The organism is Polyangium spumosum (genome assembly GCF_009649845.1).
GTDB lineage: Bacteria > Myxococcota_A > Polyangia > Polyangiales > Polyangiaceae > Polyangium > Polyangium spumosum.
Genome location: NZ_WJIE01000015.1, coordinates 114,477 through 196,749, shown reverse-complemented (window position 1 = coordinate 196,749; position 82,273 = coordinate 114,477). Strand labels below are relative to the sequence as shown.

General features: G+C 70.0%; 73 protein-coding genes (1 of these 73 running past the window's edge). 40 read left to right on the top strand and 33 right to left on the bottom strand.

From position 1 onward, the window contains the following. From GF068_RS35515 to rpsS, 6 genes are all read left to right on the top strand, one after another. A partial coding sequence (locus GF068_RS35515) for an EF-Tu C-terminal domain-related protein (protein WP_476704320.1) occupies positions 1 to 128 on the top strand: 128 nt, incomplete at its 5' end. Between the two features lie 15 nt (positions 129 to 143). Continuing rightward, positions 144 to 455, top strand: a complete 312-nt coding sequence (gene rpsJ, locus GF068_RS35510) for a 30S ribosomal protein S10 (RefSeq protein WP_012233476.1) — start codon at positions 144 to 146, stop codon at positions 453 to 455. A 9-nt stretch (positions 456 to 464) separates the two neighbouring features. After that, a complete protein-coding gene (rplD, locus tag GF068_RS35505; protein ID WP_153823966.1) occupies positions 465 to 1,088 on the top strand; it encodes a 50S ribosomal protein L4 in 624 nt (207 codons plus the stop codon). Between the two features lie 11 nt (positions 1,089 to 1,099). Further along, a complete protein-coding gene (locus GF068_RS35500; protein WP_153823965.1) occupies positions 1,100 to 1,399 on the top strand; it encodes a 50S ribosomal protein L23 in 300 nt (99 codons plus the stop codon). Positions 1,400 to 1,402: 3 nt separating this feature from the next. Then, positions 1,403 to 2,233 (top strand): 50S ribosomal protein L2, encoded by an 831-nt coding sequence (gene rplB / locus GF068_RS35495; RefSeq protein WP_153823964.1) that lies wholly within the window; start codon positions 1,403 to 1,405, stop codon positions 2,231 to 2,233. Between the two features lie 3 nt (positions 2,234 to 2,236). Then, positions 2,237 to 2,527: a 30S ribosomal protein S19 gene (gene rpsS, locus GF068_RS35490; protein WP_153823963.1), complete on the top strand. Its 291-nt coding sequence runs from the start codon at positions 2,237 to 2,239 to the stop codon at positions 2,525 to 2,527. A gap of 120 nt (positions 2,528 to 2,647) precedes the next feature. On the opposite strand, the gene GF068_RS35485 is transcribed toward rpsS, so the two are convergent. The 3 genes from GF068_RS35485 to GF068_RS35475 form a co-directional block, all read right to left on the bottom strand. Beyond that, the gene (locus GF068_RS35485) at positions 2,648 to 3,421 is read right to left on the bottom strand and encodes a hypothetical protein (RefSeq protein WP_153823962.1); all 774 of its coding nucleotides are present in this window, start codon (positions 3,419 to 3,421) and stop codon (positions 2,648 to 2,650) included. An 84-nt stretch (positions 3,422 to 3,505) separates the two neighbouring features. After that, positions 3,506 to 4,513: a tetratricopeptide repeat protein gene (locus GF068_RS35480; RefSeq protein ID WP_240807915.1), complete on the bottom strand. Its 1,008-nt coding sequence runs from the start codon at positions 4,511 to 4,513 to the stop codon at positions 3,506 to 3,508. Between the two features lie 11 nt (positions 4,514 to 4,524). Continuing rightward, a complete protein-coding gene (locus tag GF068_RS35475) occupies positions 4,525 to 7,959 on the bottom strand; it encodes a protein kinase domain-containing protein (protein ID WP_153823961.1) in 3,435 nt (1,144 codons plus the stop codon). Between the two features lie 154 nt (positions 7,960 to 8,113). Between GF068_RS35475 and GF068_RS35470 the strand changes: the two genes are divergently transcribed. Continuing rightward, positions 8,114 to 9,550 carry a YkgJ family cysteine cluster protein gene (locus GF068_RS35470; RefSeq protein ID WP_153823960.1) on the top strand — a complete coding sequence of 479 codons (1,437 nt, stop codon included), beginning with the start codon at positions 8,114 to 8,116 and terminating at the stop codon, positions 9,548 to 9,550. Positions 9,551 to 9,612: 62 nt separating this feature from the next. Then, the gene (locus GF068_RS35465; RefSeq protein ID WP_153823959.1) at positions 9,613 to 10,353 is read left to right on the top strand and encodes an iron-containing redox enzyme family protein; all 741 of its coding nucleotides are present in this window, start codon (positions 9,613 to 9,615) and stop codon (positions 10,351 to 10,353) included. On the opposite strand, the gene GF068_RS35460 is transcribed toward GF068_RS35465, so the two are convergent. The 3 genes from GF068_RS35460 to GF068_RS35450 all read right to left on the bottom strand — a co-directional run bounded on the left by GF068_RS35460 (position 10,354) and on the right by GF068_RS35450 (position 13,975). Then, the gene (locus GF068_RS35460) at positions 10,354 to 11,448 is read right to left on the bottom strand and encodes a serine/threonine-protein kinase (RefSeq protein ID WP_153823958.1); all 1,095 of its coding nucleotides are present in this window, start codon (positions 11,446 to 11,448) and stop codon (positions 10,354 to 10,356) included. A 69-nt stretch (positions 11,449 to 11,517) separates the two neighbouring features. Further along, complete coding sequence (locus GF068_RS35455) at positions 11,518 to 12,819, bottom strand: GDSL-type esterase/lipase family protein (RefSeq protein WP_153823957.1); 1,302 nt, start codon at positions 12,817 to 12,819, stop codon at positions 11,518 to 11,520. 16 nt (positions 12,820 to 12,835) lie between these two features. After that, positions 12,836 to 13,975, bottom strand: a complete 1,140-nt coding sequence (locus tag GF068_RS35450) for an SDR family oxidoreductase (protein ID WP_153823956.1) — start codon at positions 13,973 to 13,975, stop codon at positions 12,836 to 12,838. Between the two features lie 78 nt (positions 13,976 to 14,053). Here GF068_RS35450 and GF068_RS35445 point away from each other — a divergent pair, with 78 nt between their 5' ends. The 4 genes from GF068_RS35445 (at position 14,054) to GF068_RS35425 (ending at position 20,756) form a co-directional block, all read left to right on the top strand. After that, positions 14,054 to 15,841 (top strand): hypothetical protein, encoded by a 1,788-nt coding sequence (locus tag GF068_RS35445; RefSeq protein WP_153823955.1) that lies wholly within the window; start codon positions 14,054 to 14,056, stop codon positions 15,839 to 15,841. Between the two features lie 171 nt (positions 15,842 to 16,012). Next, complete coding sequence (locus GF068_RS35440; protein WP_153823954.1) at positions 16,013 to 17,455, top strand: hypothetical protein; 1,443 nt, start codon at positions 16,013 to 16,015, stop codon at positions 17,453 to 17,455. Beyond that, on the top strand, positions 17,452 to 19,611 hold the full coding sequence (locus GF068_RS44555) for a hypothetical protein (RefSeq protein WP_240807874.1): 2,160 nt from the start codon (positions 17,452 to 17,454) through the stop codon (positions 19,609 to 19,611). Before GF068_RS35440 ends, GF068_RS44555 begins: the two co-directional genes overlap by 4 nt. Next, positions 19,608 to 20,756 (top strand): hypothetical protein, encoded by a 1,149-nt coding sequence (locus GF068_RS35425; protein ID WP_153823953.1) that lies wholly within the window; start codon positions 19,608 to 19,610, stop codon positions 20,754 to 20,756. Before GF068_RS44555 ends, GF068_RS35425 begins: the two co-directional genes overlap by 4 nt. Before the next feature lie 72 nt (positions 20,757 to 20,828). Here the strand turns inward: GF068_RS35425 and GF068_RS35420 are convergent, their stop codons facing one another. The 4 genes from GF068_RS35420 to GF068_RS35405 all read right to left on the bottom strand — a co-directional run bounded on the left by GF068_RS35420 (position 20,829) and on the right by GF068_RS35405 (position 25,474). Then, entirely contained in the window at positions 20,829 to 21,644 is an 816-nt protein-coding gene (locus tag GF068_RS35420; protein WP_153823952.1) for a hypothetical protein, read from the bottom strand. Positions 21,645 to 22,158: 514 nt separating this feature from the next. Next, complete coding sequence (locus tag GF068_RS35415) at positions 22,159 to 23,160, bottom strand: SUMF1/EgtB/PvdO family nonheme iron enzyme (RefSeq protein ID WP_153823951.1); 1,002 nt, start codon at positions 23,158 to 23,160, stop codon at positions 22,159 to 22,161. Between the two features lie 388 nt (positions 23,161 to 23,548). Continuing rightward, on the bottom strand, positions 23,549 to 24,187 hold the full coding sequence (gene nth, locus GF068_RS35410; protein ID WP_206079620.1) for an endonuclease III: 639 nt from the start codon (positions 24,185 to 24,187) through the stop codon (positions 23,549 to 23,551). An 81-nt stretch (positions 24,188 to 24,268) separates the two neighbouring features. Continuing rightward, a complete protein-coding gene (locus GF068_RS35405) occupies positions 24,269 to 25,474 on the bottom strand; it encodes an exonuclease domain-containing protein (RefSeq protein ID WP_170319870.1) in 1,206 nt (401 codons plus the stop codon). Positions 25,475 to 25,633: 159 nt separating this feature from the next. Between GF068_RS35405 and GF068_RS35400 the strand changes: the two genes are divergently transcribed. After that, the gene (locus tag GF068_RS35400) at positions 25,634 to 26,872 is read left to right on the top strand and encodes a serine hydrolase domain-containing protein (protein WP_153823949.1); all 1,239 of its coding nucleotides are present in this window, start codon (positions 25,634 to 25,636) and stop codon (positions 26,870 to 26,872) included. Beyond that, complete coding sequence (locus GF068_RS35395; protein ID WP_153823948.1) at positions 26,869 to 27,207, top strand: hypothetical protein; 339 nt, start codon at positions 26,869 to 26,871, stop codon at positions 27,205 to 27,207. Before GF068_RS35400 ends, GF068_RS35395 begins: the two co-directional genes overlap by 4 nt. Positions 27,208 to 27,211: 4 nt before the next feature. Here the strand turns inward: GF068_RS35395 and GF068_RS35390 are convergent, their stop codons facing one another. Together GF068_RS35390 and GF068_RS35385 are read right to left on the bottom strand one after the other, a co-directional pair. Continuing rightward, a complete protein-coding gene (locus GF068_RS35390; RefSeq protein ID WP_153823947.1) occupies positions 27,212 to 28,528 on the bottom strand; it encodes a hypothetical protein in 1,317 nt (438 codons plus the stop codon). Further along, a complete protein-coding gene (locus GF068_RS35385; protein ID WP_170319869.1) occupies positions 28,525 to 29,880 on the bottom strand; it encodes a M1 family metallopeptidase in 1,356 nt (451 codons plus the stop codon). Before GF068_RS35385 ends, GF068_RS35390 begins: the two co-directional genes overlap by 4 nt. Before the next feature lie 172 nt (positions 29,881 to 30,052). On the opposite strand from GF068_RS35385, the gene GF068_RS35380 reads away from it, so the two are divergent. Genes GF068_RS35380 through GF068_RS35355 form a run of 6 tightly spaced genes read left to right on the top strand, consistent with a single transcriptional unit; the run spans position 30,053 to position 39,308 of the window. Continuing rightward, entirely contained in the window at positions 30,053 to 32,413 is a 2,361-nt protein-coding gene (locus GF068_RS35380) for a type VI secretion system Vgr family protein (protein ID WP_153823945.1), read from the top strand. A gap of 6 nt (positions 32,414 to 32,419) precedes the next feature. Next, on the top strand, positions 32,420 to 35,083 hold the full coding sequence (locus GF068_RS35375) for a DUF2169 domain-containing protein (RefSeq protein ID WP_153823944.1): 2,664 nt from the start codon (positions 32,420 to 32,422) through the stop codon (positions 35,081 to 35,083). Beyond that, positions 35,070 to 36,173 carry a pentapeptide repeat-containing protein gene (locus GF068_RS35370; RefSeq protein ID WP_153823943.1) on the top strand — a complete coding sequence of 368 codons (1,104 nt, stop codon included), beginning with the start codon at positions 35,070 to 35,072 and terminating at the stop codon, positions 36,171 to 36,173. Before GF068_RS35375 ends, GF068_RS35370 begins: the two co-directional genes overlap by 14 nt. Beyond that, positions 36,170 to 36,820 (top strand): DUF3540 domain-containing protein, encoded by a 651-nt coding sequence (locus GF068_RS35365; protein ID WP_170319868.1) that lies wholly within the window; start codon positions 36,170 to 36,172, stop codon positions 36,818 to 36,820. The genes GF068_RS35370 and GF068_RS35365 overlap by 4 nt, the downstream gene beginning before the upstream one ends. 31 nt (positions 36,821 to 36,851) lie before the next feature. Continuing rightward, complete coding sequence (locus tag GF068_RS35360) at positions 36,852 to 37,244, top strand: DUF4150 domain-containing protein (RefSeq protein WP_153823941.1); 393 nt, start codon at positions 36,852 to 36,854, stop codon at positions 37,242 to 37,244. A gap of 27 nt (positions 37,245 to 37,271) precedes the next feature. Continuing rightward, complete coding sequence (locus tag GF068_RS35355) at positions 37,272 to 39,308, top strand: DUF2169 family type VI secretion system accessory protein (RefSeq protein ID WP_153823940.1); 2,037 nt, start codon at positions 37,272 to 37,274, stop codon at positions 39,306 to 39,308. A gap of 11 nt (positions 39,309 to 39,319) precedes the next feature. On the opposite strand, the gene GF068_RS35350 is transcribed toward GF068_RS35355, so the two are convergent. Further along, entirely contained in the window at positions 39,320 to 40,339 is a 1,020-nt protein-coding gene (locus GF068_RS35350; protein ID WP_153823939.1) for a hypothetical protein, read from the bottom strand. Between the two features lie 115 nt (positions 40,340 to 40,454). Between GF068_RS35350 and GF068_RS35345 the strand changes: the two genes are divergently transcribed. Beyond that, the gene (locus GF068_RS35345; protein WP_153823938.1) at positions 40,455 to 41,510 is read left to right on the top strand and encodes an NAD(P)H-dependent glycerol-3-phosphate dehydrogenase; all 1,056 of its coding nucleotides are present in this window, start codon (positions 40,455 to 40,457) and stop codon (positions 41,508 to 41,510) included. 2 nt (positions 41,511 to 41,512) lie between these two features. After that, the gene (locus GF068_RS35340; protein WP_153823985.1) at positions 41,513 to 43,063 is read left to right on the top strand and encodes a xylulokinase; all 1,551 of its coding nucleotides are present in this window, start codon (positions 41,513 to 41,515) and stop codon (positions 43,061 to 43,063) included. Here the strand turns inward: GF068_RS35340 and GF068_RS35335 are convergent. The 9 genes from GF068_RS35335 to GF068_RS35295 all read right to left on the bottom strand — a co-directional run bounded on the left by GF068_RS35335 (position 43,032) and on the right by GF068_RS35295 (position 56,118). Next, positions 43,032 to 44,318 carry an SUMF1/EgtB/PvdO family nonheme iron enzyme gene (locus GF068_RS35335; RefSeq protein WP_170319867.1) on the bottom strand — a complete coding sequence of 429 codons (1,287 nt, stop codon included), beginning with the start codon at positions 44,316 to 44,318 and terminating at the stop codon, positions 43,032 to 43,034. The two genes, GF068_RS35340 and GF068_RS35335, sit on opposite strands and share 32 nt — an antisense overlap. Continuing rightward, entirely contained in the window at positions 44,315 to 45,310 is a 996-nt protein-coding gene (egtD, locus tag GF068_RS35330; protein ID WP_153823937.1) for an L-histidine N(alpha)-methyltransferase, read from the bottom strand. Before egtD ends, GF068_RS35335 begins: the two co-directional genes overlap by 4 nt. A 63-nt stretch (positions 45,311 to 45,373) precedes the next feature. Further along, entirely contained in the window at positions 45,374 to 49,321 is a 3,948-nt protein-coding gene (locus GF068_RS35325; protein ID WP_240807873.1) for a serine/threonine-protein kinase, read from the bottom strand. Next, positions 49,318 to 51,771 (bottom strand): protein kinase domain-containing protein, encoded by a 2,454-nt coding sequence (locus tag GF068_RS35320; protein ID WP_170319866.1) that lies wholly within the window; start codon positions 51,769 to 51,771, stop codon positions 49,318 to 49,320. Before GF068_RS35320 ends, GF068_RS35325 begins: the two co-directional genes overlap by 4 nt. A gap of 436 nt (positions 51,772 to 52,207) precedes the next feature. Beyond that, entirely contained in the window at positions 52,208 to 52,498 is a 291-nt protein-coding gene (locus GF068_RS35315; RefSeq protein WP_153823935.1) for a hypothetical protein, read from the bottom strand. Positions 52,499 to 52,587: 89 nt separating this feature from the next. Then, a complete protein-coding gene (locus GF068_RS35310) occupies positions 52,588 to 53,058 on the bottom strand; it encodes a GFA family protein (protein WP_153823934.1) in 471 nt (156 codons plus the stop codon). 417 nt (positions 53,059 to 53,475) lie between these two features. Then, positions 53,476 to 54,219, bottom strand: a complete 744-nt coding sequence (locus tag GF068_RS35305) for a hypothetical protein (RefSeq protein ID WP_153823933.1) — start codon at positions 54,217 to 54,219, stop codon at positions 53,476 to 53,478. Next, positions 54,216 to 55,397: an AAA family ATPase gene (locus GF068_RS35300; protein ID WP_153823932.1), complete on the bottom strand. Its 1,182-nt coding sequence runs from the start codon at positions 55,395 to 55,397 to the stop codon at positions 54,216 to 54,218. Before GF068_RS35300 ends, GF068_RS35305 begins: the two co-directional genes overlap by 4 nt. 40 nt (positions 55,398 to 55,437) lie before the next feature. Further along, on the bottom strand, positions 55,438 to 56,118 hold the full coding sequence (locus GF068_RS35295) for a class I SAM-dependent methyltransferase (RefSeq protein ID WP_153823931.1): 681 nt from the start codon (positions 56,116 to 56,118) through the stop codon (positions 55,438 to 55,440). Positions 56,119 to 56,280: 162 nt separating this feature from the next. Here GF068_RS35295 and GF068_RS35290 point away from each other — a divergent pair, with 162 nt between their 5' ends. Next, complete coding sequence (locus tag GF068_RS35290; RefSeq protein WP_153823930.1) at positions 56,281 to 56,751, top strand: META domain-containing protein; 471 nt, start codon at positions 56,281 to 56,283, stop codon at positions 56,749 to 56,751. A gap of 24 nt (positions 56,752 to 56,775) precedes the next feature. Further along, positions 56,776 to 57,126, top strand: a complete 351-nt coding sequence (locus tag GF068_RS35285) for a hypothetical protein (protein ID WP_153823929.1) — start codon at positions 56,776 to 56,778, stop codon at positions 57,124 to 57,126. A 12-nt stretch (positions 57,127 to 57,138) separates the two neighbouring features. On the opposite strand, the gene thiM is transcribed toward GF068_RS35285, so the two are convergent. Together thiM and GF068_RS35275 are read right to left on the bottom strand one after the other, a co-directional pair. Continuing rightward, positions 57,139 to 57,903: a hydroxyethylthiazole kinase gene (thiM, locus tag GF068_RS35280; RefSeq protein WP_476704321.1), complete on the bottom strand. Its 765-nt coding sequence runs from the start codon at positions 57,901 to 57,903 to the stop codon at positions 57,139 to 57,141. Between the two features lie 96 nt (positions 57,904 to 57,999). Beyond that, complete coding sequence (locus GF068_RS35275; protein ID WP_153823927.1) at positions 58,000 to 59,424, bottom strand: L-serine ammonia-lyase; 1,425 nt, start codon at positions 59,422 to 59,424, stop codon at positions 58,000 to 58,002. A gap of 101 nt (positions 59,425 to 59,525) precedes the next feature. On the opposite strand from GF068_RS35275, the gene GF068_RS43890 reads away from it, so the two are divergent. From GF068_RS43890 to GF068_RS35245, 6 genes are all read left to right on the top strand, one after another. Beyond that, positions 59,526 to 59,816, top strand: coding sequence for a hypothetical protein (locus GF068_RS43890; RefSeq protein WP_170319865.1), 291 nt, complete (start codon positions 59,526 to 59,528; stop codon positions 59,814 to 59,816). Between the two features lie 14 nt (positions 59,817 to 59,830). Next, complete coding sequence (locus GF068_RS35270) at positions 59,831 to 61,285, top strand: TolC family protein (protein WP_170319864.1); 1,455 nt, start codon at positions 59,831 to 59,833, stop codon at positions 61,283 to 61,285. Positions 61,286 to 61,304: 19 nt separating this feature from the next. After that, a complete protein-coding gene (locus GF068_RS35265; RefSeq protein WP_153823925.1) occupies positions 61,305 to 62,609 on the top strand; it encodes a multicopper oxidase family protein in 1,305 nt (434 codons plus the stop codon). Positions 62,610 to 62,767: 158 nt separating this feature from the next. Next, positions 62,768 to 66,562: an ATP-binding protein gene (locus GF068_RS35260; RefSeq protein ID WP_240807872.1), complete on the top strand. Its 3,795-nt coding sequence runs from the start codon at positions 62,768 to 62,770 to the stop codon at positions 66,560 to 66,562. A 432-nt stretch (positions 66,563 to 66,994) separates the two neighbouring features. After that, positions 66,995 to 67,318, top strand: coding sequence for a four helix bundle protein (locus GF068_RS35250; protein WP_153823923.1), 324 nt, complete (start codon positions 66,995 to 66,997; stop codon positions 67,316 to 67,318). 98 nt (positions 67,319 to 67,416) lie between these two features. Beyond that, complete coding sequence (locus tag GF068_RS35245; protein ID WP_153823922.1) at positions 67,417 to 68,073, top strand: 2-hydroxychromene-2-carboxylate isomerase; 657 nt, start codon at positions 67,417 to 67,419, stop codon at positions 68,071 to 68,073. Positions 68,074 to 68,082: 9 nt separating this feature from the next. Here GF068_RS35245 and GF068_RS35240 read toward each other — a convergent pair whose 3' ends face one another. After that, positions 68,083 to 68,580, bottom strand: a complete 498-nt coding sequence (locus tag GF068_RS35240) for a hypothetical protein (RefSeq protein ID WP_153823921.1) — start codon at positions 68,578 to 68,580, stop codon at positions 68,083 to 68,085. Between the two features lie 292 nt (positions 68,581 to 68,872). Between GF068_RS35240 and GF068_RS35235 the strand changes: the two genes are divergently transcribed. Together GF068_RS35235 and GF068_RS35230 are read left to right on the top strand one after the other, a co-directional pair. Continuing rightward, positions 68,873 to 69,226 carry a hypothetical protein gene (locus tag GF068_RS35235; protein WP_153823920.1) on the top strand — a complete coding sequence of 118 codons (354 nt, stop codon included), beginning with the start codon at positions 68,873 to 68,875 and terminating at the stop codon, positions 69,224 to 69,226. Then, entirely contained in the window at positions 69,223 to 69,480 is a 258-nt protein-coding gene (locus GF068_RS35230) for a hypothetical protein (RefSeq protein WP_153823919.1), read from the top strand. Before GF068_RS35235 ends, GF068_RS35230 begins: the two co-directional genes overlap by 4 nt. 228 nt (positions 69,481 to 69,708) lie before the next feature. Here the strand turns inward: GF068_RS35230 and GF068_RS35225 are convergent, their stop codons facing one another. After that, entirely contained in the window at positions 69,709 to 69,900 is a 192-nt protein-coding gene (locus tag GF068_RS35225) for a hypothetical protein (RefSeq protein ID WP_153823918.1), read from the bottom strand. A gap of 90 nt (positions 69,901 to 69,990) precedes the next feature. Beyond that, positions 69,991 to 71,112, bottom strand: coding sequence for a transposase (locus GF068_RS35220; protein ID WP_338046702.1), 1,122 nt, complete (start codon positions 71,110 to 71,112; stop codon positions 69,991 to 69,993). Between the two features lie 652 nt (positions 71,113 to 71,764). Between GF068_RS35220 and GF068_RS35215 the strand changes: the two genes are divergently transcribed. From GF068_RS35215 to GF068_RS35200, 4 genes are all read left to right on the top strand, one after another. Further along, the gene (locus tag GF068_RS35215; protein ID WP_153823917.1) at positions 71,765 to 71,995 is read left to right on the top strand and encodes a hypothetical protein; all 231 of its coding nucleotides are present in this window, start codon (positions 71,765 to 71,767) and stop codon (positions 71,993 to 71,995) included. Further along, on the top strand, positions 71,992 to 72,246 hold the full coding sequence (locus GF068_RS35210) for a hypothetical protein (RefSeq protein ID WP_153823916.1): 255 nt from the start codon (positions 71,992 to 71,994) through the stop codon (positions 72,244 to 72,246). The genes GF068_RS35215 and GF068_RS35210 overlap by 4 nt, the downstream gene beginning before the upstream one ends. Next, entirely contained in the window at positions 72,243 to 72,827 is a 585-nt protein-coding gene (locus GF068_RS35205; RefSeq protein WP_153823915.1) for a sigma-70 RNA polymerase sigma factor region 4 domain-containing protein, read from the top strand. The genes GF068_RS35210 and GF068_RS35205 overlap by 4 nt, the downstream gene beginning before the upstream one ends. A gap of 165 nt (positions 72,828 to 72,992) precedes the next feature. Next, the gene (locus GF068_RS35200; protein WP_153823914.1) at positions 72,993 to 73,307 is read left to right on the top strand and encodes a hypothetical protein; all 315 of its coding nucleotides are present in this window, start codon (positions 72,993 to 72,995) and stop codon (positions 73,305 to 73,307) included. A 3-nt stretch (positions 73,308 to 73,310) separates the two neighbouring features. Here the strand turns inward: GF068_RS35200 and GF068_RS35195 are convergent, their stop codons facing one another. Continuing rightward, a complete protein-coding gene (locus GF068_RS35195; RefSeq protein WP_153823913.1) occupies positions 73,311 to 73,523 on the bottom strand; it encodes a hypothetical protein in 213 nt (70 codons plus the stop codon). 78 nt (positions 73,524 to 73,601) lie between these two features. Continuing rightward, positions 73,602 to 74,693 (bottom strand): IS1 family transposase, encoded by a 1,092-nt coding sequence (locus GF068_RS35190; protein WP_153823912.1) that lies wholly within the window; start codon positions 74,691 to 74,693, stop codon positions 73,602 to 73,604. 517 nt (positions 74,694 to 75,210) lie between these two features. On the opposite strand from GF068_RS35190, the gene GF068_RS35185 reads away from it, so the two are divergent. Both GF068_RS35185 and GF068_RS35180 read left to right on the top strand, forming a co-directional pair. Then, complete coding sequence (locus GF068_RS35185) at positions 75,211 to 75,600, top strand: hypothetical protein (protein ID WP_170319863.1); 390 nt, start codon at positions 75,211 to 75,213, stop codon at positions 75,598 to 75,600. Continuing rightward, positions 75,597 to 75,842, top strand: coding sequence for a hypothetical protein (locus GF068_RS35180; RefSeq protein WP_153823910.1), 246 nt, complete (start codon positions 75,597 to 75,599; stop codon positions 75,840 to 75,842). The genes GF068_RS35185 and GF068_RS35180 overlap by 4 nt, the downstream gene beginning before the upstream one ends. A 22-nt stretch (positions 75,843 to 75,864) precedes the next feature. Here the strand turns inward: GF068_RS35180 and GF068_RS35175 are convergent, their stop codons facing one another. Together GF068_RS35175 and GF068_RS35170 are read right to left on the bottom strand one after the other, a co-directional pair. Continuing rightward, entirely contained in the window at positions 75,865 to 76,368 is a 504-nt protein-coding gene (locus GF068_RS35175) for a hypothetical protein (RefSeq protein WP_153823909.1), read from the bottom strand. Next, positions 76,365 to 76,649 carry a hypothetical protein gene (locus GF068_RS35170; protein WP_153823908.1) on the bottom strand — a complete coding sequence of 95 codons (285 nt, stop codon included), beginning with the start codon at positions 76,647 to 76,649 and terminating at the stop codon, positions 76,365 to 76,367. The genes GF068_RS35175 and GF068_RS35170 overlap by 4 nt, the downstream gene beginning before the upstream one ends. 197 nt (positions 76,650 to 76,846) lie before the next feature. Here GF068_RS35170 and GF068_RS35165 point away from each other — a divergent pair, with 197 nt between their 5' ends. Then, positions 76,847 to 77,971 (top strand): transposase, encoded by a 1,125-nt coding sequence (locus GF068_RS35165; protein ID WP_153823907.1) that lies wholly within the window; start codon positions 76,847 to 76,849, stop codon positions 77,969 to 77,971. A gap of 123 nt (positions 77,972 to 78,094) precedes the next feature. Here GF068_RS35165 and GF068_RS35160 read toward each other — a convergent pair whose 3' ends face one another. Beyond that, positions 78,095 to 79,918 (bottom strand): sensor histidine kinase, encoded by a 1,824-nt coding sequence (locus tag GF068_RS35160; protein ID WP_170319862.1) that lies wholly within the window; start codon positions 79,916 to 79,918, stop codon positions 78,095 to 78,097. Positions 79,919 to 80,003: 85 nt separating this feature from the next. Further along, a complete protein-coding gene (locus GF068_RS35155; protein ID WP_153823905.1) occupies positions 80,004 to 81,590 on the bottom strand; it encodes a hypothetical protein in 1,587 nt (528 codons plus the stop codon). Between the two features lie 56 nt (positions 81,591 to 81,646). On the opposite strand from GF068_RS35155, the gene GF068_RS35150 reads away from it, so the two are divergent. Beyond that, positions 81,647 to 82,273: the 5' portion of an ArnT family glycosyltransferase gene (locus GF068_RS35150; protein WP_153823904.1), read on the top strand. Its footprint extends 1,617 nt past the window's final position; the window shows 627 of its 2,244 coding nt (coding positions 1-627); its start codon is at positions 81,647 to 81,649; the stop codon falls past the right edge of the window.

The following is an 82,273-nucleotide window of genomic DNA, read 5'->3' as shown; positions in this document are numbered from 1 at the left end:
CGGGCGATAACATCACGATGGACATCGAGCTCATCGCGCCGGTCGCGCTCGAGGAGCAGATGCGGTTCGCGATCCGCGAGGGTGGGAAGACCGTCGGCGCGGGCATCGTGACGAAGATCCTCAAGTAAGGAAGAAGCAGCGTCATGGCCGACACCACGAAGATCCGGATCCGCCTCAAGGCGTTCGATCACCAGCTTCTCGACAAGTCCACGAGCGACATCGTCGAGACCGCGAAGCGAACGGGCGCGCACGTCGCGGGCCCCATCCCCCTGCCCACGGAGATCCGCCGCTACACGGTCCTCCGCGGACCGCACGTCGACAAGAAGTCGCGCGAGCAGTTCGAGATCCGCACGCACAAGCGGCTCCTCGACATCATCGAGCCGACGCAGCAGACCCTCGACGCCCTGATGAAGCTCGATCTTTCGGCCGGCGTCGACGTCGAGATCAAGAGCTAGGAGCGCGCCATGAAAGTCAACGTCTACAACCTCAAGCGGGAGCAGGTCGGCGAGATCGACCTTTCGGACGAGGTCTTCGGCGCCGAGGTGAAGGAGCAGCTCTTCTACGAGGTCGTCAAGGCCCAGCTCGCCTCGCGGCGCGCGGGCACGAAGGCCACGAAGGAGCGCAGCGCGGTGGCCGGCTCGTCGAAGAAGCTCTACCGCCAGAAGGGCACCGGCCGCGCTCGTCAGGGGTCGATCCGCGCCCCGCACCACGCGGGCGGCGGCATGGCGCACGCGCTCGAGCCGCAGGACTGGTCCTACCGTCCGCCGCGCAAGGTGCGCATCGGCGCGCTGAAGAGCGCGCTCTCCCTGTACGCCAAGGAGGGTCGCCTCATCGTCCTCGACAGCCTCGAGCTGCCCGAGATCAAGACGAAGGCGATCGTCGACGCGCTCGGGGCGCTGCAGGCGGGCAAGAAGTCGCTCGTCGTCGACAGCGCCTCGAACGAGAAGCTGGTGAAGTCGATCCGCAACCTCGACGCGCACCAGTTCTTGCCGCCGGAGGGCGTCAACGTGTACGACCTCCTCCGCCACGACCACCTCGTCGTCTCGAAAGAGGCGGCCAAAGCGCTCGAAGCGCGCTGCCTTCGGTAGAGGAACACGCCATGCAGCCCGAGCACATCATCCGTCGGCCGATCATGCTCACCGAGAAGTCGGCCCGGCTCCGCGAAGATAACAACAAGGTCATCTTCGAGGTGCGCCGCGACGCGAACAAGATCCAGATCAAGGACGCGATCCAGGCGCTCTTCAAGGTCGGCGTGGTCGAAGTGAACACGCTCGTCATGCGCGGCAAAGAGAAGCGCATGGGGCGCGGCTACGCCAAGCTGCACAACTGGAAGAAGGCGATCGTCACCCTCAAGCCGGGCGACCAGATCCAGTTCTTCGACGAGGAGAAGTCGGAGTAAGCCATGGGTATCAAGAGCTTCAAGCCGACGTCCCCCGCGCGGCGTTACTACTCGGTCAGCGACTTCAAGGAGATCACGAAGGTCGAGCCGGAGCGCTCCCTCGTCGAGAAGCAGACCTCGACGGGCGGGCGTAACAACCTCGGCCGGATCACCTCGCGGTTCCGCGGCGGTGGCCACAAGCAGCGCTACCGGATCATCGACTTCCGGCGCGACAAGATCGGCATCCCCGCGACCGTCGCCGCCATCGAGTACGATCCGAACCGCACCGCTCGTATCGCCCTGCTCCACTACGTCGACGGCGAGAAGCGCTACATCCTCGCCCCCGACGGCCTCGCCGTGGGCGCGAAGCTGGTCGCGAGCCGCAACGCCGACATCAAGCCCGGCAACAGCCTCACGCTGCGCTACATCCCGCCCGGCACCTCGATCCACAACATCGAGGTCAAGAAGGGCAAGGGCGGCCAGCTCGTGCGCTCCGCCGGCGTCGCCGCGCAGCTCATGGCCAAGGACGGCGACTACGCCCAGGTGCGCCTGCCGAGCGGCGAGATCCGCAAGGTGCACCTCGATTGCCGCGCCACGATCGGCCAGGTCTCGAACCCCGATCACGCGAACATCAGCCTCGGCAAGGCGGGTCGTTCGCGGTGGCTCGGCCGCCGTCCCCACAACCGCGGCGTCACCATGAACCCCGTCGATCACCCGATGGGCGGCGGCGAGGGCCGCACCTCCGGCGGTCGTCACCCCTGCTCGCCCTGGGGTCAGCTCGCCAAGGGCCTGAAGACTCGCAACAACAAGCGGACCGACAACATGATCGTTCGTCGGCGCGGAACCAAGGGTTGAGCCATGCCGCGTAGCATCAAGAAGGGCCCCTTCGTCGACGGCCACCTGATGGAGAAGATCCAGACGGCCCAGGCCACGGGCGGCCCCAAGAAGGTCATCAAGACCTGGTCCCGCAGGTCCACCATCGTCCCCGACGCCGTGGGCCTCACGTTCGCCGTGCACAACGGCCGCAAGTTCGTCCCCGTGTTCGTCACGGAGAACATGGTCGGCCACAAGCTCGGCGAGTTCGCCCCGACCCGCACCTTCCACGGCCACTCCGGCGACAAGAAGGCGAAGGTCGGCAAGGGTCGCTGAAGAGCGTCCCCAGGGAGTTTCACAGGACAACCTGTGGAGCTCCCCCTCGAGAAGAGCTCGTCTCCTCGCTCCGGCGAGCGACGAGCTCTTCTCTTTTTCGAAGCGCGAGGTGCGTGCAGATCAGCGCGACTTGAGCGCGGCGATCGCTTCCTTGAGCTTCGGATCCTTCGACATCCGGCAGCTCCGGCTCATCAGCATCAGCCAGCCGAGCGCGCGTGAATCTCCCTCGTCACGCGCCCGGTCGATCAGCGCGGCCTTGTCATCGCAGCTCTTCGCGGTCTTGAGATCGAACGCGATCCGCATGGCAGGCGTCCCGCGGCTTCGAACCTCGTCCTGCTTCAGGAGCTCGGCGGCGCGCTCGGCCGCCTTCGAGCCGCCCTTGCTCGTGACCAGGTAGTAGAGGATGTCCGGCCCGCGTTCGCCCATCTTCGAGCGGATGAGGTCGAAGACCTTGTCGGCCTCGGCGCCGCCCGCGAAGCCCGCCTTCGACGCGAGATCCACGATGTCGCCCCGCACGTCCGCGTCGTCCGGCGAGTGAGGATCCACGGCCACGAGCGACTCCAGCGTCGCCGTCGCGTCCTTCAGCTTGCCGCCGCGCACCTCCTTGGAGAGCCGCGTCCGGAGCTCTCGCGAGTTGCCCGCGACCGGCGCCGCCCGCGGCTCGTCCTCGTCCTCGTCCTCGTCGTTCGAGGTGACGGCCGTGCGCGAGGTGCCCGAGGCGCTCGTGCTGCCTTTGGCCTCGTCGAGGTCCGGGAACGGGGAGGAGCGCACGGCGATGGCCAGCACGATCACCGCGACGATGCTGGCCGCGCCCGCGATGCCGAGCACGACGGGGCGGGGGAGGGGCGCAGCGGGATCCGGGGCGCGATCGGGCGGCGTGCCGGCGATGGTCATGACGTGGGCAGAGAATAGCGGAGCTTCGGTCCGCTGGGTTCGTCGTTCGACGGGAGGGCACGCGCTGGAGGCGTGCCCTGGCCCTCAGAACGTGCCGCGGAGGCCCAGGTGGGCCGGACCTACGACGAGCTCGGTCCGTGCGGCTTCGGGCTTCTTGTCCTTCTTCAGGCTGAGCACGAAGAGCGTCGCGCCTGCGGCCACGCCGACGGCGCCCACGATGAGGCCCACGTTGGCGACCGTCTGCTGCATCTTGCCCTTGTCGACGTCGCCTTGCCTGTCGGCCGGGCAGGGGCCGCCGCAGGCCGCCTGCAGGTCGTCGTAGGTCGCGTTCGACATCGAGCCGAAGACCGCGAACGTCACGAAGCCGGCCACGCCGAGGCCGCCGGCCGCGAACGCGCCGATGCGCATCCCCGACATGCCTTTGCCGGCGTCGCTGCCTCCGTCGCCGCTGCCGTCGCCGCTGCCGTCGCCGCTGCCGTCGCCGGCGCTGGCGAAGCCGAGCTGCACCGTCCGCGACTCGCCGGCCGCCGGGGTGATCGACTGCGTCGCGGCGGGTTTGCCCGGGCTCTCGAGGCGGATCTCGACGCTGCCGGGTGTCGCGGGGAAGGGTTTGCCCCAGCGATCCTGGGGCACCTCGATGCCGCCGATGGTGAGCCGCGCGCCGCTCTCGGGCGTCGTCACGTCGACGCTCACGAGCGCGATCTTCGGGTTGAGCTCGTCGCGCTCGAGCTTCGCGGTCTCGCCGGTCTGCGCGTACTTCTCGCCTGCGGTCTGGGCCTCGGCCGCCACCTTGTCGAACTCGACGTAGGCCTCGGCGAGCTTGCCCATCTCGCGCAGAGAGCGAGCGATGTAGAGGTGCGAGTTCGGGCTCTGCACCTTGCCGTACGAGGTGCGGAAATCCTCGATGGCCTCGGCGTACTTGCCGGCTTTGAAGAGGTTCGCGCCGCTCTCGAACTTCTTCTTCGCCTCGGCGACGTCCGCTGGGGAGGGCGCGGATGCCGCGGTCGGGGCTTGCGCGTGGGCGACGCTCGGCTCGAGGACCGAGAGCGCGGGGAGGGCAACGAAGAGGGCTGCGGTCGCGGTTGTTCTCATTCGCACGGCGCTCAGATTCCGGTGGGATCGAACTTGGGGGTTTTCTTGGTGGTCTTGTTCGTCGTCTTGCTCGTCCCGGTGGACGGCGGACGAACGGTCTTCGTCGTGGGCGCCTTCCACGTGGTCGGCGCCTTGTTGACGGCGGTGGCAGCCTGCGTCGGCTCGGGCGGCGGCGTCTCGGCGGCGGGCTCCTCGGGCTTCGGCTCCTCGGGCTTCGGCTCCTCGGGCTTCGGCGCCTCGGCCGTCGGCGGCGGCTCGGGCTGCTTCGCCTCCGTCGGCGTCGGCGTCGGCGCGGCTTCTGCGGTGGGCGCTTGCTCCGTCGTTGTCGGCGCTGGTGTCTCGGGTTTGTCCCCGCCGCCCGAGAAGGCCATGACGACCCCGGCGATCGCGACGGCGGCGATGCCACCGACGACCATGATCGTGCGCTTTTTCTTCTGCGCCGCCTGCGCTGCGACGAGCGGATCGTCGTCGTCCGTCGCGGTCGGCTGCGCGGCCGTCGGGACCGGCACGCTCGGCAGCGTCTCGAGACGCGCCGGGGGCGGCGCGGCCGGTACGTCGAGGCCTGGCGCGGGCAGCTCGTTCGTCACGGCGCTGTCCGAGATCTCGCCGGCCTTCGCCGCCGGGACGTCCGGCTTCGAGTCGACCTTCGGCCCGTCGAGGGGCGGCGGGATGCTCAGGCGTTCTGCGGCGAGGTTCGCGTCGGCTGCGGCGATCGCGGCGCGCAGCTCGGCGGCGCGTTTCGCGTTCGCCTCGCCGATCACCTTGCGCACGAAGTCCGCGACGTCCTCGTCCGTGATCGGCGAGCCGACCTGCGACGCGACTTGATCGAGCGCGCGTTGCATCTCGGCGGCCGTCGAGTAGCGCTTCGTCCGGTCCTTCTCGAGCGCCTTCAGGATCACCTTCTCGAAGTCCGCGTGGATGCTCGGTACGAGCTCGCGCGGCGGGATCGGATCCTTCAGCGCGATGTTCTCGACCGTCTTGAACTCCGTCTCCCCGCGGAACGGGTGCAGGCCGGTGACCATCACGTAGAGCAGCACGCCGAGCGAGAAGAGGTCGCTGCGACGATCGAGCGGCAGGCCGCCGAGCTGCTCGGGCGAGAGATACGGCGTCTTGCCTTTGACGACGCCCTCGGCGCGCGTGACGTAGAGCCGCCCGCGCGATTTCGCGACCCCGAAGTCGGCGATCTTCGCGAAGCCGGACGTCGAGATCAGGATGTTGCCCGGCGAGATGTCGCGGTGGACGAGATCGACGAGGGCGCCGTTGTCGTCGCGCAGCTCGTGCGCGGCGTGCAGGCCCGCGCAGATCTGCGAGGCGAGGCGCAGGATGATGTTCTGCGGGATCCCGCCGAGCGTCTTCGCCGCCTTCTGCACCGTGCTGAGCGTGTCGCCCTCGACCCACTCCATCACGATGTAGAGGATGTCGTCCTGCTCGCCGAGGTCGAAGATCTCGACCACGTTCGGGTGCCGGATCCGGGCCGCGACGCGCGCCTCGTCGAGGAACATCGTCTCGAAATCCGGATCGTCGGAGACGTCCGGCAGCATCGTCTTGATCGCGACGGTCTTCTGGAAGCCGCGTGATCCTTGCAGGCGCGCGGCCCAGACGGACGCCATGCCGCCCTTCGCGACGCGCAGCAGGATCTCGTAACGCCCGAGCGTGCTGCCCGGCTTGAGGCGGTCGAGCGCGGTCGCCTTCGTGCGCGAGACGGGCGCGTCGGCGTTGTCGCTGTCGGCCGACGAGGGGCCGGTCGTCGGCGTCTTCGTGACGACGGTCGGCATCTCCGACTTCGTCGCCACGACGTGCTCGGGTTTGTCCTCGACCTTCGGCTCCTCGGCCTTGGCCTCCTCGGGCGCCTTGGCTTCGGCCTTGGGCTCGTCGGGCTTCGGCGTGTCCTTCGCCTCGGGCTTCGGCGTGTCCTTCGCCTCGGCCTTCAGCGCCTCGGCCTTGAACATGCCGGAGTCCTCGTCGATCTCGACGTCCTCTCCGGGCAGCGACTCCGCGATCGGGCGGGCCGGCGGCGGCTTGGGGAGCTCGGGCTTCGCGCCGACCACGGGCGGGGCCGGGGGCTTCGGCAGACCGAGCTTCGGCGGCGGCGGCACCTTCGGCGGCGGCGGCGCGGGCGGCTTCTTCGCCTCCGCGGCCGGCGCGGCCTCGGGTTTGTCCGCGGCCTTCACCTCGGCGGGCTCCTTCGCTTCTGCCACTGGCTCGGGCTTGCCGCCGGGCTTCGGCACGGAGACCGCGGGCTTCGGTGGCTCGACGCCGCCGACGAGCGTCTTCTGACGGACCATCGGCTTCGGCGCGCCGAGCTTCGGCAAAGGCGAAGCTCCGGGCGCGGCGCTTTCGTCTTTTTTGGCGGCGGGCGCGGGCGCCGTCACGGCGGGCGTCTTCGCGCCGAGCGGCGCCTTGCCGTTGGCTGCGGGCGTCGCGACGCCGACGACCGTCGACTGCGGCGGACGCACGGGCGCGGCGGGTCCCGGCTTCGGCGCTGCGGGCGACGCGGCCGGCGCTGCGGGCGCCTTCGAGGCGAGCTTCTCCACGACCGCGCCCACGTCCTCGGGCTTCGCGAGCTCTCCCGCGGGGATGCTGCGGAACGCCTCGAGCAGGGCATCGAGCGACGCGCGTTTCGCGGGATCACGCTCGAGCGCCTTCGGCAGCGCCTCTTCCACGGAGGCCGGCAGGCCGTCGATCGTCACCGACGACAGCTCCTGGATCGGCCCCGAGAGGACCTTCTGCACGACGGCGGCCTCCATCTTCGAGGCGAAGAGCCGCTGCTTGGCGAGCAGCTCCCACAGGATCACGGCTGCGGCGAACACGTCACCTTTGGGCTCGATGTTGCCCGTCGGCGCGCCGGCCGTCGCGGCGCTCATCGCCTTCACCCGCTCGGGCGGCGCGTAGGCGAGCCGGTCCTGCTTCATGATCCCGTGTGGTCCGAGCTTGGCGAGGGCCCGCGCCCAGCCGAGGCCGCCGACGCGCGTCACGCCGTCCTTGCCCACGAGCACGTGGAACGGGCTCAGCTCTCCGTGCGCGATCGGCTCGCTCTGCGCGTGCGCGGCCGCGAGCCCTTCCAGCATCTCGAGGCCGATGCGCAGCGCGACGGGCAGCGGGATGCCGGCGGTCTTCGCGTTCGCGACGAGCGACGAGAGCGGCTCCCCTTCGAAGTGTTCCGAGACGACGAAGATCTCGCCGTCGCCGACGCCCGTCTCCACCATCGGCACCACGTTCGCGTGCGAGAGCAGCTTGCCGTTCTTCGCGTCACGCAGGAAAGCCTCGGCGACCTCCGGCTTCTTCGTGACGTGCTTGTGAAGACGGAGCACGACGTAGCTCTTCGTGCTGCCTTCGGTTCGAGCGAGCCAGGTGGACGCCACGCCACTGCCGGCCATCTCCCGCGTCAACTCGTATTTGCCGAGCTTCGATGCCGATCCAGTGGCAGTCTGAGTATCGAGCGCCATTGCCGTCGCATGCTATCAGGTTCGTAGAAGCCGGATCCAGCAAGCATTTCAGGTTGCGCGGCCTTCGTCTCTCGCGAGTAGCCTCGCACGCGAAGCGAAGGCGCGCCGGAACGGGGTGGCGACGCACACGTTCTCCCTGGGCTCGCATGTGACCATGTCTGCTGCGCCGTTTCCCTCGCGTCCACGCCTCGCCGATCACGCCGTCGTCAGGCGCCACCGCGTGGGCAGCGAAGACTTCTGGGTCCTGCACGATCAGCGCTCGGGCCTCGCCTACCGCCTCGGCGCGCGCGAGTGGGGCTTGCTCGCGCAGGCCGACGGCTCGCGGGATCTCGAGGGCATCGTGGCGGCGGCCTCTCGCGCCTCCGCCTTCGCGAAGGTCGACACCTTGCGTGTGTTCCTCGGCGCTCTGCACGAGGCCGGCCTGCTCGAAGAGGGCGTCGCGCCGCTGCCCGAGCCGAAGCCTCGCGCCGCGTCACGCCCGCTCGATCCGCTGCCTGGCTTCTCGCTCGCGTGCGACGGCCGCGGGAGCTGCTGCCGATTCTACGCCTCCGTAATATTCCGGCCCGTCGAGGAGGCCCACGCCCGCGCGCTCCTGCCGCGCGTGCTCGACGCCGGCGATCACCCCGAGCGCGCGTTCACGCCGCTGCACGGCTCCTCTCCTTGCGGCGCGACCTCCGTGCCCCTCGTCGACGGCCGCTGCGCGTACCTCGACGACGGCGGGCTCTGCCGCTTGCACGCGGCGCGGGGCGCCCAGGTGAAGCCGCTCGGCTGCCAGACGTTCCCCGCGCTCTTCGTCGACGATGGGGAGGCCGTGCGGATCGCGCCCGCCGTCGAGTGCGCCTGCGTGCTCGCGAGCGCGCTCGATCCGCGGCCCGAGGGCGCTCCCCTCGTCCCCGAGGGCGCTCGACGCTCGGAGGATCTCGACGAGGGGATCCTGATCGTCGAGCTGCCCGAGACGCTCCCCCTCGCGCCCGGGAGGAGCGGGGCGCGCGCCGATCTCGTCCGCTTCCTGCGCGCCGTCGCCGAGGCCCCGCCGCCGCGTGACACGGCGCACGCGCTCGTCGCCCTCGCCGACGTGGTCGAGACCTCGGGCCTCGATCCCGCCCTCGCGACGCGCGCCCTCGCGGCGCCCGCGCCCCCCGATGCCGAGCTCTTCCGCCCCTTCTTCGCCGCCCTCGCGACGCGCGCCGCCCGCCGCGCCCGCATCGACGCGACCTTCCGCGCCGAGCGTGATCTCGCGCGCCGCGTCGTTTGCTGGATCGAAGCCGCCGCCCTCGCGCTCGCCGAGGATCCGGCCCTCGTCGCGCGCCTCCTCGCAGCGCCCGCGTCCATCCCGCGCGCACGCGCCGAGGCCTTTTACCTGCGCGCCGGCGCTCATGCCTACCAGCTCGTCTCCGTCGACCTGCCCCTCGCGTTTGCCCTCCGCGATCGCGCCGCGCGTGTCCTCCTCGCGCGCGCCTTGCCCCTCGTGATCACGCCCGACGACACGCGCGACGAGCCCGCGCTCGAACACCCGCTCGCCCTCGTCGAGGCGACGCTGCGCGGTCACGGGCTCGAGGCGTACGCCCACGACGTGCTCGATCTGCGCTGAACCTGCGATCGCCGTGCAGGCCGGCGCTTCGAGGTCATAACGATCCGAGGAGGATCGAGCCCATGACGATCACGCGGGGGGATCGGGGAGCGCTCATCGAGCGGCTGCTCTCCATCATGGATCAGAAGAACCACTGGGCCTGGCCGAAGCTCACGAAGCCGGGCCTGTCGCGCGCCGCGCTCGCCGCGCACTTCCGCCACGAGTTCCACACCTACGTGCGCGACTTCCCGGTGCTGCTCGCGCGTGTCCTCGGCCAGGGCCCGCCCGCCGACGTGCGTATCGCGCTCGCCGAGAACCTCTACGAAGAGCAGACCGGAAAGCTCAGCCTTGGCGTCCCGCATCCGGCCCTCTTCCTCGAGATGATCGACGGCCTCGGCATCGATCGCGCCTCGATCGAAGACCCGTCGATCCCCCTCGAACCCGAGGCCCTCGCCTACCGCGCCATGCTCGACCGCGTCAGCGCGAGCGCGCCGTGGCAGATCGGCGCCGCGGTCCTCACCATCTTCGTCGAGGGCAGCGTGCACGAGCGCGCCGAGCTCGAAGGGACACGGAACCTCCCGCCGATCGACGAGGCCATCCGCGCGCACCCCATGGTCCTGCACTACGGCTGTCCTCCCGAGCGTATGCGCCTCGCCCGCGCCCACCGCGCCGTCGAGGGAGGCCACCGCCGCGACGCGTGGACCATGCTCCTCACGCACGTCCCTCCCGAGGGCGAGCTCGCCGACGCGATCGTCCACGCGATGACCGAGGCGCTCACGCTCTGGCAAGCCTACCGCTCGGCCGTCGCGCGCCACCTCGCCTGATCATCGCACCTCCACCTTCCGCGTCTCGCCGAGCGCCGCCTCGCGCGTGCGGCTCGCCGCGGCCTTCACCGCGTCTCCGACCGTCGCGCGCGAGAGCCGCGACGCCACCTCTCGCGCCGCGTGCAGCGCAGGCAACGAGACCACGACGAACAGCACGAGCGTCGCCGTGATCGTCATCCCCGCCGCGCCGCCGTGACCGCCCCGCGCGGCCGGGCGCATCGACGCGCCTCGTGTCCGCGAGAACCCCGTCGCGGACGGGTGCGCGCCCATGAAATCGCCGAGCGCCTCCTCCAGCGCGACCCGCAGCGCCCGCGCGTCCTCCGGCCGGCGTCGTTCGTCCTTCTCCAGGCAGCTCGCCACGAGCCGCCGCGCGCCTTCTGGCACCCAGCCTGGCAGCGGGGCCGGCTCTTCCGAGAGCACGGCCTCGATCACCGCGTCCACGTCCGTCCCGTCGAACGGCGCCCGCCCCGCGAGCGCCTCGTACAGCACCGCCCCGAGCGCCCACAGATCCGCGCGCCCGTCCACGCCCCCCTCGCCGCGCGCCTGCTCCGGGCTCATGTACTGCGGTGTCCCGAGCTCCTCCGGCGCGCCCTCGTTCGGCTCGCTCGTCCGCGAGCTGATCCCGAAATCGAGCAGCTTCGGCACGCGGCCCTCGCCCGGTACGTCCGCGAGGAAGATGTTCTCCGGCTTCACGTCCCGGTGCACGATCCCACGCGCGTGGATCGCCTCGAGCCCGCGACAGACCTCGATCGCGATCGAGAGCGCCTCCGCGACGGGCAGCGGCGCGCGCGGGCGCAGCCTCTCGGCGAGCGTCTCGCCGCGGAGCAGCTCCATCACCAGGAAGACGCGACGTGGCTCGGCCTCGCCTGTGTCGAGGACACCCACGACGTTCGGGTGGCAGACCTGCGCGGCGATGTGCGCCTCGCGCACGAAACGTGGAGCGAAGCTGCCGTCGCTCTCGGGTGGTGAGAGCTTGAGGGCCACGTCGCGCCCGATCCGTTCGTCGCGGGCCCACCACACGGTCCCCATCCCGCCTGCGCCGATCGCCCGGATCAGCCGGTATCGCTCCCCCAACAGCTCGCCCGCTCGGGCCATGCTCCCCCTCCGAGGGAGGAACGTGCGTGCAGAAACCGCGCCGCCGTTCTCCCCGGGAAAACCCCGGGGTCAGAGGCCGCGGAGGACGTGCGTCGACAGCGCCTCGCCGAGCGCGCGGTAGCCGCGTTGCGTGAGGTGCACGCCGTCGCTCGCCGCGCGCGCCGGCGACTCCGTGGCCCACGCCTTGATCGAGCCCTCGCCGCCCATGACGTTGTACGTGTCCCAGAAGCTGCACCCCGCCTGCCGCGCGCCCTCGCGGATCGCGTCTCGAACGAGCGGCGTGCGTACGCGGGCGTCCGCGCGATCCGTCGGCGCGAGCGCCAGACAGTCCGTGTCGGGCGCGAAGCGGCGGATCCGCTCCACGATCCGCACGAGCCTCTGCGTGTACTTCACCGGATCCACCGCCGGGATGTCGCCTGCCTCGTTCGTCCCGTACTCCAGCACCACGAGCGAGGGCTTGCGCCGGGCGAGCTCGGCCCCGAAGCTCGCCTCGTCCCAGGCGAGCGGCGTCCCGAGCCGCGCCCCGTTGATGCCCAGCGTGTCGAGCACCACGCCCGGCTTCTCGGCCGGATCCGTCTCGATCACCACCCCGCAGAGCTCGGGGTTTCCGCGTGTCGGCGCGACCTGCAGCGTCTCGCGCCCCTCGCTGACGAGCACGAGGTGCCGGAGCTCGCCCGGCGGCTCGGTCGCGGTCGCGCGGATCTTCGTCTTCGGCCCCGATCCCAGGGAGACCTCGAGCTCGTCGCCGGGCGAGCGCAGCCGGTAACACACGTCCCACGAGAGCCGGCTCTGGAGCCCCTCGTCCGTCACCTTCACCCGCGCCCGGCCGCTCCCTGCTGGGCCCGTCGTCACCACGCCGCCGAGCCCGAACACGCCGTCGCCCGTCTTCGACGACGTGGCCGGCGCCTTCGGCCGGATCGACCACTTCTCGTCGATCGAGAGCCGCACGCCGTCGTGCCTGTACTGCTTCCAGCCTACGTGGACGAACCCCGGCCCCGCCTTGCCGAACCGCTTCTGCAACACGTCACGCAGCGCGCCCGTCCAGAAATCCGCCTGCCCGTGTGAGTCGCCGAGCCAGAGGATCCGCACGTGCGCCTTGCGAGCGCCCCGGCCGAGCTCCCGCAGCGCCGCCTGGAACCGCGCGAGCTCGGGCTCGCCCGCCGGCAGAGCTTCCGCCGGAGCCGCAGCCTCCTCGGCCGGGGCGGCGGCAGCCGACGTGATCGGCGCGGCAACACTCGCCGAGGCGGAAGGCGCGGGCGCGTCGACCGACGCCGACGGAGAGGCGGACGCGACGGGGCGCGGCGCGCTGGGTGCGGTGTCGGTAGGCGGCCGATGTTCGCCCCCACAGGCCGCGGCGGCGAGCGCGATCAAAAGGGGGCAAAGACCCTCACGAGAACGGATCGTACACCTCCGCTTCTCCCCCTGGAGACGCCGACGGTGGCCGCGGCGCGCGCCGCGTGTTCACGTGCTCCTCCACCTCGCGCACGAGCTCCTCGGCGTACGCTTCGAACGGCGGGCACATGATCCCCGTCCCCGCGAGCGCGCTCGTCGCGGCGCGCGCGTCGTACCGCGCGGCCCGCGCGATCTGCTCCAGGAACGCCTTGGGGCTGCGCACGACGCGCTCGATCCCCGGTGTACGCAGGAGCATCGCCGCCGCGCCCGCGGGCACCTGCCGCAGCGCGCTGCCCCTCGCCCTCGCCGCCCGCGCCAGCACCTCGAAGAACCGCCGCGCCGAGATCGGGTGTGGATCCACGAGGTGGAACGTCTTGCCCCGCGCCCCTTCCATCCGCCCGATCGCGCACGCCGCGCGGGTCACGTACTCCATCGGCACCACGTGCACCGGCGCGTCGCCTCGGTGCGGCAGCGGCAGCGGGATCTCTGCCGGCGTCGTCAGCGAGAGCAGCGCCGTGAGGTGCAGCGCGTCCAGCCGATCGCTCGGCCCCGACGCCCCGACCACGGCCGCGGGCCGCACGATCACGATCGGCGCGTCCTTCATCACCCGCCGCGCGAGCGCCTCGGCCTGCATCCGCGCCTGCGACGCCTCGTCGTGGAACACCTGCCCTGCTTCGAGATCCTCCTCGTACACCACGCCCGTCCGGTCCCCCGACACCGCCGTCGACGAGTGCACGACCAGCGCCTCGAGCGAGCTCGCCGCCCGCGCGAGCTCCAGGATCTCCGCCGTCGTCGCCACGTTCGCCCGCGCCGCCTCCGCCTCGTCGATGCCGACCCACGCCGCGTGTGCCGCGTGGTGGATCCGATCGACCTCCGAGGCGAGCTGCCGGTACTCCGCGCCCGAGAGCCCGAGGTCCATCGCCGCCGGATCCCCTTCGAGCAAACACGTCCGCGCGGCCTCGGCCTGCCCGAGCGCCCCGAGCGCCCGATCGGCCTCGGCCCTCTCCTCGGCCCGCGTCACCACGTACACGAACGCGCGCGGGTTCGTGGCGAGCACGTGCTCGGTGATCCTCTGCGCGTAGAGCGAGGGGAACCCGTTGATCAGCACGACCTCGTCGTGACCTGGGCGGGGCACGCGCCGAGCTTACCCCATGCGAACCTCGTCGACCGGGGTGAAACAAGCCCGCGATTCGTACTAGCCTGGGGACATACGATGACCGCCCACGCCCGTCCTCGACGTGTCGCGACCCGCCTCGCCCGCGGGCTCCTCCTCGCCGCCGCCCTCGCCCTGCCCGCCCTCGGCGCGGCGGGTTGCAAGGACGATCCGCCGCCGCCGCAGAAGGTCGCGCCGCTCGAGCCGATCCCCGCGCCGGCTGGCCTGCTCGCCGAGGTCTTCGTCCCGAACCCCGACGAGGCCTGGCAGAAGGCCCGCGCGGCCGTGGGTGGCCCGGCGCTCTTCCTGCCCTCGAACGCGAGCAACCTCGCGATCACGCTGCTCGGCTTGCCCCTCGCCGTCTCGGCCGAGATCGACGGCAACATCCCGCTCGTCGCCGCGCTCGTCGAGCGCCCCGGCGGCGGCCGTCCGCGCGCCACGCTGGGCATCCACGTGCGCGACGCCGGCAAGATCGAGACCCTGCTCGTGAAGGGCGAGAGCGCGCGTTTTCAGCTCCGCGTCGACGAGAAGACCTCCATCACCCTGCTCGAGAGCAAGGACGGCGGCGCGCGCCCGCTCGCGCTCGGCCTGCTCGGCAACTACCTGCTCGTCGCGCAAGACACGGCCGACCTGCTCGAGATCGGCCCGTACGTCGCCCGCACCTTGCCCGCGGCGAAGATGCCGAAGGCGCACGTCTCGATCGAGCTGCCGCGTGAGGCGCTCGGCGGCCCGATCGAGAAGGGCCTCCGCTCGGGCTGGGAGAGCCTGCGCCCGCGCGCCCGCACCGGCGACAAGGCGCCCACGCCCCTGCCGAATCCGCTGAACGGGCTCATGGACGCGCTGCTCGGCATCCTCGTCGAGCTCGACCACGCGAGCGTCACCCTCGATTTCGACGACCGCGCCGCGCACCTGCGCCTCCACGGGGCGACGCGTGAGGGCTCCACCGGCGCCGCGGACATCGCCGCGATGACCGTCGGCGACCCGCGCCGCATCCTCGCATTGCCGGCCGACACCGACATCGCCATCTTCCTCCAGGACGACGACGTGAAGTCGCGCGCCTCGAACGCGAAGGGATATGCGGACGCCCTCGTCGCGGCGATGGGCAAGGACGTCCCGGAGGACGACCGCGCCGCCCTCACGGCCGCGCTCGTCGCCGTCGCCGAGGGCCGCGGCGACGCCTTCACGGCCGGCGCCGCGCTGCTCTCGACCGGCCCCTCGATGTACGCGCGCAGCGACGTCGCCGACGGCGACAAACTCGACGCGGCCCTCGGCGACCTCTTTGGCCTCGCCAAACGAAAGAGCTTCTCGGCGTGGCTCGGCGAGCACGAGATGGGCGTGACCACGGGCAAGACCGTGATCGAAAACCTCCCCGGCGACATCCGACGCGTCCGCCTCACGCGCGCCGAGGCCAAGGGCGACAAGGCGAGCAAGGACCGAAAGATCAAGCCCGGCGACAAGCCCGCCGCGCCGCCTCCGGAGGGCGTACCGAATACGATCGACGTCCTGTACATGATCGGCAAAGACGGCCTGCTGCTCGCGGCGGGTTATGACGCGAAGGCCTCGTTCCGGAGCGTATGGGAGTCGCCCTCCAAGGAGAACCTCTCCGGCCGCGCCGAGGCGAAATCGGCCATCACGGCCGTCGGCGACGAGACGGCATTCGTCGCCTTCGTGGATCCCCTGCGCCTCCTGAATCGCCGCGCGGGCAAGGCCGAGGCCGGCCCGAGCGCGCCCGTCGTCTTCGCCCTCGGCAAGGGCGGCGAGGGGGCCAAGGCGAACGATCCGTGGATGCGGCTCGATATCGCGAACCTCGCCATTCAGGAGCTCATCAAGCGCCGCGGCGCGCTTTGAGGTGAGCGCCGGGGCGCCGCCCCGGACCCCGCGGGGGCTGTCCGCCCCTGGTGGGAGGAGGGGGGCACGACCTCGGACAGGGTACGTCCGAGCCCTCCGCCTTTTGTCTTGCCCGACCCGTTCGTCCTCCTGATAGATAGGGCCACACCTCATCCGAGGAGGGGATTCCAGATGAGACGAGGGGATTTCTTCGTCGCGGCGTTCGTCGTCGCGGCGCCGGGCGTCGTGTTGCCTGGGTGTTCGTGGTGGTCGGGGGAGAACGAAGAGCGGGGCCGTATGTGCGCGGCTCCGGTGGAGGGAGGCGAATACTGCGTTTCGTCGGGGGACGGGCCCGGACGCGCCTGGCTCCAGGCGGCGGCGAATGGATCGAGGCCCATCGAGATGTGGGCCGAGCCGCCCGAGGGAATGACGCTCGATACGGTCATTTCGAGCCCCGCCGAGATGGAGCGCTGGCTCGGCGACATCGACGATACGCTCGGCTACGTGCGCGAGATGCAGCGATGCGCCGAGTCCTACAGGGCGAGCATGGCGGGCCGGGTGCGGGAGCGGCTCGTGGCGGCGCGGATCGGTCAAAACCAGTTTCTCGCGCAGACGCCGGTAGACGCGGTGGGGCTGTTCGAGGCCGCGCTCGTGTCGAAGGCCCACGCAGAGAAGGAGCCACTCGTCGCGAAGATCGCGGCGGACAAGCTCTCGATGGGTGCGGTGCAGGCGGTCCTGGACCAGGTGACGCTCGACGTCGGGCCGCTCTCGGCGGCGTATGCGACTCTCGCGGCTGATTTCGCGGCGTATCGGGGGACGGAGCCGGCGGAGAGCGAGGCGTATACGAAGTTCGCAGCGGACGCGTCGAAGGCGAGCCTCGCGGAGCTCGACGGGATCGAACAATCGGTCCTGAAGACGGCGCAAGGCGCGAGCGCGGCGCCGCAGAAGATGGTGCTTCGGGGCATGAAGCTCTCGGCCGAGGTGGTGCAATTCGAGGTCAGCTCACAGGAGGCGCTCGCGCCGCACGCCGATTTCATGACCGCGCACGACGCGCCGAACCCAGACATGACCTCCAGCGCGCAACGCTCGATCCACGCGATGCTCGGGTATGTCGAGCGGCGGATTCGTCGGAGTGACCGGGCGGCGATCTCGCTCCTCTTCGGCATCACGATGCGCAGGCAAGCGCTCCAGTTGCTCGGCGAGAGTGAAGCCGTGCGGGCGCAGGTCGTGGAGGCGAAGGTCACGAAGGCCGAGGCGACGTTTCACGAGAGCGCCGAGGCGCAGGTGTTCGCGTTCGAGAAGGCGCCGCCGCTCGGGGTGAAGCTTTCGATCCCGTACCTCGCGAAGCGATACGACGAGGTCACGACTTTATTGCAGATGCGCCCGCTCTGCGAGTTGCCGTCGTCGTCGTGGCGCGAGAAGGGCTGCGCGGCGATGCGCCCCCATTTCAAGGCGGCGGCGACGTACCGCGCGACGACGTTGCCGGGGCTCGTCCAGACGGGGATCACGACGATGAAGGCGCAAGGCTTGGGCGGCGTATTGCTCGACGCAGCCGCCGCGAAGCTCGCCGCGGGGGACGTGAAGGGGGCTGCCGTTTTGCATGATGCCGCGCTCCGCGGCGCGGAGGGGACATGAAACGATTGTGTGCTTTGTGGTTCGTTGTGCTCGTGTTCTTCGCGCCTGCGGGCGCGTGGGCGGGGACGCCGTACAGCGTTCACTGGGAAATCTTCCAGGAGGTCCTCTCGTGCGAAGATGCCCGCCTCGGGCTCCCAGGTGGCGCCTATTTCCACGCGAATGGGTTGCCGCTGGCGACATTTGATGTCCCCGGGGCCTACGACGAGAGCGAGGAGGGATGGCGGAGCAACGAGGCGGAAGCGCCGTTCGACTCGGTGCTCCTGCGCATGGGGACGAACGAGTTTTCCTTTGCCGTCCACAACTCCCGGAACGACGTCTGCGTCTTCTCGCAGAATGTCGTGACCCTCGAGTCGCACCCGCTGGGGATCGAGAAGCCTCTCTTCAACGTTCGCCGCGCCGGCAAGGCCTTCAGCGGCAGCACGCAGGTCGGCTTCACGCTCTCCGAGATCAACCCGCCGCTCGCGCGTGACATCGCGATCCTGGAGGTGGAGATCGCGGCGGAGCGGAGGTGGCTGATCGAGAACGCCTCGAAGGCGGCGGACCTCGCGGAGCGGCTCGACCTGCTCCAGCAGCTCGACACGGAGCTACATGATCTCGTTTCAAGGCCGCTCGACGAGATCACCGAGGAGGAGCTCGACGCCATTCTGAAGCGATACGAGGAGGTCGTCGACGAAGCGACGCGGGCCGCGCTGGAGCAGCTCCTCGACGACCTGAAGAAGAGCGTGCAGGACTTGAAGGACGAGCTGGCGAGCTTGCTCGACCATTTCGGCGCGCAGGCGGACGCGGTGGCGGATCTGGTGACAGGTGAAGCGCGGGCCGCAGGGTTCTCGCCGGACGATCCGAACGAGTACGGGTTATCGCCGTCGGAGACGCCGTGGGTCGAGGTGCCCGATGTCTCGGGCGTCGCGGGGGCGTTCGATCCGGGCAACGACCCTTATGACGCGTATGCGGACGCGGTGATCGCGGCGCTGTCCGAGGACGTGCAGGCCGGCACGGTGAAGCAACGCGCGGACTTCGCGACACACGTGCGGGCGTGGCGCGCGAACATGGCGGCGATCGAGAAAGCGCTGCTCGCGCGGATGAGCGTGTCGCAGGCGGAGACGGCGGCGTTCCTGAATGCGCAGATCCGGGTCACGAACTACGTGAAGCAATACATGGACGCGTCCGATTGGTTCCTGGATTCGCCGGTGCCGGCGGATCTGCGGGCGCAGGTGGACGGCGTCCTCCGAACGGCTTTTGGCCCGCTGGCCGAGGAGATGAAGGACAACCTCAACCAGTGGGACGGCTTCACGCTGAACCTCGAAGAGACCCAGCTCGTGGAGACGATCCGCGCATTCGCGGGGGCGGTCTCCGCGGTCGACGGGGTCGTGGGTCCGTATGTCGAGGTGATGCAAACGCTGGTGCACGCGACGACGCGGATCGGCATTGGATTCGTGCCGTATGTGGGGCCGGCGCTCGACCTTTGCGAGGCGGTGACGGGGAAGCGGTTTTGTTTGCCCGGGGGCGAGGAGCTATCGACGGAAGAGCGGATCTTTTCGGGGGTGGGATTCGGGTTCGGGAAGATCACGAAGGCTTGGGCGGGGATCAAGGCGGCGGGGGTCCAGCCGGGGGCGAAGGTCGTCGCGGCGGGGGTGTTGAAGTACAACGACGAGTTCCTCAAGGCCTTGCAGGGGAGCAGGAGGCGGATGTACAAGAACTTGGTCGGGGAGGTGACGACCAAGGGCCTCAACGAGTTCGAGGGAAAGGCCGGGCTCTACTTGATGAACGAGCAGAGGAGGCAAATGCTCTGGGTGGGGGACGATATCGTGAAGAAGAAGCTCAAGATCCCCGGTAACCTGATCGAAGGGTTGTCGAGGGCGCCGGATCTCGTGACAGTGACGAAGGGAAACAAGCTCGCGTTGAGCGAGATCAAGGGGGGCGGGAAAGTCGACATCGGGGGGGATGTCCTGCCGCAGTTGAACAACGCGTTGCTCAAGTTGAAGGAAGCCAACTTGCTCGATGAGGTAGACCGCATCGAAGTGATCATGGCGAAGGGAGCCAAGTTCAAGAACCCAAACCACAAGCTCCTGGACGGCTACGTGGTGAGCACCATCGATGGTAACAAGCCCGTCAAGCCGGAAGACTTCAACATCTTCCTGAAGGTCATCCAGCTATGAGCGAGTCCGGCCCGTTCTTCTATGCGTGGTGTGACCAAGCGGACAGGGCCGATGCCTTCGTGGCGGCCTTGCCCGCGCTCCATGGGGATCCGCCCTACGGCGTCCGTCTGACCACGCGCGGCTCTTGTGACTACACGAGACACAAGAATCTTGCGCTCGAGGAGGTGCGGACGCTCGTGCGGGCGCACTTGCGCGATGACATGGCGGAGGCGTCGTTTTCTCCGGCGATCCGGCTCCGTTCAGGACAGTGGACGTACCCGGGCGTCGAGAGTCGTGCTGAGGCATGGGCAATGCACATGTCATGCATCCCGATGCAGGTCTCGGTGTATGACCAGTGGGAGTTCTTTCCACCCCGCATCGAATTCGTCCTCGGCGCCGGCCCCCGCTCCGCGTCCGTCGAGGCGACTGCCATCGCGATCGACACGCAAGGCGACGTGGAGCAGCTCCTCCTCGGCCTCTGCGCGCCGGACGCAGGGCTCGTGACGACGGGCGCGTGTTCCTATTGCTGGCCATGGGGGGCGCCATTGGAGTGCAACGCGACATACCACGCTGATGCGGTCTCCGTCGCGCGCGACCTCGCCCTCTCCTGGGTGCACCTCCACGACGGGTACCATCCGGGAGCCGTCGCGGGGCTCTCCCTCGAAGAGCTCGCCGCGCGCGTCGAAGCCGCCCCCGAAGACGCGCGCGTCGGTATCGCGGACTCCCTCGATCGCGTGGAAAAGCACTTCCACGAGGATCACGAGGCGAGCAAGTCCTTCCCCACCCGAGCCCCGCTCCCCACGCTTGCACGCAAGGGCCCCCGCCCCATTCGATCGGGCGACGAGGAGCTGACCCGCGAGCAGGTCTTGCGGGCCCTCGCCACGCCGCCGGCCGTGCTGCTCGACGCCCTCGAAACAGCGGCGTTCCCTGATGACGAATGGCGCGCGGCCGAGCCGCTCGCCCGCGAGGCGATCGAGGCAAAGAAGCAGGGGGCGCCGACGCTGGAGATCATGGTCACCAGCAAACATCGGCGCTTCATCGAGCACCACGCCCCCTACCACGTCCGCCGCCTCCCGAGCGGCGGCGTCCTCCTCGCGACCCACCCTTACCGCACCCTCTGGCCCCTCTGGGCCGACGCGCTGAATCTGCTGGGCATCCGCCCATAGATACGCTCCGAGGGCGCGGTCCGCGGGGAGGACGTTCGTACACGGCGGACCTGCCCGCGGCGTCCTCGTCGCTCAGCCCCCGTCCCCCGCCGCCTCCTCCTCCGGAGCCTGCTCCTCCCCCGTCTTCGGATCCACATCGGGCGCGCTCCTCCGCGCGCGGATATGCTGCCGGATCGCCTCGTTTTGCTTCACCACCGGCGCCAGCAGCTTGGCCCGCTTCTCCGCGTGGTCCCCCGTCGGCTCGTCGTACGTGCCGAGGACCTTCACGACGATCCGCAAAAGATAATTTTGCCCGGCCGCGCGCGCGGCCTTCACCGCGCCGAAATCGAGGTCGTCCGTGGACTTCAGCACCTCGTCGTATTTTTGCGCGAGCTTCGCGATACGCGCGGCATGGACGTCGAGCCCGAGCTTCTGGACCAGCGGCGCGAGCTCCCCCTGGAGCTTGCCGACGATCGCCTTCACGGCGACGAGCTCGACGTCGCAAGGCGCGTTCGTGATGGCGGCGACGCCATGGGGGAATATCGCGTGCAGCAGGGACTCCACGTCCTGGATGAGCTCCTGGTCCTCGATTTCATCCGCGCCTTTGAGCAGCGCCTCCCCCGCGTTACGCAAGCCGCTGAGCGCGTTGTCGAGCTGGATGTCGGCCCGCTGGAGCGCCTTTTGATCACGGAGCTGCTTGGCCGACGCCTTGCCGGACTTGCGCTTCGTCGCCCAGCGCTGCTCGAGCGCGAACGTCTTCTCGTCCGCCGCGATGGCCTCGACGGCGAGCGCCTCGATGGCCGGCGCAGGCAGCGCCTTCGCGAGGTCAATGACGCGGTAGAAAGTGAAGATACGCCGACCGGTGGGAAAAAGGAGCAGAACGAGGAAATCCGATAGGTTGATGTCCATGGCAGGCATGCTCACCGCATGGCGGGGGCGACGTCAACCCTCGAACAGGCCCCTCGACGTTGGAATCTTGCGCGCCGAACCCACGAGCCGGGTTCGACGCGGCGACGGACGCCCGGGAGGCGGCCACTTCGTGGCTTCGTCACGAGAGCGCGCCGTCGAGCGAAGGCCGACCGGAGGGTTCACGGCCGGGAGGAGGCGCCGAGGAGCTGCCCTGGGACAGGGTGAAAGACGGGAGCCGAACGCAAAAACGAGCCCTGTCCGAGGGTGCGCGCTGACATCCGACGATCATCCGGAGGCCGGAGGCAGGGTCGACGACGGGAGCGCGCCGCCGAAGGCGGCCCGGATCGAGGGTTTCCGACGGGAGCGCGCCGCCGAAGGCAGCCCGGCTCGAGGGTTTCCGGCGAGAGCGCGCGCTCAGGAGCGACCCGCATCGAGGGTTTGGGCCGGGGAAGGACACGCGACCGCGAGGCAACGTGCGGGTTTTGTACGTGCTGCGCCACGAAGTGGAGGGCCCTCACCGCTCCTTCGCGTTCCTCACGCACCGAAACCCGAGCCCTGGCACCTTGTAGCTCACGATCGCCCCGCCCCGGAACGCCGCCAGGATGCCCCTTCCGCTGCGGTTCCAGCCTCCGCCGCGCACCACGTAGTTCCCGATGGTCGACCGCACGTGCACCGGGTCCACCTCGTCCTTGCCCGAATACGGCACGTAGCTGTCGAGCACCCACTCCCACACGTTCCCCGCGAGGTCGTGGATCGGCCCATCGGGCCATATCCTGTCCCCCTTGCGGTGCGTCCCGACCTTCGAGGGGCCGCCGCCGTGGCAGCCGCTGTCGCCGCCCGGCGAGATCAGGATCGCCTGCGTGAAATCGGCGTGCTCGCACGTCGGCTCCTCCTCGCCCCACGGCCACGATCGCCCGTCGCCGCCCGTCGCGGCCCACTCCCATTGCGCCTCGGTCGGCAGCGACTTGCCGTACGCCTCGCAATAGTACTTCGACATCGGGTAATCGACGAGGTTCACCGGGTAATCAGTCTTGTCGGGGTAGGTCACCCACCGGTCCGTCCTCTGCGGCGCCTTGCAGCCCTTCTCCTCGACGCATTTTTTCATGGCGCCTGCCGTCACCTCGGTCTGGTCCATGCAGAAGGGCTTCGTCAGCACCACCTTGTGGGGCAGATCCGCGCGCCCCTTGCCCGGGTTCCTCGACGCGCGGTTGCCGAACCCAAAGGCCGACAAGTTCTTGCCCATCTTGAAGCCCTCAGGCCCCGTTGCAGGCACATACACCTCGCCCTCAGGGCAGGCCGGCACGCACGCCCCCGCCTCGCAGCGCTCGATGTCGAAACACACCTTGCCCGCGCAAGGGTCCTCGACGCGAGGCGCCGCCGCCGCCGCCGCCGTCACCGCCGCCTCCACGACCTCACCACCCGCGTCCACGCCTCCGCTCGTGTCCCCCGGTGGCGTGGCGCAACCGGCAAGGGCAGCGAGGGCGAGGAGCCAAACGAGGACGCCAGGGCGAGTCACGCGGCGGAACTTACCCGCTCACCAGCCGATCGTAAACATTCGGGCGCCCAGGTCTCCTCCAGCGGCGTGGGAGCCGGGGCGCCGCCCCGGACCCCGCGGGGGGCTGTCCGCCCCCTCGACCCCGGACCAGGCACGGCCTGGACCGAGGGTTGAAAAACTGCGCTCCGCGCAGTTTTTCAAACGGGCCCGCGAAGAGGCCGGGTCGCCAGCAGAACCAGCAGCGCGGCTGTGTTGGTTGGCAAGGTCGTCGCCGGTCTTGACTGCGGCTGTTCGATGAACTGCGCGGAGCGCAGTTCATCGACCTTGGGTCCAGCCCCTGGCTGGTCCGGGTGCAGGGGCGGACAGCCCCTGCCGGGGTCTGGGGCAGCGCCCCAGCTCCCTCCGCGCTTCACACGTTCTTCTGCGGGCACACGTCCGCGAACATGCAATCGCCGCATTGTGGCGCCTTCGCGGTGCACGTGTATCGCCCGTGCAGCACCATCGCCGGGCCGAATTTGGTCCAGCGTGCCTCGGGGACCATGTTCATCAGGTCTCGCTCGATGGCCTCGGGTTTCTCCTGCGTCGTCAGGCCCATCCGCTGGCTCACGCGGGCCACGTGTGTGTCCACGATGATGCCCGAGGGGATGTCCCATGCGTTGTTGAGCACCACGTTCGCCGTCTTCCGCGCGACGCCGCGCAGCGCCGTGAGCTCTGCCATCGTCTGCGGCACCTCGCCTCCGTGGCGCTCGACGAGCGCGCGACACGTCTCCTGCACGGACTTCGCTTTCTGCCGGAATGCGCCTGTCGGCTGGAGGATCTGCTCGAGCTCCTCGGTGTTCGCCTCGGCATAGTCCTTGGCCGTGCGGTATTTCGGGAAGAGCGTCTTCGTCACCTTGTTCACCCGCACGTCGGTGCATTGCGCGGCGAGGATGGTGGCGATGAGCAGCTCGAGCGGCGTCGTCCAGTCGAGCTCGTAACGAGCGTCGGGGTACTTCTTCTGGAGCCGCTCGAGCACCGTCGACATCGGGACCTCGCCAGACCTTGCCATACGAATGACCTCCTCGGGGAAAGACGAACCGAGCCTACCCCAATCGAACGAACCTGGCGAGGCCGATGGCCGAGGGCCCGGTCATTGCTTGTCAGGGGCCTTCGCGAGCGAGAGGAACACCGGCACCGTGAGCACGCGGATCCCGTACTGCCGCGCCTTCTGGCTCTTGGCCGTCATCGAATGCGGGTCGTCGATCACCAGCACGTCGAGCTTCTTCGTCACCGACGGCTGGACGCGCAGCCCCGCCGCCACGGCGCGGGCTTCGAGCGCGGCTTTCGAAGGCTCGCCCTCCCCGGAGAAACATATCGATGTGCCCGCGGGGAGGGGCCGCGTCGCGCCGGGGGAGGGCGCCGCGGCGCCGGAGCGCGCGGTGGCGAGCGCCTCGTCCACGGCCTCCGTGGGCAAGCCGAGCAGGCGCGCGACCCGCGCGAGGTCCGCGGCCCCGAGGCCCCCGCCGAGGTCGAGGGCGAGCGCCGCCCGCGCCACGCCCGTCAAATAGGATCGATGCGCCGAGAGAACATCTGCACGCGCGAGGCCCGCGCCGAGGAGGAACTGCCGCGCGGCCGCCGCCTCCTCGTCCGTGACCCTTCGATCTTCGAGGATCTCGTCGAGCAGCGCGTGATACCCCTCCACGCTGCCATTCGAGGCGCCCTCGGGCAAACTCTCCACGACCACGCCGAGCGGCGAAGGTTCGGCCGACGCGGCGCCCTCGCCCCGCGCCGCGAGGCGCGACGGGCCTTCGACGACCGGCCATACGAGCCGCGTGGCCTCGTCGAGCTCGCGGTCGTACGACGTGCGCCAGAAGCCGCTCGCCGAGAGGCGCGCGAAGACCCCCGCGGCCGCGCGTGCGTCGTCGAGGGCCCGGTGCTCGTGCCCGCCGTCGACGCCGAGGGCCTTGCAGCACGACGCGAGCCGATAATCGCCGAGGGCGGGCAGGACCCGCATCGCGAGCTCGCGCGTGCACACGCGCGGCGCCCCGGGCATCTCGTGGCCGAGCCGCCCGAGCTCCTCGGCGAGGAAGGCGAGGTCGAATTTCACGTTGTGCCCCACGAGCACCGCGCCTTCGAGGTGACGCACGAGCTCGGAGAGCACCTCGGAGAAACGCGGCGCGCCCGTGAGGTCCTCGGCGCCGAGGCCGTGGATGTGCGTCGCGCCCGGGTTTCGCTCGGGGTTCACGAGCGTCGAGAGCTCCGCGAGCACGCGGCCCTCGCTGTCCGTGCGCACGACGGCGAGCTCGACGATCCGGTCCGTCTTCCATCGCAGCCCGGTCGTCTCGATGTCCACCACCGCGAATCCGCGGGGAAACGGGGCTCGTCGTTCGGCGCTTTCCATCACGATCGGCGCCACGGTAGCACCTCCGGGCGGGCGAGGACAGCACCTGAAATGGCTCGCCTTTCGGGGTTCCGTCCCGCGGAACGCCATGATACGCGCTCTCCAATCAGGGACATGCGGACCTCGCCCCTCCTCGCTGTTGCGCTCCTCACGCTCTCTGCCTGTGGCTCCCCTTCGGCGGGTGATTCCACGCCCGTCGTCCTCGCGGGCCCGCCCCCGTTCCCGGTCGAGAGCCGTGCCGAATGGCCCACGCAGGCCTGGCCGACGGCGGATCCGGCCTCCGTGGGGATCGACCCGGCCGCGCTGAAGAAGCTCGACGATTACCTCTTCACGCGCCACGGCGACGACGTCGATCGCAAGGGGCAACGCACGAATGCGTTTGTATTGGTGAAGGACGGCAAGCTCGTCTTCGAGCGATATGCGCGCGGCACCACGGCCGAGACCTCGCTGCTCACGTGGTCGGTCTCGAAGAGCTTCGTGAACACGCTGATCGGGATCGCGGTGGGGGAGGGGCGCTTCCGGGTCGACGAGCCCGCGGGCAAGTATTACACGGCGCTCGGCCCGGACAAACAGAACGTCCGGATCACGGACCTCCTGCGCATGAGCTCCGGGATCGACTGGAACGAGACCTACGAGGCGTCGCCGGTCTTCTCCTCGGTCATGGCCATGCTCTACACGCGCGGCCAGGACGACATGCCTCGTTTCGTCGCCGGGCACGGCCTCGCCCATGCCCCGGGCACGCGCTGGAGTTATTCGAGCGGCGACACGAACGTCCTGCTCGCGGCCCTGCGCGCCACGATGTCGGACGCCGAATATGCGTCCTATCCGTGGAAGGCGCTGTTCTTGCCGCTCGGCATGAAGAGCGCCCGCTTCGAGCGTGACGGCGCGGGGAATTTCGTGGGCTCCTCGTACCTCTACGCGAGCGCCCGGGACCTCGCGAAATGGGGCCTGCTCTACCTCACGGACGGGGTCTGGGAGGGCAAGCGCCTCCTGCCGGAGGGATGGGTCGCCTACACGCTGACGATGGCCCCCGCGTACCACACGACCGACGTGCCCCCGCCGTTATGGGAGGACAACCCCGGCGCGCAGGTCTATCTGAATGTCGGCGATCCCGCGCGGAACATCCCGCGCCCCTGGCCCGCCGCGCCGCCCGACACGTTCGCGGCCCTCGGCCACTGGGGAAAATCGATCTTCGTGATCCCCTCGCTCGACCTCGTCGCCGTGCGCCTGGGCGACGATCGTGAATATGGCTGCTCGGTGCACCACGCATCGAAGGGCTGCGTGCCCGATCGCGAGAAGGCGTTCACGAAGGGATATTACCTGGAGCTGCTCTCCGGGCTGGTGAAGCGATGAAGCGGGCGAAGAAGGCGCTCAAAGCCGCCGGCATTGGCCTCGGGGTGATCCTCGTGCTCGTCGGGGTCTTCGTCGCCTGGAACTGGCAGGCCCTCTCCGCGTTCCCGACCTTGCCCGCGGGGTACGAGGCGAAAGAGCTCTGCTCCTGCCTCTTCGTCGAGGGCCGCCCGCAGCCGGAGTGCGAGGCGTTCATCCGCCAGGACGTCGTCCCCATCGACGGCCGCTCCTTCGACATGGAAGGCAAGTCGGTGACCGTGACGGCGCTCGGGAACACGCGCCGCGCCCATTACGTGTCCGAGAGGTTCGGCTGCGTGATCGACGCCGCAGGAGAGTGAGCCGTCATTTGCCCGTCGGCGCGGCCCTCGCCGGGCTCTTCGCCCCGCACCCGAGCCGCATCGCGAACGATTTCGTGCCCGCCGTGTACACCACCCACACCGTATTCGCGTCGGCCGCCGCCGCGGAGAGCTCGAGCACCTGCCCGGGATAAGCCGCCACCTCCTGCGGCTCGATCACCCCGCCCCCGCCGAGCGTCGCGACCTCGAGGACCTGCGGGGATCCCGGCTCCTTCGCCTCCGGCCGCGCATACACCACGATGGTCTCGCCGCACGCCGGCGCCGCCGCCACGGGCGCGACGTCGATCCCGTTCGGGTAATCGAGCGTCTTGATCTTCGCCTTGCCGCCCCAGTCGACGAGAATGTCATGGAGGGCAAAACCCTTGTCCGTGGCGAGCGGCAAGAGCCCCGCCGCGGCGTTCCCGGCGCGCGCCGCGACGAGCTCCGGATACCCCTCCGGGGGCCCGCCGACGAAGACCACCTCGTCGGCCGCGATCGCCGTCGTCTTCTCGCGGACCTCGAAGCGCCGCGCGTGCACCGGCGTCATCGCGCTCCGCGCGTCGAGCCACATCGCGATCACCTGCCCCTCGCCGACCTCGACGAGCGAGATGCTCGACGCCCCCGAGCCCTCGGGCGAGAGGTCGAGGACGCCGCCGCCCTCGACCCACAATCGACCATTTCGCTCGGCGTTCCGCGCGTTCGGCGTCGCCAGATAAGCCACGGCGTCGCGCCCGCCCGTGCGCAAGGCCGACGGGCTCGACCCGGGCACCGCGTCGTTCGCCACGACCTCCGGCGCGCCGAGTTTGCCCTCGGCGTCGAGCGTGCTCCGGACGAGCCCCGACCCCTCGACCCAGTACGTGTGCCTCGTCCCCGAGGCGTCCTCGGCGACGGCCACCCGCCCGCGTGGCCATTTGCGCGCCCGCTCCGGCTCGCTCGGGCCGGGCGCGGGGCCGTCCGCCCCGAACAGGCTCACCTGCGCCGCATTACCCGAGAGCCGCCAGATCACGCCCTTCGAGAAGACCGTGGCCGCCCCGCCGATCGCTATTGGCTGCTCGGGCCCGTCGATGAGGAAACGCGCGCCGGTCCGCGGCTTGTGCTTCTTCGAATTCCCCGCGCCCGCGAGCGCGGCGGACGACGTCGGCGCGGCGGATCCCGCGGGGGCCGCGGTCTCCGCGGGCTTCGCCGTCGCCGTCGCGAGGGGCTCGACGGTCGCGGTCTCCGGCGCCTGCGGCAAAGGTTTGTCCTTCTTCGGCGTCGGGCGCCGGCAGCCCGCGCCCGGGAGCGCGAGCGCCACGAGAGCGAGCCCCACGCAGAGGCGCTTCAAGGACAAACCTGCTCGGCCGGCACCGCCTCGCTCCGCAGCCACGCCGTCGCGCAGGCCGTGGCGTCGTAGCCGCCCACCGATTTCACGATGTCGAGCAGCTCCGAGAACCGCGCGGCGCGCCCCTTGTATTTGAGGAAAAACGCCTTGAGCGACGGGTCGAGTTTGCTCGTGCCGATCTTCGCCTCGAGCGCGCGGAAGAAAAACGCGCCCTTCATGTAGGCGATGTCCCCGAAGAGCTGATCCTTCAGGATGTCGACCTCGCCGCAGCCCTCGGGCCAGGCGATCTTCGACGCTGCGCCGGCCATCGCGGTGTTCAGCCGGCTCTGGTAATGGGTCCAGAGCTTCGTGCCCTCGTCGGCGCCCATCACCGCGGCGATCGCGCGCGCCTCGAGGTAACTCACGGTCCCCTCGGAGAGCACGAAATCCTCCCAGCACGCGGGCCGCACGCCGCCGCCGAACCAGCCGTGCGCCGCCTCGTGCGCCTGGATCCAGGGGTCACCCATGGCGATCGTCGAGACGTGCCAGTACGGGTGGTGCTCCATGCCTCCATACGCCGTCGGCCCCCAGTCCACCGCGACGGCGCCCGCCTCGCCGCCGAACGGATATCCGCCCAGCGTTTGCTCGTAGAAGTTCATCACGTCGAGCAGGGCGGCCGTCCCTTTTTGCGCGTCCGCCTCGCCGCCGGGCAGGTAATGCGCCACGACCTTCACGCCCTGGAACGTCGTCCCGAGGTCGAGCTTCGTATAGCTGCCCGTCGCCCAGGCGATCTGGTAGGAGGGCGCGTCGATCCCGATCGCCACCGGGTGCACCGTCGTCATGCCCGCGGGCGCGCCCGTCACGGTGAGCTCGAACGTCGTGCCGTCCGCCGGGTCCGAATGGCACGGGAAGAGGTTGCCGCAGAAATAGGGCCATACGAGCGTCGAGCCCTTGGCCATGAGGCCCTGGAACTGCGCCTGCTCCTTGAACGTGTATTCGATCGTGACCGTGGCCGAGCCCAGGTTCTTCGGCACCCCGATGTCGAGCTGGCCCTGCGCGAGCGCCCATTTCAGCGGCCCCTGTGCGTTCGAGACGCTCACGATCTCGAGCCCCGCGGCCTCGAACGACGCGCCCGTGCTCATCTGCGAGGAGGCGAGGTCGATCACCGCGGTGGCCGTCTTCGTCTCGAGATCGACGGTGAGCGCCGTCCTCTGGATGTTGCGTCCGAGGTCGACCGACGGCTCGGGCGGCTCCTCGTACGGGGTGCCCGTGCTCGACGTGTCGCCCTTCTGGTCACCTTCCTGCGCGCAGCCGAGGGCCGCGAAGGCGGTGAGGGCCGTGATCCCGACGAGCCTCGCGCTTCCATCGATCCGCATGTATCGCCTCCATGAGAGCGCACGATCATCCACACCGGGAGGAGAGCATGTCAAGGCCGCGTTCGCCCGGAATTTTCCGCTGCCTCTGCGATCATTCTTTCGAAGAGGTGCCCCTTTACGAGCGGGACGGGCCCGTGCTCTACTCTCGCACCGACGTGCCGGAGCGTGAGCGATGAGCGAGATCTTCACCTTCTTGTCGACCGCCTTTCCCCCGATCACGCAGGTGACGGCTTTCAAGGGGCGGGAGGCCATTTCATGGACGTATGAATTCGACGTCGCGTTGAAGCTCACGGGGCTCGACGTGGACGTCGCCGCCGCGGTGGGGGCCCGCGGCACGTTGACGATCGATCGGGGGCTCGCCGCGCCGCCGTTCGTCTTCCACGGCATCCTCGCCTCCGTCGAGCTCGTGAACGATTACGGCGCGTACGGACTCTACCTGGCGAAGCTCGTCCCGACGTACTGGCAGCTCACGCTCACGCGCCACAGCCGCATCTTCACGGACGTGAGCATCCCCGACATCATCGAGGCCCTCCTGAAAGAGGGCGGCCTCGGGGCGAACGACTACCGCCTGGCGCTCTGGAACGACTATCCGAAGCTCGAGCACGTCTGCCAGTATCGCGAGAGCGACCACGATTTCATCGCCCGGCTCGCCGAGCGCGAGGGCATTTATTTCTACTTCGAGCAGGGCGAGGAGCGCGAGGTCCTGGTCTTCACCGACACGCGCGCGGCGCACAAGAAGCTCGCGCCGAAGCCCGTGAAGTACTTCCCCGCGCCGGCCGGCGACGTCTCCGCGGGCGAGTCGCTCCGCTCGTTCCGGTGCCGCTCGAACGCGCTGCCCGGCCGCGTACAGGTCCGCGATTACAACTACCTGAAGCCGAGCCTCGAGGTCAAAGGCAGCGCCGAGCTCTCGGGCAAGGGCGACATCGTCCTTTACGGCGAGAACGTGAAGACGCCCGGCGAGGGCACGCGGTACGCCTCGATCCGCGCCGAGGAGTTCGCCGCGCGGCAGACGATCTACACGGGCACGGGCCCGCAGTTCTACCTCCGGCCGGGGTACGTCTTCGATCTCGAGGAGCACCCGCGGCTCGCCTTCAACAGCGAATACCTGACGATCGAGATCGAGCACCTCGGCAACCAATCGGCGAGCGGCGAGGATCTCGAGATGCTCTTCGGCGTCGATCCCACGAAGGAGACGTACCTCGCCACGGTGCACGCCATCCCGCACGCGACGCAGTTCCGCGCCGAGCGCAAGACGCCCTGGCCGCGGATCGACGGCGTGGTCGACGGCGTGGTCGACGGCATCGCGGCGAGCCCGTACGCGCAGATCGACACGCACGGCCGGTACAAGGTGAACATCTTCTTCGACGAGGGCGACGCGGTCGACGGCTCGCGCTCGACGTGGGTGCGGATGCTCCAGCCGCACGGCGGCAGCGTCGAGGGCCAGCATTTCCCGCTGCGCAAGGGCACGGAGGTGCACCTCGTGTTCCTCGGCGGCGACCCGGATCGCCCCGTGATCGTGGGCGCCGCGCATAACGCCGAGACGCCGAGCGTGGTGACGCAGAGCAATTACACGAAGAACATGATCCGGACGGGGTCGAACAACTTCATCGAGATGGAGGACCTGCTCGGCTCGACGCACGTCCACGTCTTCGCGCCGAAGTTCAACTCGTCGCTCCACCTCGGCAACGGCGGGTACAACTTCGACCTCCGCACGGACATGAACGGCCACGTCTACACGGGGAACAACCTCGACGTGGACGTGATGGCGAACAAGACCGAGGACGTCCTCGGGACGATCACCGAGGTCTACGTCGGCCCCTTCTCGACGACGGTGACGAACCCCGTCACGCAGACGTACAACGCGACGTACAACGAGACCGTCGAGGGCGCGGTCACGGTTCGTTACAACAATTCGCTCGATCTCCAGGTCACGGCGAATACGACGCAGGTCTACCAGAGCGTCGTCAACCTCAACGTGCAGGGCCCGAACACCGAGGCGTTCGACAGCACGTACGACGAGACGGTGACCGGGAAGATGACCGGCGTCTACCTCGCGTCACGCGAGGACACCGTGACGGGGGAGGACAAACTCACCGTCAATGGCACGCAGATGATCAACGTCACGGGCGACGTGACCGAGGAGATCGGCGGCGGCTACAACCTCACGGTGACGGGTGATCTCACGAGCACCATCAACGGCAGCCAGACGATCTCCACGTCGGGGCCCTTCCAGTGGTTCAAGAAGGCGTCGTTCGACGGCTTCACGTACGGCGTCTCGTTCGGCGGGCATTTCGGCGCGTCGATCGGCCTCTTCGCGGGGCTCAAGCTCGACCTCTCCGCCGCGATCAGCATCGAGCTCGCCGCCTCCGTGAAGCTCATGTCGCGCGCCATCGAGATCGCCTTCAGCGGCCCCTCGATCAACGCGGCGCCCATCTGGCTGGGGCAGTTCGGGGCCCGGCTCAACACGATCGGCGCGAAGCTCCACCTCGGGAGCGCCGAGATCAAGGTCAACGGGGTCACGCTGTTCTCCTGAGCCATCGTGAAGGTCGTCAAGCCGCTCCGGTGTAGCCTGCTCCACCGCGTCTTCGATCACGACGGGAAGCATTTTTTCGTCGCGACCGTCGTCGCGTTGTTTCCTTTCGACGAGCCGAAGGCCATCCAGCCCGAGGTCGAGCTCTGGAAGCTCGTCGGCAAGGAGCTCGGCCGGTTCGGGGTGCTCGACCATTGCATGGCGAAGCTGCGCGGCGAGCTCCTGGTCACGGGCGCGTGTTTCCCGCCGGGCGGCAAGCCCGCGCCCTGGTCGCACGTGCGGGTGACGCTCGGGCCCCTCGACAAGAGGCTCTACGTCATCGGCGACCGCACCTGGAGCCTCGTCGGCCCCACCGACCCCGTCCCGTTCACGCGTATGCCGATCGATTACGAGCACGCGTTCGGCGGAGAAAAATACCCACAAAACCCCGTCGGCAAGGGGGCCGCGCCGGTCAAGAACGACGAGGGCAAGGCCGTGCACCCGCTGCCGAACGTCGAGGATCCGAAGCGGATCATCCAGTCGAAGGGGGATCGCCCGCCGCCAGCCTCGCTCGCGGCCTGGGACATCACGTGGCCGCATCATTTCGCCAAGATGGGCACGTACGACCAGAAGTGGCTCGAGGAGCAGTTCCCCGGCATCGCGCTCGACGCCAATTTCGACCTCTTCAACGTGGCCCCGCCCGATCAGCGCGTCGAGGGGTTTTTCCGCGGCGACGAGGCCTTCACGGTCGAGAACATGCACCCCACGCGCGAGAAGATCGAGTCGCGCCTGCCCGGCCTCTCGGCGCGGTGTTTCTTGCGCTTCGCGCCCGAGCACGAGGAGCCGTTCGCGGAGCTCGCGATGCGGCTCGACACCGTGCACCTCTTCCCGCACGAGGCGCGTGGCCTGCTCGTCTTCCGCGGCGCCCGGACGATCCACGAGCCCGACGCCGCCGATATCGAGATCGCCATGGCCGCGCTCGAAGAGACCGGCGCGCCGCGGCCGAGGGAGCATTACGAGGCGGTGCTCGCGGCGCGGCTCGATCGCAAGAAGGCCCATTTGCACGTCCTGCGGGACATCGATCTCGTCCCCGCGAGCGTGCTCGAGGCGGCGAAGGCCCTCTCGCTCGACAAGGACGAGCTCGACGCGGCCGTCGTGACCGAGGGGCTCGTCCAGAAAAACCTCCGCCGCCGGATGGAGCGCGAGCTCGAAGCCACCAAGGAGAAGTTACGCGCCGCGGGCGTGGATCCGGCCACGGTGCCGAACCTCGCGCTCCCGCCGCCCGAGGAGAGCGCGCCGCCGAACCTCGACGAGCTGCCCGATTTCGTCGAGGCCATGGAGGCGAAGGCCGAGGCGATGCAGAAGGAGGGCGAAAAGCGCCGCGAGGAGGCGTTCGCCAAGCTGCGCGAGCTCTGCGCCGAGCAGAAGGTCGATTACGACGCCATCGTGGCGAAATCGCGCCGCGAGTCCACGGGCGCGCCGAAGTTCACGGCCGAGGGCGAGATCCAGCGGCTCCGGGATCTCGCGACGCTCGGGAAAAACGCGGGCACGCCGATCCCGGGCGTCGAGGAGCAGCTCGCGGATTCGGGCCTGCGCGCGCGGCTCGAAGCGGCGGAGGAGCAGCTCCGGGAGGCCTATCGTGTCGCGGCGCATTTCCAGGAGCCCGCGCCGGCCATGGATCCCGAGGAGAACGGGCGGGCGCGCGAGGAGATCGTGCGTCGTTACGTGGCGGGCGTGCCGCTCGCGCGGCGCGATTACACGGGCATCGATCTCGCGGGGATCGACCTCTCCGGCGCGGATCTCGAGGACGCGTATTTCGAGGGCGCGAACCTCGAGGGCGCGAACCTCCGGGGCGCGAACCTGCGGCGCGCGGTCCTCGCGCGGGCGAACCTCACGAATGCGCGGCTCGACGGGGCCGTGCTCGTGGAGGCGAACCTCGGGCGGACGCGGCTCTCGGGCGCGAGCCTCGCGGGCGCGGACCTCGGGCGGGCGATCCTCTACGAGGCCGATCTCCGCGCTGCGAGCCTCGACGGCGCGGCGATGAGCGAGGCGCTCCTGCTCGACATCGTGATCGGGCCGGACACGGACCTCTCGAACATCCGCGCCGAAAAACTGTTTTTCCTGAAGACCCCCCTGGCCGGCGTCCGCATGCGCGGCGCGAAGCTCTTGCTCTGCAATTTCGTCGAGGTCGACCTCACGGGGGCGGATTTCGCGGGCGCGGAGGTGAAGTCGGCCGCGTTCGTGGAGTGCCGCGGCGATCGCGCCTCGTTCGCGGGGGCGAACCTCACGAACCTCCGCCTCGTGAAGAATTGCGCCTTCGAGGACGCCGATTTCTCGGACGTGATCGCGCCGGGGTCGAACGTGCGCGGCGCGAAGCTCGCGCGCTCGTCGTTCGCGCGGGCCGATCTCGGCAAGAGCGAGCTCGGCGCGGCCGACCTCCGGGGCTGCGATTTCACCGGGGCGACGCTCGTCGACGCGAGGCTCCTGCGCGCGGATCTCCGCAATGCGCGGCTCCGGGGCGCGAACCTCCTGCTCGCCGTGATGCAACGCGCGCTCCTCGCGGGCGCCGATTTCGAGGGGGCGAACCTCTTCGCCGTGGATCTCTCGGGGTCGGTCGGGGACAAGGAGACGAGTTTTTCCGGGGCGAACGTCGAGCGCGTCGTCGCCGCGCGGGGGTCCCATGCGAAGGGATGAGCTCGAAGCGCTCGTCGCGGGGGGCGAGGTCATCTCGGGCGTGGACCTGTCCGGGCTCGATCTCGCGGGCGCGAAGCTCTCGGGCGCGGTCTTCGAGGACGTGCGCCTGCGCGGCGCGAAGCTCGCGGGCGCCTCGCTGCTCGAGTCGATCCTCGTCCATTGTGATCTCGCGGAGGCCGACCTCGCGGGGGCCGACCTCCGGCACCTCTCGTTCGTCGAGGGCGCGCTCGACGGCGCGCGGCTCGACGGATCCCGCGCGAGCGCCGCCCGGTTCGTGAATACGACCCTGCGCGGCGCGAGCTTCGTCGAGGTGAACCTGCTCGGCGCCGCGTTCGTCGAGCCGAACCTCGAGGACGCACAGTTTGGCAAGGCGAACCTCGACCGCGCGAGCTTCGTGGACGCGCGCGTGGCCGGCATGCGCCTCGCGGGGGCGCGGCTCTCGCAGACGGTCCTCATGAAGGCCGACATGCGCAAGGTGGAGCTGCGCGAGGCGACGATCCAGACGGCCGTCTTCCTCGGCGCGAATTTCGCCGGGATGGATCTCTCCGGCCTCGACCTCACGCTCACGCAGTTCATGGACGCGGATCTCTCGGGCGTGGACCTCGGGGGCGCGACGATCGCGCAATGTAATTTCAAGGGCGCGAACCTCACGGAGGCGCGACTCTCCGGGGCGAAGGCGCAGCGGGCGATGTTCGCGGGCGCGAAGCTCGAGCGCGCGCGGCTCGACGGCGTCGTCGCGCGGGAGTGCCTCTTCGTGGAGGCAGAGGCGAAGGAGGCCGATTTCACGGGGGCCGACCTCGAGCTCTGCGTCTTCGTGCGCGCCCGCTGCCAGGGCGCTCGGTTTGGCAAAGCAAACCTCACCTATGTGGACTTTTCGCACGCGGACCTGTCGGGCGCCGATTTCGTGGGCTCGAACATGTTCCGCGCGCGCCTGCACCGCGTGACGGACGCGGGCGCGAGCTTCGGGGTCTCGCGCAAGGTCGCGCTCGGCGATGACGCGCCGCTCGCGGCGGCCGAGTTATGGAAGCCCCCGAGCGGCGAATCCGACGGACGGCCACGAGACGGAGACGGAGACGGAGGACGGACATGAGCAATCTCGCGAGGAAGCTCGATGAGCTCGACGCATTCCAGGTGATGGGCACGGTCGTCCGCGCGGAGGACGGGTTTTTCGTGGTCCGGACGGGCCGGGGCGACATGCGCGCCCGTCGCGCGACGAGCTGCCTCGTCGAGCCGCGCGAGCGTGATTTCGTCCTCGTGGCCGGCGCGCCGAGCGGCGCGGCGTACGTGCTCGCGGTGCTCGAGCGCGAGGCGGGGGCCGGCGCGGCGATCGCGTGTGACGGCGACCTCGAGATCAAGCTCCCGCAGGGCGGGCTGCGCGTCGCCGCGAAGGAGAACATCGATTTCGTCTCGGCCGCGGAGGTCGGCGTGGCGGCGGAGGGCGTGCGTGTGCACGCGTCGTCGGGCAGCGTCGTGCTCGACAGCCTCTCGTACCTCGGCTCCGTGGTCCGCGCCGAGATCGGCAAATTGCGCCACGAGGGCGGCGTGGTCGAGCGCGTCGTCGAGCGCGTGAGCGAGCGGGTGAAGCGCTCGTTCCGCAAGGTCGAGGAGGTCGATCAGCTCCGGGCCGAGCGGATCGACCACAGCGCCAGGCAGGTCATGAGCCTGCGCGCGGAGAATACAATCGTCTCCGCCGAGCAGCTCGTGAAGATGGACGGCGAGCAGATTCACCTGGGATAAACGGGGTTCGAGGGCAGGAAGGAGGGCCGTCATGTTCGGAAATTCTCAAATGGGCGGGATGAACCTCGGATTCCCGGACGTGTGCCTGACGCCCATGCCGGTGCCGGTGCCGATTCCGTATCCGAACATCTCCTTCGGCCCGGTCGGTTTTCCGCCTTCGTTCAACGTCCTCTGGATGTGCACGCCGGCGCATCACCTCCTGACGACGCCGCTCATCTCGATCGGTGACACGCCCGGCATCGCGATGGGCGTCGCGTCGGGGATGGTCATGGCGCCGACGCGGCCGGTCACCGGGGCGTTCACCGTGCTCGTCAATGGTTTGCCCGCGACGCGTATGACGAGCTTCAACATCCAGAACAACACGAACTGCCCGGGAATGACTCTGGTCCCCGCGCAGATCAAGGTGATCCTGCTCGCCCCTTGAGGCGGCGAGCTTTTCAACTGGTTCGTCTTGGAGATCCGCTCGTTCTGTCCATTCCCCGCGGCGGCCTTCGTCTGGGAGGCCGGTCCGGGGGTGCATTCGCTCACGATCCTCGTCAAGGCCACGTTCCTGCTCGTGCACGGGGCCGAGGCGACGATCGCGCCGGCGCAGGACGAGCCTTCGGGGGACGTGCCGTGGGACAACGATCCCGGCGCGTCGCTCCGCTTCGCCACCGATTTCGCGCCCCTCAAGCCGCGCACGGACGTGCTCGTCGTCGGGCACGCCTTCGCTCCGAAGGGCGCGGCCGTCACGGAGCTCTCGTGCCGGATCGAGATCGGTGATTTCGCGAAGGCGCTCGAGCTCGTCGGGGATCGGCGATATTCGCCGGGGCCGGAGGGCCTCTCGGCCGGGCCGCCCGCGGCGTTCACGCGAATGCCGCTGCGGTACGAGCGCGCGGCGCGAGGGCATGGGAATCCGGTCGGCGTCGATCTCGCGGCACCTCCGGCGCGCGGCGCCATGGCAATGCCGAACGTCGTCTCGACGACGGGACAAACCCCCGGCCTCGGCCCGCTCGCGCCGGGGTGGCCCGAGCGCAGGCGGCTCGTCACCGAGGAGGGGCACAGGTGGGCGACGGCCGCGCTCGGCGAGGAGCCGGGCCCGGCGCCCGAGGGTTTCGATTTCGGGTTTTTCCAGGCGGCGCCGCCGGATCAACAAATCCCGCTCCTGCGCCCCGGCGCCACGCTCGTGCTCGAACACTTGCATCCGACGCTCCCGCGGCTCGAGACGCGTTTGCCCGCGGCGCGGCCGCAGGCGTTCCGGATCGATCCCAGGACGGGCCGCGTGAGCGAGATCGCGCTGCGCTGCGATACCGTCACGATCGACGCGGATCGGGGGCGCATCACCATGGTGTTTCGTGGCCTCACGGACGTGCCGGCGAAGGAGCCGATCGCCGTGGGGACGCTCGTCGTGGCGAGCCACCCGCAAGGAAAGCGGGTCCGGCCCGCCGATATCGAGAAGGTCGTGCGCCAGGGCGGCTCGCTGGAGGACGTCGCGGGCGCGCCGGAGCTGCATCCGCTCGAAATGCGGCACGATACGCGGCCGATTGGGCAGGCGCGCACGGGCGGGACGATGACCGGCCCGGCGGAGCCCAAGGCCCCCGCCTTGCCATTCCGCCCCGCGTCGTCCCCGCCGCCCGCTGCGCCTCCGCGCCCGAGCCCCGCCTTGCCGTTCGGCAGCGGCACGGTCCACGTGGGAGCGCCCGCGGCGATCGTTCGTCCGGCCACACCCTTCGAACGACCGTCCGCGCCGCCCCCGCGCCCGCAGGCCGAGGAGGTGCCGCGGATGCCGCGGAACGTGGGATTGCCGTTCGTGCCGGCGGAGGCCGCCGCGCCGCCGTCCTCGCCTGCGCCTGCGTCTGCGCCGCCGCCTGCGTCTGTACCTGCGACCGACGCGCCCGTCCCCTTCTCGGTGATGGACGCGGTCAAGCCCGCGCTCGTCGCCCTGCCGACGATTCCCCTCGAACCCGAGCCTGCCGAACCCGAATCCGGCGAGCCCGGTTTGCCGGGCTCGGCGCTGCTCTTGCCGCTCCCGCTCGAGAAGTACGCCTCGATTGCGGCGGAGATCGCGGGGCCCACGGTCGATGTGGGGGTGACGCTGCGCCGGCACGGGCTCGACGAGGAGAAATGGGCGCATATCGAGGCCGAGAGCACGGCCGTGATCGCCGGGGACGCCGCGCGCGGCGAGGGGGCGCTTCTCGAGGCCTTTGATCGAATTTATGTCGCGCGTCTGGAGGCGCTCGGCCGGACGGTGGATGTCCGGGGGCATGCGCGCCTGTCGGTCGCGGCCGCGCACGGGAAATTGTCGCAATGCCTCGCGGAGCTCGGCCTCGGGCGGGCCGACGTCTTGCCGCTCCGGCGCGCGTTTTCGCGGAGGACGGCGAAGGATCCGGCTCTCCTGGCCGAGCTTCGCGCCGCCACGGAGGCCGAACGCGCGGCCTCGCCGCCGCCCGAGGGCGGGCTCTTCCGGACGCCGAGGCGGGTGAAGACGAACGAGCCGCGTGGCGCGTGAGCAGGCGCGGATCAGGGCGTCTTTTGGGGTTCCAGCCGGCTACGCACGATCCGCGGCGGCGTGGCTTCGACGTCGAGGCGCGAGAGGACGAGGCCCCGCAGCGACGGTCGCCCCGCGCGCGCGGCGAGCAGCTTGCCGAGGAAATCACGTACGGCGGTCTTCGAGCCGAGATCCATGGCAGCGGCGGTCTTCCACGCGGCGGTCGCGCCCTTCACGCATGGCTCCTTCGCGCCCGCGGCGTCCGGCTCGCAGACGAGCACGACGCAGTTCGTCGTGTGCTCGAGGCACGTGCGGTGAATCGTGGTGTCGTCGGTCGTCACGCCGTTCGCCGCGACGAGCGGGATGCTCTTTTTCGTGTCGATCTCGCCGCGCGACGTGAAGACGAACCCGACCGGATTGCTCGGCGCGTGGCTCTCGATCCAGGCGAACGGATCGGCCTCGCTCGTGGCCTTTTTCGTGGCCCCGGAGGCGACGGTGAGCAGCGCCGGGCTCGACACGATGGTACGAGCGCGCAGGAGATCCGCAGGAGTTGTCCTGATCGATAATATCTCCGGGGGCGGGACACGAACGCCGTCGACGATCTGCGGCTCGTCCTCGTGGCCGTGGCCGTCGTCGTCTTCGGCTTTCGGGTCCACGTTCGAGAGGACTTCCATCGAGATATCGACGCCGATCTCCGCGACGTCCTCGGCGTGGCCCTCGGCCTTGGCGCCTGCGCCCGCCGCCTCCTCGACGAGGCCGCCGCCGCCCTCCGGCTTCGGGCCGTGCACGCCGGGCAGCGAGCCTTTGGCGCCGCCGCGCATGCCGTCGTCGGCGAGCGAGCCGAGCTTGCCGCCGCCGCGTATGCCGTCGTCGGCGAGCGAGCCGGCGCGGCCGAGGCCTCGCGCCGCGTCGTCCCCGAGCATCGCGCCTTTCGCGCCGATCTTCGCGCAATCGTCGCCGGCCCGCGCGACGAGCATCCCGATCGCCGCGAGGGCCGCCGCGAAGGGCCCCAACTTCTTGCCGCTGCCCTCGTCGTGCCCGCTCTCGCTCACGAAGACCTCCGCGCCCCGAAACCGGGCGCAATGATACCGAGAGGCGCCGCGCTGACAATCCCTTCGGGGCTCGACCTTGCAAACGTTTCGGTTCTGGCTACCCTCCGCGGCCACCATGGCCGTCATCACCGTCCTCGGCGCGGGCATGATGGGCAGCGCGTTTTGCGTGCCGCTCGTCGATCGTGGGCACGACGTGCGCCTCGTCGGCACGCACCTCGACCACGTGATCATCGAGAGCCTGAAAGCGCGCGGGTTTCACCCGACCCTCAAGCTCGATCTGCCCCCTTCCATCCAGCCGTTTTTCGCGGAGGAGCTCGCGGAGGCCGCCCGCGGCGCGGACATCCTCGCGCTCGGCGTGAGCTCGGCGGGTGTTCGGTGGGCGACGGAGACGATCGCGCCCCACGCGCGGCCGGGCGTGCCGCTCGTGATGATCACGAAGGGGCTCGAACTCGACGAAGAGGGCGGCCGTCTCGTGGTGCTGCCCGACGTGGTCCGGCGAGGTTTGCCCGAGGAGGTGCGGGCGAGCGTGTTTCCGGCGGCCGTCGCGGGGCCGTGTATCGCCGGGGAGCTCGCGCGGCGGGTGCCGACGTCGGTCGTCGTGACGGGCCGCGATGAAAAGACGCTGGCGGCGCTGGCGGATGCGCTGCGCGGGCCGTATTACCACGTGTTTCCGTGCGCCGACGTGATCGGCGCCGAGGTGTGCGCCGCGCTGAAGAATGCGTTTGCCATGGGCGTCGCGCTCGGCGCGGGGCTGCACGAGAAAAACGGCGGGGCGCCCGGGAGCGTGGCGATGCACAACTGGGAGAGCGCCGTGTTCGCCGAGGCCATTCGCGAGATGATGCGGGTCATCGGGCTCGTCGGCGGTGATCCGATGACGGCCACGGGTCTGCCCGGCGTCGGGGATCTCGACGTCACCATGAACGGCGGCCGCACGGGGCGATTCGGGCGGCTGCTCGGGCTCGGGCTCGGGGTGCGCGAATCGGTGGCCCGCATGGAAGGCGCGACGCTCGAATGCCTGGAGATCCTCGACGTGATGCGCCGGGCGCTCTCCGCGTACGAGGCCCGGGGCGAGCTCGGCCCCGGGGAGCTGCCGCTCCTGCGCAAGCTCATCGCGATCGCGCTCGAGGACGCGCCGGTGGAGATGCCGTTTGATTCGTTCTTCGGGGCGTGACGATGATCGTGGGGGACGACGCGCTTTTCCTGGGGATCGATTGCAGCACGACGGCGTGCAAGGCCATCGCGTGGGACCGGGCGGGCCGCGCCGTCGCGGAGGGCCGCGCGCCGATCCCGCTCTCGAATCCGGCGCCGGACGCGTGGGAGCAAGACGCGCGGGGCTGGTGGGACGCAATGGTCGTCGCGACACGCGCGGCGGCGCGGGCGCTCGGGGACGAGGGCGCGCGGCGCATCCGGGCGGTGACGATCACGCACCAGCGGGAGACGTTCGTCCTGACAGACGAGCGCGGCGAGCCGCTGCACCCGGCGCTCGTGTGGATGGATGCGCGCTGCCGGGCGGAGGTCGCGGCGCTCGCGGCGAAGGTCGGGCAGGCGCGGCTGCACGAGATCTCGGGCAAATTCCCCTGCACGACGCCTTCGCTCTACAAGCTGCTCCACCTGCGCGATCGAATCGCGCCCGAGCTCGCCGCGCGTCCGGTGCGGATGCTCGATGTGCATGCATTTCTCGCCCTTCGCCTCACGGGGCGCCTCGTGACGTCCGTGGCGAGCGCCGATCCCACGGGGCTCGTCGACATGGCGGCGCGCAGGTTCTCCCCGGAGATCCTCGAATGGGCGGGTTTGTCCGCGGCGGAGGTCCCCGAGCTCGCCGAGCCGGGGGAGCGGATCGGCGAGGTGGGGAGCGAGGCGGCCGCTGCGCTCGGAATCGAGGCGGGGATCCCGGTCTTCGCGGGTGCCGGAGATGGCCAGGCGGCGGCGCTCGGGGCGGGCGTCGTGGGGCCGGGCTTGATGTATCTGAACCTCGGCACGGCCATCGTGTCGGGCGTCATTTCGCGCGAATATCGCACGGATCGCGCCTTCCGGACGATGATGGCGGCGACGCCGGGCGCGTTCCTGCTCGAGACCGACCTGAAAGGCGGGACGTTCACGCTCACGTGGCTCGCGCGCCTCGTCGGCGCGGACGATGAGGGGACGTCGGCGAAGCTCGCCGCGCTCGAGCGGGAATCCGCGTCCCTCCCGCCGGGCGCGGAGGGGCTCGTGCTCGTGCCGTATTTCCACGGGGTGATGAATCCCTACTGGGACGACGCGGCGACGGGGATCCTGCTCGGGCTCTCGGGCGGGCAGGGGCCGGCGCACCTGTATCGAGCGATCATCGAAGGGATCGCCCTCGAGCAGCGGCTCCACACGGGCGGCGTGGAGAAGGCGTCGGGGCCGATCGAGGAGCTACGCGTGATGGGCGGAGGCTCGCGCAGCGCGCTCTGGTGCCAGATCCTGGCGGATGTCCTCGACAAACCCATCACGCGAGCGGGGTCGAGCGAGGCGACGTCGCTCGGGGCAGGGATCCTCGCGGCCGCGGGCGTGGGGGCCTTCGCGGGGATCGAGGAGGCGGCCGCGGCGATGACGTCACGCGGGCAGGTCTTCGTCCCCGGGGAGCGGCGCGTTGTTTACGATCGGCTGTACCACGAGGTGTACGTGGGGCTGTATCCGGCGCTCGCGGGGGCGATGGGGCGGCTCGCGGAGATCAGCCGTCCCACGCCACCCGAAAACTCGTGAACGGGTAGGGGTAGTTGCGCCTGTACCAGTTGCGGAAGCTCGGGCGCAGGAGTTTGTCGTCGGTGGCGAAGGAGGCGCCGAAGACGACGTCGTGCTCGCCGTCGAAGAAATCCGCGGAGTAGCCGGGGTACGTCCGCGCATAAGCGCGAAACCCGGGCAGGGGTGAGAACGGCGTGCTCGTCCATTCCCAGCCATTGCCGACGAGCTCTTCCACGCCCCACGCGCTCGCCCCGCCGGGGTGTGAACCCGTGGGCGACGGGAACAACCGCGCGAAGCCGAAATTGCCGTGGCAGGGCGCGGGCGCGGCGTCGCCCCAGGGATAAGGCCTCCGCGCGCCTTCCGCGGCCATGTAGGCGGCGCGGCAGAGCTCGGCCTCGGTGGGCAAACGGCCGCCGTGGTGGGCGCAATAGGCCCGCGCCTGCTCGCCCGAGACCTGGACGGGCCAGCCCGCCGCGACCTCGAAGGGCACGGGGCCGAAGACGGTCTTGACGAGCAGGCGGCCGGCGCCATGGATCCACGTGCGCGGCCGGAGCGAGTCGGGTTCGCCGTTCGCCCGGAAGAATACGCGCCAGTCGAGGTTCCGCGCGGGGAGCGAATCGAGAGAAAAAGCCCGAACGGAGACCGTGGCCCTGCCAAACTCGTTGTCCCAGCCGAACGGGATCTCGTCCCAGGCGGCGCCGATCACGGCGGGGCCCTCGGGGATGTGGATACGCTCTCCCGCGCGGCCCTCGCTCGATCCGGGCGGCGCCACGGACGCGGGGCGCTGGATCAGGCCCGGGCGGCACTCCGCGAGCATGTAGAGCAGCGTCTCCTGGTGCATGAGCTCGTGCTCGAGGACGAGGTGCAGGATGCGCTCGTTTTCGCAGAGCGGATCCGCGCTCGACGCCCGCGCGAGGACCTCGGGGATCTTCGCCCGGACGGCGCGGCGAGAGGCGTCGCGATACGAAAGCACGGCCGAGACGGAGGGCCACGTGGGGATGCTCGTCCGGCGCGCGCCCTCGTCGTCTTTCGGATCGATGCCCCGTTCGAAGAGGACGTCGAGCGCCTCGTCGAGGTGCCCCGCCCCGAGCACGCCGCGGCCGATCTGGTTCCAGGCGAACGCGGGCAGGTGGCCGAGGTAAAACAAAAATGGGTGGCGCAGGCCGATCGGACGCTCGAGCAGGGCCTCGCGAGGGAGCAGGCCGAACAGGAGGTCCGTGCGCTGGTAGGTCGTGTCGAGTTTGTCGGCCCAGTACGATTCGCGCGATAGGGTCACGAACGACGCCTCCGGAGCAGGGCGAGGGCGAAGAGGTCCTCCGGGTCGGTGTACCAGCGGTCGATCGAGAGCCCCGCCTCGGCGGCGCAGGCTTCGAGCGACGCGCGCGTGAATTTGCAGGAAATCTCGGTGCGGATCTCCGCGCCCGCGTCGAGATCGAGCCCGAGGTCGAGCGCGGCGAGGCGGACGTCTTGCCTCCGGCGGGCGACGAGGCGCATCTCGATCCAGGCGTTCTCCCGGTCGTAGAAGGCGCGGTGCCGGAAGCCCGAAGGGTCGAAATCGCCGCCGAACCGCCGGTTCAGCACGGAGAGCACGTTCAGGTTGAAGGCCGCCGTGACGCCCTCGGGATCGTCGTACGCCGCCTCGAGCCGCGCCGGATCCTTGACGAGATCGACGCCGAGCAAGAGCGCGTCCGAGTCCGCCATCCTTTGCGCGAGCTCGCCGAGGAACGAGCGGCGCTCGTCGGGGTGCAGGTTGCCCACGGTGCCGGCGAAAAACACGAGGAGGCGCTCGCCCGCCGGGCCGAGGCGCCCGAGGTCGGTCAGGAAATCGCCGACGATACCGCGAAAGGCGAACGTCGGATAATCCACGGAGAGGCGGTCGATCGACTGGAGCAAAAAGAGCTCGTTGATGTCGAGCATGGTGCAGGTCGCGCCCTGCCCGTGGGTACGCAGGGCGTCGAGCAGCAGCCGGATCTTGCGGCCCGCGCCGCTGCCGAGCTCGACGAGGTGACGAGGACGCGCGCGCGCGACGATATCGACCGCGGCATTCTCCAGGATCGCGATCTCCGTGCGGGTCTGGTAATACACGGAGAGCTCGGTGATCCGCTCGAAGAGCTCGCTCCCCTTGTCGTCGTAGAGGTATCGAGCCGGGATCTCCGGGAGCTCCTGGAGCAGGCTCTCGCGGAGCGCCGCGCCCTCGTCGACCGGGCGCGTGGAGGAGCGGGGCGCGAGATCTCCGGGCGCGTCGTTCCTGACAGGCGATCCGTCCATTCGGAAAACCCTCCGGCGCCCGCCGGGCGGGGGCCCGGGCGCCGGGCGCGATGCGCCGTTTGCTCAGGACACCAGCGTCGAGGCGGGCTCCGCGGGGGCATGCGAAACCCATTCCCGAGCGCGGGCCTGCAGGTGAACGTGGGCCGGAATTCGCTCGAGGAAGGTCCGGCGCAGGAGAGGATCCGGAATTCGAGACGCCCGCGCGAGGAGAGCGGCCTCGGCGGCGACGACGGCCGCGCGCGCCTCCTCCACGCGGCCGAGCGCGTGGAGGGCGTCCACGCGCGACAGGACGAGGTGCTCGTGACCAAAATGGTACATGCCGCGCCGGTCACTCTCGGCGAGGGCCGCCTCGGCGAGCGCGAGGGCCTCGGCAGGGCGGCCCTCGGCGAGCGCGAGGCCGGCACGGATACCCGCGAGGGCCACGCGCGCGAACGGGTAGGGCGACACGAGGGGCTCGAGGGCGAGGGCGCGCGCCCGCGCCGCCTCCAGGAACCCGGCGGCGAGCGACGCCTCGGCGAGGACGAGCCCGGCATTGAGGGCGATGGTCCGCTCGCCACGCGCCTCGGCCTCCTGGAGCACCCCGATGCAAGGTTCGAGGGCCTCGGCGGGGCGGCCGCGGAGCAAGAGGACGCGGCCGAGGTAGGTGCGCGTCGCGAGCGCCATCATCCCGCCCGGCTCGGCGCCCTGCATGGCGCGTGAGAGGGCGGACTCGGCCTCCTCGAAGGCGCCGAGGAACGCCCAATCGAGGCCGACGTGCATCTGCACGTAGGGGCCATATCGCCGATCCCCCGCGGCCTCGAAATGGGCGAGGGCCTCCAGATCGAGGGCGAGCGCCGCCGCGAAATCGCGAGGGACGTAGCGCAACCAGAAGGCGCGCGTCATCTTCACCCAGCCCGCCGCGGAGGGCTCGTGGCCGAGGTGAGGCGCGCTGACCTCCTCCAGGCGCGCCAGGTGCGTCTCGGCGAGCTCGCGCTCGGCCCCGAGCAAATACGGCATGATCGCCACGCTGTAGGCCCAGGCGAACGCGGGGATCGCCGCGGGCACGGGGTTCACGCGGGCGAGCTCGCGCGCGAAGGCGGCGCGGGCCTCCGGGTTGTTCGCGACGAGCGGGCTCGTGATGGCGCTGCCGAGCGCGCGGCAATGGCTCGTGGTGCCCGGCGTGGCGATCGCGAGCGTGGCCTCGGCCGAGGCGAAGGCCCGCGCCCAGTCGCCGTTCCAGGCCCACGCGTCGGTCTGGATCGCCCGGAGCGCGGCCGCTCGATCACCCGAAGCGCCAAGAGCGAGGCCACGCTCGGCGAGGCAGAGGGCGGCCTCGTCGTCGCCCGCGCCGAGCGCGTGCTCCGCGGCGCGCTCGTAATGGCCGATCGCCCGCGCCGCGTCGCCGCCGCGATCAAAATGCTCGGCGAGGATCTTCGGGTCCCATTCGCCGTGGGCTTCGAGCCACTCGCCCGCGAGCCGGTGGCCGAGGGCGCGATCCCGCTCGGTGAGCATCGCATACGCGCCCTCGCGCAGGAGCACGTTCCGGAACGCGAGCGCCTCCTCGCCCGGGAGCCGGCTCTCGCGCCGCGTGACCAGGATCTCGCGCTCGAGGAGCGAGGCGAGCACGGCCGAGAGCTCCATCGCGTCCGGCGCGTCGTCGCCGAGCAAGGCGGGGATGCCGCCGTGGAAGAAGGATTCGCCGAAGATACTCGCGGCCCGCAGCACGCGCCGCGCCTCGGGATCGAGGGCGCCGAGGCGAGCCTCGATCATGCCGAGCACCGTCTCGGGCAACGCGCCGCCGCGCCCCTCGGCGACGGCGCGCACGAGCTCCTCCAGGTAAAACGGGTTGCCCGCGGCGCGCACGGCGAGCGCGTCGACGAGCTCCGCGGGCGCGGCGTCGCCGAGGGCCGCTCGCACGATACGCGCGCTCGCCTTGCGCGGCAGCTCCCCGATCCGCACCTCGTGGGAACGATCCCCGAAGAGCCGCGGGAACAACGTCAGGGCCTCGGGCCGCGCGGCGGCGAGGACGATGAAGGCCCGATCGCCGAGCTCGCGCAGGGCCGTGTCGAGCAGGCGCAGCGACGCCGCGTCGCCCCATTGCACGTCGTCGACCGCGAAGACGACCGGATGACGGCGCGTCATCGCCGCGAGCAGATCCACGACGGCCTCGCGCATCCGGTCCTTCATGAGCGCGGGGCTCCCGCGCGCCGCGCGCAGGCGTGGGCTCGCCTCGTTCGAGGCGGGCAGCCCGACGAGCTCGGCGAGCAGCTCCGCGACACGCTCGGCGTCCGCCGCGGGGAGGTATCGGGCGACGAACGCGGCGAGCCGCGCGTGGCCCTCGAGCGGCGCGCCCGAGAGCGCGCCGAGCAACGTGGAGCCGAGCAGCGAGAAGGGAGAGCCCTGGCCGAGCAGATCGCCGTGCCCGCGGGCCACGAGCACCTCGGGGCGATCCTGCCGGATCCGCGTGACGAGCTCCGCGAGCAGGCGCGATTTGCCGACGCCCGCGGGGCCGACGAGGAGCGCGGCCGAGGGGCGCTCCTCCTCGATCGCCGCGTCGACGAGATCCCACAACGCGCGCTTCTCGCGGTCACGGCCGACGAAGGGGCTCGGCCTTCCGAGCAACGTACGCGCGGCCTCGCCCGAGGCGCGCTCCGCGACGAGGCGGTGGCCCTCGGGGGTGGTCTTCACGTCGAAGCGCGCGGCGAGCAGGGCGCGGGTGACGTCGTCGATGCGGACGCCGACCTCACCCCCCGGCCCCCTCGCCACGCCGTGGAGAGGGGGCGTTTCGGCTTCGAGCAGGCTCGCGACACGATCAACGACGGCGCCGACGGGCAGGCGCTCGGCGGCCTCGGCGCGGCCCGTGGCGAGCGCGATCGCGGCCTCGGGCAGGATCACGCGCAGGCGCAAGGCGGCGCGGGCGGCGCGCGCGGCGCGATCCGTCGGCTCGCCGGCGCCGAGCAGCGTGACCACGAGCGCGCCGTTCCGCAGCTCGTCCACGCGCGCGCCGAGCGGCGCCACCTCGTGCCGCACGGCCGCGACGACGTCGGCCTGCGAGCGTTGCGTGGAGCCCGTCGCGTCGATCGAGCTGCTCGCGAGCTCGCGGTGCAGGGCCAGGATCGAGACGAAACGCGCCTCCACGTCGGTGAGCCCCGAGGCCTCCGGTTCGTCCGCGATCGTCGGCACCTCGCCCGTCTCCTCGGTGCCGAGCGCCTCGATCGTGGCGAGCTCGGCCGCGAGCGCGGCGCCGTTCGCGGGGCGCGACGCCGGGTCCTTCGCGAGCAGGCGCGCGACGAGCGCGTCGAGCCGCGGCGGCAGATCGGGTCGCGCCTCCGCGAGGCGTGGTGCCTCCTCGAGCAGCAGCTTGGCGAAGAGCGCCATCAGGTTGTCGGCCTGGAACGGCGCGTGGCCCGTGAGGCACTCGTAGAGCACGGCGCCGAGCGAGAAGATGTCGACACGCGCGTCGAGCGGCGTCCCGTCGCCGCTCGCTTGCTCCGGCGCCATGTACCCCGGCGTGCCCAGGATCATGCCCGTCCGCGTGAGCTTGCGGCTCGCCCTCGTCCCGAGCTGCGCCAGCCCGAAATCCACGAGCTTCACGCCCTCGATCACGCGGCCCACGAGCATGAGGTTCGTGGGCTTGACGTCCCGGTGCACGATCCCGCGCGCGTGCGCGGCCGAGAGCCCCGCGGCCACGAGGCGCCCGAGCGTGAGGCACTCCGGCAGCGTGAGCGGCCCCCGCGCGAGCCGCGCCGCGAGGTCCTCGCCCTCGAGCCACTCCATCACGAGGTACGGAAAACCCGCCTCGGACAGGCCGTGCGTCACGTACCGGACCACGTGCGGATGCGAGAGCTCGGCGAGCGCGCGCGCCTCCACGTCGAAGCGGCGCGTCGCGTCGCTCGCGGGCTGGTGGATGACCTTGAGCGCGACGGGCGAACCCGTCGCGCGGTCGTGGGCGCGGTAGACGGCGCCCATGCCTCCGGCCCCTGCGCGCAGCTCGATCTCGAAACGATCGGCGATGACGTCGCCGCGCTTCATGACCTCTTGTGGCTCCCGTTTGCCGCCGCGCGCGTGGCGGGCGCCTCGCCTTCACCCTCGACGACGCGCACGCCCGAGCCCACGCGCCAGCGCTCGGCGAGCGCCCGGCCGCGTTTCTGATCGACGTCCGTCGCCGTCGCGAGGAACGCCTCGCGCAACATGGGCTGGCTGAAGGCGTACTCCGTGTCGTTCGGCGCGCGGCTCGCGCGGCGCTTCGTGATGAGCTCACGCTTCGTCAGCTCGCAGAGCAGCGCGCGCACGTGCGGCGCGCCGTCGGGCTCACCGAGCAGGGCGAGCACCGCGCCCTCCCAGAACGTGACCCCGACGAGGCTCGCCGCGCGCAAGACCCGCCGCGCCGCCGACGAGAGCTCGGCGATCGCGGGCCCGTGCACGGCGAGCAGCGCCTCCGGCGTCACGCCCGTGGCGCCCCGCGCGAGCTCCTGCAAGAAGAGCGGATGTCCCTCGGCGCGTTGCGCGAGCGCCGCGAGCTCGGCCTCGTCCGCCTCCGGCCCGAGCGCGCGGCGCAAGAGCTCGCGCGACGCGCGTTGCGAGAGCGCCCCCATGCGGATCTCCTGCACGTTCCGGCGCCCGAAGAGCCCCGGCGCGCGGTCGCGCACCTCGGGCCGGGCGAGCGCGAGCACGCCAAACGGGCTGTCCGACAGCTCGCCCAGCGCGCGATCCACGAGCGCGAGCGTCGCCGCGTCGGCCCACTGCACGTCGTCGAGCACGAGCACGAGCGGCCCCGACCGGGCGCGCACCCCGAGCACGCCGAGCGCGTGCTCCTCGAAGCCACGCGCCTCGCCCTCGTCCTCGCCCGGGCCACGCGCGGGCGAGAGCGCCCGGATCAGCGGCTCGATCATGCCGAAGTCGACCCCGGCCGCCCCGGGCCGGCCGTAACCCACGACGAGGCCCGGCCGGCTCGCTCGCAGCGCGCGCACCACCTCCTGCGCGAGGCGCGTCTTGCCGAGCCCCGCAGACGCGACCACGAGCGCCGCCGCCGCGCGTGGCTCGTCGAGCCCTTCTTCCAGCAGATCGAGCACCACCGACAGCTCGCCCTTGCGGCCCACGAGGGGGCGCTCGACGAGCAGCGGGCACGCCTCGCCGAGGTCGTCCCGCTCGGCGCGCAGCCGCGCGTCGTCCGGCGGGCCCTCGATCTCGAACCGCGCGGGCAAGAGCGCCTGCGTCCGATCGTCGATCCGCACCCCGAACACGCCCGGCGCATGGCTCGCGCGCTTCAGCAGATCGAGCGCGCGCTGCACGACCTCGGGCGCCGGCAGATCCTTGCCGGCCTCACTCCGCCCCGTGACGAGCGCGACCCGGAACCCCAGGAGCAGCTCGGCCACCGCGAGCGCGCACCGCGCCGCGCGCACCGGCCCGTCCGCCGTCCCTTCGAGCGAGAGCAAGAGCGCACCCGAGGCGAGCTCCACGACCCGCGCGCCATGCCTGCGCGCGAGGCCCCGCACCTCATCCCAAGCCGAGCGGGGGATCTGCGTGCGCAACGTGGGGCTCGAAGGCCGCGCGACGATCTCCACGGCAGGCGCGGCGACAACCGCACAGACGAGGTGGTGCTCACGATCGGAGATCCCCTCGGGCAAGGCGGGCACGACGGAGATCCGCTCCCCGTCCACGGCGTCGATGCCCTCGAGCGCGCGCAGCACCTCAGCCCCGTCGGCGGGCCGCGCCTCGGCCACACGCGAGAGCATCCGCGCGACGAGCGAGTCGAGCGCCCTCGGCACCTCGGGCCGGATCGAGCGCACACGCGGCGCATCCTCGAGCAGCAAGCGCGCGAGGATGGCCATCACGCCTTCGCCCTCGAACGCAGGTTTGCCCGTCAAGCACTCGAAGAGCAAGGCGCCGAGGGAAAACACGTCGGCCCTGGCATTGACGCGCCCCTTGGAGCCCTGGGCCTGCTCGGGCGCCATGTACCCAGGCGTGCCGAGCACGCTGCCGGTGCGCGTCAAGCGGGCGCCGCCGGCAGCGGCCTGAGCAAGCCCAAAGTCGAGCACCTTGGCACTCTCGGGCGCGCCGCCGACGAGGAAGACGTTGCTCGGCTTGACGTCACGGTGGACGATCCCACGCGCATGCGCGGCGGCGAGGGCGGACGCGACGCGGATGCCAAGCAGGACGACCTCACTCTGCGTGAGCTCACCTTCGATGAGGCGCGACGCGAGGCTCCTACCCTCCAGCCATTCCATGACGAGCCAGGGCGCGCCCGAGGGCGTGGCGCCATGGTCGACGTAGCGGACGATATGGGGATGGCCGAGCTCGGCGAGGATCTTGGCCTCGTGATCGAACCGGCGGATGGCCTCGGCATCATGCTCGCCGAGGACCTTGATGGCGACAGGCGCACGCGTGACCCGATCATGCCCACGGAACACCGAGCCCATGCCCCCCGTGCCGGCGATACGCTCGAGGACGAAACGACCGCCGACCACGTCTCCAGGCTGCACGGCCGGGAGGATGCCGAGGTAGGGCGGGAGAGGCAAGCGTCGTGGAGAGGGAGCAGGTGAACAGGGTCTCATCGCGGGGCGTAGCGCCGGGGCGCTGCCCCGGACCCCGCGGGGGGCTGTCCGCCCCCTCGACCCCGGACCAGGCACGGCCTGGACCGAGGGTTGAAAAACTGCGCTCCGCGCAGTTTTTCAAACGGGCCGACGTAGAGGCCGGGGCGCCAGCAGAACCAGCAGCGCGGCTGTTTTGGTTGGCAAGGTCGTTGGTGGTCTTGACTGCGGCTGTTCGATGAACTGCGCGGAGCGCAGTTCATCGACGAAAGGTCCAGCGCCTGCGCTGGTCCGGGTCCAGGGGCGGATAGCCCCGGTGGGGCCTGGGGCAAAGCCCCAGCGAAGCGCCTTCGACATGAGGCGTGCCCCGTTCATCATTCCCCTCGGCTCAACGCCGGCAGGTGCAGACTGTGCCGGGGCGGTACCAGGGGCCGCCGCAGTATCCGCTGCGATAGCCGCGGCTGCGGCAATGGTCGTCGCAGAGTCCGGCCCTGGCGCCTGGCAGGACGGGGCAGCCGCGGTAATCGGCCTCGAGCGCGAGCTCCGCGGCGCCCTCGGTCTCGTCCGACGCGAGCGCGTCCGCGTCCGCGCTCACGCCCTCGTCGTCGATCTGTGCGTCGACGGCACATGCCCCGGCGCCCACGGCCAGCATCAGCACACAAAGCATCTTTTTGAGCATCGTCGCCCCCCTTGCTCGTGAATGGATGGTCGATTCTCGTCTGGAGCAAGGGGTATGCCGGGCGGGCTCGGGCGTGGGGATGTCGGGGCTCAGCCGAGGAAGGCCTGCGTGGCCTCTGCGTATTCTTTCATCAATTGCTCGTAGTCCTCGAAGGCCGGGACGGTCTCGTAGCTGTACGTGGCCGGCGTGGTCGCCCAGGGCAGCTTTTCCTTGGTATACGTCTCGATGAATGGGCGGTACCAGCTCGTGTCGTCGAGCATGGTCGGGCGGACGTTGACGAAGAAGTCCATGCCCGGGACGCGGGTGAACATCCAGGTCATGCAGTGGCCGCAGAAGAAATGGTGGACCTCGTCGCCGTGCAGGCCGCCGCGCACCGGCTCTCCCTTCGTCACCTCGAAGCCTGCGCTCGGGATCGCTGCGCTGAGCGAATAGGCGCTGGAGCTCATCCGCTGACATCCCGTGCAATGGCAGGCCATCGTGACGAGCGGCGGCGCCGTGACCCGGAGCCGCACGCGGCCACAACGACATCCACCTTCCCAGGGTAGTTTCCAGTTGGTCATGGTGTTTTCCTCTTGGTCTGTACCGGCGAGAGGATGCCCGGGGGGCGGAGGAGAGGCAAGCGGTGCGGCGAGGGCGGGTCCCGGCGGGGTGAGATCGATCCGGCGCTCGGGGATGGGCATGTCGGGGCGCCGTGAAGCGGGGAGGCGGGGCGCGGGAGCGGATCCACGACGCTGTGGATCGGCTTCCCGAGGACGGGATCGGCGGTTCACAGCGGGGTGGAGCGGGTGGGGGAGAGGGCAGACGGCGGCTCACGGCGGCGTGAGGTGCAGGCGGGGGATGAGGAAGGGCGGTTCGCGGCGATGGGGAGCGGAGATCGGCGAGGAGGAAGGTGAGGTCGGGGCGGTGGGGGAGGAGGATGGCTGGGGGGGGAGGCGGTTTCGGGGGGCTGGGGGAGGGGGAAAGGGGAGGGAAAGGGCTCAAGAGCGAGCGGCGAAGAGCGGCAGGAGCTTCCGGCCCAGCTCGTCGACGAACGCCGCGAGGCCGTTCTTCGCCCCGACCTTCCGCAGGTGCTCGATGTCCGCGTCCCGGAAGCATGCGGCCTCCCGTTCGTCGTCGTCGGTGAGACACGAAAGGACACGTTTTGGGCTCTTCTTGGCCGTGTCGTTCGTCGCGTCGAGCTCTGCCGAGCGTGCGGTGGGATCGAATCCTAGCTCTCTTCTCAGCTTCGCGAGGGCCTGCTGCTCGTCCTTGCTCCTGGCCGTGAAGGCGGCGATCACCCAGGTCTCTCGCATGGTGTGGGCCACGCCGAGCACCACCTCGAAAGGCCAATCGCCGTCGCTCCGCGCTTGCTCCAGCCCTCGCCAGCGCTCCTGTGGCTTTCCGTCACTGTCGCGCACGAGGAGGACGGCGGCCGGTTGCGGGTCCTCTGCGACGAAACATCGGAGGGCGAGCACCGCCGTCCGTGCGTCCTCGAGGGCCGGTTCTCGGCCGAAATGCCCGTGCCTCGGAGGCACCCGCCGTCGCCTCGAAGCATCGTTCACGCCTTTCCACGCGAGGAACGGTGTCCCGGCGTCGAGCCCACGGAAGGCGCGGCAGGCGCCGAGCTCCTTCTCCTGCACGGGAATGCCCTGCACGAGGACCCGATCGACGATCTCCGGGACCGTACGCGCGTCCGACGGCCCCTCGACGACCAGCCCGAGGATGCGGGGCTCTGCGTTCACTGCGGCTCCGTCTCGGCGCTCGCCCGCTCCGTCACCCAGTCCTCGCCCACGAAGCTCCAGAGCTCCCCGGCGCGCGTCGTGCTCTTCCAGCGCTCGAAATCCGGGTGCTCCGTCAGCGGCGCGCAGGCCGTCGAGCCGTCCGGGCGGAGGGCCGTGACGAGGACCTCCTCGGGCTTGAAATGGTCGAGCAGATAAGGGGAATGGCTGGTGGCGACGATCTGGAGCTCGGGATCCATCGCGAGCACCTTGCGGAGCTGGGCGACGAGCTCGCCTTGCGCGCGCGGGTGCAGGGCCTTGTCGATGTCGTCGAGCAGGAGGAGCCGGAGACGTGGCCCTTTGCACAGGGCGGTCAACAGGCCGATGACGAGCAAGGTCCCCTCGCTGGCAAGGGGCGCGGGGACGTCGGGGGCACCTTTGAAATCGAGGACGAGCTGCTGGCCCCAGTACGGACGTTCGACCGTGTGCGTCAGGGGCTTGTCGTCGATACGGATCTCCTGCTGCTCGCGTTTCAACACCTTGGCCCTTCGGGTGCGAATCCGCTCCAGTGTGGGTACCACCTGACGTGCGGCATCCTGGATCGACTGGAAGATATCGGGCGAGCGCGCCGCGAGATCCGCCAGTACGGGAGCGAGGCCCTCGCCATCGACGCGCATACGAGGCGTCTCCTCATCGCTATACGCCGCGGCCGCGAGCCTCTCCACGTCGAGCCGCAGCTTGCGCGTCGAGCGAAGCGCTTGGGCAAGCTCTCGCAACTCGGAGTGGTACATGGGCATCTCGCGCGGGGATATGGCATCGTCCTCGTCGCTCGTGATGGTCTCCTCAGCTTCCCCCCACCGGCGGATGATTGTCCCGCTCCATTCTGGCGGAGTGCGGATGTCGGACTCTTCGCCGCCGCGACTGACAGAGATCTGGACACTCGCTTCCACGCCTGCGAAACGCGCAGAGAGGGTGAGCACCATGGGATCCATCGCGCCGCGGCTCATGAGGTTCAGGGGTGCCTGGACACCCGTCATGATGGCCTCGATCGGCCTCTGCGTGGCCTGCGCGAGATAGAAGAGGCCATCCAGGACGCTCGTCTTCCCCGACCCGTTCGGCCCGACGATCACCATGAACCGCCCGAGCTGGATCTCCGCCTTGCGCAGGGACTTGAAGTTCGTGAAGGAGACCCGTTCGATCATGGTGGCTGCCGTCCTCGCGGACCGAGTCTTACACGACCCCTCACCCGGAGCCCAGTCCCGAGCCACCCTCCCCCTCGCTCGCCTTCCTCCCCCGCAGGTACACGAGCGGACCAAACAACGTGAGGAACCGCGACGTCTCCTCCACCTGCGAAAATCCCGCGGCGCGCATCAGCTCGGGCAGGCGGCCGTCGAGGTTGTCGCCGACGTGCCCGAAACGACGCGCCACGCCCGCGGCGAGTTTTCCCGGCAAGGAGCGCGGAGGACCGAGGTCCGCCACGTGGAGCTCGCCGCCCGGCGAGAGGACCCGCGCCATTTCACCGAAGGCCGTCGCCTTGTCGGAGAGGGAGAGGTGGTGGAGCACGAGGGTCGTGACCACACGATCAAACGAGCCGTCGGGGAACGGGAGGCGCTGGGCGTAGCCCTCGTGCAGCTCGACGTCCGCGCCCGCATCCGCGAGCTTCCGGCGGGCCATGGAGAGGATCTTCGGGTCGCCGTCGAGGCCCACCACCTCGGCCTCGGGGCAACGCTGCTTGAGCCGGAGCACGAGCGTGCCCGTACCAGCGCCGACGTCGAGGACGCGGTGCCGAGGTCTCACGTCGGCCAGGTCGATCAGGCGCTCCTTGAAGGCGCGCTCGCGAACCGCGGCGCGGATGAACGGGTCGTAGAAGCGCGTGAGCGCCGCGTGTCCGAGGGCGTGGATGTAGGGCTGTTCGGTGTGCATCGGCCTTGTTCCTCCTGGGTTCTGCCCTGCCGACGCACGGCGGGCGCGCGGATTACACCTCTTTTTCGAACATCACGCACGCGCCTCGGCGGGCCCGGGTCCGGGCGGGCGAGGGCTCCCGGCCTTCGCGGCGGAGCTTTATGTTCCGCGCGAGGAGGGGCCATGCCGAAGACTCCGTTTTCCGCCGTCTGCGCCATTCTGTCCATTTTCACGACCCTGATCGCCGCGCCGACACGCGCGAGCGCCGCGGAGGACGTGGCCACCGTGCCGGCGCGTTTCTCCGCCGCGCCTCTTTTCCTCGGCGGCGCGACGCACTGGAGGGTGCGGAGCCTGCGCGGCGCCCGGCCCATCCAGGGATCGGAGATCTCGGCGCGTTTCAGCGGCGGAACGGTGAGCGGGAGGGCCGGATGCAACGCGTACAATGGCTCGTACGAGGCGGGCGGGGGGGTCGTCACGATCCCAGGCGTCGGCCTCACGAGGATGCGCTGCTTTTCCCCGCGCGGGGTCATGGAGCAGGAGCAGTCCTACGTACGCGCCCTCCAGGAGGCGCGTACGTATTTCTTGCAAAGGAACCGGCTGTTCTTCCGGAACAGCGACGGCGCGGTCGTCATCGAGTTCATCCGGTCGCGGTGAGAGGGTGAAGGAGAGGGGGAATCCATGAAAAACGTGTATACGTGTTCCATTGGGATGCTCGGGCGCGGCCTCCTCTTCGCCTCGGCCCTCGTGCTGGGCAGCGGGTGCGTGGCGGAGAGCGCGGCGCCGGACGAAGAGCTCTCGCTCGGCGGCGAGGAGACGGCCGCCGAGGCGCAGGCGCAGACGATCCTCCCGAACTGCAGGGGCGCCACGGGCAGGGCCTGGAGGCTCGTGCGGTTCGGGCGGGTGCGCGGGGCTTGCTCGATGATCCGGCCGAACCACGACCCGAGCGAGTGGCTCACGTCGGCGCCCTTGCCGTCGTGCGCGTGGTTGTGGCGGCGGCTCGGCTGCGTCTACCTCGGGCCCGCCGGCTGACGCGCACGTGATTCACACGATACTCACCCGCCCGAGGGCCGCCTCGTCGAGCTGGTACAAAGCGTCGAGGAGAAGCATCTGCAGGCTGCCCGGGCCGGGGGCTTTCTCGGCGGCGATCTCGCCCGCGACCCCCAGCACGGCCATTGCGTGGGCCGCCGCGACGAGCGGATCGGGCACCACCGCGAGGAAGGCCCCGACGAGCGCGCTCGCCGTGCAACCGAGCCCCGTCACCCGCGGCATCATCGGGTGCCCGTTGCGGACCCCGAGCAGCCGCTCGCCGTCGGTCACGTAATCGACGGCGCCGCTCACCACGACCACGCATTTGTAGGTCTGCGCGAGCTGCCGCGCCGGCTCGATCGCGGCCTGCGACGGCTCGGTGCTGTCGACGCCGCGCGTGATCTTCGAGGTCACCGCCGAGAGCGCGAGCATCTCGGACGCGTTCGCGCGGATCACCGTGGGCCCGATCTGCGCGAGCTGATCGGAGACCCGCGTGCGCAGCGGCGTGGCGCCCACGCCGACGGGATCGAGCACCCAGGGTTTGGCGAGGTCGTTCGCGCGCGTGGCGCAGAGCCGCATCGCCGTGATCCACGGCGACGAGAGCGTCCCGATGTTGACCACCAAGGACGAGGCGATCGCCACGAAATCCTCGACCTCCTCGGCCGCGTGCACCATCGCCGGCGCAGCCCCGAGCGCCAGGAGCGCGTTCGCCGTGTTGTTCATCGCGACGTAATTCGTGATGTTTTGCACGAGCGGCGAGGTCGCTCGGACCTTCCGCACCGAATCCCAGACTGCGCGCGCGTCATTCCCCATGGCTCTCCCCCTGCTCTCCCATCGAAGGGGGGAGATTTTGGACAACCGAGCGCGCTTGTCAACCTAGCATTCCGGGATACCCACGCTCACGTCGAGGCTCGTGTCGACCGGCGCTTCGAGGACGTGGAGGGCGAGGCCGCCGCGCGCGGTCTCCTTGTACTTTTCTTTCATGTCGGCGCCCGTGTCCCGCATGGTCTTGATGACCTTGTCGAGGGCCACGAAATGGCGCCCGTCGCCGCGCAGCGAGAGGCGCGCGGCCTGGATGGCCTTGATCGCGGCCATCGCGTTGCGCTCGATGCACGGCACCTGCACGAGGCCGCCGATCGGATCACACGTCAGGCCGAGGTTGTGCTCCATCGCGATCTCGGCCGCGTTCTCCACGTGCGCGGGGCTGCCGCCGAGGACCTCGCAGAGCGCGCCCGCCGCCATCGAGCAGGCCGAGCCCACCTCACCCTGACAACCCACGTCCGCGCCGCTGATCGAGGCGTTTTCCTTGTACAGGAGGCCAATCGCCCCCGCCGTGAGCAAGAAGCGCACGACGCCGTCGTCCGTCGAGTGCGGGACGAACCTCCGGTAATAATGCAAGACCGCCGGGATGATGCCGGCCGCGCCGTTCGTCGGCGCCGTGACCACGCGGCCCCCGGCGGCGTTCTCCTCGCTCACCGCGAGCGCGTAGAGGCTCACCCAATCCATCGCCGTGAGCGGATCCCGCAGGCCCGCCTCGGGGTTCTCGAGCAGGTTGCGGTAGAGCCCCGGCGCGCGCCTTTGCACGTGCAGGCCCCCGGGCAGCGTGCCCTCCGTGCGCAGGCCGCGCTGCACGCAGGCCTGCATGACCTGCCAGATCCGCAAGAGCCCCGCGCGTGTCTCGGCCTCGGGCCGGAAGATCGACTCGTTTTCGAGCATGAGGTCGCTGACGGAGCGGCCGTGCGCGGCGCAGGCCGCGAGCAGCTCCGAGGCCGTGCGGAAGGGGTACGGAAACGCGGCCCGGGTCGCCTCCTTCGGCCCGTCCCCGGAGACCTCCGGATCATCGACCACGAAGCCGCCGCCGACCGAATAATAAATACGCGCGTCGAGCGCCGCGCCGCTCGGATCCTCCGCGGTGAATCGCATGCCGTTCGGGTGAAACGGCAAGGTCCTCCGCGAGAAGAGGATCTGCGAGGGCAGCGCGAAGTCGATCGTCTTGCGCCCCAGCAATTCGAGCTGCCCCGTTCGCCGCACGGCGGCGACGATCGCGTCCACGCGCTCGACGTCGACCCCGTCCGGCGTCTCGCCGAGCAGCCCGAGGATCACGGCTTTGTCGCTGCCGTGGCCCTTGCCCGTGGCGCCGAGCGAGCCGAAGAGCTCGGCCTTCACCTTCGCCGTCCGCTCGAAGAGCCCGCGCTGCTCGAGCCCCAGGGCGAACGTACGCGCGGCCCGCATCGGCCCCACGGTGTGCGAGCTCGAAGGCCCGATGCCGATCTTGAACAGATCGAAGGTGCTGATGGTCATCGCGCGCGCAGTGTACTCGACGCACCCGGGGCTGGCGATCCTCGCCGAGGTGCTACAGTCGCCGCGCGCGGCCGGTCCCTTCCTTCCGCGCCCCTGTCGCGATGAAAATGCTCTCCACCTTCCCGTTTCTGCTCGTCGCCCTCGCGACGGCCGCCTGCGCCGCGGAGGCCCCCACCACCTTCCGGCCCGATTCTCCCGCGAACCCCGCCGCCGTGCCCGCCAAGCGATTGTCGGTCGGCGCCGTGCTCGTCGCGAAAGACCCGCTCGAAGCGCGCGTCTGCGCCGAGGGCGCGCCGTGCGCCTTCCCCGACGCCGCGGCCAGGAAGGCGCCCGAGGCCCCCGCGGGCCACGAAGGGCACGGCGGGCATCACCATCACCACCACGGACCGTGAGGCGAGGCGAACCCATGAAGAGCTCCCTTTGGTCTGGAGGTCTCTCGGCGCTGCTCGTCGCCTTCTCCGCGGGGTGCGGGGGCGGCGCGCTGGACACGGACGTGCGCGACGTGAACGAATTCCTGGCCGCGCACGGCGCCGGGCGAGCGTCGGGCGCTCCGGCGCGCCCCTCCGTGGCGCTGCCGTCCGAGGAGCGCTGGGAGGAGGACCCTTCCGAGGCGCCGAAGATCCTCGCCAAACCCTTGCATGCCGAGGCGGCCGTGCGCCTCTCGCTCCTCATGAACCGGGATTTGCGGGCGTCGATGTACGAGCTCGGTATCGCGCGGGGCCGCGTCGTGCAGGCGGGGCTCTTGCCGAACCCCGAGATCGAGGTCTCGCTGCGCGCCCCGCAGGATCCCTTCCAGGAGCTGCAGGCCGACATCGGCATCGAATACGACATCTCGCGGGTGATCCTCATGCCCTTGCGCAAAGGCGCGGCCGAGGCGGAGCTCGCGGCGGAGCGGGTGCGCGTCGCGGGCGAGGTGCTCGACACGGCCTACCGGGCGCGTGTCGCGTTTTACGAGGTGCAGGCGCGGCAAGGCGTGCTCGACTTGCGCTCGCGGGCGCTCGCGGCGTTCCAGGCCGGGTTTGCCGCGGCCGAGGAGCTCCACCGCGTGGGCAACCTGCCGGACGTGGACCTCGCGACCCAGCGCGCGGCCGTGGAGGCGGCGCGGATCGAGGTCGCCGAGGCGGAGAACACGCTGCTCGACGCGCGGGAGCGGCTCAACCTGGCGATTGGTTTGTCGGGCGAGAAGACCTCCTGGACCGCGCCGGACCCGCTGCCGCCGCCCGAGGTGGATACGATCGACGCGGCGGGGGGCGAAAAGAAGGCCCTCGCGGCGAGCCTCGAGCTGGCGGAGATCGCGGGCCGGATGCAGGCGGCCGGCAAGCGCGTGGGCATGCACCGCGCCGAGGGGCGCTTGCCGCACCTCTCGGGCGGGTTTCACGGCGAGAATGACGGCCGGGCTTGGGAGATCGGCGGGCACGTGACGGTGGGGTTGCCGATCTTCGATCGGGCCCAGGGCCGCGTGATCAGCGCGCAGAGCGAGCTCGGGGCCTTGCGGGAGAGGTACGTCGCGACGGCGACGGCGGTGCGCGCGAACCTTCGAATGGCGCAGAACCGCGTGGAGTCCGCGGGCAGGCGGGCGCGGCATTACCGCGACGCGCTCTTGCCCGCCCGGGAGAAGGCGCTCGCCGAGACGCTCTTGCAATACAACGCGATGCAGGTGGGCGTCTTCCAGGTGCTCGAGACGCAGCGGCGGCTGACGGAGGCGGGGATCGCCTACACGGAGACGCTGCTCGAATACTGGAAGGCGCGCGCGGCGCTCGATCAGGTCCTCGCGGGCCGGCACCGCGCGCTCGGGCTCGCGCCGCCGGGCGTGGGGAGCGCGGGGATGGGCGGCGGGGCCGAGAGCTCGGCGGGGCATTGAGGAGAGGAGGCGGGAAGCAATGGATCGACGTGATTTCGTGAAGATCGGCGCCGCGATCGGCGGCGCGCTCGTCGCCTCCGAGGCGCTCGCCCAGGGCGCGCCCGAGAAAAATGCTGGCAAGCGCGCGCGCCGCCCCGGGCCTTTCCCGGGTGGCCAGCCGGCGGTCGTCACGCCGAACGGGGCGACCTTGAAGCTCGTCGAGAAGGACGGCGTCAAGATCGGCCACCTCGTGGCCATGCCGGTCAAGCACACCTTCACGCCCGGCCTCGAGGCCGAATGCTGGGGCTACAACGGCCGCGTGCACGGTCCCACGATCGAGGTCGTCGAGGGCGACCGCGTGCGGTTTTACGTGACGAATCGCCTGCCCGAGCCGACGACGGTCCACTGGCACGGCGTCATCCTGCCCTGCGGCATGGACGGCGTCGCGGGCCTCACGCAGAAGCCCATCGAGCCGAAGGACACGCACGTCTACGAGTTCACGTTCTCGAAGGCGGGGACGTTCATGTACCACCCCCATTACGACGAGATGACCCAGATGGCGCTCGGGATGGTGGGGATGATCGTGGTGCACCCGAAGAACCCCAGGGGCCCGCGGGTCGATCGCGATTTCGCGCTCGTCACCCATGAATGGGCGATCCGCGCCGGCGCGCGGCGGCCGGATCCCAACGAGATGAAGGACTTCAACGTCCTCACCTTCAACGCGAAGGCCTACCCGGGCACCGAGCCGCTCGTCGTCGGCAAGGGCGAGCGCGTGCGCATCCGGCTCGGGAACCTCTCGGCGATGGATCACCACCCGATTCACATCCACGGCCTCGCCTTCGAGACCACCTGGACCGACGGCGGCGAGATCCCGGTCACGGCGCGGCACCCGGACACGACGGTGCTCGTGCCGACGGGCAGCGTGCGCGTGATCGAGTTCGTCCCCACGGAGTCGGGCGACTGGGCCATGCATTGCCACATGACCCACCACATCATGAACCAGATGGGACACGGCTTCCCCGTGATGGTCGGCGCGAACGCGGCGGCGATCGACAAGCGCGTGCAGGCGCTCGTCCCCGATTACATGACGATGGGGCAAGCCGGCATGGGCGGGATGGACGACATGAAGATGCCGGTCCCGAAGAACTCGATCCCCATGCGCGGCGGCAAGGGGCCCTTCTCGACCATCGACATGGGCGGCATGTTCACGATCCTGAAGGTCCGCGACGATCCGGACGCCGAGGATGGGAAGGGCTGGTATGCGCACCCGAAGGGGACCGTGGCCGACAAAGCCGACAGCACGAAGATGAAGGCAGACGGGATCGACCCGGACGTCACGTTCTGATTCGGAATTCCAATCGAGCAGACGTCTCGGACACTCGATTTTTCCGCTCTAGCATCGTGGGCGGACGTCCATTAAACCTTGGATTGATGGGACGTATCGACGCTCGGGCACCTTCGGTCGAGGCCTGTCTTGCCGGCGGGGGCGAGATGGGCGCGCTGATGCGCTCGATCGATTGGACGAAGGCGCCCCTCGGCCCGGTCTCGGGCTGGCCGAGGAGCCTGAAGACGATGGTCGGCGTCGTCCTGAACAACCGGTTCCCCATGCTGGTCTGGTGGGGTCCGGAGCTCGTCCAGGTCGCCTACAATGACGCCTACCGTCGGATTCTGGGCAACAAGCACCCCTCGTCGCTCTGCGCCCGTGGCCACGAGGTCTGGGCCGAGATCTGGGATGTCGTGGGCCCGATGGCGACGAGCGTGTACGAGGGCGGGCCCGCGACCTGGAGCGAGCACCTCCTGCTCTGGGTGCAGCGGCGGGGGTTCCGCGAGGAGACGTATTTCACGTTCTCGTACAGCCCCGTCCCCGGCGACGACGAGCGCGTGGGCGGCGTGCTCATCACGGTGCACGAGACGACCGAGCAGGTCCAGGACGACCGCCAGCTCGTGATGTTGCGTGACCTCGCGGCGCGCTCGGCCGTCGCGAAGTCCGCCGAGGAGGCCTGCCGCACGGCCGCCACGATCTTCGCGACGAACCACGCCGACCTGCCCTTCACGCTCCTCTACCTGAACGACGAGCGCGCGCACGAGGCGCGGCTCGTCGGCGAGAGCGGGCTCTCGGGCTACGAGGGGCCGGCCAAGCCCGCGGTCGTGTCGCTGCGCGGCGGGGCGCAGGCCTTCCCGTTCGCCGAGGCGGCGCGTGAGGGGCGCGAGGTGCTCGTCGAGGACCTCGCCGGTCGCTTCGGCGCCCTGCCCGAGGGGCGCTGGGGCAGCCCGCCCGAGCGCGCGCTCGTCCTGCCGCTCACGCGGGCGGGGCAAGACGAGCCGTATGGCTTCCTCGTCGCCGGCGTGAGCCCGTATCGCGTGCTCGACGCGCGTTATTGCGGCCTCTTCCGGCTCTCGGCCGATCAGGTCGTCACCACCATCGGCAATGCCCGCGCGCACGAGGAGGCGCTCGCCCGCGCCGAGGCGCTCGGCGCGATCGATCGCGCCAAGACGGCCTTCTTCAGCAACGCGAGCCACGAGCTGCGCACGCCGCTCACGTTGATCCTCGGGCCGGTCGAGGACGCGCTCGCGTCGCCCGCGGGCACGCTCGACGGCGACGCCCTGCGCTGGGTGCATCAAAACGCGCTCCGGCTCGCGAAGCTCGTGAACGGGCTGCTCGACTTCTCGCGTATCGAGGCGGGGCGCATCAATGCGTCGTACGAGCCGACCGACCTCGCGGCGCTCACCCGGGACCTCGCGAGCGCGTTTCGTTCGGCCTTCGAGCGCGCGGGGCTCACCTTCCGGGTGGACTGCCCGGCGCTCCCGGAGCCGGTCTACGTCGACCGCGACATGTGGGAGAAGATCGTGCTGAACCTGCTCTCGAACGCGCTGAAGTTCACGTTCGAGGGGGAGGTCTGCCTTTCGCTTTGCGCCGCGGGGGGGCACGTGGAGCTCTCGGTCGCGGACACGGGCACGGGGATCGCGGAGGAGGAGCTGCCGCGCCTCTTTGATCGATTCCACCGCATCCAGGGCGCGCGCTCCCGGACGCATGAGGGCACGGGCATCGGGCTCGCGCTGGTGCAGGAGCTCGCGCGGCTGCACGGGGGGCGCGTCGAGGTCACGAGCAAGCTCGGCGAGGGGACGCGGTTCCGGGTGGTGATCCCGCTCGGCGTGTCGCACCTGCCGGCGCCGCGGGTGCACGAGGCGTCGACGCCTCCGTCGACACGCGCGGGCGCGTCGCCGTACGTGGAGGAGGCGCTGCGCTGGCTGCCGGGCGCGGGTGAAGGTGACGCCGAGGGTCGGGAGAGCCGGCTCCCGGTGCCGGCGATCGACGCGCTCGCGCCGAGCCCAAACGCGTGTATCCTGCTTGCCGACGACAACGCGGACATGCGCGCCTACGTCGGCCGGATCCTGGGGGAGCGGTGGAAGGTCGAGGCCGTGGCGGACGGCGCGGAGGCGCTCGAAGCGGCGCGCCGCGCGCGGCCGGACCTCGTCTTGACGGACGTGATGATGCCGAACCTCGACGGTTATGGTCTCCTGCGCGCATTGCGGGAGGACGCGGCGACACGTGACGTGCCGGTGATCATGCTGTCGGCGCGGGCGGGGGAGGAGTCGCGGGTGGAGGGGCTCTCGGCGGGCGCGGACGATTACCTGCCGAAGCCGTTCTCGGCGCGTGAGCTCACGGCGCGGGTGGCGATCCACCTGAAGCTGGCGGAGCTGCGGAAACGCGCGGTGGAGGAGCGGGCGAAGATGTACGCGCTCTTCGAGCAGGCGCCGGTGGCGATCGCGGTGATGCGGGGCGCGGAGCACGTCTACGAGCTGGCGAACCCGCGCTTCCAGGTGATGGCGGGCCGGTCGAACGTCGTGGGGCGCGCCTTCGTCGAGGTCTTCCCGGAGCTCGCGGAGCACGGCCTCGTGGGGCTCCTCGATCGGGTGTACCGGACCGGGACGCCGTACGTGACCGACGAGCAGCGGGTCGACATCGACCGCGGGCGTGGCCAGGTGGAGGAGTCCTACTTCAGCTTCAACCTTTACCCGGTGCGCGACGACGCGGGCGCGCCGGAGGCGATCCTGGCGGTCGTGGTCGACGTGACCGAGCGGGTGCGCGCGCGAAAGCGGCTCGAGGAGGCGATGCGGGAGCGGGAGCAGCTCCTCGTCCGCGAGCAGGAGGCGCGTCGGGAGGCCGAGTCGGCGAACCGTTCGAAGGACGAGTTCCTGGCGATGCTGGGTCACGAGCTGCGCAACCCGCTCGCGCCGATCACGACGGCGCTTTACCTGATGCGAATACGGGCCGGCGACGCCGCGGCGCGGGAGCGCGCGGTGATCGAGCGGCAGGTGAAGCACCTGGCGCAGCTCGTGGACGATCTCCTGGACGTCTCGCGAATCACGCGCGGGAAGGTGGAGCTGAAGAAGGAGCGCATCGAGCTCGCGGAGGTGGTGGCGAAGGCGATCGAGCTGTCGAGCCCGCTCCTGGAGCAGCGGCGGCACCACCTGACGGTGGAGGTGCCCTCCCGGGGGCTCTTCGTGGACGGAGACGTGACGCGGCTGTCGCAGGTGGTGTCGAACCTGCTGACGAACGCGGCGAAGTACACGGAGCCGGGCGGCCGGATCGAGGTGGAGGCGAGGCGTCGCGGGCGGGAGGTCGAGATCCGGGTGCGCGACAACGGGATCGGGATCGCGCCCGAGGTGCTGCCGAGGATATTCGAATTTTTCGTGCAGGACAGGCAAGCGCTCGACCGCGCGCAAGGAGGGCTGGGGCTCGGGCTGGCGATCGTGCGAAACCTGGTGACGATGCACGGAGGGACGGTGTCCGCGCGGAGCGAGGGGAAGGGGAAGGGGAGCGAATTCACGGTGCGATTGCCCGCCGCAGGAGGCGCAGCGGCGGCGGACGTGGCGCAGCCGAGGGGGATGGCGGGAGCGGAGGCGGCGGGGAGCGGGGCGCATCGCATCTTGGTGGTGGACGACAACGAGGACGCGGCCGCATTGCTGGCGGAGTCGCTGGGGAGCCTGGGGCACCAGACGAGGGTGGCGTCGGACGGTCCGTCGGCGTTGCGGGTGGCAGAGGGGTTTCACCCGGACATCGCGCTGCTCGATATCGGATTGCCGGTGATGGATGGATACGAGCTGGCGCACCGATTGCGGGAGCGGCCGGAGTTGACGCGGCTACGGTTGATCGCGGTGACGGGGTACGGGCAGGAGTCGGATCGGTCGCTGTCGCGCGAGGCGGGGTTCGACGCGCACCTGGTGAAGCCGGTGCAGTTCGACAGGTTGACGGGGCTCTTCGACGAGTTGTTCGGGCAGGAAAGGACGGAGTGAGAGGCGGCTGAAGCTGCTGCTGCTGCTGCTGCCGCTGCTGCTGCTGCTGCTGCCGCTGCTGCTGCTGCTGCTGCTGCTGCTGCTGCCGCTGCTGCTGCTGCCGCTGCTGCTGCTGCCGCTGCTGCTGCTGCCGCTGCTGCTGCTGCCGCTGCTGCTGCTGCCGCTGCTGCTGCTGCTGCTGCTGCTGCCGCTGCCGCTGCTGCTGCTGCTGCTGCTGCTGCTGCTGCTTTCTTCTCGTCCGGGGAGGGCGATTGTGCCCGCGTGCTCGGAAGGCGAAAGGCCAAGCCGTGCTCGCCGTCCTCGCCGTGCTCGCTTCGCTGCGCGCGGCTCCGGGCGGCTGCGCGCGGTGCGAGGCAAAGCCTCGCAGCCTTTCGCCTTCCTCCGCGCGCGGGCCAGGGGACGGGGTCCCCGGTCGGGGATACGGAGGAAACAATGGTGCTCAGGATTTATGGCGTGGCGATCGAGATGCTCAGGATGTTGCGGCCGGTGATGGAGCGGATCGGGTCGAAGGATCCGAATCTGGGGGACCAGTTGCGGCGGGCGGCGACGAGCATTCCTTTGAATCTGAGCGAGGGCGCTTATTCGCAGGGAAGGAATGAACGGGCCCGCTGGCATACGGCCATGGGTTCGGCGGCGGAGGTCCGCGCGTGCCTGGATGTGGCAGAAGCGCTCGGGTACGTGGATGGGGTGGACGAGGAGCTACGCATCAAGCTGGAGCATCTCATCGGCACCCTGTATCGCCTCACGCGACGCTAATCGAATCGGCGTGCCGCCCTTCCCTGGGCGGCACGCCCTCGCGCGAACGGCCCGCTTCCTTCCCCACCTCGACTCGCTCTCGCGTATCCTCGTCCGCCATGCGTGTCGTCCGCTTCTATTTCGATGTCATCAGCCCCTACGTCTGGCTCGCGTGGACCCAGGTCCCCGCGATCGAGGCGCGCACCGGCGCTCGCTTCGAGCTCGAGCCCGTGCTGTTCGCCGGGCTGCTCGGGGCGCATGGGAACAAGGGGCCCGCGGAGATTGCGCCGAAGCGGGTTCACATGCTCCATGACGTGGCGCGATGGGCGATGACGTTGAAGCGGCCCTACGCCGGTCCGCCCGCGCACCCGTTCAATCCTCTGAAGGCGCAGCGCATGTGCGCGGCCCTCGAAGACGCAGGCGAGCGCCGCCGCCTGGCCGGCGCATTGATCGTCGGGACCTGGGAGAAAGGGCTCGACCTGATGGACGACGCCGTCCTTCGCGCCATCGCCGACGACGCGGGCCTCGACGGCGCGGCGCTGCTCGCCGCCACCACGGAGCCGGCGGTGAAGGAGCGCCTCCGCGCGAATACCGAGCGCGCCCTTGCCGAGGGGGTCTTCGGGGTCCCGAGCTTCCTCGTCGACGCAGAGCTCTTCTGGGGGAGCGATCGGCTCGTCTTCGTCGAGGCCTACCTCGAAGGCCGGCTCCCTGTCGACAAGGCCGAGATCGAGGCGCGGCTCGCGCGGCCACGCGCGGCGGATCGAAGAAACGTCTAGGGGTCGGCGCTAAAGATCCGTGCGGGAGACCGGAATGCACCGCCATACCGGCCCCGGCATATCGCAGGCGCAGACCTCGCCGTTGATGATGCCCTGCGAGAGGTCGGCCCCGGGGCCGGGGACGGCGCATTCGCGATTGCCGAAGTTCGGATCCATCGTGCAAGCGCTCCCCTCCGCCGCCCCGGCCGGGCATTGGGGGATGATGTGCGGCGAACACGCGAGGAGGGTCTGCACGCAGGTGAGCGTGCCATCCTCGCCACACGAGCAGGTGAGCCCGTTGCAGAAGTCGGGGCCGTAGATCGACTCGCCAACCGAGTTGTCGACGTCGAGGCCGCGTGGCGTACCGTAGCGGCAGACCTCCGAGAAGTCGCAGGCGAGCTTCGGCTCGCCGCGGAACGGCGCGGGCGGGCACGCGGTGAGGGTTTCGTCCTCGCAGCCACCCACGGCCACGAGGAGGAGGAGGAAGGACGAAGAGGCGAAGAGGCGCAGGGCCTTGGAGGGGTTCATGTCCGCCGTGGAGCAACGGTCATGCCCGTCGTAGCGGTCTGCGACCGCGTCGTAGCCCTCGGTGATCGCGTCGTAGCGCTCTGGGACCGCGTCGTAGCGCTCTGGGACCGCGTCGTAGCCCTCGGTGACCGCGTCGTAGGGTAGTGTCCTAATTAGGGGGAAACTGTCCTAATTCGACGCGGGATCGATCGCGATGTCGTAGGTTTGCCGGGCCTGAAAAGGCGCCGCCCCGGAAGGTCTGGGAACCGTCCGAGGCGACTTGACGCAACCACGCTTCCACGAGGTCACGCCCATGCACGATCTGTCATGGCCCGGTTCGTACGGCCAAGAGAACGATCCGCCCTGCCCGCCCGATCCCCCGGAGACGCCGCGCCGCCGCAAGTCGGGCGCGCTCATGCTCTCCGCGGAGGAAGCGCGCCACGTGCGCGTTGCCGTGCGCAAGCTGCGCCGCGCGTTCGGGACCTTCCGCGCGCTCTCCGTCATGACCGGGATCCCGGCGAGCACGCTCCGCCGCGCCGCGAACCCGAAGAGTTCCCCCACGGGCACGCTCGCGATCCGCGTCGCCGCCGCCGCGGGCGTCGCGGTCGAGGTCCTTCTCGGCGGCAAACTCGTGGTGACCACGCCCGTCATCGGGAGGGCAGCATGAAGCGCTCCCGCGTCAGGGAACGTGAGCGCATCCGCGCCGCCGTCCAGACCACCGACCCGGCCGCGCTGGCGGCCTACGCGGGAGCGCTCCGCCCCGTCGTCGCGAGCCTTCGGGCCCTCGCCGAAGACGCGACCGCGGAGCCGAGCAAGCGCGTCCACGCGCGCTCCTACCTTCGGCGGGAGATCCTCCGCGGCATCCGCGAGATCGAGGCCCGGATCGACGCCGCTACGCCCGCCCCCTCTCCCGCCTCTTGACCTCTCTTGACGGCGCGCTCGGCGCGACTTCGCCCGAAGAATCTTGCCCGTTCGCGCTTCCCTTTGCTCCCATGCCGTCGAGAGCCTGACGAACGAGCACCTCCAGCGTGAGGATCTTGCACGCGAGGCGCTTTCGAGCGCGCCTGACTTCACCTTCGGCGCGCTCGATCGCCTCCACGAGTTCCTTCCGTTCGGTGTCTCGTTTGGCCCGGGTCCCGACGTCTCGTCTCATGAGGGTTCAGGATGACCACTACAAGCGACGAACCGCTTCGCACGTTGTTGTTGCAATGGGCGTTCAATAAGACGAAAGGGCAGGAAGGAACGATACAAATCGGCGAGATACAGCGCGTCGCGACGGACGCCGGATACCCCGTCGATGCCGCGAAACATGCGATCGAGGTTCTCACGAGCCGAGGTCACTTCGCGACCTACTCGATCGTCAAGATCGTGTTCACCGCGGAGGGCGTGCGCGCCGCCGCGAGAGCCCTCCGCGGCTCATCCTGATCGCCGTCAGTCGTCGTCCGGCTCGTCGTCGAAGAACGACAGTTGCCGCTCCCGCGCACGCCACGCGAGGAGATCCATTTGCTCCCAGCGCGCCTCGTGGTCGTCCACGTGCGGCGTCGCATAGCGGACCGGAGCCGGAACCGGAGGCGGCGGGGGCTTCGGCGCCTCGCTCGGCTTGCCCTTCCCGCCGTCGACGACGCGGAGGAAGCCGCGCCCGCCGGGGAGCTCTCGCGCTGTCCCTTCGGGCGTCCGAGGACGTAGCTCCTGCTTCGCGGGCGCCTCGCACGGGCCCGAGGTCAGAAGCGCGGCTTCCAACTCCGCCAGGCTCCACACGTGATCCGTGAGCCCTACGGCCATGGCGGGCGTCACGCGGAGCGTCGAGACCACGTGGCAGAAGTTGTAGTGGAAGTAGGCCAGGGCGACCGCGGCGCGGTGGTTGACCAGCTTCTTCGAGAACGCGTAGCAGAGCCGCCGCATGCGCCCGACGTGGTGCCGCATCGTGGCGTTGTTCCGCTCCACGTAGGCCGTGCTCGCCTTGTCGAGGTCCGGCGCGCCGTAGACCGTGCGCTTCGTGATGAACGGATCCCGCGGGGGCTCGTACCGGTGATCGGCCGGCCCCTCGCGCCGCCCGCGCTTCGTGTAGTTTTTGATCGTCTGCGCGAAGTCGACGCCGGGGCCGAAGCTCGTCCCGACCGCGGCGATGTACGGGGCGAACCCGTCCGAGGTCATCGCCGGCATCACGACCAGCCGAGCACGTAGATCGGCCATGAAGACGTCCGTCGATGCTTGGTCGCGCTTCCCCACGTGCCAGGCGATGACGAAGCGGCTCGACGCGTCGAGGGCCGTGAACGTGTACGCCTCGCCGACGTCGGGCCCGTCCTCCGGGGTCACGCGGGCCTGCTTCTTCTGCACGAAGCTCCACACCTCGTCCATCTGCACGAGGGAGCACGAAAGCCCGCGGGCGAGGCGGTTGTGGAGGTTCTGCGCGCCCTCTCCCCAGGCGAGGCCGAGGCGCATGATCGTGTCCCGGTGGACGTCGGTCATCCGCTCGACCGCGCGGATGCTGTTGCCGTCGCAGAGCGCGGCGAGCACGCGCAGACGCTTCTCCTCGGGAAGGAAGTTCGCCACGGGTCCCTCGTTCTCGGCCCCGGCGTCGTCCGCGTTCGCGGCTCCGACCCTTCGGGGCGTCAAGTGATGGACCCAAACTACCACGTTTTGTCGCGGTTTCCCGGGTTTTCCCGCGGAGCTAGGACATAGAATGTCTCATCATGAGAGGTTCGTCCGGGTACGTGGCGATGCGAAAACAGGCCGAAACGAAGGTCAAGCGCTTCGTTCGATGCGCGGACGATTCGTGTCCGCGGCGTGCGTTCAGTAGGGCTCGGGAGAGAGGTTGTCCGGGCACGTCGGAGAGGCGGATCCGAGTGTCCTAGTTTGGGGCGAGGGTTGTCCTAATTAGGACACTACCCGTCGTAGCGCTCTGGGACCGCGTCGTAGCGCTCGGTGACCGCGTCGTAGGGTGCCGGTCAAGTTTGCCCCGTAGCGGTCAAGTTTGAGATTCTGACGTAGCAGGGGGAAGGACGGGAGTGTAGGGTCCGGGCAAACAGCGCGGCCCCGCAAGCGGTAGCAACGCTTACAGGGCCGCTAGGCCGCAACCCCGTATCCGAGGTCACGCCCTGTGCTTCGCCTAGTACACCCCGCTCCGCGGGGCCAAGGAACCCGTCCGCCTTCCGATCGCCGGAAGAGTCCGGCGCTCTACCCTACCCGAGACGAGCGCGCCCATATGCGCGCCGCTGAACGCAACATCGCCCGCGCCTATGGCGGGCGGGACGTGCTCGCGGCGGTCATGGGCGTGTCAAAGGACGCCCTCAACAACATCATCCGCGGTTCGTCCTACGCCGTCGCCGTCCTGCTCGCCCGAGCGGGCGGCATTCCCGTCGAGCAGGTCCTTTCCGGCCGCCCGCACGTCGCGGGCGCCTGCGCCCTATGCGGGCGGAAGGGAGGCGCATCGTGAGCCTCCCCGACACCGATCCGCCGAGCGTGCCCGCGATCCTCACCGACGAGCAGAACGCGCGCGTCCGCGCCCGATTGGAGCGCTTTGCGCGCGGGACGAGCGTCCGCCTTGCCGCGCGAGCCCTCGGCTACTCGCGGCGCTACATGCAGGCCGTGATCGCGGGCGAGATCCGCGCCTCGGTTCACTTTGCCGCCCAAGTCGCGCGCGTCGCCCGCATTGACCTCGACGCGTTGATCGGGAGGCCGTCATGAAGTACCGGCCTCACCCCGACGGCGGGGATCCCTATGTCGACGTGTCGGCCGAGGAGATCAACGCACGCCGTGCATTCATCCGCGAGGCCGCGCTCCGGTACGGCGTGCGCATCGGCGATGCCGAGGACATCGTGCAGGACGTCATGATCGCGGCGTGCGAGTCGGCCCGAGACTGCAAGATCCGCGGCTCCGCGCGCGTCCCGCCCGAGAAGACCTTGGAGGTCTTCCTCCGCGCGGTCACATGGTTCCGGGCATCGAACTATCGCAGGCGACACCGGAACCGGTACGAATACACCGGCGACGTCGACAAGCTCGTCGGGAACATTGACCCGCGCGAGGCGGCCGAAGCGCGGGATCTCCTCCGCGCCGTCGCTCGCATGCGCCCGAAGGCCGCGAACGCCCTGCTCCTCGCCTTGCTCGGCTTCACGGTCGCTGAGGCCGCGAAGGAGAGCGGGCGCAACCCGTCCACGCATCACCGGCACGTCCAGGAACTCCGCCGTCTCCTTCGGAAGCTCGGCGCGGAGCCGGCTCCAAAGCAGGCGCCTCGCCCCGGTTGGAAGCAGCGTAAGCGCGGCCGATAGGCCCTCCCCGGGCCCGCTAGACGCCCGTCCTGCCCCGATCCCTACCGCAGACATCCTGAGAGCCTACGCCGGCCATAGAGGCCCGGGAAGGCCGGGTTACGCCTGCCCTGAACGCATGCCCCGGATGGATCCGTGCGGCTGGAGTGCGGTAGGTTCGCAGGCATCATGGATCACGCACGAGCAGCGGACGCATTAGATCGTACAATCCGAACGATCGGGCAGGTAGAGGTAGACGGGGCGCAATACGCTTTTCAGTATTGCAACGTCGCGATCGTTGCGCCGTCAACCGGCCTTCCTATGCGTGCAGAGTACACGGTTGTGAGCAACGGCCGAACGTACGCGCGAGGTGTCACCTTCGACGTGGACGGGCAGGATATCTACGCGAACATCGGGGCCGATCGAGTGAATATCAACGGCCCTGAATTTGCAGACGCCGTGCGCAAGCACCTTGTCGTGACGATCCGCACCGGAGCGAAGTAGCCGTCAGTTCAGCCAAGGCGGCGGGGCCAGAATCTCCAGCGCAACGATCCTATCATTGATGAACACCGGATCGACGCGAGCGAGATCGATATTGTACATGGGGTATATCTTCCCGTCGCTGTATTCCACGGGAAGCCCTACCACCATGACGTCTGCCTTACCCTCTTTTGACAGGGTATCTACGCTGTGCTGCAAGAGCGGTCGTCGCTTGAACACGGGAGCACCTCCTAAAATGGAGCGCTCCCATTGCATGCGTAGCATGGACACCCGCATTGCCCCGTCAAGGCCATCCGGTCACTTCTCCGGGGGCTTCCACCCGAACAGATCCATCTGTACCCATCGACGCCGGGGAGCCGCTACCGGCCTCACGGCAGGCGCCTCCGGAGGCCGGGGAGGCGTAGGCGCGGCGGTCGGCCCCGCCCCCGCCTTGCCCGTGCTCGGGACCGCGCGGAGCCATCCGCGGCCGCCGGGCAGCTCCTTCGCCGTGCCCGGGTCAGGCAGGCGCAAGGGCCGGACGCGGGGCTTCTCCTGTACCGGCGCGCCGAGCGCCTCTCTCAGCAGCTCATCGACCGTCCAGACGTGATCGGTCAGCCCTGCCTCCATTGCAGGCGTGACCCGGAGCGTCTCGTGCACCCGGCACCAATTATAGAAGGCGACGTGCAGCGAGACAGCCGCCTTATGGTGAGGCAGGCTCTTGCTGTACCCATTGCATAGGCGGGTGAAGCGTCGGATATGCATACGAACCGTGAGGTTCGCTCTTTCAATGTGAGACGTGCTCGCCCGGTCAAGGTCGGGAGCGCCATAGACCCCGCGCTTATGCATGACGGGCTCCCGGGGCGGCTCATACCGCACCGAGTCATCCTTGAACCGGCGCCCATTGAACTCCTTTAGGAGCACGACGTAGTCGACCGCGGCGCCGGCCTGCCCATCGATCGCGAAGCTCTCTCCTACCGCGGTAGGGTAGGCCGTGAAGCCGTCCGAGGTGATCGCAGGCACGACCGCGAGACGGGCCCGCAGATCGGCAACGAAGGCGCGTGTGTTCTGCTCGTCGCGCTTCCCGACCCGGTAGGCGATCAAGAGCTTTTGCGTCCGGGCCATTGCCAGGAAGGCGTAGGCGTCTCCCCAATGCGGGGGATCGGCAGGCCCGACGCGCCGCTGCTTCTTCTGAATGAAGCTCCAAAGCTCATCGATCTCGACGTCTCGGATCGCGAGCGAATGCACGCGCGCGTCGTGGATCCGGTCGCATCCCTCGCCGCTCTGTAGAAGGAGGGAGAGGATCGTCGGCTTCGACACGCCGGTCATCCGCGCCGTTGCATTGACGCTCGCCCCTTCGACTAGATGACACACGACCGCGACCCGCCGCTCCCAGGCGAGCACGTTTCCCATGGGCAGACCTTGCCTTCTCCGATCGGCCGACCCATGCTCCGCGCGCGTCGTGCGCTGCTACGGGTCTCCCGTCCGGCGTTCCGCAGCCTCCCCGGGTGTCAGTAGCGCCCGGGGAGGCCTTTCATCTGTTCAGGGGTCCGACCCTACATGGGATCGCGGAAGACGAGGAGCGGATTCTGCTCCTGCAACGGACATTACTAGACCGACCCGTGAGGCGGTAGGGGAGGTCACGGAAGGGAGCGGGAAGGTTTGCCTAGACGAACGGGGGGTCGGTCAAATTTGACCGGCACCCGTCGTAGCCCTCGGTGACCGCGTCGTAGCGCTCTGGGACCGCGTCGTAGCGCTCTGGGACCGCGTCGTAGCGCTCTGGGACCGCGTCGTAGCGCTCTGGGACCGCGTCGTAGGGTAGTGGCCGGATATCCGTGAAAGTGGCTGGATGACGATCCGGCGAGCGCGTCGTGATCTACGCTCGTGCAAGACGCCGCCCCGATGGCGCTGAAGACACCACCGGGGCGACTTGACGCAACTTCGCATCCACGAGGTCACGCCCATGCACGATCTGTCATGGCCCGGCAGCTACGGCCAAGAGAACGATCCGCCCTGCCCGCCCGAACCCGAGACGCCGCGCCCCCGTCGCAAGTCGGACGCGCTCATGCTCTCCAAGGACGAAGCGCGCCACGTGCGCGTCGCCGTCCGCAAGCTCCGCCGTGCGTTCGGGAGCTTCAACGCGCTCGCCGCGCGGCTGAACATGCCCGCGAACACCGTCCGCCGCATCGCGAACCCGAAGGGCACGCCGCCCACGGGCACGTTCGCGATCCGCCTGGCCGCCATCGCGGGCGTCGCGGTCGAGGTCCTTCTCGGCGGCAAGCTCGTCGTGACGACGCCCGTCATCGGGAGGGCAGCATGAAGCGCTCCCGCGTGAGGGAGCGCGAGCGCATCCGCGCCGCCGTGCAGACGACCGACCCGGCCGCGTTGGCGACCTACGCGAGCCTGCTTCGTCCCGTCGTGGCGAGCCTCCGGGCGCTCGCCGAAGATGCGACGGCCGCACCGTCGAAGCGCGTCCACGCTCGCGCCTACCTGCGCCGGGAGATGCTGCGCGGCATCCGGGAGCTTGAAGCCCGGATCGACGCCGCCGCACCAACGGCCTAATCACCCCTCCCACATCAATCAACTATCCATTCGCATTACCCTCCGGCGGATTACCCGACGGAGGTCGGACGCCATCTGGCAGGCCATAGCTGCGCCTGTATACTTCTATTTCCTGCATCAATACGTTTACATAGCTCTTTGCCAGGGCGTGAAATGGCTCGCTATCTGACGTCTGTCGCTTCATAGCGTAAACCACGACTTGTGCAACCAAGAGCCCCATTCCCAACATGGCCAATGCCACGTCAAACAAGCCTATCGGACCTTTGAAGATGTCCTTCAAAGCAGCCACGATCATGCCAAGCGACCCGCCCGCGCCGATAAGAGAAGTGACGTTATCGGGCTTCTGAAGGGGATTATGCAGCGCTGCTTTAATGATATCCACTTCAGCATCCTTCACTTTCGGTGCTGCTGAAGCCATCGACGACGCTCTGCTGTGGGCCGCTCCGCTGAATGCCTGTTGTAATGCCGGCGGTAGACCAGCATAAGGTTCCGCGGGTCGTTGCTTCAACTCGCTTGACTCGTTCATCGCGACTCCCCGCGGAACGTTCCGGGCTCAAGGATTCCGGCGGCGTACAGTTCCACGTAGCCACAGATCTGGCATATGTATGGTCGCGTGGGCAGAAATAGGCCACCGAGCGCAACATGAGCCGGCGCTCCGGTCTTGTTCGGTGGATTGGCCGCCAAGAGCGCGAACCACTGCGACACATCGGCCGACATGGTGGTGTCTTGACCCGTTGCAATATGCGTGGGATGTTCGCGATTGACGCACACAAGCAACGATTTGCTTCCGATGATGAGAATCGGCATGCGCTGATCGTACTACATGCCACAGGGCGCGTAAAAATTCGCGGCGACGGCCCCGCCTCGCTAGGACAATTAACGTCCGATCGGTGCGCAGATTCTCCACGTTTTCGTGGCGTTTCGTGGTACCTTCTGTTTGTCAACGGCGACGCGGCGAGGGCGCGAAGGGGCGCCCGGGAGACCGTCGCCGTGGCGAGGAAGCCATGGGAGCGTCCTTGGATGGATCGAAGCGCCTGCGTGTCCTCTCGGCGCTCGTGGACGGTAATTCCGAGCGCGCCGCGGCCCGGATTGCGGGCGTCGATCGGGAGACGGTCGGGCGCCTGTCCTTGCAGTTCGGGACCGGCGCCTTGAACCTGCACAACGCGCTCGCGCGGCACCTCGCGGCGTCGCTGATCCAGGTCGACGAGATCTGGTCGTACGTCGGCAAGAAGCAGAAGCGCGTGACGCCCGAGGATCCGCCCTACGTGGGCGAGGCGTACACTTTCGTTGCCATGTCGGCCACGAGCCGCTTCGTCATCGGCTGGCACGTCGGCAAGCGGAACGAGGAGAGCGCGCGGGCGTTCATGGAGGATGTTCGCGCGCGGCTCTGCGTCATGCCGTCGATCGTGTCCGACGGCTTCGCCCCGTACATCGCCGCCGTGGGCGCTTCCTTCGGGCCCGGCGTCGACTACGCGCAGACCGTCAAGAACTACAGCCGCAAGGGGCGCCGCGACGATGACCACCGGTACGAGCCCGCGCGCGAGGCGCACTTCATCACGAAGCGGGCGATCTTCGGCGCTCCCGACCTCGACACGGCGAGCACCGCGTACATGGAGCGCCAGAACGGCACCATGCGCCACCATATTGGTCGTATGCGGCGTCTCTCGTACGCCTTCAGCAAGCGCCCCGAGAATCACCGCGCCGCCGTCTCCCTGGCCTACGTGCATTACAACATGTGCCATATCGTGAGCACGCTCCGCACGACGCCGGGAATGGCCGCGCACGTGACCGATCACCTCTGGGAGATGGAGGAGTTGCTGGACGCGCTCATGACTGCCAAGCCGTGCGACCCGCCGGTCAAGGAAGCGCTGCGGCATCGGGAGCCCGAAGGCCCGGCGCGCGAGTTGCCCGGCGGGCGTGGGTTCCTGCGCCTGGTCGGCGGGGGCAAAGGCGAGCGTCACGCCGGGCATGATGTACGACCTCCCGAGCCCACCGCGCCCGTCCCCGCGATGGTCGCGAGCGCCGGACCCGCAGCCGACGCGAACGGCCAGTACGACCTCTTCTCGTGGCAGCCGAAGCCGCACCCGAAGGGCCAGCTCTCCCTCTTCCCCGACGACGAGCCCCGCTGAAAGTGGCCGGGCGGATGTCCCGCCACTTTCGACACGTGGCCGGATCCAGCCACTACCCGTCGTAGCGCTCTGGGACCGCGTCGTAGCCCTCGGCGCTCTCGTCCACGCCCTCGGCGGCAGCCGTCAGGAAGCTCGCGCCGTCACCGCTGCGCGCGCCTTCGGCAGTGTCACCGTGAACGTCGAGCCCTCCCCCGGGTGACTCGCCAGCGCGATCGTCCCCCCGTGCGCCTCGACGATCTGCCGCACGATGTACAGCCCCAAGCCGAGCCCCCCATAATGCCGCGACGACACCGCGCGCTCGAATCGCTCGAAGATGTGCGGCTGCCGGTCCTCCGGGATCCCGATCCCCCGATCCTCCACGCACAACCACGCCTGCGATTCGTCTCCAGAGGCGCGCACACGCACCGGCTTGCCGGCGCCGTACTTGAGCGCATTGCCGAGCAAATTCGTCACCACCTGCCGCAGACGCGCCCGGTCCCACATCCCACGCACCGGCCGCTCGGCTTCGACGAGCAACGTGCCGCCCATCCGCGCGCTCTCCTCGCGGAGCTCGCCCGCGGCCTCGCGCGTCAATGCCGCGAGATCGACCTCTTCGAGCTCCAGATCCAGGTGCCCTGCCTCCAGGCGCGAGACGTCGAGCAGGCGGTCGATCAAATGGAGCAGGTGCTTGCTCTGTCGATCACTCGTCTCGAGCAGGCGCTCGATCAGCGGCGCCGGCATTCGATCGAGCTTGCCCGCGCGCGCATGCCGCAGCAATGCCTCGATGCCGAGACGCAGCGAGGTGCACGGGGTGCGCAGCTCGTGCGAGGCAATCGAGAGGAACTCGTCGCGCGCACGGATGGCCTCCTGCGACTCCTCGTAGAGCCGCGCATTCGCGAGGGCGAGCGCCGCGTGGTGCCCGAGGTCCTCGGCGAGCGTGAGGTCGGCCGCGCAAGCCGACGGCGAGCCAGGCATACGCGCGAGGGTGATGGCGCCGAGCGTCCGGCCACGCGCGACGAGCGGGACCGCCACGTACGAGGAGAGGCCCAGGGTGCGGACGAGCTCTTCGCAAGAAGGATCCCGCGTGCCGAGGGCCGCGAGGCGCGCCTCGGGCGTGTCGGCGACCGAGGGGCAAAGCAGCGGCTGGCCAAAACGGACGACGTGGGAGACGCCACCCGGAAGGTCGGGCTCGACGCGGATGGAGCCAGGCGCGGCGAGGGCCTCACGCGCAGGGTCGACGTGGGCGAGGGCGCCGAGGTGCACGCCGCCATGGCCGTCCACGGTCCAGACCGCGCACCAGTCGGCGGCGAAGGGGACGCAGAGGTGGGCGAGGCGGGTCGCGGTGTCCTCGTAATCGAGGGTGCCCGAGAGGATCCGCGTGGTCTCGGCGAGGAAGGCCGAGCGGCGCTCGGCGCGCTCGGCGGCGGCGCGGGCGGCTTGCTCCTTTTCGAGCAGCTTGTCGCGCTCCTCTTCGGCGCGACGCCGGTCGGTGATGTCACGCCCGAGCGCGACGAGGCCCTTGCGCCGGCCGTCCGGATAAAAGAGCGGGACCTTGTAGACGTCGTACGTCCGGACCGAGCCGTCGGGCCGGGGCACGGACTCCTCGACGCGGGAGAGCTTGCCCGCGTCCCAGGCGACCCGGTCCGTATCCGGGCAAAAGAGCAATGCCTGGCGATAAAAAGGCGTGAAGGCGGAGAGCTCGGCCTCGCTCTTGCCCTGGTAATCGACGCCCTCGAGCCCGAAGAGCTCGAGCCCCGCGCGATTGACCTCGAGCCAGCGGCCCTCGCCGTCCTTCATGAAAATGGGATCGGGCGAGGCCTCGATGAGCGTGCGCAGCCGCTCGGCGCTCGACATGGCCGGCTCGGGCGGCGCCTCCTCGGGCGGCGAATACCTCTCCTCGGCGCGTGCTCCTCCCGCGGGGGCGTGCTCGTGTCGCGCTTCGCGATCCCTCGGGGCACTTCGCATCATCGCCGCCATGTTCGCGCAGCCTAGCCCCTCGTGTCGGAGACGCAAGGCAGCGATGTCCGCAGGATCGCAGGCGATCAGGCGAGCGCTAGTCGCTCTTCCGCCGATAAAGCGACCACGTGCCGACCCGCTTCACGGGGACAATCGAGGGATCGTCGCGAAAGATGGCGTCCGGCGCCTGCCTGCTGCGAACCAGGAACCAATCGAAGAAGCGGCCATGCTGGAGAGGCCGGAATCGATGGGGCATCCATTCCCATCGCGTGGGGACGGGCGGCGGGACGACGGCGGAGGGATCCCTGGGGCTGCGGTACACGAGCGGGGAGGCGCCGAAGACGGCGAAATGGAAGCTGAGCCAGCCGCCCTTGTCGGCCTGGACGTAGGCCGGCAAATGGATGAAGGGGGTGTTTTTCTTGTTCGTGCCGCCGTGATCGAAGACGAGGTAAAGGAGGCGCGGGGCGCGCGGGATGTCCTGGGTGATCTGGTGGAAGTCGTCGGTCGCCCGGTCGAAATGGCGATAGTTCGTGGCGACGGCGCGCGAGAGGCCGATCGGGGCGAGCACGAGCGCGAGGACGAGCGGGGCGCGGAGCAGGGGCGCGCGCGGGAGATCGGGCATGGCGCCGAGCGCGAGGAAGGCGAGCGCGATGGCCTCGCGCGGGTAGACGTACCACCAGACGCCCGCCGCCATCGGGAGCATCAAGAAGCCGAGGAGGAACGCGCCCGCGCAGCCGAGCGCGAGGACATGGCTGCCCACGGCGAAGCGCCACGCGCGCCGGTCCCACGCGGCCGCGCGGCGCGAGGCGAGGAAGGTGACGAGGCTGGCGAGCGCGACGAGGAGGAGCGTGGTCCAGCTCGTGCGGATCGCGGCGGCCTCGACCGGGTCGTTGAAGCCTCCCTCGAGGACGAGCGGGCGGAGCTCGGCGAGGCGCGAGAGGTCGAAGCGCGAGAGGTCGATGGGCCCGCCGATGGCCGCGGGCCGGACGCGTATCCACGCGGCGAAGAGGGCGAGCGGCAGGGCGAGGGGCGCGAGGATCGGCCGGAAGCGCTTCGTCGCGGGGTACATCACGACGGCCGCGGCGACGACACCCGCGACGGCGAACGGGAAGCGGAAGACGTGGGTGAAGAAGAGCAGGACGAGGACGGCGGAGAGCGTGATCTGGCGGCGCCGCGAGGGCGCGTCGAGCAGGAGGAGGGTCACGCCGACGGCCATCGCGAAGAGGCCAAGCGCGCCGACGAAGTTGAGGAAGCCCCAGTGCGTGAGGTGGCTCCAGGCGAGGGGCAAGGCGGCGAGGCCGAGGAGCGGGCTCTTCTTCATGCCGTGAAAGAGGACCGCGAGGCCCGCGGGCAGGAGCGCGAGCATGGCCACGGCCGCGATCTTCACGGCGACGTGGGCGGGCACGAGGAACATGAAGAGCGCGCCGATCACGTACGAGGACATGTACGGGACGGCGAGCGGGTGGAGCTCGAACTGGTCGCGCAGGTGGAAGCTCGGATCGAAGAAGTGCCGGATCGCGCCGGTCTGGGCGGCGTGGAAGGGCAGGTCCGTCATCGGCGCGTATCGCGCGGCCGTGAACGGGTAGGTGATGACGTAGAGGGACGCGGCGAGCGCGACGAGCGCGAGGGCCGAGCCGAGGGGGTTTTTCTGCACGGCGGCCGAGAGCCGCTGTCCGAGACGCACGGGGCGCGCAAGTTACCACGCCCGGGGCGGATGCCATCCGCTACCCTTCCGCGCGCATGACCCCCTGGCCCTCGCTCTGCTTGCCCCAAGGCTCGGACGGCTTGCCCGTGGCGAGCGCGCGGGAGGCGCGGATCGCGCGGGTCGTCGTGGGCGTGGCGACGGCGTGGTTTTTCCTCGTGGCCGCGTGGGAGATGTTCGGGCCGGTGCTGAACGGGCACTTCGCCTCGACGGCGAGCATGGGGATCATCGCCGAGAACATGCTGCGCTGGGGGATCCCGGGCCCGGTCTGGGAGTACACGCACACGCGCCCCGGGCCGGAAGCATTTTACTGCCACCACCCGTGGGGGATCTTCTGGGTGACGGCGCTCTTCATGAAGGTCGTGGGCCGGCACGACGTGGTCTGCCGCCTGCCCGCGATCCTGCTCTCGACCGCGACGGTGCCGCTGCTCTACGCGCTCGGCCGCTCGATCTGGCGGCCCGCGGCGGGCGCGGCGGCGGCGGCGGGCTTCGTGGTCCTGCCGATCACGCTGGCGTTCGCGAACTTCAACGCGCTCGAGGTGCCGCTCGTCTTCTGGTCCTTGCTCGCGCTCTTCGGCTGGGTGCGGCTCGTGCAGACGCGGCGGCGGCGTTTCCTCGTCGTGAGCGCGCTCGGGCTGTTCATGGCGCTACACGCGGACTGGCCG

Bases quoted from the DNA above. Each gene is read 5' to 3' on its own strand.
- rpsJ (WP_012233476.1), top strand. From the start codon at position 144: ATGGCCGACACCACGAAGATCCGGATCCGCCTCAAGGCGTTCGATCAC.
- rplD (WP_153823966.1), top strand. From the start codon at position 465: ATGAAAGTCAACGTCTACAACCTCAAGCGGGAGCAGGTCGGCGAGATC.
- GF068_RS35500 (WP_153823965.1), top strand. From the start codon at position 1,100: ATGCAGCCCGAGCACATCATCCGTCGGCCGATCATGCTCACCGAGAAG.
- rplB (WP_153823964.1), top strand. From the start codon at position 1,403: ATGGGTATCAAGAGCTTCAAGCCGACGTCCCCCGCGCGGCGTTACTAC.
- rpsS (WP_153823963.1), top strand. From the start codon at position 2,237: ATGCCGCGTAGCATCAAGAAGGGCCCCTTCGTCGACGGCCACCTGATG.
- GF068_RS35485 (WP_153823962.1), bottom strand. From the start codon at position 3,421: ATGACCATCGCCGGCACGCCGCCCGATCGCGCCCCGGATCCCGCTGCG.
- GF068_RS35480 (WP_240807915.1), bottom strand. From the start codon at position 4,513: ATGAGAACAACCGCGACCGCAGCCCTCTTCGTTGCCCTCCCCGCGCTC.
- GF068_RS35475 (WP_153823961.1), bottom strand. From the start codon at position 7,959: ATGGCGCTCGATACTCAGACTGCCACTGGATCGGCATCGAAGCTCGGC.
- GF068_RS35470 (WP_153823960.1), top strand. From the start codon at position 8,114: ATGTCTGCTGCGCCGTTTCCCTCGCGTCCACGCCTCGCCGATCACGCC.
- GF068_RS35465 (WP_153823959.1), top strand. From the start codon at position 9,613: ATGACGATCACGCGGGGGGATCGGGGAGCGCTCATCGAGCGGCTGCTC.
- GF068_RS35460 (WP_153823958.1), bottom strand. From the start codon at position 11,448: ATGGCCCGAGCGGGCGAGCTGTTGGGGGAGCGATACCGGCTGATCCGG.
- GF068_RS35445 (WP_153823955.1), top strand. From the start codon at position 14,054: ATGACCGCCCACGCCCGTCCTCGACGTGTCGCGACCCGCCTCGCCCGC.
- GF068_RS35440 (WP_153823954.1), top strand. From the start codon at position 16,013: ATGAGACGAGGGGATTTCTTCGTCGCGGCGTTCGTCGTCGCGGCGCCG.
- GF068_RS44555 (WP_240807874.1), top strand. From the start codon at position 17,452: ATGAAACGATTGTGTGCTTTGTGGTTCGTTGTGCTCGTGTTCTTCGCG.
- GF068_RS35425 (WP_153823953.1), top strand. From the start codon at position 19,608: ATGAGCGAGTCCGGCCCGTTCTTCTATGCGTGGTGTGACCAAGCGGAC.
- GF068_RS35420 (WP_153823952.1), bottom strand. From the start codon at position 21,644: ATGGACATCAACCTATCGGATTTCCTCGTTCTGCTCCTTTTTCCCACC.
- nth (WP_206079620.1), bottom strand. From the start codon at position 24,187: ATGGCAAGGTCTGGCGAGGTCCCGATGTCGACGGTGCTCGAGCGGCTC.
- GF068_RS35400 (WP_153823949.1), top strand. From the start codon at position 25,634: ATGCGGACCTCGCCCCTCCTCGCTGTTGCGCTCCTCACGCTCTCTGCC.
- GF068_RS35395 (WP_153823948.1), top strand. From the start codon at position 26,869: ATGAAGCGGGCGAAGAAGGCGCTCAAAGCCGCCGGCATTGGCCTCGGG.
- GF068_RS35385 (WP_170319869.1), bottom strand. From the start codon at position 29,880: ATGCGGATCGATGGAAGCGCGAGGCTCGTCGGGATCACGGCCCTCACC.
- GF068_RS35380 (WP_153823945.1), top strand. From the start codon at position 30,053: ATGAGCGAGATCTTCACCTTCTTGTCGACCGCCTTTCCCCCGATCACG.
- GF068_RS35370 (WP_153823943.1), top strand. From the start codon at position 35,070: ATGCGAAGGGATGAGCTCGAAGCGCTCGTCGCGGGGGGCGAGGTCATC.
- GF068_RS35365 (WP_170319868.1), top strand. From the start codon at position 36,170: ATGAGCAATCTCGCGAGGAAGCTCGATGAGCTCGACGCATTCCAGGTG.
- GF068_RS35360 (WP_153823941.1), top strand. From the start codon at position 36,852: ATGTTCGGAAATTCTCAAATGGGCGGGATGAACCTCGGATTCCCGGAC.
- GF068_RS35345 (WP_153823938.1), top strand. From the start codon at position 40,455: ATGGCCGTCATCACCGTCCTCGGCGCGGGCATGATGGGCAGCGCGTTT.
- GF068_RS35340 (WP_153823985.1), top strand. From the start codon at position 41,513: ATGATCGTGGGGGACGACGCGCTTTTCCTGGGGATCGATTGCAGCACG.
- egtD (WP_153823937.1), bottom strand. From the start codon at position 45,310: ATGGACGGATCGCCTGTCAGGAACGACGCGCCCGGAGATCTCGCGCCC.
- GF068_RS35325 (WP_240807873.1), bottom strand. From the start codon at position 49,321: ATGAAGCGCGGCGACGTCATCGCCGATCGTTTCGAGATCGAGCTGCGC.
- GF068_RS35315 (WP_153823935.1), bottom strand. From the start codon at position 52,498: ATGCTCAAAAAGATGCTTTGTGTGCTGATGCTGGCCGTGGGCGCCGGG.
- GF068_RS35310 (WP_153823934.1), bottom strand. From the start codon at position 53,058: ATGACCAACTGGAAACTACCCTGGGAAGGTGGATGTCGTTGTGGCCGC.
- GF068_RS35300 (WP_153823932.1), bottom strand. From the start codon at position 55,397: ATGATCGAACGGGTCTCCTTCACGAACTTCAAGTCCCTGCGCAAGGCG.
- GF068_RS35295 (WP_153823931.1), bottom strand. From the start codon at position 56,118: ATGCACACCGAACAGCCCTACATCCACGCCCTCGGACACGCGGCGCTC.
- GF068_RS35290 (WP_153823930.1), top strand. From the start codon at position 56,281: ATGCCGAAGACTCCGTTTTCCGCCGTCTGCGCCATTCTGTCCATTTTC.
- GF068_RS35285 (WP_153823929.1), top strand. From the start codon at position 56,776: ATGAAAAACGTGTATACGTGTTCCATTGGGATGCTCGGGCGCGGCCTC.
- GF068_RS35275 (WP_153823927.1), bottom strand. From the start codon at position 59,424: ATGACCATCAGCACCTTCGATCTGTTCAAGATCGGCATCGGGCCTTCG.
- GF068_RS43890 (WP_170319865.1), top strand. From the start codon at position 59,526: ATGAAAATGCTCTCCACCTTCCCGTTTCTGCTCGTCGCCCTCGCGACG.
- GF068_RS35270 (WP_170319864.1), top strand. From the start codon at position 59,831: ATGAAGAGCTCCCTTTGGTCTGGAGGTCTCTCGGCGCTGCTCGTCGCC.
- GF068_RS35265 (WP_153823925.1), top strand. From the start codon at position 61,305: ATGGATCGACGTGATTTCGTGAAGATCGGCGCCGCGATCGGCGGCGCG.
- GF068_RS35260 (WP_240807872.1), top strand. From the start codon at position 62,768: ATGCGCTCGATCGATTGGACGAAGGCGCCCCTCGGCCCGGTCTCGGGC.
- GF068_RS35250 (WP_153823923.1), top strand. From the start codon at position 66,995: ATGGTGCTCAGGATTTATGGCGTGGCGATCGAGATGCTCAGGATGTTG.
- GF068_RS35245 (WP_153823922.1), top strand. From the start codon at position 67,417: ATGCGTGTCGTCCGCTTCTATTTCGATGTCATCAGCCCCTACGTCTGG.
- GF068_RS35240 (WP_153823921.1), bottom strand. From the start codon at position 68,580: ATGAACCCCTCCAAGGCCCTGCGCCTCTTCGCCTCTTCGTCCTTCCTC.
- GF068_RS35235 (WP_153823920.1), top strand. From the start codon at position 68,873: ATGCACGATCTGTCATGGCCCGGTTCGTACGGCCAAGAGAACGATCCG.
- GF068_RS35230 (WP_153823919.1), top strand. From the start codon at position 69,223: ATGAAGCGCTCCCGCGTCAGGGAACGTGAGCGCATCCGCGCCGCCGTC.
- GF068_RS35215 (WP_153823917.1), top strand. From the start codon at position 71,765: ATGCGCGCCGCTGAACGCAACATCGCCCGCGCCTATGGCGGGCGGGAC.
- GF068_RS35205 (WP_153823915.1), top strand. From the start codon at position 72,243: ATGAAGTACCGGCCTCACCCCGACGGCGGGGATCCCTATGTCGACGTG.
- GF068_RS35200 (WP_153823914.1), top strand. From the start codon at position 72,993: ATGGATCACGCACGAGCAGCGGACGCATTAGATCGTACAATCCGAACG.
- GF068_RS35190 (WP_153823912.1), bottom strand. From the start codon at position 74,693: ATGGGAAACGTGCTCGCCTGGGAGCGGCGGGTCGCGGTCGTGTGTCAT.
- GF068_RS35180 (WP_153823910.1), top strand. From the start codon at position 75,597: ATGAAGCGCTCCCGCGTGAGGGAGCGCGAGCGCATCCGCGCCGCCGTG.
- GF068_RS35175 (WP_153823909.1), bottom strand. From the start codon at position 76,368: ATGAACGAGTCAAGCGAGTTGAAGCAACGACCCGCGGAACCTTATGCT.
- GF068_RS35170 (WP_153823908.1), bottom strand. From the start codon at position 76,649: ATGCCGATTCTCATCATCGGAAGCAAATCGTTGCTTGTGTGCGTCAAT.
- GF068_RS35165 (WP_153823907.1), top strand. From the start codon at position 76,847: ATGGGAGCGTCCTTGGATGGATCGAAGCGCCTGCGTGTCCTCTCGGCG.
- GF068_RS35160 (WP_170319862.1), bottom strand. From the start codon at position 79,918: ATGATGCGAAGTGCCCCGAGGGATCGCGAAGCGCGACACGAGCACGCC.